Below are 112,573 nucleotides of genomic sequence, written 5' to 3' on the forward strand. Positions count from 1 at the left end.
CCGTTCCACACGCGGATGGTCGGCCCGAGGTAGCGCCCGTTAATGCCCCACACCGGCGCGCGCGTGCCCTGGGTAAAGGACCAGTGGCTGCGCTGAAGCGTAAGGAAAAGCGGCTGCCCGCGACGGGATTCAATCAACGGCGGAATGGGCAGCGGCTGCTGCTGCCCGGCGGCGCTGGCTGTCAGCGGCATCGCACCCGCACAAAGGGCAATCCCCGAAGCCTGAATAAACTGACGCCGACTGAGTGACATATAAGCTCCATCTGAAACGACTAACAACGCGGGAATTCTTTTTCCCTTTAACGCCGAATTAAACCTTACCGGCGGCTTCTCTTTCTGCGACTTCTTTATCCAGCAGCGCAATATGCTGAGCCATGAGCTCGCGGCAGTGTGCTGCCAGTTCGCGCACCTGGTCTTTACCGTATTTGCTGGTATCGACGGGTGGCAGCATTTCGACAATCACCAGACCATTATTCAGGCGGTTAAGATTAATCTTATTAGAAGTATTGGAAACGCACACGGGAATAATTGGAACACCTGCCGCAATTGCGGCATGAAACGCGCCGGTTTTGAACGGCAGCAGGCCGCGGCCGCGGCTACGCGTCCCTTCCGGGAACATCCAGATTGAGATCCGGCGCTTTTTAAAATGATTCACCACTTCTGCAATCGTGCCGTGCGCTTTTGCACGGTTGTTACGGTCGATCAGCAGGTTACCGGTCAGCCAGTACAGCTGACCAAAAAACGGGATCCACAGCAGGCTTTTTTTCCCCACCGTCACGGTCGGAGGCAGAACAATATTGGAGGCCGTCACCATATCGTAGTTGTTCTGATGATTGGCGATATAGATGGCGTTACCGAAGTTCTCCGCTCCTTCAGGCAGGCGTTTTTCAACCTTCAGACCAAACAGCGGCGCAAGGCGACCGAACATATGGCCAAAGGTGGCAACATGCTTCGGATTACGCGGGCTGAACAGGCAGTAAATAGAGCCGAAAATACAGACCAGAATGCAGTAAATAACGGTAAGAATGAGACGAACAATGTATAGCATAGCGACCTCTGAAGCCCTGACAGCTGACAATTATACTTCACCTGTGGCCAGGTAAGGACTTTATTACGAGCGCGTATTGTTAATCGCAACGCACGAATTAACAACGATTTTACGGGAAATTTTATTGAAATACCCCCTCCGGACAGAGGGGGTGTCATGACATTACTCTTCGCTGTCGCCCGCGCTGCTGCGCGCAGGCGAATCAATCTCCACGCGGTCGATACGCTGCAGGCCGCGCATCAGCGAACCGCGGCGACCGCGCTCGCCCACCACTTTCTGCAGCTCTTCCGGGCGAAGCTTGATTTTACGCTTGCCAACGTGGATGGTCAGCGTGCTCTGCGGCGGCAGCAGGAAGAGGTGCGCCAGGCCATCTTCACCTTTCGCGGCTTCCGCCGACGGGATGTTGATGATCTTGTTGCCCTTACCTTTCGACAGCTCCGGCAGGTCGCTGACCGGGAACATCAGCATGCGTCCGGCAGAGGTGATCGCCAGCAGCATGTCGCTCTCGTTCTCAATCACCAGCGGTGTCATCACGCGGGCATTGTCCGGCAGGCTGATCAGCGCTTTACCGGCACGGTTACGCGACACGAGGTCGTTAAAGGTACAGATAAAGCCGTAGCCCGCATCGGACGCCATCAGCAGCTTCTGGTCGTCGGCCTCCATCAGCATGTGGTCAACCGTTGCGCCCGGCGGCAGCGTCAGCTTACCGGTGAGCGGTTCGCCCTGGCCGCGCGCGGAAGGCAGCGTGATCGGGTCGATGGCGTAGCTGCGGCCCGTGGAGTCGATAAACGCCACCGGCTGGTTGCTCTTGCCTTTCACCGCCGCTTTAAAGCTGTCGCCCGCTTTGTAGCTCAGACCCGGCGCGTCGATATCGTGGCCTTTGGCGCTGCGCACCCAGCCGCTCTGCGACAGGACAATGGTCACCGGCTCGGACGGCTGCATGTCGTGCTCGTTCATCGCCTTCGCTTCTTCGCGCTCGTGCAGCGGAGAACGACGGTCGTCGCCGAAGGCATCGGCATCCGCCTGCAGCTCTTTCTTCAGCAGGGTGTTCATCTTGCGCTCGGAGGCGAGGATCGCCTGCAGCTGATCGCGCTCTTTTTCCAGCTCGCTTTGCTCGCCGCGGATCTTCATCTCCTCCAGCTTAGCGAGATGGCGCAGCTTCAGTTCGAGGATCGCTTCGGCCTGGGTTTCGCTGATGCCAAAGCGCGACATCAGCGCGGGCTTCGGCTCGTCCTCGGTACGGATGATCTCAATCACTTCATCGATATTGAGGAATGCCACCAGCAAACCTTCGAGGATATGCAGGCGCTTAAGCACTTTCTCCAGACGATGGTTCAGACGACGGCGCACCGTATCGCGGCGGAACGTCAGCCACTCGCTGAGGATCTCCAGCAGGTTTTTCACCGCCGGACGACCGTCCAGACCAATCATATTCAGGTTGATGCGGTAGCTTTTTTCCAGATCGGTAGTGGCGAACAGGTGGTTCATCACCTGCTCCATGTCCACGCGGTTAGAGCGCGGCACGATCACCAGACGAGTCGGGTTCTCGTGGTCGGATTCGTCGCGCAGATCGTCCACCATCGGCAGCTTTTTATTGCGCATCTGGGCGGCGATCTGCTCCAGCACTTTGGCACCGGAAACCTGGTGCGGCAGCGCGGTGATCACCACGGCGCCGTCCTCTTTATTCCACACCGCGCGCATGCGCACGGAGCCGCGACCGTTCTGGTAGATCTTGCGGATTTCTGCACGCGAGGTGATGATCTCGGCTTCGGTCGGGTAATCCGGCCCCTGCACGATATCCAGCAGCTCGTCCAGCGAGGTTTTTGGCTGCTCGATCAGGGTGATGGCGGCTTTCGCCACTTCACGCAGGTTGTGCGGCGGAATGTCCGTCGCCATGCCGACCGCAATACCGGTCGTGCCGTTCAGCAGGATGTTCGGCAGACGCGCAGGCAGCATCTTCGGCTCCTGCAGCGTACCGTCGAAGTTTGGCACCCAGTCAACGGTTCCCTGACCCAGCTCGCCCAGCAGCACTTCGGCGTATTTGGACAGGCGGGATTCGGTATAACGCATCGCTGCGAAGGATTTCGGATCGTCCGGCGCACCCCAGTTCCCCTGCCCGTCCACCAGCGGATATCGGTAAGAGAACGGCTGGGCCATCAGCACCATCGCTTCATAGCAGGCGCTGTCGCCGTGCGGATGGTATTTACCCAGTACGTCACCCACGGTACGGGCGGATTTCTTGAACTTAGCGGTGGCGTTCAGCCCCAGTTCGGACATCGCATAGACGATGCGGCGCTGAACGGGCTTCAGGCCATCCCCGATAAACGGCAACGCCCTGTCCATGATGACGTACATGGAGTAGTTCAGGTAGGCGTTTTCCGTGAATTCATGTAGCGCGAGGCGCTCTGCCATATCGCTCATTACGTGTGATTCCTCAACTCAGAAACCGAAGGGTTTCAGGCAATATTGCCGCAGATACTACCTCATCTGACGAATTGAGTCACAAAGAAAAAGGGCCGCATAAGCGGCCCTTTTCGGGTTATTTGTCCAGCTTGATAACCTGCTTCACGTCGATTTCAAACTCGTTCCAGTCTTTGTCGACTTTACCCTGCAGCTCTACTTTATCCTGCGGGGTGACGGTCACGCCGTTCCAGCGCTTGTGGTCAATCTCAACCACCACCGTGCCGGACTCGTCGCGGAAGGTGTAGCGGTCATCGGACAGGCGCTCGGTAATGTTCCCGCGCAGCTTCACCCAGGCATCGTCCTTCAGATCTTTCACTTTAGCCGCGGTGGTGAGGTTGGCGTTGTTATCGACAAAACCGCCCTGCTGGGTTTGGGTCTGTGTCGCAGATGGGCCAGTAAAGCCGCCCTGTGCAGCAAAGACCGGCGCGGTGGTCATCATCATGATGGCAGCAATTGCAGCGAATTTTTTCATCTTCATCTCTCCCTTTAATGTCGTTTCGCAATCCATTAAACAGGGTAAACCTTAACAACTTCTTAAGGGGAAAATTTATTTATTTTTACTGTACAGCAGGCGCTTGCAGAGGGTTTACTGACGGCATCAAGGAGGGAACATGCGCATTTTACTGGTAGAAGACGACAGGTTAATCGGCGATGGCATCAAAGCAGGCTTAAGCAAACTGGGCTTTAGCGTGGACTGGTTTACCGACGGGAAAACCGGGCAGGCCGCGCTTGCCTCTGCGCCCTATGATGCCGTGGTGCTTGACCTGACCCTACCGGGAATTGACGGTCTGGAGATCCTGCGCGCCTGGCGCGAAAGCCGCCGCAGCGAGCCGGTACTGATCCTGACCGCGCGGGATGCGCTGAACCAGCGCGTTGAAGGGCTGCGCCTCGGTGCGGACGATTATCTCTGTAAGCCGTTCGCGCTGATAGAAGTGGCCGCCCGTCTGGAAGCGCTGGTGCGCCGCAGCCACGGCCAGACCCGCAGCGAGCTGCGTCACGGCAAGGTGACGCTCGATCCGGCAAGCCTCGTCGCCACGCTGGAGGGCGAAACGCTGACGCTTAAACCCAAAGAGTTCGCCCTGCTGGAGCTGCTGATGCGTAACGCGGGCCGGGTGCTGCCGCGCAAGCTGATCGAGGAAAAGCTTTATACCTGGGACGATGACGTCTCCAGCAACGCCGTCGAAGTCCATGTCCATCATTTACGCCGCAAGCTCGGGAGCGAGTTTATCCGCACCGTGCACGGCATCGGCTACACCCTGGGTGACGCATGAAGCTGAGCCTGAAGCTGCGCCTGACGCTCCTCTTTTTAGCGCTGTCTCTGACGGCCTGGTTTGCCGCCAGCCTGGTGGCGTGGCAGCAGACCACCCACAAGCTCGATAAGCTATTCGACACCCAGCAGATGCTGTTTGCCAAACGGCTGCTGACGATGGATCTGGACGAGATCCGCGCGCCGGAGCGCATGCGCGAGGTGCCGAAAAAGGCCAAACACGGGCATCTGGACGATGACGCGCTGGCCTTCGCTATTTACGCTTCAGACGGCACGATGATCCTTAACGACGGCGAAAACGGGCGCGATATCCCGTATCACTATCGTCGTGACGGCTTTGATGACGGACGGCTTCAGGATGACAACGATGAATGGCGCTTTTTATGGCTGACGTCGCCAGACGGAAAATACCGCGTGGTGGTCGGCCAGGAGTGGGAGTACCGGCAGGATATGGCGCTGGACGTGGTCAGCTCGCAGCTGACGCCGTGGCTGGTGGCGCTGCCGGTGATGCTGCTGTTGCTTATTGTCCTGCTGAGCCGGGAGCTGAAGCCCCTTAAAAAGCTGGCCCAGACCCTGCGTTCCCGCTCGCCGGACGCCACCGACGCCCTGCCCACTCAGGGCGTGCCGGCGGAAGTGCGCCCCCTGCTCGACTCGCTGAACCATCTCTTTACCCGTACCCAGGAGATGATGACCCGCGAGCGCCGCTTTACCTCCGACGCCGCCCACGAGCTGCGCAGTCCGCTGGCGGCGCTGAAGGTGCAAACCGACGTGGCGCAGCTTTCTCAGGACGATCCGCAGGCGCAGGAAAAAGCGCTGGCGCAGCTGCACGCGGGTATCGACCGCGCCTCCCGGCTGGTGGATCAGCTCCTCACCCTGTCGCGCCTGGACTCGCTGGACAGCCTGGACGGTGTAGAACAGATAGCGATGGCCGACCTGCTGCAGTCTGCGGTAATGGATATTTATCCTTCGGCACAGCAGGCGGGTATTGATATTCGCCTGCACATCAACGCGCCGGAGGTGACCCGCACGGGTCAGCAGTTGCTTCTGAGCCTGCTGGCGCGCAACCTGCTGGATAACGCCACCCGCTACAGCCCGCGCGGCAGCGTGGTAGACGTGACGCTGAACACCCGTAGCGTTACCGTGCGCGACAATGGCCCGGGCATTTCGCCCGATGCGCTGGCGCGTCTCGGCGAGCGCTTTTATCGTCCACCGGGTCAGGACGCCACGGGCAGCGGGCTGGGGCTATCCATTGTGAAACGCATTGCCGCGCTGCACGGCATGCGCGTCTCGCTGGGCAATGCGCCAGAAGGCGGCTTTGAAGTGAAGGTTAACTGGTAAGGGATTATTGCATTTAGCGCAAAAGACTTTGCACATTTTGCTTATTTTTCCGCTCCGTCCTCGCGCGTAGAATACCCGGCATACTCCCATCACCGAGGACAAATAATGAGCAATATTCTGATTATCAACGGCGCGAAAGAGTTCGCGCACTCTAAAGGGCAGTTGAATGACACCCTGACCGAGGTCGCGGACGGTTTCCTGCGCGACGCCGGGCATGATGTTAAGGTCGTGCGCGCGGACAGCAACTATGACGTGAAGGCCGAAGTGCAGAACTTCCTGTGGGCCGATGTGGTTGTCTGGCAGATGCCGGGCTGGTGGATGGGCGCGCCGTGGACCGTGAAAAAATACATGGACGACGTCTTCACCGAAGGTCACGGTTCGCTGTATGCCAGCGACGGACGCACCCGCTCAGACGCCTCTAAAAAATACGGCTCCGGCGGCCTGATTCAGGGCAAAAAATATATGCTCTCCCTGACCTGGAACGCCCCTCTGGAAGCCTTCACCGAAAAAGATCAGTTCTTCGAAGGCGTGGGCGTAGACGGCGCGTATCTGCCGTTCCACAAGGCGAACCAGTTCCTGGGAATGGATCCGCTGCCGACTTTTATCGTCAACGACGTGATTAAAATGCCTGACGTCCCGAGCTATATCGCAGAATATCGCAAGCATCTCGCGAAAATTTTTGCTTAACTGGTAGCCTGGAATTAAAGGAGTAGTAACCATGCTTACAGTAATCGCAGAAATCCGTACTCGTCCAGGTCAACATCACCGCCAGGCGGTGCTGGATCAGTTCGCGAAAATCATCCCAACCGTACTGAAAGAAGAAGGCTGCCACGGCTACGCGCCGATGGTGGACGCCGCTACCGACGCAAGCTTCCAGGCCACTGCGCCAGACTCCATTATCATGGTTGAGCAGTGGGAAACCGTCGCGCACCTTGAAGCACACCTGCAGACCGCGCACATGAAAGCGTGGAGCGATGCGGTGAAGGGTGACGTGCTGGAGACCCACATCCGTATTCTGGAGCAAGGGGTTTAAAACCTGCCTTCCCTCTCCTTCCGGGGAGGGAATTCTCTCTGACCTGCTATGCTTATTCTGACTTCATGATTAACAGGAGGATGGAATGGGTCTTTTTAACTTCGTGAAAGAAGCAGGCGAAAAGCTATGGGATAACCTGACCGACCACAAAGGTCAGAGCGACAAAATCACCGAGCACCTCAAGAAACTCAACATTCCCGGTTCAGACAAAGTTCAGGTTAACGTTACCGACGGCAAGGCCAGCGTGACGGGTGACGGGCTGACCCAGGAGCAGAAAGAAAAAATCCAGGTCGCCGTCGGCAACATCGCGGGCGTCAGCGAGGTGGAGAACAACATCACCACGACCGATGCCAAAGATGAAGCCACCTACTACACGGTAAAATCCGGCGACACCCTGAGCGCTATCTCCAAAACCGTGTACGGCGATGCCAACCAGTACAATAAGATTTTTGAGGCTAACCGCCCGATGCTCTCCAGCCCGGATAAAATCTACCCCGGCCAGACGCTACGTATTCCTAAAGCGTGATCCGCGAGTCGGGGGTCGCCCCCCGACCGTTTTTACCAGTACAGTTTCCAGCTCTGCGTAAAGCGCACCAGCGCCTCCACGTAGAAGTAATCTCCCCAGCTCGCACACTCGTCCACCCCTTTGTTGCTCGCCAGGTGATAGACCGAGTGCTTCAGCAGCCCGGTGCCCTTCTCCTCTTTGCCCATCAGGTAGTGCTTCGTCAGTGACGACATAATGCCTTTGGCCCACTCCAGATACCGCTCCCGGTCCGGATCCGTCACGGGCAGGTGCTTCACCAGCTCCAGCAGCCCGCACACCGCAATCGCCGCCGAGGACGAATCGCGCAGCGCGTCGGTCCCCACCAGCGCCAGATCCCAGTGGCAGACGTAGTCTTCCGGGAGGCGGTTGAGAAAGTAGTTCGCCAGCCGCTTCGACAGGGCGATCATCGTCTCGTCGCCGGTATAGATATAGCTCAGCAGGAAGCCGTAAATCCCCCACGCCTGCCCGCGCGACCAGCAGGAGTCATCGGCATAGCCCTGCTGGGTATTGCCGTAGCGCGGCGCGCCGGTTACCACGTCCATATAATAGGTGTGGAACGTGGAGGCATCGTCGCGGATGAGATAGTTTGCCGCCTGCATGACGTGCGCTTTTGCGGCGTCAGCAAAGCGCGGATCACCCGTCTGCTCCGTCGCCCAGTAGAGCAGCGGCAGGTTCATGTTGCAGTCGATGATCATCCGTCCGGCCTGCTCCGGGTCTGAAAGATCGCCCCACGCCTGAATGATTTTCGCCTTCTCATGAAAGCGCTCCAGCAGGGCTTCAGCCGCCAGCAGGGAGAAACCGCGCGCCTCGCGGCTGCCGGTAAGTCTCCAGGCCGCCACGCAGGAGAGCGTGTACAGGAAGCCCAGATCGTGAGTGTTGGTGTCGCTGCGCCCGGCGATGCGCAGGCCGAAGGAGCGCACGTGTTTTTCCGCCATCGAGCGGAATTTCTCCTCGCCGCTCATCTCCCACGCCAGCCACAGCTGGCCGGTCCAGAAGCTGGTTGTCCACTCTACGTTGTCGGTCAGCGGGTAATAACCGTTCCGGCATGTTTCCGCCGGGAACTGCTCTCCGAATGCCGTTAAATGACGGCTAATCAGCTCGAGGACGTGGCTACGCGCAGAGATCAGTTCATCGCTAAACAGGCGCGAGTCTACGGGAGCAGGAATGGCAGACAGGCGTTCCTCTCTGATACGACTTAACATATTTCGGTTCCTTGTGGTCAGCGTGATGAAGGTTCTGCTACGTTCAGCGGGCGGGGGCCGCGCCATTTGCTCTGGCAGGCGGATAACGTAAAGGCAGAAATAAAGGTAAAGATCAGCGCCGTCGCCCCCATGATGATATAGGTCTGTTCAAAGCCGATGCGGTCATACATATATCCGGCAGGCGAGGAAACCACCACGTTCCCCACGTACAGCATCGCCTGATAGCCCAGTAAATACATGGTGGCGTTCACGCGCTTGTCGAAATGCTCCGCAATATATTTAAAGACCGACACCAGCAGCAGGCAAATTTCTATACCGTATAGCGGCTTGAGCACGGAAATTAACAGATGCGAGTCGCACATCCCGGAAATAATCAAACGCGCCCCGACGATCAGCCCGACAATTAATAGCCCGCGCCTGGCGCCAATAAAGTTAACGAACAGCGGGACAACCATATACATGACGAATTCTATGCCCGACTGCACGGTGCCGAGATAGCCAAACACCGCGTTGCCCTCATGAATATCGTCAAAGAAGGTAACGAAATAGCGCGAGAACTGCTGCTCGGCGATAAACATCATCCACGCCACGCCCGCCACGTACAGGCAAAAAGCCCAGAATTTACGGTTACGCAGCAGGGCATACACATCTGCGGGGGCAATTTTCTCTTTGGTCAGTACCGCATCGGCATGAACGGAGTTAGTGTTCACTTTCAGGCTGAGCAGGACAACCAGCATCACTATCGACGCCACGCTGCCCATAATGAAGTTATAGGTCGGTGAGAGGTTGAACAGCAGGCCGGAGAAGGACGATGCCACCGCCCAGCCGAGCGAGCCCCACATACGAATTTGCCCGAACTCCATGCCGTTTAAGCGGCTGAAGCGGTCGGAATAGGATTCACACGCCGCCACGCCCGCATACCAGGCAAAGCTTAAATAGAGCGCGCCGATAATAATCCCCAGCAAGGGACTGGACATTAACAGCGGCTGATAGACGTAAATAAAAAACGGCGCCATCAGGGCCGACATGGCGACCACAAAATAGAGCAGGTATTTGCTCATGCCGATTTTATCCAGAATATAGCCGTAGATGGGTTTGAGAATAACGGAAAATATTCCGTTCACCGCGAACACGGTTCCAATTACCGTCCCGCTGAGATTCGCTTTTTGACCCAGCCAGATCGCCAGCAGGCCAATACTCGCGGACCAGGTAAAGAAATAGAGAAAAATAAAGCTGCTGATTTTGTAATATTCGGTTCTGTTGGTTGTCGATGTATTTTTCATACCATCCTCGCCGAGGTGTAGGGTCAGAATTTTTATAACGTGAACGACAGCAGACGTTCGCCTCCAGGGTCGCGGATTACGACCCGGTTATGGTTCATATCCAGCTGCGGCGCGGCCGCAACGTTCTGTTTTTCACTGGCAATGACGGCGCAGCAGAGCCAGCGCTCTCCCGGATGGAGATCGGTTTTTAAAAGCGGAATGGAGGCGCACTCCGGGAACATGATGCTGCTGTTCGGCGGCGTGACGATGCTGTCCGGGGTGCGTTCAATGAAAGGCGATAGATCGACAATCGCACTGCTGCCGTTCTCTGCCGCCAGATAACTGCCGCGCGCGCGGATTTGGTGCTCCGTTTTCATCACGGCGAAACCGCCCTCCGCCGTTTGCAGCGTGCGCGCGCTGTTGATGCGGTGCAGGCGCAAATGCCACTCGCCGAAGGGGATTTGCCAGGTCTCGATGCGCACGTCGTGCCACGGCGACCAGCGTGAATAGATGTAGTTTTCATCCACCCGCACCGCGTCGCACTCGCGACGGCCGCGGAAATAGTTATCCCCGTCCGCCAGCAGCAGCATGGAATCACAGGCCGCATGCTTCAGGCCAAAGCGCCCGCGCTCAATGGTGAAGCCAAAGCGGCTGGAGTAGGCAAATTTGGTGTATTTCGCTTCGGTGTTGACGTAGTTGTTCAGCTCCAGCTGACCGGCGGTGAGCATGGTGACGTGCTGAGAGTTCGTCGAATGCATTAGGATTTGCTGCGCGTGCGGGATGACGTGCTTCTCCGCCAGCGCGGGCAGCGGCTGTTCTTCTGCCTGCCAGAACGGATGCGTCTCCGGCAGCGCCAGAATCAGGTAGCTTTTTAGCGCCCAGTAGGGCGAGCCGGGAGAGTTATAGTCCTCACACATGGCGAGGTTCGGACAGGCAAAACCGAGGGTCAGAATGCCGTCCCGGTCGGTAATTGTCCGCTGCTGCCACCAGCGGAGATGGCGCAGGATAATGCCCTTCACAATACCCGGCGTGAACACGTCAAGTTCAGAGAAGGCAACCGCGCTCCAGAAGGCGACCATCGCAAAGCGGTAGGTCAGGCTGCGGCCAAACGGTACCGACGCGCCGTCCGCGGCGGACCAGTAGATAAAGTCCTCCGCAAACAGACGCGAGCGCTCGCGCAGCACTTCTGCCCTCGCCTCGTCGCCGCTTAAAGTGGCGTAAATCAGGCCGTAGAAGTGGAACGCCATGGAGATGTAATAATCTTTCGGGCGACCCGCGCCGTCGGAATACCAGCCGTCACCCAGGTAATAGGCCTCCATCAGCGCAAACCGATGGTCGATGGCGGCCTGATCGTACGGCAGCCCGGCGCGTTTGAAGCCCAGCTGGACCATAATGGCAAAGTAGTTCCAGTTGCTGTCGGGCATCTGCGCGTCGGCAATCTGATTCAGCCACGCGTGCAGGTTCATTACCTCGCGCTCGCTGAAGCAATCGGTGAGTTTATTCCCCAGCAGGGAAAGCCCCAGACCGTAGGATGCCATCTCGACCAGACGCTGATCGTACGGACCGGTTTCGCCCCAGTAGCCCGGACTTTGCGGATCGGTGCCGATCCTGATGGCCTGCATGTACTTCTCGCTAAACGGCGAAGCATCGCCCGAAGCCAACAGCGGAAACAGCCCCCATAGCGCGCGGGAGAGCCCCTCCATCTGCGCGATATCCGTCGCGTAGTGCGCGCAGGTATCACCCAGCGAGAACCGCGAATGATTTACCGGAAACTGCTTATCCAGCGCGCCAAGTAAGGTATTCAGAGACGCCACGACGTCCTGGCGTGAAGACAACAGATTTGATTTTTCTTCGCTTTCCGCCCGCATAGTTCCACCCTCGTCATCAACTGCGGCCAAGCATAGTGAATGCGTAAGGTGGAGAAATGTTAGCCACGTCACAGGTGAGAACGCTCGATAAACCTGCGGTTGATAAAATTTAAAAAGGTGGTTTATAAATCTCTTCTGACGGGGAAAAGTTGAGTTTTATTGCACTATGCATGACGCGCCCATAACCGATCGTCTTGAGCTTATTACCTTAAACGACACCGTGGCGTCGTTCAGCCGCCTGTTCGCTAACACGGTGCGTTACCACCACTGGCATCAGTGTCTTGAAATTCTATATGTGGAAGAAGGGTTTGGCGTCGCGATTGTTGATAACCGTCACTACACCATGCGCCCCGGACGCCTGTTTTTCTTTCCGCCATTTACCCTGCATAAAGTCAGGGTGGACGAACAGGCGGAAGCGATTTACCGGCGCACGATTATTCACCTCGACCACCATGCGGTGCTGAAGTGTCTGCGTGATTTTCCGCACACGCAGCAGCGGCTGGAAAAACTCTCGCGTCGCGGCTCAGAGGCGTGGGTGGTTGACCTGGCACACTGCCACAGCCATGTCGATCATCTGTTCAGCTGTTATCAGCCGCCGATGAGCAGCGAAAGCATCGCCGGGCTGCTGATTAGCCTGTTTGCTATGTTGCCTGACGATCGTACCGGCGCACCGGGCAGCAGCACGGGGATCGCCAGCCAGGTGATGTTCTGGCTGGACGAGCATTATCAGGAGAAATTCCGCCTCGACGCGCTGGCAGCGGAACTGGGCAGATCGCGCAGCTACGTGTCGCGAAAATTTCATGTGGAGACGGGGGAGAAAATCCACCACTACCTGAACACGCTCCGCCTGCGTAAGGCGTGCGAATGCCTGCTGCACAGTGACGCGAGCGTGCGGGAGATTGCCGCGCGGGTGGGATTTTCTGACGTGACCTGGTTTATCAGCGCGTTTAAGAAGGGGATTGGTGAGACGCCGCTGCAGTACCGGAAAAACCATCGTGCGGTATGACACCCTCACCCGCCCCTCTCCCGCGGGAAGAGGGAGACAATCAACTGCTTTTCTTGCCCGGCTTTAGCCCACGGTGAAGCTCGTTGATGCGCTTCATCGACTTGATGGTGCGCTGCGGCTCGGTGGAGGCGACGGATAAAACAATCATCTCCAGGCACAGCAGCACCGTGCCGTGGAGCGGGATTTTGCCCTTCTCGCCGCCGCGCGGAACGTGGATCACCACGCTGGCCTCTTTGCTGAATCGCGAGTCGGTGGCATTGGTGAGCAAAATGGTGGGGATCCCCAGCCGTTTCGCTTCGCGCAGCGTGGTCTGCCCTTCCCGATGCGCGGATTTTTGCGCCATCATGATCAGCACATCCCCGCGCTGGAGACCTATCAGCTGCTCGGCCAGCCCTATTCCGGTGCGGTTAAGCGGCGTGGCGGGTAGCCCCATCCGGCTGAACAGCCTGGCGGTGTAGTCGGCCAGAATGCCGGACGCGCCAATCCCAAATATGGCAACCTGCCTCGCCTGCGCCAGCAGCGAGACCGCCTGCGCCATCGCGAAGCGGTTGTGGGGTTCAGACAACACTTCACACGTATGCTGATGCCCCTCCAGCACGAAATCAATGCTCGCATTGACGTCGCTGGTCAGCGTATTCACCGTGGTGGAGATCTTTTCGCTGGAGGTCACGACCGGCCCAAACCACTGCTCCAGCGTCTGCTTGAGATCGCGCAGCCCGGCGAAACCCAGCGCCTGGATGGCGCGAACGACGGTGGCGTCCGACGTTTTCAGCAGCGTCGCGATCTCCATTGCCGTCTGCTCCATCACCGCTTCACGATTTTCATTGATATAGCGCGCCACCTGCAGCAGGCGCGGCGTGAGCTGGTGCGACCGGGAGCGGAGGCGGTCGCCGAAGAGATCAACTTTACGGCTCATCGTGACGCCTCCGGCAACGGACGTCCGGCAATCTGCGACTGGACCTGCGCGGCCATCAGCCCTAACGAGGCGAACGAGTTCGAGATGGCCTCTTCACGCGAGATCAGCACGTAATGTCCGGTCCGACAGGCATTCAGGAACTGACACCAGCCCGGCATCACCGCATCCATCGCCGCCAGCTCATCCTGCGGTTTGCCGCCCGTATCCCCGCGCCAGGTGGCGAAAACGAAATCCGCATCCAGCTCCGGCAGCCGCTCGGCGCTGACGTCAATGCGTCCCCCTTCCGGGATGGACTCAATCAGCGGCGGGAAGGTGAACCCGGCATCACGCAGCACGCGGCCCAGCGAGTGATAGCTGTGCATGGCGTTGATTTTCCCCTGATTGGCCTGAATCACCGACACGCTCACTTTGCGGGTATCAATAGTCGCTTTCAGCGCCTTAATTTGCTCCTGATAGCGCCGCTCCAGAACCTTGAGCCGCGCCTGCGTGCCCGTCAGTTGCGCCAGCTTGCGGTAGATCTCCGGCGCGCCGCCGTCGAGATGATCGATACTCACCGTCGGGGCAATTTTCTCCAGCTGTTCCACCGGGGTATTGCGCGTCGGCTCGGTAACGATCAGGTCAGGCTTTGCGGCGGCGATGGCTTCAATGTCGATATCCGCAGTGCCGATAAACTTGATGTCGGAATTATCGAAATCGACGCCGGTCAACATGCCGCTGGAGCGCAGAAAATGGCTGCCGTCCGGCCGGGTGCGGCCATGGCTCGCCACCGGCGGCACGCCAAGCTCAATCAGCGGAATAGTAATGTCCAGGTCGTGTAGCGAGACGATCCGTTTCGGATGCACCGGCACCACCACCTTACGGTTCAGATCGTCAGTAAACGTCTGCGTCGGCTCGGTCGCGCTCGCCGCAAACCCCACCAGCAACAGCAATGAAAACAGTATGCGCATGTTAATCCCCTAAAATCTGTCCCGACGCTGCCAGAGCAGCAGCAGGAAAAACGGTCCGCCAATCAGTGAAATCACAATTCCCGCTGGCAGCTGCAGCGGGAGGAATGCCAGCCGCCCGACGTTATCCGCCAGTAGCACCAGCAGCGCCCCCAGCACGGCGCTACCCGTCAGGAGCGCCGTTTGCCCGCCGCGGAGCAGCAGGCGCGCCATGTGCGGCGCAATCAGCCCGACAAAACCAATGCTGCCCACGCAGGAGACGCAGGCCGCCGTCAGCACTACCGGGGCGAGAACCCTTAGAAGCGCCAGCCGGTTTGTGCGCACGCCAAGGCCCGCTGCGGTGTGGTTACCAAGCAGCGCCACGTCCGCAGCGCGGGCGGTAAACAGCAGCAGCGCAAACGCCGGAAGCGCCCAGGCAGCGGCAATGCAGACCAGCGTCCAGTTTGCCGCATGGAGGCTGCCCGCCAGCCACAGCATCGCCGTCTGCACGTCGCGCACGTCCGCCGTGGTCATAAAAACGCCCATTGCGGCGGCAAAGACCCACGACACGCCGATGCCGATCAGGATGAATCGCGGACGTGAGATATCGCGCGCCAGGACCACCACCAGCAGCGCGGTGAGCATCCCCCCGGCCATGCCAACCAGCGGCCGCCAGGCCAGGCCCAGCGCCGGGAACTGAAATATCAGCAGCAGTACCGCCGCGCTACAGCCCTCTTTCACCCCGATAAGCCCCGGATCGGCCAGGCCATTGCGGGTAATGGACTGCATTGCCGCCCCCGCCATGCCGAGCATCCCACCGCACAGCGCCGCCATCAGCAGGCGCGGCAGGCGGATATCCATCACGATGTAGCGCGTCTCTGACGTCAGGGTTTCTGGATAAAACAGCGCGCGCCCGATGGCGGAAGTGGGGATGGGCAGAGAGCCGTGCGTCAGGCCAAACCCCGTCAGCAGGCAGGCGGCCAGCGTCAGGATGACCAGACATACCAGCGCCTTTGGGCGGACCAGCGCCGAGAAGGTGCCAACGCGTAGCGCACGCAGTCCGGCGCGGTTCATTTAAACATCCTCGAGGCCATGAAGATAAAGACCGGGGCGCCAACCAGCGCGGTCATGATGCCGGTTGCCAGCTCCAAGGGCGAAAAGAGCGTGCGGGCAGCGATATCCGCCAGCAGCAGAACCAGCGCCCCGCACAGGGCGGACAGCGGCACCATCACGCGCAGATCGACCGACACCAGACGGCGAACGAGCTGAGGCACCACGAGGCCGATAAAGCCGATCGGCCCGGCGAGGGAGACCGCCGCACCGCAGAGCAGCGCGATAGCCATCAGGGCGAGCAGCCGGGTTTTCAGCAGCGATACGCCAAGCCCCTGCGCCATTCTGTCGCCCAGCGCCAGCATGTTGAGCGAGGGTGACAGCCAGAGCGCCAGCGCAAAGCCCACGCCAGCCACCCACAGGGCAGCGGCAATCGTTTCACCGCTGACCCCCGCTAAATCCCCCGCCAGCCAGGTGCGCATGGCGAGCAGCGTCTGTTCATCGAGGATGAGCACCGTGGCGGTAATCGACGAGGCAAACGCCGACATCGCCACGCCGCACAGCGTGACCTTCATCGGCGTAAGCCCGGTGCGTCCGGACGAGGAGAACGTGAGCACCAGCAGAAACAGCGCCGCGGCTCCGGCGGCGGCAATCAGCGGGCGCCCAAACGGCAGCGTCATCCCCAGCGCGCTCGTCAGCACCACAGCCAGCGCCGCCCCGGCGTTGAGCCCCAGAATATGCGGTTCGCCGAGCGGGTTGCGGATCGTGGATTGCAGCAGCACGCCCGCCACGCCGAGCGCGGCCCCCGTCACCATCGCGGCGCAGAGACGCAGCAGTCTGAGCTTGATGATGATGTTATGGTCGAAATTGCGCGGATCGAAGTGGAGGATGGCCTCCACCACCGTTTGCGAGGCGATAAAGCGGGCGCCGATCCCCAGATGGGCAATCGCGCCCGTTGCAAGCAGCAGGGCGAACATCAGGAAAGCCAGAGAGGTGCGCATCATGGCTTTTTTGCGACCTGGCGAAACGGCATAAAGAACGGTTTACCGGTCAGCGGATTGATGGACATATGCACGTCGACATCAAACACCGCTTTAATCAGCTCCGGCGTGCAGGCGTCCCCTTCATGCAGTACGCCCTCGACTTTTCCCTGGCGTAAAAAGACCAGCGAATCGCCGTAGCTCACGGCGAAGTTGAGATCGTGCAGCACCACCACCACGGTACGTCCGTGCTCGCGCGTCAGCGTATGCAGCAGTTCGAGGATCTCCACCTGATAGCGGAGATCGAGGAACGTGGTGGGTTCATCCAACAGGATATAGGGCGTTTGCTGCGCCAGCGCCATGGCGATCCAGCAGCGCTGACGCTGGCCGCCGGACAGGCTTTCGACGGGCATGTGGGCAAACTCGGCCGTGCCGGTCAGGCGCAGGGCCTCCTCCACCGCCTGCTCGTCCTCGTCGCTCCACTGGCGCATAACGTTCTGCCAGGGAAAACGCCCGCGCGAGACCAGCTCAAAGACGGTTAACCCTTCCGGCAGCAGCGGAGACTGCGGCAGGATGCCAAGCTGGCGGGCGACGGCTTTCGTCGGCTGCGCGTGGATCGCCTTGCCGTCGAGAACCGCCGCGCCGCCAAGCGGCTGAAGCAAACGCGCGATGGTACTCAGCAGCGTGGATTTTCCGCAGCCGTTCGCCCCCACCAGAACGGTGATTTTCTGCTGGGGGATCGCAAGGGAAATATCATCAACGATGATTTTTTTCTGATAACCGGCAGAAAGATTCTCCAGAACCAGACCCGGTTTTGTCGTGTTGTGAGCCACGTGCATGCCAACGTAATAAAAAAGGGAAACAAATATAAATAAAAATCATTCTCTTTTGAGAGTTTGAGGCCGCGCCATGTAGTAGTCAAGGGAAGAAACACCCTGAAAAAACCAGGGGTAACGGTGTGCTACTACACTGGCCGGCAAAACAATAAAGACTTAATTTTCAATTAATTAACAGGCTACCACTGCGCTTTTCCGTTGCGTTTCAGAGATGTAGTCGATTTTTAGCTTTTTTCATTTACTACTACATTTCCGCATGATTGAATGATTCTCAATTACATGTTCGATGCCAGTTCTGGCTAACGGGCAGACCATAAAGGGCAATGACTCACAGGTTCTTCCGTGAAGCACCTTCACGGATATTTTGGGATAACAGTTGTAATGGCTACGTTCACACCTTCACTCTCTGGGATAAAAGGGCGCGCGCTCTTTTCACTGCTGTTTATGGCGCCGCTGTCGCAGGCAGCAGACACCACGGCTAAAGACGGCGAAACGCTTACCGTCACCGCCGATCCAAATGCTACGGCGGAGGCCACCAACGGCTACCAGCCGCTGAATACCTCCACCGCCACGCTGACCAACATGCCGATGCTGGATATCCCGCAGGTGGTGAATACCGTCAGCGATAAGGTGCTGGCGGATCAGCACGCCACCACGCTCGATGAAGCGCTCTATAACGTCAGCAACGTGGTGCAGACCAACACCCTGGGCGGTACGCAGGATGCCTTTGTGCGCCGCGGGTTTGGCGCAAACCGCGACGGCTCGATCATGACCAACGGCCTGCGCACCGTGCTGCCGCGCAGCTTTAACGCCGCAACCGAACGTGTGGAGGTGCTGAAAGGCCCCGCCTCAACGCTGTACGGCATTCTCGATCCGGGCGGCCTGATTAACGTCGTCACGAAGCGCCCGGAGAAAATCTTCGGTGGCTCGATTTCTGCCACCTCTTCCAGCTTTGGCGGCGGCACCGGACAGGTCGATGTCACCGGTCCGATTGAGGGTACGCGCCTGGCGTATCGCCTCACGGGCGAGTATCAGGACGAGGATTACTGGCGCAACTTCGGCAACGAACGCAGCACGTTTATCGCCCCGTCGCTGACCTGGTTCGGCGACGATGCCACCGTGACCGTGCTCTATTCGCATCGCGACTATAAGACGCCGTTCGATCGCGGAACGATCTTCGATCTCAACACTAAAAAGGCCGTCGACGTCGATCGCAAAACCCGCTTTGACGAGCCGTTTAATGTGACCGACGGGCAGTCCGATCTCGCTCAGCTTAACGCGGAATACCGCCTCAACAGCCAGTGGACCGCGAAGTTCGACTACAGCTACAGCCAGGATAAATACAGCGACAACCAGGCCCGCGTCATGGCCTACGATTCAAAAACCGGCACCCTGACCCGCCGGGTGGATGCAACCCAGGGCTCGACCCAGCGCATGCACAGCACCCGTGCGGATCTGCAGGGCAACGTGGATATCGCGGGCTTTTATAATGAGATCCTCACCGGCGTGTCGTATGAAAATTACGATCTGCTGCGCACGGACATGATGCGCTGTAAGAACGTCAAAGGTTTCAATATCTATAATCCGGTTTATGGCAAACTCGACGAGTGTACAACCGTCTCCGCCGCTGACAGCGACCAGACGCTCAAGCAGGAGAGCTACTCGGCCTACGCCCAGGATGCCCTGTACCTGACGGATAAATGGATCGCCGTCGCCGGGCTGCGCTACCAGTATTACACCCAGTACGCGGGCAAAGGTCGTCCGTTTAACGTCAATACCGATAGCCGCGACGAGCAGTGGACGCCGAAGCTGGGGCTGGTTTACAAACTGACGCCCGCAGTCTCGCTGTTTGCCAACTATTCGCAGACGTTTATGCCGCAGTCATCCATTGCGAGCTACATTGGCGACCTGCCGCCGGAAACCTCAAACGCGTACGAAGTAGGCGCAAAGTTCGATCTGTTCGACGGCATTACCGCCAATATCGCGCTGTTTGATATTCACAAGCGCAACGTGCTGTACACCGATAGCATCGGGGGCGAAACCATCGCCAAAACCGCGGGCCGCGTGCGCTCTCAGGGCGTGGAGGTGGATCTTGCCGGGTCACTGACCGAGAACACTAACATTATCGCCAGCTACGGCTATACCGACGCGAAGGTGCTGGAGGACCCGGATTACGCGGGTAAACCGCTGCCGAACGTGCCGCGCCACACCGGCTCACTCTTCCTCACCTACGATATTCACAATGCGTTTGCCGGAAATACCCTGACGCTCGGCGGCGGCGGGCACGGCGTAAGCCGCCGCTCGGCGACCAACGGTGCGGATTATTATCTGCCGGGCTATTTCGTGGCGGATGCGTTTGCGGCGTATAAGATGAAGCTGCAGTATCCGGTGACGCTGCAGGTGAACGTGAAGAACCTGTTTGATAAGACCTACTACACGTCGTCGATTGCGACCAACAACCTGGGCAACCAGATTGGCGACCCGCGCGAAGTGCAGTTTACGGTGAAGATGGAGTTTTGATGTAAAAAAGCCCGGTGGCGCTAATGCTTACCGGGCCTACGATCCATTCCCTCTCCCTGTGGGAGAGGGTTAGGGTGAGGGCATCAGGCTTCAATATCCGCCATATCCCCTTTCTCCTGCAGCCAGTTACGTCGGTCTTCCGAACGTTTCTTGGCGAGGAGCATATCCATCACGGCGTTGGTTTGCTGTTCGTCTTCGTCGCTGATCGTCAGCTGCACCAGGCGGCGCGTGTTCGGATCCAGCGTCGTTTCGCGCAGCTGCATCGGGTTCATTTCGCCCAGCCCTTTAAAGCGCTGCACATTTGGTTTGCCCTTCTTACGCTTAAGCTGCTCCAGCACGCCCGCCTTCTCTTCTTCCGTCAGCGCGTAGTAAACCTCTTTGCCGAGGTCGATACGGTAGAGCGGCGGCAGCGCCACGTGAACGTGACCGTTTTTCACCAGCGTGCGGAAGTGTTTAACAAACAGCGCGCACAGCAGCGTGGCGATGTGCAGACCATCGGAGTCCGCATCCGCGAGAATACAGATCTTGCCGTAGCGCAGCTGGCTCAGATCCTCGCTGTCCGGATCGATGCCGATCGCAACGGAGATGTCGTGCACTTCCTGCGAGGCCAGCACTTCGTCTGAAGAGACTTCCCAGGTGTTCAGGATCTTACCCTTGAGTGGCATGATCGCCTGATATTCACGATCGCGCGCCTGTTTGGCCGACCCACCCGCCGAATCCCCTTCCACGAGGAACAGCTCGGTGCGGTTGAGATCCTGCGCGGTGCAGTCCGCCAGCTTGCCCGGTAGCGCAGGGCCGCTGGTCAGCTTTTTACGCACCACTTTCTTCGCGGCACGCAGACGACGCTGGGCGCTGGAGATGGCCATTTCAGCCAGCATCTCAGCCGCCTGAACGTTCTGGTTCAGCCACAGGGTAAACGCATCTTTCACCACGCCGGAGACGAACGCCGCGCACTGGCGCGATGACAGACGTTCTTTGGTCTGACCGGCAAACTGCGGATCCTGCATCTTCACGGAGAGCACGTAGGCGCAGCGGTCCCAGATATCTTCCGCCGAGAGCTTCACGCCGCGCGGCAGAATGTTGCGGTATTCGCAGAACTCACGCATCGCGTCCAGCAGTCCCTGACGCAGGCCGTTGACGTGGGTACCGCCGAGCATGGTTGGGATCAGGTTGACGTAGCTTTCGGTCAGCAGCTCGCCGCCTTCCGGCAGCCACAGCAGCGCCCAGTCCACCGCTTCGGTATCACCGCTAAAGTTACCGACAAACGGTTTTTCCGGCAGTGTTGGCAGGCCGTTTACCGCTTCGCACAGGTAGTCGTTCAGGCCATCGGCGTAGCACCAGGTCTGCTCGGTGTTGTTGACGTGATCTTTAAAGGTAATTTCCACGCCCGGGCACAGTACCGCTTTGGCTTTCAGCAGGTGCGTCAGGCGAGAAACGGAAAAGCGCGGGCTGTCGAAGAAGCTTTCGTCAGGCCAGAAGTGGACGCTTGTGCCGGTGTTGCGTTTAGCGCACGTGCCGACAACCTGCAGATCCTGCACCTTCTCGCCGTTTTCAAACGCGATATTGTAGACCTGACCGTCGCGACGGACGTTCACTTCCACGCGTTTGGACAGGGCGTTCACCACGGAAATCCCCACGCCGTGCAGGCCGCCGGAGAACTGATAGTTCTTGTTGGAGAACTTACCGCCCGCGTGCAGACGGCAGAGAATCAGCTCAACGGCAGGCACGCCCTCTTCGGGGTGGATGTCCACCGGCATGCCGCGACCGTCGTCGATGACCTCCAGCGACTGATCGGCGTGCAGGATGACGTCAACGCGTTTGGCATGGCCCGCCAGCGCTTCGTCCACACTGTTATCAATAACTTCCTGGCCCAGATGGTTCGGGCGCGTCGTATCGGTATACATCCCCGGGCGGCGGCGAACCGGCTCAAGCCCGGTGAGTACCTCAATGGCATCAGCGTTATAGGTTTGCGTCATGATTTAAACTAGCAATTCGCATTGATTGTCAGTGGCTGTGCAGTCCAAGAAAATCGACAATCTGGGTGAAATGATCCTCAAAGCCCGTGAAAGCATGGTTTCCGCCCTCTTCTATAGTCTGGCGGCAGGAGGCGTAATACGCCACTGCCTGGCGGTAATCCAGCACTTCATCACCCGTCTGCTGCAGCAGCCAGATGAGATCCGGCGCTTCAAGCGGGTCGACCTGCATAACTTTGAGATCGTAAATATGGCGTGACTCTAGCACATATTGCTGCCCGGTGTAGGGGTTCTCGTTTTCGCCAAGAAAGTCCCTCAGCAGCTCAAATGGCCGTACCGCCGGATTAACCACAACGGCGGGCAGCATAAAGCATTGTGAGAGCCAGGTGGCATAGTACCCGCCAAGCGATGAGCCGACTACGCCAAAGGATTCACCGCCGTGTTCAAGCACGATCGACTCGAGCATTTCCGCCGCCTCCGCCGGATACGGCGGCAGCTGCGGGATAATCATCTCAACGTGGGGGTGATGCTCGCTCAGCCACTGGCGAAACTGCGTCGCTTTTGCGGAGCGCGGCGAGCTGTTGAATCCGTGCAGATAAAGGAGCGTAGACATCAGTAGCCTTCTGAAGCGGTATCCGGGCGGAACTCTGCGCCTGCCAGACGGCAGACTTCCGTGGTCAGCGTGCCGTCGGCATGCAGTTCCAGCCAGCGCCAGCCTGGCGCGATGGTATCCAGCGTAAAGTTGGCGCAGTGCGGCTTAAACTGCACACAGGTCGACGGCGTCGCCAGCATGCGGCGTCCGTTCCAGTCGAGATCCTGTTCCTGATGGATGTGTCCGCACAGCAGGTGTTTCACGCGCGGGTATTTCGCCAGCACGCTATCCAGCGCCGCGGAGTTACGCAGGCTGTGCTGATCCAGCCAGCTGCAGCCTGCCGGCAGCGGATGATGATGGAGCAACAGCAGCGTATGACGTTCAGGTTCGGCAGCCAGTTTGGTCTCCAGCCAGTCGAGTTGAAACTCGCTTAATTCACCGTGCGGAACGCCAAATACCTGGCTGTCCAGCAGCAGGATCTGCCACTGTTCACCCGCAAATACGCACTTCGCCGGAGAAATCCCCGCATCCTGAAGGGAACTGTACATTGCGGGCTGGAAATCGTGGTTTCCGGGCAGCCAGACGCAAGGCATGCTAAAGCTCGCGATGCCTTCAGCAAAATGCTGGTAGGCCGCGGAGGACTGGTCCTGCGCCAAATCGCCCGTTGCGACAATCAGGTCGCAGTCGCGATGTTCAGCGTGAATGGCGCTCAGTACCGCCTGATAACTCTCCCAGGTATTAACCCCCAGCAAAGTTTCATGCTTTTCGGCAAAAAGGTGGGTATCGGTGATTTGTAATATCCTGACTGGCGCCCCACCAGCAACAGTCAGGTTCAACAGGCTTTCCAAATGGTGTCCTTAGGTAGGTTTATGACGCTAACAAACCGGAATCGCCATTGCTCCATGTGCTAAACAATATCTTAGCCAGTCGGCTAAAAACTGGTTAATTTGATGCTTTTCGTCGCGTTGATGCAACTTTTTATTCGGATAATCATACCGCGCCTTGAAGCGAAAGATCTGCTGACTTGAACACACTTCAGCGACCATCGCGTCATGATAGAGACGCACCGTCATCGACGGCAGGCTCCAGTAGCTGATGCTGGGCGCTGTTTGTTCTATTTCCACCAGCGTAGTGTAGCGCGTTGATTCTGTTATCGTTAACCGATACTGCGCGTTGCTCACCTGATAGCTTACCGTTTCGCCGGGTGCGTCGTTTCTCGGCAGCAGGCGGCGCAGCTGTGCGAAATTGGTTTCGCACAGGCGCATCATTTCTGGGAAGTCAGGCGTATAGCGCTTCATTTTTTCCACTCGTTTCGTAATGTCTGATAATGCAGCTGCAGCCATTGCAGGGCGATGACAGACGCTGCGTTGTCGATTTTCCCCTCTTCTACCCACTGATAAGCCTGTTCCCGGCTCACCACATGAACCCGAATATCTTCGTTTTCATCAGCCAGACCGTGAATACCTTCTGCGGTCGTGGCGTCCACTTCGCCCACCATAATGGATAAGCGTTCGCTGGTGCCACCCGGACTCGCCAGATAGCTCAACACCGGTTTTGTGCGGCCTACCAACAGCCCGGCCTCTTCCAGCGCCTCGCGACGGGCGACGTCTTCAACCGACTCGCCCTCTTCGATCATCCCGGCCACCATCTCCAGCAGCCACGGGCTTTCACTGGTGTCATACGCGGCAATGCGGATTTGCTCCACCAGCACGACTTCGTCACGCACTGGGTCAAAGGGTAGCAAGACAGCCGCATGCCCGCGCTCAAAAATTTCACGTCTGATTTCGCCGCTCATTTCACCGTTGAACAGGCGATGCCTGAAACGGTAAAGATCCATCGAAAAAAAACCGCTATAAAGCGTTTCTCGTGCAATAATTTCTACATCGTTTTTGGCGAATGTCACGGGCAACTTTTCTGGTTTTTGCATGAGTCGAGTCCTGGTAGCAATGGTGATGAAATTGTGAATTTCAAGGCTGTTTGGCTGCCGTTTGTAAGGCTATATGGTAGATTGGTGCAAATTACCGCCAGATGGCACGTAACGCCAACCTTTTGGTGTGGATGATTCTGTTAGAATCGGCAATTATTTTTTAATTAGATCAGCGCTAATACTGCTTCACAACAAGGAATGCAAATGAAGAAATTGCTCCCCATCCTTATCGGCCTGAGCCTGACGGGCTTCAGTGCAATGAGCCAGGCGGAAAACCTGTTACAGGTCTACCAGCAGGCACGTCTGGGCAACCCTGATTTACGTAAATCAGCGGCCGATCGTGATGCTGCGTTTGAAAAGATTAACGAAGCGCGTAGCCCACTGCTGCCGCAGTTAGGGTTAGGTGCAGATTATACCTACAGCAACGGTTTCCGCGACGCTAACGGCGTAAACTCCAATGCTACCAGCGCCTCACTGCAATTAACACAGACGCTGTTTGATATGTCCAAATGGCGTGCCCTGACCCTGCAGGAAAAAAGCGCGGGCATCCAGGATGTGACCTATCAGACCGACCAGCAAACGCTGATCCTGAATACTGCCACCGCGTACTTCAACGTGCTGAGCGCCATTGATGCGCTCTCCTACACCGAAGCGCAGAAACAGGCGATCTACCGCCAGTTGGATCAAACCACCCAGCGCTTCAACGTGGGTCTGGTGGCGATCACCGACGTGCAGAACGCCCGTTCACAGTACGACACCGTGCTGGCCAACGAAGTGACCGCGCGTAACAACCTCGACAACGCGCTGGAATCCCTGCGCCAGGTGACCGGGAATTACTATCCTGAGCTGGCTTCCCTGAACGTCGACAGCTTCAAAACGGATAAGCCGCAGGCCGTTAACGCCCTGCTGAAAGAGGCGGAAAACCGCAACCTGACGTTGCTGCAGGCGCGTCTGAGCCAGGACCTGGCCCGCGAGCAAATTCGTCAGGCGCAGGACGGCCATCTGCCAACCCTGAGCCTGAGCGCGTCCACCGGCGTTTCTGACACGACCTACAGCGGCTCTAAAACAAATTCTGCCCAGTATGACGACAGCAATATGGGTCAGAACAAAGTGGGCCTGAGCTTCTCTCTGCCACTGTACCAGGGCGGTCAGGTAAACTCTCAGGTGAAACAGGCGCAGTACAACTTTGTTGGCGCGAGCGAGCAGCTGGAAAGCGCGCACCGCAACGTGGTGCAGACCGTGCGTTCGTCCTTCAACAACGTGAACGCGTCTATCAGTAGCATCAACGCCTATAAACAGGCCGTTGTGTCTGCACAGAGCTCCCTGGACGCGATGGAAGCGGGTTACTCGGTCGGTACACGTACTATCGTTGACGTGCTCGACGCGACCACCACGCTGTACAACGCGAAACAGCAGCTCTCCAGCGCGCGTTATCAGTACCTGATTAACCAGCTGAACATCAAGCAGGCGCTCGGTACGCTGAACGAGCAGGATCTGCAGATGCTGAACAGCGCGCTGGGCAAACCGGTCTCTACCTCGCCGGACAGCGTTGCGCCGGAGAACCCGGAGCAGGTTGCCGCCGTTGATAACTTCAACGCTAACGGCAGCGCCCCTGCCGCACAGCCAGCGGCCGCGCGTAGCACGGCACCTGCAAGCAGCGGTTCTAACCCGTTCCGTAACTAAGAGTGTTATCACGCCCTCTCTCACCGGGAGAGGGTGCAGCTGAATCACACCCGAACGTAAGCCAACGTAAAGATCCCCCTGATTCCGCCCCTCTTCGCTTCATTTTCAACCACTCATCCACTATCCTGAGCGTTATTACCACTGGGTCCTGGAAGACAAACATGAAACGGACAAAAACGATTAACCACGCGTCGTTCCGCAAAAGCTGGAACGCACGTCATCTCACCCCTGTTGCGCTGGCAGTAACCGCGGTCTTTATGCTGGCAGGCTGTGAGAAAAACGACGAAACGGTTTCGCTGTATCAAAACGCGGACGACTGCTCCGCCGCAACCGGCCAGGCAGCAGAATGTAAAACCGCCTACACCAACGCCCTGAAAGAAGCGGAACGCACCGCGCCGAAATATGCCTCACGCGAAGACTGCGTAGCGGAATTTGGTGAAGGACAGTGTCAGCAGACGCCAGCTCAGGCAGGTACTGCGCCGGAAAATCAGGCGCAGGCGCAGTCCAGCGGCAGCTTCTGGATGCCATTAATGGCAGGCTACATGATGGGCCGCCTGATGGGCGGCGGTGCGGGCTATCAGCAGCAACCGCTGTTTAGCTCGAAAAACCCGGCCAGCCCGGCTTATGGTCAATATACCGATGCCAGCGGCAAAGGCTATGGCGCAGCGACCCCGGGCCGCACCGTGACCGTCCCGAAAACCGCGATGGCGCCGAAGCCTGCGACCACCAGCACCATCACCCGCGGTGGGTTCGGTGAGTCTGTGGCGAAACAGACCAGCATGCAGCGTAGTAGTGCAACAGGCACTTCCACTCGCTCAATGGGCGGCTGATCATGGAACGAGTCGGTATTACCGAGCGCCCGGACTGGCGCGAAAAAGCGACTGAATACGGTTTTAACTTCCACACCATGTACGGCGAGCCGTACTGGTGTGAAGATGCTTACTACAAACTGACGCTCGACCAGGTGGAAAAACTGGAAGAGGTGACGGCCGAGCTGCACCAGATGTGCCTGAAGGTGGTGGATAAAGTCATCGACAGCGACGAGCTGATGACTAAATTCCGTATTCCGAAGCATACCTGGAGTTTCGTCCGTCAGTCGTGGAAAACGAATCAACCTTCGCTTTACTCTCGCCTCGATCTGGCGTGGGACGGCGTGGGTGAGCCGAAGCTTTTAGAAAACAACGCGGATACGCCGACCTCTCTTTACGAAGCAGCATTCTTCCAGTGGATTTGGCTGGAAGATCAGATGAACGCCGGAAACCTGCCGGAAGGTTGCGACCAGTTCAACAGCCTGCAGGAAAAGCTGATTGAGCGTTTCGCCGAACTGCGGGAGCAGTTTGGCTTCAATCTGCTGCATCTTGCCTGCTGTCGCGACACGGAAGAAGACAGGGGCACGGTTCAGTATCTGCAGGACTGCGCGGCCGAAGCGGAAGTGGCGACTGAATTCCTCTATATCGAAGATATTGGCCTGGGGGAAAAAGGTCAGTTTACGGATATGCAGGATCAGGTGATCAGCAACCTGTTCAAGCTCTATCCGTGGGAATATATGCTGCGTGAAATGTTCTCCACCAAGCTGGAAGACGCGGGCGTGCGCTGGCTGGAACCGGCGTGGAAGAGCATTATCTCCAACAAAGCCCTGCTGCCGATGCTGTGGGAGATGTTCCCGAACCATCCTAACCTGTTGCCAGCTTACTTTGCCGAAGATGAGTTCCCGCCGATGGAGAAATACGTCGTTAAGCCTATCTTTTCCCGCGAAGGCGCGAACGTCTCCATTATCGAAAACGGTAAAACGCTGGAAGCGGTTGAAGGGCCGTACGGTGAAGAAGGGATGATCGTCCAGGAGTTTTATCAACTGCCGAAGTTTGGCGACAGCTATACGCTGATCGGCAGCTGGCTTATTAATGATCAACCTGCCGGGATTGGTATTCGCGAAGATCGCGCGTTGATTACGCAGGATCTGTCACGGTTTTATCCACATATTTTTGTTGAATAAAACTTGCCCGGTGGCGCTACGCTTACCGGGCATGTTTTTACCCCACCTGCACCGACAGCATACTCAAACTGCCCATCTCAATGCCGTCAATCGGAATGGTAACCGGCTCCTGACCATCCCATGCACCTAATACATACAGCAGCGGCAGGAAGTGTTCCGGCGTCGGGTTAGAGAGCGAACCGCCTTCGTGATCCAGATAGTTCACTAACGGATGCTTCTCAACCGGGCCTTGCCAGGTCAGGTTCGCTTTGACGTAGGCGTTAAAAGCGCTCGCCCACGGGTATGGCGTGTTTTCGCCATACCAGCGCGCCGTACGCAGGTTGTGCACCACGTTGCCACTCGCCACCAGCATGATGCCTTCATCACGCAGGGTTGCCAGCTTGCGGCCCATTTCCAGATGCCAGGCGGCGGGTTTGGTGCTGTCGATGCTCAACTGCACCATTGGGATATCGGCATCCGGGTACATCTTAATCAGCACGCCCCACGAGCCGTGGTCAAAGCCCCAGGCTTCTTTATCCAGCGTGACCGGGACGGGAGCCAGTAAATCAACCAGTTGCTGCGCCAGTTCAGGCGAACCCGGCGCAGGATAATGCGTGTCGTACAGCGCCTGCGGGAAGCCGCCGAAATCATGGATGGTCTTTGGTGCTTCCATCGCGGTGACGCCCGTACCACGGGTAAACCAGTGTGCAGATACCACCACAATCGCCTTCGGACGCGGCAACGTCTCGCCCAGATGATGCCAGGCACGGGTATAGACGTTATCTTCCAGAACGTTCATTGGGCTACCGTGGCCTAAAAACAGTGCTGGCATACGTGAAGAAGTCATGGTGATATCCTTAGAGATATTGGCAATTTGATGGTGCTACATTACGCGCATTCAGGTGAAGATAAACGCAGATAACCGTGAAGATCATCACCAGGAAATTTGAACGTAAGATATCCCTTAAGGAGAGTGCATGTCAGTACCCTTAATTTTGACCGTGCTTGCGGGTGCCGCGACCTTTATCGGTGCGTTCCTCGGCGTACTTGGGCAAAAACCGTCTAATCGTCTTCTGGCGTTTTCGCTGGGCTTCGCCGCTGGGATCATGCTGCTTATCTCGCTGATGGAGATGCTGCCCGCAGCGCTTCACACTGAGGGAATGTCTCCGGTGATCGGCTACGGCATGTTCATCGTCGGCCTGCTGGGCTATTTTGCGCTCGACCGTATGCTGCCGCACGCACACCCTCAGGATTTAATGCAAAAAAGCGTTACCCCCATTGCGGGTAATATAAAACGAACGGCCATCCTGCTGACGCTGGGTATCAGTCTGCATAACTTCCCGGAAGGTGTCGCCACGTATGTCACGGCCAGCAGCAATCTGGAGATGGGTTTTGGCGTGGCGCTGGCGGTGGCCTTGCACAATATTCCTGAAGGACTTGCGGTTGCCGGGCCGGTTTATGCCGCTACGGGTTCAAAACGTACTGCTGTCTTCTGGGCGGGTATCTCCGGAATGGCTGAAATTCTCGGTGGCGTGCTGGCGTGGCTGATCCTCGGAAGCCTCGTGTCCCCTGTCGTTATGGCGGCAATTATGGCTGCCGTCGCCGGGATCATGGTTGCGCTCTCCGTCGATGAGCTGATGCCGCTGGCGAAAGAGATCGACCCGAATAATAACCCGAGCTATGGCGTGCTGTGCGGCATGACAATCATGGGAATGAGCCTGGTGATATTACAAACTGTAGGTATCGGCTAAAACGGAAAGCACCTTCAGAATTGAAGGTGTAACTTTATGTGTCTTTTTTGTCATAACACACATTAATTAGTCTAAGTTATAATACATTCTGCAAGAAATTGTTTCATGCAATTGCATTTGATAAAAATATAATTATTTACTCAATCATTAATCTTGCAAAAAAAAGAGTCAATTCGTTTTGCAATTATAATAACCTGATGGACGTCTGATTCCCGCACTTTTCTTGATGGAATCCTAAGAAACCCTCACTTTCATACACTCCTGACACATACATTCCAGAGCATGATCATCATCCTTATGAATATAAACATCTCAGCTTAAAGCTCTTTTTAAATTTTCTAAAAATGAAATCACAAATAATAATGATATATTCCCCTTCGCTGCACTAAAACAATATCAGTTAATTAAAGTTGATAATCATACCTTCATTACTATAAAGGAATATATTAAATGTTGAACAAAACACTGTTAGCCGTTGTTACTGCTTCCCTTCTGTCTGGCGTAGCTTTCAATGCATCAGCTGCTGATGCAGGTCATGGTAAAGTGACGTTTAAAGGTGAAGTTATCTCTGCACCTTGCTCAATCGCGCCTGGCGATGAAGACCTGCAGGTTAACCTGGGTGAAGTTGCGGATTCAGCGCTGAACGGTGGCAAGTTCTCTCTGCCAGTTGATTTTACTATCCATCTGCAGGACTGTACGCTGACGGGCGGAACCACTGAAGCACCAATCACTATCAGCAAAGCGAAAGTAACCTTTAACTCTGCAAACGAAGATGCGACCACTAAACTGCTGAAAAATACCTATGAAGGTAACTACGGTGCTGCATCAAACGTTGGCGTACGTATCCTGACCGAAGGTAAAGCTAACGTAGACATGGGTGTAGCGCAGGTATTCAGCCTGGTTGCAGGTAAAGCGTATCAGGAACTGAATTTCAAAGCACGTATGGAATCACCAACCAAAACTGCAACTGCGGGTGATGTTTATACCCAGGCTAACTATATTCTGGCTTACGAGTAATCGTTATCGAATAGCGTTAGGGCAATATAAGTCGGTGAAGGAATTACCGACTTATATAGTCTATTTTATTAAAAGAAAAGGATTTTATGCGCAACATTAAAAACCCGACCATATCTGTATTATCTCTTTTAATAAAACAGATCATTCACCCTATTATTGTCGCAGGTGTAATCATAGCTCCTGCCTGGTCGGTAGAGTTCAACACCGACATGATTGACACTGAAGATAAAAGCAATATTGACCTCAGCCAGTTTGAAAAGAAAGGTTACATCCCTGTAGGGCAGTACATCGCTCGCGTTGAGATCAACAAAAAAAGCCTTCCCAACTTATGGTCATTTGACTGGATTAAAGCCGACAATGAAAGCGGCTCTCAGGTCTGTCTTACACAGAGCGATTTGCGCTCATTTGGTTTCGCTGATGAGTTTATTCAACAACTTCAGCCTGTTAATACACAGGGTTGTCTCGATCTCAGCGCAAAACCTGAATTAATCATCGGTCTGAATAAAGCGGATATGGTTGTGTCCATCACTGCGCCTCAGGCATGGATGAAGTATCAGGCAAAAAACTGGACGCCTCCAGAATTCTGGGACGATGGCGTGGCGGGTGCCTTACTCGATTACAACGTCTATGCAAGTCAGTACGATCCTGATAGCGGCGAAAAAAACCAGAACATCAGCTCTTACGGCACACTCGGGTTCAACCTGGGCGCATGGCGTTTGCGCTCAGATTACCAGTACGATAAATCATATACTAATGGGCATACCAACAGCAGTGACAGTGGGCTGGATCGCACCTATTTATTCCGTCCTATACCATCATTGGCAGCCAAATTGACTCTGGGTCAGTACGACCTCAATTCCGATATTTTCGACACGTTCCACTTCACAGGGCTCTCACTGGAGAGTGATGAAAATATGTTGCCCCCGGATTTGCAAGGGTATGCTCCTCAGATTACCGGCATCGCGCAGACCAATGCCAAAGTAACCGTGACCCAAAATGGGAGAATGGTTTACCAGACCACCGTCGCGCCTGGTCCATTTAACATCACCGACCTGGGCGATACTTTCCAGGGGCAACTCGATGTTACCGTTGAAGAAGAGGATGGGCGTAAAAACACCTTCCAGGTCGGCTCGTCTTCAATCCCCTTCCTGACTCGTAAAGGTCAGGTACGTTATAAAACCTCGACAGGTAAGCCTACAAGCGTTGGCCACAGCGACGTTAACAATCCTTACTTCTGGACTGGAGAATTTTCGTGGGGATGGAAGAGTGACATTTCGCTTTACAGCGGAGCATTGCTGACGACCGATGATTACCAGGCAGTCACAACGGGTATCGGTTATAACATGAACAGCTTTGGCGCGCTGTCATTTGATGTCACACGTGCTGAAGCAACATTGCACAATGTGGATAGCGGCAAACAGCGAGGCTACAGCTATCGAGCAAACTATTCTAAACGCTTTGAAGAAACCGGCAGCCAGGTAACGTTTGCTGGCTATCGTTTTTCTGACAAAGAATACGTCACTATGAACGAGTATTTAATGTCGCGAAGCGGTGATGATTCGCTCAGTAATGAAAAAGAGAGCTATGTTCTCTCTTTAAACCAGTTTTTCACTTCGCTGGGAATGAACGCCTATCTCAACCTGACGCGCAATACTTATTGGGACGACACAGCCAGTACAAATTACACGGTATCGGTCAACCGTAACTTTGATATTGGCAACCTTCAGGGTATTTCGGCGTCGCTCTCAGTTAGCCGCTCCAGGTGGGACGGAGAAGATGAGACACAATATTATCTTTCCTTCTCAGTACCACTGGAGCAGAGCCGTAGCGCCTCCTGGAGCATGCAAAAAACAGGCAATAGCAGCCTCACACAGACGGCTTCGTACTACGATTCTTCAGACCGGAGCAATACCTGGAATATTTCCGCATCCGGCAAGGATAGCGATTTTAGTCACGCCGAGCCGACCGTTCGCGGTGGCTACCAGCATTATTCTCCTTATGGCCGTCTGAATATGACGGGGAGTATTCAGCCCAACTTTTACAACTCTTTCACGGCAGGCTGGAATGGCTCCTTAACCGCAACGCGTCACGGTATGGCCCTGCATGATTACAGTAACGGCAATAATGCACGCATGATGGTTGATACCGACGGCATTGCTGATATCCCGTTAAGTGATAACCGCACTGTCACCAACAGATACGGTATTGCGGTTACCAACGCCGTCAGCGACTACATCACCTCTACAATTCGCGTGAAAAGTGCCGATCTCCCGGAAGGTGTAGATGTGAATAATTCAGTGATCAGTACCACGCTCACTGAAGGTGCTATTGGTTACGCCAAAATGAATGCCACTAAAGGTTATCAAATTTGGGGTGTTATCCGTCTGCAAGACGGTCATTTTCCGCCGTTAGGTGTCAACGTTGTGGATAAAACAACAGGCAGAGATGCGGGCCTGGTTGCTGAAGACGGCTATGTCTACCTCAGCGGTCTTCAGGATGAAAGTGAACTCACACTTACGTGGGGTAGCAACAGCTGCGAAATTTTAGCGCCGAATAAAAGTAATGCCGATGGAAAAGCCATTATTTTACCTTGTAAATCAGTAAATTAATTCAGGATGAATGAAATGAAATTAACGTTAATTGCAAAAGGATTTTTGTGTTTACTCTGTCTCAGCACGCTCGCCCATGCCACCGTTTCACCGGACAGAACGCGGATAATTTTTAATGAGACGGACAAGAGCACCACGGTCAAACTAACTAACCAGAGTAAAACCATGCCTTACCTGGCTCAGTCATGGATTGAAGATAAAAACAGCGTCAAGACGCGTGAATACATTACGCCTCTACCTCCGTTACTGCGCCTGGAGGCTGGCGAGCAGAGCCAAATTCGTCTGATGGGACAACCCACGCTTGCTCAGTTGCCTAAAGACAGAGAGAGTCTGTTCTATTACAACATGCGCGAAATCCCCCCTCGTTCAGATGCGAAAAATGTCATGCAACTGGCGATGCAAAGCCGCCTGAAGCTTTTCTGGCGTCCTAAGGCGATTGTGCTTAAAGAAGGGCAAGCCGTGCCTATGGAAAAAGTGGATATCATCCGAACCGCATCAGGCATAACGATCAAAAACAGAACACCTTACCACGTCTCGGTTGGTTACATCGGTACAGACGGTAAAACCCTCTTACCTGGCGCCAGTGGGTTTATGGTAGCCCCTTTCAGCGAAAATACCTCTGTCCTTAAAAACCTCCCGGCCAAATTCCAGATTGGCTATATCGGCGATTACGGCGGTTTGAATATGTTCAGTATTAACTGCACTTCGGTGCAGCCAGTGTGCCATAGCGAAATAGTGAAAAAGGGCTAATAATGAAAAAGATCGCTTCACTGCTGGGCTTATTGCTGCTGCTTTTTTCATCGTCGTCATGGGCGGTAGACTGCTACCAAAATCATAAAGGCGGTGCCACGGTTTACACCGCTAACCTTCCAAGCTTTACCGTCCCTTCAAATGCGGTCGTCGGAAGCAAAATATGGGAAAGCTCTGACGTTAACGTAACCGTTTATTGCGATAATGCATCAGGCTGGAGCAAAACCAACCAGACAGAAGACCTCTTCGCATGGATAAAACTATCTGCAAAGAACAGTGCGGATGTATTAAATAACCCCTATTTCACTTTTGGCGTTACCTATAACGGCGCAGACCATGAGATGAATGATGAAGGTATTGATACCGGGGCCTGTCTTGATAAATACGAACCATACTATGATGGTATATGGCATAACCCGGTATGTAATGGCATCACGATGCAGAAAAGCATCACGTTTCCTGCACGTTTCCGCTTATATGTAAAACTAAAGGCATTCCCTGACGATCCGGATACTGTTTATAACTTTGGCAGCGTCAATGTCCTTCAATTTGACGGCGAGGGTGGAGCGAACCTCGCTTCTAATGCAAAAAACCTCCGATATAACATTGATGGTCTCGATCATGTTCACTTTCTGGACTGTGGCGTTGATATACAGATATTCCCTGAAAACCAAATTGTCGATTTTGGCCAAGTCAATAACATCGACGTAAACAACCAAAAAGCCCCATTTAGCGTGTCGACAATACGCGACGCGACTGCGGCATGCTCACAGCAGTTTGATGTGACCATGAGTTTTAACACAGATGATTTGTTTGATACCAGCCACGTCGATATGGGTAACGGTTTAGTAATGCAAATTCGTGATGAAACTTTAGGACAGGATATCTTAATGAATACCTATTATCCCTTTGCAACCTATTTCCCAGACGGTAGGGCATCCATCGTAACCCATAATTATATGGCTAAGCTAACGAAGAACCCGAACAGAGAGGTTGAAGTAGGTCCCTTCAGCAAGGACATTATTCTTAAGATAAACTATGAGTAAATAAATACAAAAAAGCCGGGTTTCCCCGGCTTTTTCACATCAGCATGTTCAGCTTGCTTTGCGCTCGTGCGCCTGGCGGTATTCCACCAGATCTTCAATTGTGACAACCGGCATGTTGTGCAGACGCGCAAAGGTGATGCACTCTGGCGCGCGGGCCATGGTGCCGTCATCGTTGGTCAGTTCACACAGCACGCCCGCAGGCTTAAAGCCCGCCAGTGTCACCAGGTCGATCGTCGCTTCGGTGTGACCGCCACGGGTCAGCACACCGCCCGCCTGCGCGCGCAGCGGGAAGACGTGGCCTGGACGATGCAGATCGGAGGGTTTCGCATCATCAGCAATGGCGGCACGCACGGTGGTCAGGCGGTCAGCCGCCGATACACCGGTAGTCACGCCATGCGCCGCTTCAATGGTCACGGTGAAGCCGGTACCAAAGGCGCTGGTGTTGTTTTCGACCATCATCGGCAGCTCAAGCTGCTTACGACGATCTTCGGTAATACACAGGCATACGATGCCGCTGCCGTGACGGATGGTCAGCGCCATCTGTTCAACGGTCATGTTTTCGGCGGCAAAAATCATGTCGCCTTCGTTTTCACGGTTTTCATCGTCAAGCACCATCACACCGCGGCCTTCGCGCAGTGCATCCAGTGCATGTTCAACACGTTGAGTTGAAGTGCCAAAAGAGGAAAGTAGCGTCTGATTCATGGTAAAAAAACCTCATTAACAATATGGTTACCAGAATCAGGGCAGTCTTAGGAGCGCCGTATAAGCGGCAAAAAGATAACGTGAGCGGGCCCATGCCCGACTGGATCGTTACTCTCTCCCATCCGGACTCTAACCGTCGGCCCCGGAATTACACCGGATCTGCTGACCTTTGAGAATTCACCCAAAGCGCTCGCGGGCTTTCAGCGCTAAGCTGATTTACCGCCGGTGGGGAATTTCGCCCCGCCCTGAGAATAAGCGAGATAACTATAACGCTATTGATTAACCTGGGCAATGCATAAGCTTCAAACAAATCTGCTTTATCCTGGGTCATGACGCGCTACAATGTTCATCAACACCGACTTATCAAGGGAAGCCATTATGATTGACCCGAAAAAAATTGAGCAGATCGCGCGTCAGGTTCATGAGTCCATGCCAAAGGGCATTCGTGAATTTGGTGATGACGTTGAGAAGAAAATCCGCCAGACGCTGCAGGCGCAGTTGGTTCGCCTTGATTTAGTCAGCCGCGAAGAGTTTGACGTGCAGACCCAGGTTCTGCTGCGCACCCGCGAGAAGCTGGCGCTGCTGGAACAGCGTCTGAGCGAGCTGGAAAACCGCAATGCGCCGGAAGAAGTGAAGCCGGCACCGGCCATTCCACCGGTGGACGATCAGGAGTAAGTGCGGCCTGATGCCCTCTCCCACAGGGAGAGGGTGAAAAAAAACGGGCCAACTGGCCCGTTTTTTACTGACTGTCTTTCTGGATCTTCTTGATGATGTTGGTGGTTGAACACCCGTCCTCAAAATTGAGCACCATCACCTCACCGCCGTTGGCCCAGACCTCTTCGCTACCTGCGATTTGCTCCGGCTTGTAATCCCCGCCCTTCACCAGCAGGTCTGGCAGGATCCCGGCAATCAGGCGCTGCGGGGTATCTTCTTCAAACGACACCACCCAATCCACCGCTTCCAGCGCGCCAAGCACAATCATTCGTTGCTCGAGCGGGTTCACCGGGCGCGTTTCGCCCTTCAGGCGTTTGGTCGACGCATCGCTGTTCACTGCCACAATGAGGCGATCGCCCAGCTTACGCGCATTCGCCAGATACGACACGTGGCCCGCGTGCAGGATGTCAAACACGCCGTTGGTCATCACCACTTTTTCACCGCGTTTGCGCGCGGCGGCAACGGCCACCTTCAGCTCGTCTTCGGTCATCACGCCAAAACCGGTATCCGCACGCCCGCGCACCGCGTTTTCCAGCTCGATTGGCGAAACGGTTGAAGTACCCAATTTACCGACAACCACGCCCGCCGCGGCGTTCGCGAAGTAGCACGCCTCTTCCAGGGAGTTACCCGCGGCCAGCGTCGCCGCCAGCACGCCGATCACCGTATCACCGGCACCGGTCACGTCGTACACTTCCTGCGCCTGGGTTGGCATATGCAGCGGCGCCTTGCCCGGCTGCAGCAGCGTCATCCCCTGCTCGGAGCGGGTGACCAGCAGCGCGGACAGCTCGAAGTCAGCAATGATCTTCATGCCGCGCTCAACCAGTTCTTCCTCGGTTTTGCACTTGCCCGCCACCGCTTCGAACTCAGAAAGGTTTGGCGTCAGCAGGGTTGCGCCGCGATAGCGCTCAAAATCGGTGCCTTTCGGGTCGATCAGCACCGGTACGCTGGCTTTACGCGCCAGCTGAATCATCGTTTGCACGCTCGCCAGCGCGCCTTTGGCGTAGTCCGACAGCACCAGCGCGCCGATATTGCCCAGCGCCTGATTGATACGCTCGTGCAGCGGCTCAGGATCAACGCCTTCGAACCCTTCTTCAAAATCGAGGCGGATCAGCTGCTGGTTACGCGACAGCACGCGCAGCTTGGTGATGGTTGGGTGTGTCGGAACAGAAACGAAGTCGCACTTCACGTTCACGTCCGCCAGCGACTTGCTCAGCGCACGCGCCGCATCGTCAATGCCGGTCAGGCCCACCAGACGCGAATGCGCGCCCAGCGAGGCTATGTTCATCGCCACGTTTGCCGCGCCACCTGGACGCTCTTCAATGGTGTCGACCTTAACCACCGGTACCGGCGCTTCAGGTGAGATGCGGCTGGTCGGCCCATACCAGTAGCGATCCAGCATCACATCCCCGACAACCATTACTCCAGCACGTTCAAACTCTGGCAGTGTTACTTTCATTCCTGACTCCAGAAAGATTCACAATTTGCGCGCGATAATATCACACTTGTTTTGTTACGCACGGCTCCACCAGCCATTTCTGCCAGCTTGCCGTCACCTGGGCGCGCTCTGCGGTAAAACAGTCCAGCGCCACGTGGCCCGGCTGTTCCTGCAACGCCAGGTGATGAAGTTCGTCGCGCAGCGTGGTGTAGGCGCGGGTTAAGGCCTGCGCCTCCTGCTCGTCCATGATGTCGTTTTGCGCCAGCAGTTCCAGAATACGCACGTTATCGGACCAGCGGGTTAACTTCGGCTTGTCGTGGGCATGCAGTAGCACCAGGTACTGAGTGATGAACTCAATATCGGTAATCCCGCCCTCATCGGCTTTGATATCAAAGCGATCGCGATGTTTGTTACCCAAATGCGCGCGCATTTTCTCACGCATTTCGCGCACTTCAATTTGCAGGGTGCTGCCTTCGCGCGGGGTCGTCATGACTGACTTGCGGATCGCATCGAACTGCGTTTTGAGCTGCGGATCGCCGTACACCACGCGGGCGCGCACTAACGCCTGATGTTCCCACGTCCAGGCTTCGTTCTTCTGATAGTCAGCAAAAGCGTCCGTCGAGGTGACCAGCATGCCTGCCGCGCCGGACGGGCGCAGGCGCGCGTCCACCTCGTACAGAATGCCCGACGAAGTGCGGGTGCTGAACAGGTGCATGATGCGCTGGGCCAGGCGCAGGTAGAACTGCCGCCCGTCAATCTCACGTTCGCCGTCGGTCATGACGTCCGCCGGACAGTCGTGCAGGAAAATCAGATCCAGATCGGAGCTGTAGCCCAGCTCCCAGCCGCCCAGCTTGCCGTAACCGACCACGGCAAACCCTCGCCCCTCGCGGTCAGCAAGATGCTTCGGCTGGCCGTAGCGGGCCACCATCTGCACCCACGCCTGGTGGACTACCGCGTCGATGATCGCCTCCGCCAGCCAGGTTAAGTGATCGCTCACTTTCATTACCGGCAGCGTACCGGCGATATCCGCCGCCGCCACGCGCAGCATCTGCGCCTGCTTAAACTGACGCAGCGCCTCGAGCTGCTGCTCTTCGTCCTCTTCCGGCACGCGCAGCAGATACTGGCGCAGCTCGTCGCGGTAGGCGTCCGTCGCCGTCGGCTGATAGAGCGTGTTCGGGTCGAGCAGTTCGTCCAGCAGCAGTGGGTATCGCGCCAGCTTGTTGGCCACCATCGGCGACGCGGCGCAGAGGGAAATCAGGTGATTCAGCGCCCCCGGAAACTCGCTCAGCAGTTCCAGGTAGGTGGTACGCGTGATAATCCCGCTCAGCAGCGGCATCATGCGCGACAGCGGCACCGGCGCATCCTCGCGGGAGCAGACCTCGCTCAGCAGGTGCGGCATCAGATGATCCAGCACCTGACGACCGCGCGGTCCAATGGCGCGCTTGTTCAGTTCGAGACGGAAATCGGCAATCAGGGCCACCACGCGATGGCGGGCATCGTCGCTTAAGTGCGCCAGCACCGGCGTGGTGTCATCTTCCTGGAGCGCGTCCTGCCACAGCTCGCGCCAGTGCTCGGAGAGCGCATCGTCCGGCGATTCACTTTCGTCGTCACCAATAAGATCGTTAAAGATGCGGCGAACGCCTGCCATATGGGCATCCAGCCGTTCGGTCAACGTTGACCAGTCATCCACCCGCATACCCCAGGCCAGGCGCGCCCGGTTAAGGTCATCCCCCGGCAGGGTCTGGGTCTGTTCGTCGTTAATGCTTTGCAGCAGGTTTTCCAGACGGCGCAGGAACAGATAGGCCTCGCGCAGGGTTTGCGCGTCGCCGTCCGGCAGCAAATGCAGTTGCTCAATGGCGCTCAGCGTCGGCAGCAGCGAGCGGGACTGCAGCGACGGCTCGCGCCCGCCGCGGATCAGCTGGAAGACCTGAACGATAAATTCGATTTCGCGGATGCCGCCCGCGCCAAGCTTGATGTTGTCCTTCAGGCCGCGACGGCGCACCTCGCGGGCGATCATCCCTTTCATATTGCGCAGGGACTGGATCACGCTAAAGTCGATGTAACGGCGGAACACGAACGGGCGCAGCATGGCGCGCAACTCGTTGGCGTAGGCGTCGTCGCTGTCGCCCATGATCCGCGCTTTGACCATCGCGTAACGCTCCCAGTCGCGCCCCTGCTCCTGGTAATAATCTTCCAGCGCGGCGAAGCTCAGCACCAGCGGGCCGCTGTCGCCAAACGGGCGCAGGCGCATGTCCACGCGGTAAACAAAGCCGTCCTGCGTAGGCTGGTCCAGCGCCTTAATCAGACGCTGCCCGAGTCGGGTAAAGAACTGGGCGTTATCCAGCTCGCGACGACCGCCTCGCGTGGCGCCATTCTCCGGCCAGGCAAAGATAAGGTCGATATCCGAGGAGAAGTTCAGCTCGCAGCCGCCCAGCTTGCCCATCCCCAGAATCAACAGCGGCTGCGGAACCCCTTCTTCGCTGCACGGCGTGCCCCACTCTTTACAGCAGGCGGCGTAGAGCCAGTCCCGCGCGGCGACAATCAGCGTCTGCGCCAGCTCGCTCAGCTGCTGCAAGGTGCTCTCTTCACTCACCAGCTCCAGCGCCTGCGCCCAGGCAATGCGCACCATCACCCGGCGGCGGAACTGACGCAGAACGCGCATCAGCGTGGCTTCATCCGCCACCTCTGCCAGCGCGGTTTGCAGCCAGCCAGCATAGTGCCGCCACTCGTCAGCCTGCGGCGGCGCGCTTTCCAGCTCTGCCAGCCAGTCAGGATTCGCGCTGACGCTCTCCTGCACAAAATCACTGAACGTGAGCACGCTTTTCGCCTGCTCGCTTAACGATGACGCGGGTAACGACTCGGGCAGACGTTCGCAAACGGTTTGCCAGTGCTGCTGTAACTGCGAAGAAAGCGGCATATCAGGGGTTCCTTGCCAGAATTAACGTTTTCCGCTGTGCAGCCAGTATGGATCCTGCGAAATGGCTTCGTTGCGGAAATGCTCGATCTCAATCTGCTGACGGGTCTCAATGGCATGCTTAAGCCCCTGCCAGTTCTCCAGCCAGGCCTGCGCCTTCACGCCCTCGTACGCTCCCGACAGAAGCAACATGCTGTCGATATTACGCGCCAGGCGGGGAAGCTGGTCGCCATACTGGTCGCCCAGCGGATGCGCGAAGGTGGTTCTCAGCTCGGCGGCGTGGCGGGAAAGATGGATATCCGCGAAGCGTTTAAAGTTGTCCGCGATTTTGGTCTGCGCTTTTGCATCGAGGAAGACGCGCCAGCCGCGCGTCACCAGAAACTCGGTCAGCGCCAGTTTTGCCGCGGCATTTTGCGGGCTATAAAGCGCGGTTTGCGCCGACACGTCGGAAAGCAGCAGCGTTTCGGTCTGGGTCAGCAGATCGCGTAAGTGAGCGCTAGCTTTACGCGGTACGATACCGCCAAACAGCGTCAGGGTATGACGCACCAGACCAATCGCGGCCAGCACCTGTTTTTTGGCATTTTTGACGTTACGCGCCCACAGTTCTTCATGGTACTGCCATTGGGAGAGCGCCAGCTCCAGCGCCGCTTCCATGCCCTGCTCAATGCTGGCTTTCGGGACGACGCGCAAAATCGGAGTCTCTCTCAGCACGCGTGGCGCATTTCCGGCAGCCAAGTGGTAGCCGCGCGCTGCTTTGCTCAAGCTGCCCTGACGTAAACCCGGCTGGCTTACCAGCTTGCGCGCCAGCTTCAGCACGTCGCTCGCATCCCCTTCCAGAAGTTCCAGCTCCAGCTCGCAGATCGGTTCCTGGAACTCACCCGCCTTCACCTCGCCTAAATCCAGCGCGATTTCAATGCGGCTCTTGCCTTCCGTCACCAGCCATTTCTCGCGAGCGAAATCGGTGCTGAACAGCGGCTGCACCTGCCCTGCCAGCGTGGCGGGCAGTTCGCCTTCCGGCCAGACCTCCGCCGGGAAACGTTCCAGCTCAAGTTCTGGCTTACTGATGTCGATATTGTATTCCGGGCGCTGATGCAAACCGCCGACCACGCGGCCGGCGATTTTCATCGTCATCTCGTAGCGTCCGTTCGCGCCGCGGATGCGCAGCCCCATATCGTGGTTGCGCAGCCAGTTGTCCGGCGTTTCGTAGTAGATGTTGAGCAACGGTACGGGTTCATGGTGCTCGCCGGAGAGCGTATTCAGATGCTGACGGAGCGCGTCAACGCTGTCTTTTTCGACGATAAATTTTAATTCGATTTCCTGAGCCATAGCCTTGTACTTTTGCGGGCGTCACAGACGCGTCAATGAGGGCGAACTTCCTCGCCATTTGTTTGTCAGTACATAGTATTTTGCGCCAAATTGCCATGCAATGAGCAATTTGTCGGGCGTAAATGTGTAGAGTCGTGACACAGATGATTCTGATTGCTGATGAATGCTTTGCGTAGAGACACTGTTGCCACTACTATCGTTCCACTTTTTATGAAAATAACGACTAATGATGCTTAAATTACGCCTGATTGGACTTACTTTACTCGCTTTTAGCGCCGCAACCGCAGTGCACGCTGAAGAGAAGCGTTACGTTTCTGACGAACTTAACACCTGGGTGCGCAGTGGCCCCGGAGACAATTATCGCCTCGTGGGCACGGTGAATGCCGGCGAGGAAGTCACCCTGTTGCAGACCAACGCGGAGACCAATTACGGTCAGGTTCGCGACAGTTCCGGCCGTACCTCCTGGATCCCAATGAAAGAGCTGAGCACCGTGCCAAGCCTGCGCACCCGCGTGCCGGATCTGGAAAACCAGGTGAAGACCCTCACCGACAAGCTGAACAACATTGACGGGACCTGGAACCAGCGCACCGCTGAAATGCAGCAGAAAGTGGCGCAGAGCGACGGCGTGATCAACGGTCTGAAAGAAGAGAATCAAAAGCTCAAAAACGAGCTGATCGTCGCGCAGAAAAAAGTGAACGCCGCGAACCTGCAGCTTGATGACAAACAGCGCACCATTATCATGCAGTGGTTTATGTATGGTGGCGGCGTGCTGGGCGTTGGTCTGGTGCTGGGTCTGGTTCTGCCACATCTGATCCCAAGCCGTAAGCGTAAAGATCGCTGGATGAACTAATTCGTCTTCTCTGCCAGACTTACGTATCATTCTGGAAAAGAGAAAACGGGAGAGTTGGGCGTGAAGAGTTATCTGGTCGGTGGTGCGGTACGTGATGCGTTGTTAGGTCTGCCGGTCAAAGATAAAGACTGGGTGGTGGTGGGCGCCACCCCGGAAGAGATGCTCGACGCGGGCTACCAGCAGGTAGGCCGCGATTTTCCCGTGTTCCTGCATCCGAAAAGCCGGGAAGAGTACGCCCTGGCGCGTACCGAACGGAAATCCGGTTCCGGTTATACCGGCTTCACCTGCTACGCCGCGCCGGATGTGACGCTGGAGCAGGATCTGCTGCGCCGCGATCTCACCATTAACGCCCTGGCCCAGGACGAAAACGGCCATATCATCGACGCCTACGGCGGGCAGGACGACCTGCGCGATCGTCTTTTGCGTCACGTCTCCCCGGCATTTTCTGAAGATCCGCTCCGCGTGCTGCGCGTGGCGCGTTTTGCCGCGCGTTACGCGCATCTGAGCTTCCGTATTGCGGATGAGACGATGGCGTTGATGACGGCCATGACCGAGGCGGGCGAGCTGGAACACCTGACGCCGGAGCGCGTCTGGAAAGAGACGGAAAATGCCCTCACCACCCGCAACCCGCAGGTCTTTTTCCAGGTTCTTCGCGACTGCGGCGCGCTGAAGGTGCTGTTCCCGGAAATCGACGCGCTGTTTGGCGTGCCCGCACCGGCGAAATGGCATCCCGAAATTGATACCGGCGTGCACACGCTGATGACGCTGAGCATGGCCGCCATGCTCAGCCCTGAGGTGGACGTACGTTTTTCCACCCTGTGCCACGATCTCGGCAAAGGCTTAACGCCGAAAGAGTTCTGGCCGCGCCATCACGGGCACGGTCCGGCGGGGGTAAAGCTGGTTGACGGGCTCTGCCAGCGTCTGCGCGTGCCGAATGACATCCGCGATCTGGCAAAGCTGGTCGCCGAGTTCCACGACCTGATCCATACCTTCCCGATCCTGAAGCCCGCCACCATCGTGAAACTGTTCGATAATATCGACGCCTGGCGCAAGCCGCAGCGCGTGGAGCAGATTGCGCTCACCAGCGAAGCGGACGTGCGCGGCCGCACCGGGTTTGAAGCGTCCGATTATCCCCAGGGGCGTTTGCTGCGCGAAGCGTGGGAAGTCGCAAAAGCGGTGCCAACGAAAGACGTGGTTGAGGCAGGATTTAAAGGCCCGGAGATTCGCGAGGAGCTAACCAAACGGCGGATTGACGCGGTTACCGCGTGGAAGGAAAAGCGTTGCCCTCAGCCGAAAGACTGAGGGCAATCGGTTATCAGAAGAAGACCACGTACACCGCAGCCGCGACGATAAAGCGGTAGATCGCGAACGGAATAAACGAGATACGCTTAATCAGCTGCAGGAAGGTTTTGATGGCAATCAGCGCCACGATAAAGGCGGTGATAAAGCCCACGGCAAACATCGGAATATCGCCAGTAGTCAGGAAGCCAATGCTTTTGTAAAGGTCCAGCGCGGTGGCGCCCATCATCATCGGCACCGCCAGCAGGAACGAGAACTCGGAAGCCGCATAGCGGCTCACGCCCATCAGCATCCCGCCTGAAATGGTCGCACCTGAACGGGAGAAGCCCGGCCACAGCGCCAGACACTGGAAGCAGCCAATGATAAACGCCTGACGATAGGTCATATCGTCCAGGCCTTCCGCACGCGGGACTTTTGGCTTCAGCACTTCCGCGGCAATCAACAGGAAACCGCCCACCACCAGCGCGTACATGACGTTAATCGGGTTAAACAGCGATTTAATGGTGTCGTGGAATACCAGCCCCAATACCACCGCCGGGATCATCCCGAGCAGGATGTGAATCAGCGTCAGGCGGCCTTTGCCCTCTCCTTCACGCTGCGGCAGACGGCCAAAGTGGATGCCGATCAGGCCAAACAAGCGACGCCAGAACATCACCACCACCGCCAGAATCGAGCCCAGCTGAATTACCACCTCAAACGTCTTTGCGGTATCGCCTTCGAAGCCCAGCAGATGGCCAACGATAATCATATGGCCCGTACTGGAAACCGGTAAAAACTCCGTCAATCCTTCGACCACACCCAGAATTGCCGCCACCAGCAGCGAGTGCATATCGCTCATCTATAAACCCCTAAAAAAAGATATAAAAAAACGGTCGCCCCTAACGGCTACCGTGAAAGATACAGCCTTAAGACCGATATAACCTAAAATGGTTTAGCAATTATGACGTTAATTGTTTCCTTTCAGATTTGTGCCACGCTCGATAATCACGCCTACGTTGGCCGCGCGCGCCACTGCCCCCGGCTTGCTCAGCTTAATGCGTACCCACGGTGAGTTGAATTTGGTCAGCAGCAGATCCGCCACCTCTTCCGCCACCCGTTCCACCAACGCAAAACGCTGTCCTTCCACGTGGCCGATCACCGCTTCGCTGATGTCGGCATAGCTCAGACAGTCATTCACGTCATCGCTTTTTGCCGATTTGCGGTTATCCCATCCCATTTCGATATCGAACACCAGTTTCTGCTCGATGGTCTGTTCCCAGTCGTAAACACCAATTGTGGTGATTACCGAAAGTTGCTCTATAAATACAATATCCATCACGACCTGCCTGCTTTTTGGCTAAACCGGATACCACTTCCGGCGAATTATGCGTATTATCCACAGATGCTGAGAATACAGATACATTTTCTAAACGGAACAGCGTTATGAGTGCAATCGCGCCTGGAATGATCCTCCTCGCCTATCTTTGCGGCTCAATCTCCAGCGCCATTCTGGTCTGCCGCATTGCCGGGTTACCTGACCCGCGTGAAAGTGGTTCCGGGAATCCGGGAGCGACCAACGTGCTTCGAATTGGCGGCAAGGGAGCAGCCGTAGCGGTTTTGATTTTTGATGTTCTGAAGGGGATGCTACCCGTCTGGGGCGCGTATGCGCTGGGCGTCACGCCGTTCTGGCTGGGGCTCATCGCCATCGCCGCCTGCGTCGGCCATATCTGGCCCGTATTCTTCGGCTTTAAAGGCGGCAAAGGGGTGGCGACCGCCTTTGGTGCCATCGCGCCCATCGGATGGGACTTAACCGGCGTCATGGCCGGGACCTGGCTGCTGACCATTCTGCTGAGCGGCTATTCGTCGCTGGGTGCCATCGTCAGCGCGCTGATCGCCCCGTTTTACGTCTGGTGGTTTAAACCCCAATTCACCTTCCCGGTATCGATGCTCTCCTGCCTGATCCTGCTGCGTCATCACGACAATATCCAGCGCCTGTGGCGACGCCAGGAAACGAAGATCTGGACGAAGCTCAAGCGAAAGAAAAAAGATCCCGAGTAGGCGGTTAGTTATGCCTTATAACCAAATGTGATTTTTGTCACCTTCTGCCTGTGGTAACTGTTAGATACACAACACCACTACACAAAAAGAAAATGGCAGAAATCACAGACACAACTCCCCTTTCAACGGCAGGAATTCCCCCTGATGGCGACATTCAGTGGGTGCGCAGTGCATCGGACGTTTCACGTCTCGTTAATGACGGCTCACAGGGCCGGGCTAACGCCCGAATCGTGGTGGGTATCGCACTCGGGGGAATTTTCCTCGATGCCTACGATCTGGGTGCACTGGCCTTTGGTATCAAAGACATTACCCGCGAATTTAACCTGACGCCCGCCGGTACCGGCATGGTGGCCTCGGCAATTACCTTTGGTGCGATTGTCGGGGCGCTGCTCGGCGGTTACCTCACGGATAAAATCGGGCGCTACCGCGTCTTTATGGCCGACATGGTATTCTTTGTCGTCGCCGCTATCGCCTGCGCGCTGGCCCCGAATGAATATGTGCTGGCGGGCGCGCGCTTTGTGATGGGCCTTGGCGTGGGGATCGACCTTCCCGTAGCGATGGCGTTTCTCAGCGAGTTCGCCAGACTGAAAGGTCCGGGAAACAAAGCGTCCAGCGTCGCGATGTGGTGCCCCACCTGGTATGCGGCCATCAGCGTCTCCTACCTGCTGGTACTGTTCTTCTACGCCGTGCTGCCGGAAAGCCACAGCGACTGGCTCTGGCGCCTGATCCTCGGCTTTGGCGCGGTGCCCGCGCTGGTGATTATCGCCATCCGCAGCCGCTATATGAGCGAATCGCCGGTCTGGGCGGCGAATCAGGGCAACCTGAAAGAGGCGGCGTCCATTTTACGGCAGTCGTACAATATTAACGCCCACGTCCCGCAGGATGCGCTCACCCAGCCTGCGCCTGTCGTGAATAAAGCCAAATGGTCGAACTATCTGAACCTGTTCCGCGGCATCTATCTGCGGCGTACCACGCTCGCCACGCTGCTGTCCGTCGTCTCCTCGTTCGCCTATAACGCCGTGGCCTTTGGCCTGCCGGTGATTATTTCAAGCTTCTTCGTGCAGTCTATGCTGACCACTATTGTGATCTCGCTGGCGCTGAACCTGCTTTTTGCGTTTATCGGCGGATTACTGGCGGTGCGCTATGTGCCGCGCTTTGGCGCGTGGCGGATGTCGCTGGCGGGTTACGCCTGTCAGCTTGTGGCGCTGCTGGGACTGGCGCTGATTGGTCGACCGGACGGTGCTTCTGAAGGGGTGCTTGCCGTGGCGATGCTGGCGCTTTTCCTGTTCGGTCAGGGATTTGGCCCGGGCGCGCATACCATGACGTTTGCGTCCTTGAGCTACCCGACCTCCCTGCGCGGCGTAGGCGTGGGCCTCAACCAGACGCTGATGCGCAGCAGTTCCACGCTGTCGCTGTTCCTGTTCCCGCTGCTGGTTGCTTCGCTCGACACCGCCGTGTTCTGGGTGATTGCGCTGGCGCCGTTTATCGGCCTGGCGTCGCTGCTGGCGATCCGCTGGGAGCCGTCCGGGTATGATGTGGATGCAGAAGATTACCGCTAGTCTCGCAAACCGGCTCACATGAGCCGGTTTTTTATCCATAAGCGACTCATATGACAGCCTTCATTTCCACCAGGGCATACTGAAACGTACCCCGATAGTGTGGAAATGGAAGCACCATGTTAGCAGCTCAGGTCACTGATAATTCGTACGAAGGCTGGCAGGCCTCGCTTGCCCTCCAGTTTTGTCATACCCCTGAGAAAACCCTCCTCCATTCCGCGCGTCACATCGGACCGCTCACCGTTCAGCGTCCGTTTTATCCCGAAGGTGAAACCTGCCACCTTTACCTGCTGCACCCGCCAGGCGGAATTGTCGGCGGAGATACGCTGGATATTTCCGTGCGGCTCGACGCCAAAAGCCATGCCCTCATTACCATGCCCGGCGCCAGCAAGTTCTATCGCAGCAGCGGCCCGCTGGCCTGCCTCAGTCAGCACTTTTACCTCGACGAAGAGGCCACGCTGGAGTGGCTGCCGCAGGACACCATTATCTTCCCCGGTGCGAATGCCGCGCTGCGTTCCGTCTTCCACCTGAAGGCCTCCAGCACGCTGCTGGCGTGGGAGCTGTACTGCCTGGGCCGCCCGGTAATCGGTGAGACCTTCAGCCACGGCACGCTGGAGAGCCGCCTTGAGGTGTGGGTGGATGACGAACCGCGCCTGATAGAGCGCCAGCACCTCGGCGACGGCGATCTCACGCCCGTTGCCGGACACCCGTGGATCGGCACACTGCTGTTCTATCCGGCCCGGGAAGATCATCTCGACACCGTGCGCGCGCTGCTCGCGCCTCTGGGCCATTTTGCGGGGGCAACGCTCACCGACGCTCTGCTGTCGGTGCGTTTTCTCTCCCACGACAACCTGATTTGCCAGCGGGCGATGCGCGACATCTGGCAGTCGCTTCGCCCGCTTCTTACTACCAAAACCGCCTGTTCGCCGCGCATCTGGCAGACATAAGAGAAACGTTATGGAACTGACCCCCAGAGAAAAAGACAAGCTGTTGCTGTTTACCGCCGCGCTGGTTGCCGAACGCCGCCTTGCGCGCGGGGTAAAGCTCAACTACCCGGAATCGGTCGCGTTGATCAGCGCCTTCATCATGGAAGGCGCGCGCGACGGCGAAACCGTCGCCGCGCTGATGGAGGCGGGCCGCCACGTCCTGACGCGCGATCAGGTGATGGAGGGCGTGCCGGAGATGATCCCGGATATTCAGGTGGAAGCCACCTTCCCGGACGGCTCCAAGCTCGTCACCGTCCACAACCCGATCGTGTAAGGAGCACGTGATGATCCCAGGTGAATACCAGATCCAGCCCGGCACTATTGCGATCAACGTCGGGCGTGAAGCCCAAAGTGTTGTTGTTGAAAATCACGGCGACAGGCCGATCCAGGTCGGATCGCACTATCACTTTTACGAGGTCAACCCGGCGCTGAAGTTTGATCGCGAAGCCACCAGGGGCTACCGGCTGAACATTCCGGCGGGCACCGCCGTGCGCTTCGAGCCAGGCCAGAAGCGAGAGGTGACGCTGGTGCTGGTGACAGGCGCGCAGCGCATTTTTGGCTTTCGCGGCGAGGTCATGGGCGAGGTGAAACATGGCTGAAATTTCACGTCAGGCGTATGCCGACATGTTCGGCCCCACCACCGGGGATAAGGTGCGGCTGGCGGACAGCGAGCTGTGGATCGAAGTGGAAGACGATCTCACGGTCTACGGCGAAGAGGTCAAGTTCGGCGGCGGGAAGGTGATCCGCGACGGCATGGGCCAGGGGCAGATGACCGCTGACAGCTGCGTGGATCTGGTTCTCACCAACGCGCTGATCGTCGACCACTGGGGGATCGTGAAGGCCGATATCGGCGTGAAGAACGGGCGGATCTTCGCCGTCGGCAAAGCCGGGAACCCGGACATTCAGCCCGGCGTGACGATCCCGATTGGCGCAGCAACGGAAGTGATTGCCGCCGAAGGGAAGATCGTCACCGCAGGCGGGATCGACACCCACATCCACTGGATCTGCCCTCAGCAGGCGGAAGAGGCGCTGGTCTCTGGCGTCACCACCATGATCGGCGGCGGCACAGGCCCCGCGGCAGGTACAAACGCCACCACCTGCACGCCGGGGCCGTGGTATATCGCCCGCATGCTGCAGGCCGCCGATACGCTGCCGGTGAATATTGGCCTTCTGGGCAAAGGGAACGGCTCAAACCCGGACGCGCTGCGCGAGCAGATCGCGGCGGGTGCCATCGGGCTTAAGATCCACGAAGACTGGGGCGCGACGCCAGCGGCCATCAACTGCTCGCTGGAGGTGGCCGAAGAGATGGATATTCAGGTGGCGCTGCACAGCGACACGCTGAACGAGTCCGGGTTTGTCGAAGACACGCTGGCGGCCATCGGCGGGCGCACCATCCACACCTTCCACACCGAAGGGGCGGGCGGCGGCCACGCGCCGGATATCATCACCGCCTGCGCGCACCCGAATATTCTGCCCTCTTCCACCAATCCTACCTTGCCCTACACGGTGAACACCATCGACGAGCACCTCGACATGCTGATGGTTTGCCATCACCTTGACCCGGATATCGCCGAGGACGTGGCGTTTGCCGAATCCCGCATTCGCCGGGAGACCATCGCCGCGGAAGACGTGCTGCACGATATCGGCGCGTTCTCGCTCACCTCGTCAGATTCGCAGGCCATGGGCCGAGTCGGGGAAGTGATTATCCGCACCTGGCAGGTGGCGCACCGCATGAAGGTGCAGCGCGGCGCGCTGCCGGAAGAGACGGGCGATAACGATAACTTCCGCGTGAAGCGCTACGTCGCCAAATACACCATCAACCCGGCGCTGACCCACGGCATCGCCCATGAAGTGGGATCGATTGAGGCGGGCAAGCTGGCGGATCTGGTGGTCTGGTCCCCCGCTTTCTTTGGCGTCAAACCCGCCACCATCGTCAAAGGCGGGATGATCGCCTGCGCGCCGATGGGCGACATCAACGCCTCGATCCCTACGCCGCAGCCGGTGCATTACCGCCCGATGTTTGGCGCGCTGGGCGCCGCACGCCACGCCACGCGGCTGACGTTTGTCTCGCAGGCCGCTGATGCCAGCGGCATTCCGCAGCGGCTCGGACTGCAAAGCGCCACCGCGGTGGTGAGAGGCTGCCGGTCAGTGAAAAAGGCCGACATGATCCACAACGATTTACAGCCGAATATCACCGTTGACTCGCAAACCTATGAGGTACGCGTCGACGGCGAATTGATCACCAGTGAACCGGCAAAGGTTTTGCCGATGGCGCAACGCTATTTTCTGTTTTAAGGAGTCATGATGATCTATTTAACCCAACGCCTGGACCACGCGCATCCGACTACCGCCAGCGTCACGCTGCCGATTGACGTGCGGGTGAAAAGCCGCGCTCGCGTGGCGCTGAACGACGGCCGCGAAGCCGGACTGATGCTGCCGCGCGGGCTGCTGCTGCGCGGGGGCGACCTGTTGACCACCGACGACGGCAGCGAAGTGATCGAAGTGATCGCCGCCCCGGAGTCGGTTTCCGTGGTGCGCTGCGCCGATCCGTTCCTGCTCGCCCGCGCCTGCTACCACCTGGGCAACCGCCACGTACCGCTGCAGGTCATGCCCGGCGAGCTGCGCTATCACCACGATCACGTTCTCGACGACATGCTGCGCCAGTTCGGGCTGGAGGTAACCTTCGCCAGCCTGCCGTTTGAACCGGAAGCGGGCGCTTACACCAGCGATACCCACAGTCACTCTCACGCTCATTCACATTAAGGATCAATCATGCGTAAGTATTTACCGCTGTTACTGCTAGCTTTTTCCGTTCCCGCGCTCGCGCATCCCGGCCACGGCGCCGACAGCTTTCAGGCCGGTTTTCTCCATCCGCTGACCGGGCTGGATCACCTGCTGATGCTGACCGGGGCTGGCGTGCTGTCTGCCCTGAGCGGCCGCAAGCTCCTGCTGCCGTTTGCCACCCTCGGCATGATGCTTGTTGGTGCCATTGCGGGCAGCCTGCTCGGCGGCTTCAGCGGCATGGAGATGCTGATTATCGCCTCGCTGGCGGTCTGCGGCGTGATGATGTTTAAAACCGAAAACCGCCTGCTGCTGGCGGTGCCTGCCCTGGCGATGTTCCACGGCTGGGCGCACGGCGTGGAGATGTCTGGCCACAGCTTCTGGCTGTTCACCAGCGGTTTTATGCTGGCCAGCGCGACGGTGCTGTGCGCCAGTTTCGCCGCAGGCTTGCTGCTGCGCCGTCACGACGGGCTGCGTAAAACCTTCGGCGGCGGGCTGATCGTCTCCGCCCTGCTGGCGCTGATGAGCTGATGGAGCATGCACGCCAGCGGCTGCGCCTGATGCAGCTCTCCAGCAGCAGCCTGCCGGTCGGGTCGTTTACCTGGTCGCAGGGGCTGGAGTGGGCCGTAGAGGCGGGCTGGGTCGCGAACGCCGACGCCTTTAAACGCTGGCAGATCCAGCAGATGGAGCAGAGCTTTTTCTGCGTCGATCTGCCGATGTTTATCCGGCTGTTCCGGGCCTGCGAACAGCAGGACGTCGCGGCAGCAAAACGCTGGACGGCATATCTGCTCGCCTGCCGGGAAACGCGCGAGCTGCGCGAAGAGGAGCGCAACCGTGGGGCGGCCTTTACGCGCCTGATTAAAAGCTGGGAGCCGAACTGCCCGGCAGAGTGGCTGTCGCTGTTTGCACAGAGCCAGCTCTGCGGCATGGCGTGGCTCGGCGTGCGCTGGGGCATTGGCGCGCGCGAGCTGGCGCTGAGCCTCGGCTACAGCTGGATAGAGAGCGCGGTGATGGCGGGCGTCAAGCTCGTCCCCTTCGGACAGCAGGCGGCGCAGCAGCTGATTATCGAGCTGAGCGACCATTTTGCCGCCGGGTTTGAACAGGCATTTTTACGTGGCGACGACTCGCTGGGGGCAGCTACGCCACTGTCGGCCATCGCCTCCGCGCGCCACGAAACACAATATTCACGACTATTCCGTTCCTGAGGAGTCAACATGGCTGATTACAAACATCCCCTGCGCGTGGGCGTGGGCGGTCCGGTAGGATCGGGCAAAACCGCGCTGCTGGAAGCGCTCTGCAAGGCGATGCGCGACACGTACCATCTGGCGGTGGTCACTAACGATATCTACACCAAAGAGGATCAGCGCATCCTCACCGAGGCGGGCGCGCTTGCGCCAGAGCGCATCGTGGGGGTAGAGACCGGCGGCTGCCCGCATACCGCCATCCGCGAAGATGCCTCAATGAACCTCGCGGCGGTAGAAGCTCTCAGCGAGAAGTTCGGTAATCTGGATCTGATCTTCGTGGAAAGCGGCGGCGACAACCTGAGCGCGACCTTCAGCCCGGAGCTGGCGGACCTGACCATCTACGTGATCGACGTGGCCGAAGGGGAAAAAATCCCGCGCAAGGGCGGACCGGGGATCACCAAATCCGATTTTCTGGTGATCAACAAAACCGATCTTGCGCCCTACGTCGGGGCGTCGCTGGAGGTAATGGAGCGCGATACCAACCGCATGCGCGGCGAGCGCCCGTGGACGTTTACCAACCTGAAGGCGGGTGACGGTCTGGGGACGATTATTGCGTTTCTGGAAGAGAAAGGGATGCTGCGGGTGTAGTCGTAAATGTCCCTCTCCCCTGTGGGGAGAGGGTTAGGGTGAGGGGGTTACGCCTCAGGCAGTTCCGCCAGCGGCCAGCGCGGACGCACGGACACGCTCAGGTCGGACGTTGCCCCCGCATTCAGGCGCACCATCCCGGCGTAGGCGATCATCGCCCCGTTATCGGTACAGAATTCCGGACGCGCGTAGAACACTTCCCCACGACGCTTTTGCATCATCTCCGCAAGCTTCGCGCGCAGCGTGCGGTTGGCGCTGACGCCGCCCGCCATCACCAGGCGCTTAAACCCGGTCTGATCCAGCGCGCGCTTGCACTTGATCATCAGCGTATCCACTACCGCGTCTTCAAACGCGCGGGCGATATCGGCGCGGGTCTGCTCGCTGTCGTCGTTATTGCGGATGGTGTTCGCCGCGAAGGTTTTCAGCCCGGAGAAGCTGAAATCCAGCCCCGGACGATCGGTCATCGGACGCGGGAAAACAAAGCGCCCTTCCGTTCCCTGCGACGCCATTTTAGAGAGCATCGGGCCGCCCGGGTAATCCAGGCCCAGCAGCTTGGCGGTTTTATCGAACGCTTCACCGGCGGCGTCGTCGATCGACTCGCCCAGCAGCTCGTACTTGCCAATACCCGTTACGCTAATCAGCTGGGTATGCCCGCCGGAAACCAGCAGCGCCACGAACGGGAATTCGGGCGGATTCTCTTCCAGCATCGGCGCCAGAAGATGCCCTTCCATGTGGTGAACCGGAATGGCGGGAACGTCCCACGCGAAGGCCAGCGAACGGCCAACCGTCGCGCCGACCAGCAGCGCACCGACCAGACCCGGCCCTGCGGTATAGGCTACGGCGTCAATATCGGTTGAGCTTAATCCGGCCTCTTTCAGCGCCGCCTGAATCAGGGGAACCGTTTTACGCACGTGGTCACGAGAGGCCAGTTCAGGTACGACGCCGCCGTAGTCAGCGTGCAATTTCACCTGACTATACAGCTGGTTGGCCAGAAGCCCTTTTTCGTCGTCGTAAATGGCGATGCCGGTTTCATCGCAGGATGTTTCAATACCCAGTACACGCATGACTTGTTTTACCTCGTTTCAATACCGCGCAGTGTAGAGCCTGGGCGGGTTGATGTAAAACTTTGTTCGCCCCAGGAAGAAGGCTCGTGTATACTCCTCACCCTTATTAAAGTCCCTTTCAAAATCGCATCGGTGCTTTACAAAGCAGCAGCATTTGCAGTAAAATTCCGCACCATTTTGAAATAAGCTGGCGTTGATGCCAGCGGCAAACCGAATTTATTAAAGGTGAGAGTTACATGCCGGTAATTAAAGTACGTGAAAACGAGCCGTTCGACGTAGCACTGCGTCGCTTCAAACGTTCATGCGAGAAAGCAGGTGTTCTGGCTGAAGTTCGTCGTCGTGAGTTTTATGAAAAACCAACGACCGAACGTAAGCGCGCTAAAGCTTCCGCTGTGAAACGTCACGCGAAGAAACTGGCTCGCGAAAACGCACGCCGTACTCGTCTGTACTAATCTGTTGAGGGCCAACGCCCTCAATTGACAGACAGAGTAGTAGTCGTAAGGCCGTGCTTCCGGAAGGAATGCGCGGCTTGTTTTCGTTTATAAGTCGCTTAAATTTTTGGGGCATATGGCCGGAAGAATCCCACGCGTTTTCATCAATGACCTGCTCGCCAGAACCGACATCGTCGATCTCATCGACGCGCGGGTAAAGCTGAAAAAGCAGGGCAAGAACTACCATGCGTGCTGTCCGTTCCATAACGAAAAAACCCCCTCCTTCACCGTAAACGGTGAAAAGCAGTTTTACCATTGCTTCGGCTGCGGCGCACACGGTAATGCCGTCGATTTTTTAATGAACTACGACAAGCTCGAGTTCGTTGAAACCGTCGAAGAACTGGCGGCGATGCATAATCTTGAAGTGCCGTATGAAGCAGGCAGTGGGCCAAGTCAGATCGAGCGCCATCAGCGGCAAACGCTGTATCAACTGATGGATGGCCTGAATTCGTTTTACCAACAGTCTCTTAAGCACTCTGCGGCTGAGCCTGCGCGTCAGTATCTGAACAAGCGCGGACTGAGCGACGATGTGATTGCGCGTTTCGCTATTGGTTACGCCCCGCCCGGCTGGGACAACGTGTTAAAGCGTTTTGGCGGCAATAGCGAAGATCGTAAATCCCTCATCGACGCAGGCATGCTGGTCACTAACGACCAGGGACGAAGCTACGACCGCTTCCGTGAACGGGTGATGTTCCCGATCCGCGACAAGCGTGGCCGGGTAATTGGTTTTGGTGGTCGCGTGCTGGGTGATGCCCTGCCGAAATACCTCAACTCTCCGGAAACCGATATTTTCCATAAGGGCCGCCAGTTGTACGGTCTTTATGAGGCGCAGCAGGACAATGCGGAACCTCCGCGTCTGCTGGTCGTCGAAGGCTATATGGACGTCGTTGCGCTGGCGCAGTACGACATTAACTACGCGGTTGCGTCGTTAGGTACGTCCACCACTGCCGATCATATTCAACTGCTGTTCAGGGTGACCAACAACGTCATCTGCTGTTACGACGGTGACCGAGCCGGACGCGACGCCGCCTGGCGAGCGCTGGAAACCGCACTGCCGTATATGACCGACGGACGTCAGCTACGCTTTATGTTCCTGCCCGACGGTGAAGACCCGGATACGCTGGTGCGTAAAGAGGGCAAAGCGGCATTCGAAGCGCGGATGGAGCAGGCACAGCCGCTCTCGACGTTTCTGTTTAACAGCCTGATGCCGCAGGTGGATTTGAGTACCCCTGACGGGCGCGCGCAGCTCAGTACCCTGGCGCTGCCGTTAATCAGCCAGGTGCCCGGCGAAACGCTGCGCATCTACCTGCGTCAGGAGTTAGGCAACAAGCTCGGTATCCTGGATGACAGCCAGCTTGAACGTTTAATGCCTAAACAGGCTGAAAACGGCACGGTTCGCCCCGCGCCTCAGCTAAAACGCACAACCATGCGTATACTGATAGGGTTACTGGTGCAAAACCCCGAACTTGCTCCGCAAGTGCCGTCGCTGGCGGGTTTGAACCACGAAAAGTTGCCCGGACTTGGCTTATTTTCAGAACTGGTCAACACTTGTTTGTCTCAGCCAGGTCTGACCACCGGACAACTTTTAGAGCATTATCGCGGCACAAAAGAGGCCGCTACCCTTGAAAAACTGTCGATGTGGGACGATATAGCAGATAAGGAAATTGCAGAAAAAACGTTCACCGACTCGCTCAACCATATGTTTGATTCGATGCTTGAGTTGCGCCAGGAAGAGTTGATAGCTCGCGAGCGCACCCATGGCTTAAGCAGCGAAGAACGCCGGGAGCTCTGGATGATTAACCAGGAACTGGCGAAGAAATAAAAAATTTAACGGCTTAAGTGCCGAATATCGATCGGGAAGCCCCCGGCAGCCGCACTGAGAGGCAGCGGCAAAAATATAAGTACGCCCTCGCTTTAAAGGTTGGCAGCACCATCGCCGACACCAATCAAACGAATTAAGTGTGGATACCGTCTTATGGAGCAAAACCCGCAGTCACAGCTGAAACTTCTTGTCCAACGCGGTAAGGAGCAAGGCTATCTGACCTATGCCGAGGTCAATGACCATCTGCCGGAAGATATCGTCGATTCAGACCAGATCGAAGACATCATCCAAATGATCAATGACATGGGCATTCAGGTGATGGAAGAAGCACCGGATGCCGATGATCTGTTGCTGGCTGAAACCTCCAACAACACTGACGAAGATGCGGAAGAAGCTGCTGCACAGGTCCTGTCCAGCGTGGAATCTGAAATCGGGCGTACCACTGACCCGGTCCGCATGTACATGCGCGAAATGGGTACCGTTGAACTGTTGACCCGCGAAGGCGAAATTGACATCGCAAAACGCATCGAAGACGGGATCAACCAGGTTCAGTGCTCTGTTGCCGAATACCCGGAAGCGATTACCTATCTGCTGGAGCAGTACGATCGTGTTGAAGCGGAAGAAGCGCGCCTGTCTGACCTGATCACCGGTTTTGTCGACCCGAACGCTGAAGAAGATATGGCGCCTACCGCCACTCACGTCGGTTCTGAGCTGTCTCAGGAAGAGATGGATGACGACGAAGATGAAGATGAGGAAGAAGACGACGACAGCGCGGACGATGACAACAGCATCGACCCGGAACTGGCGCGCGAGAAGTTTGCCGAACTGCGTACCCAGTACGAAGTAACGCGTGACACCATCAAAGCGAAAGGTCGCAGCCATGCCGCCGCTCAGGAAGAGATCCTGAAGCTGTCTGAAGTGTTCAAACAGTTCCGCCTGGTGCCAAAACAGTTCGACTACCTGGTAAACAGCATGCGCGTGATGATGGATCGCGTACGCACCCAGGAACGCATCATCATGAAGCTGTGCGTTGAACAGTGCAAAATGCCGAAGAAGAACTTCATCACCCTCTTCACCGGCAACGAAACCAGCGAAACCTGGTTCAACGCGGCTATCGCGATGAACAAGCCTTGGTCTGAAAAACTGCACGACGTGAAGGACGATGTCTATCGCGGTCTGCAGAAGCTGCAGCAAATTGAAGAAGAGACCGGCCTGACCATCGAGCAGGTCAAAGACATCAACCGTCGTATGTCCATCGGTGAAGCGAAAGCGCGCCGTGCGAAGAAAGAGATGGTTGAGGCGAACTTGCGTCTGGTTATCTCTATCGCCAAGAAATACACCAACCGCGGTCTGCAGTTCCTGGATCTGATTCAGGAAGGCAACATCGGTCTGATGAAAGCGGTAGATAAGTTTGAATACCGTCGTGGTTACAAGTTCTCTACTTACGCGACATGGTGGATCCGTCAGGCGATCACCCGCTCTATCGCGGACCAGGCACGCACCATCCGTATTCCGGTTCATATGATTGAGACCATCAACAAGCTCAACCGTATCTCCCGCCAGATGCTGCAGGAGATGGGCCGCGAGCCGACGCCGGAAGAGCTGGCCGAGCGCATGCTGATGCCGGAAGACAAGATCCGTAAAGTGCTGAAGATCGCCAAAGAGCCAATCTCCATGGAAACACCGATCGGTGACGATGAAGATTCGCATCTGGGGGATTTCATCGAGGATACCACCCTCGAGCTGCCGCTGGACTCTGCCACCACCGAGAGCCTGCGTGCCGCCACTCACGACGTTCTGGCTGGCCTGACCGCCCGTGAAGCAAAAGTGCTGCGTATGCGTTTCGGTATCGACATGAATACCGACCACACGCTGGAAGAAGTGGGTAAACAGTTCGACGTGACACGCGAACGTATCCGTCAGATCGAAGCGAAGGCGCTGCGTAAGCTGCGTCATCCAAGCCGCTCTGAAGTGCTGCGTAGCTTCCTGGACGACTAATCCTGATAAACAGCAAAAAGCTCCCAATCGGGAGCTTTTTTTTTGTTTATTCCCTCTCCCCGTGGGAGAGGGCCAGGGTAAGGGCATCAGGCCGCAAAGGAGCTAAAGCCCCCGCACCATCAGCGCCTCATCCAGCTCCCTGTAGGCTTCCACCAGCTTATCCAGCGTCGCTCTGTTGAGCCCGCTCGGGTTCGGCAAGACCCACACCTGCGTAACGCCAATCATGATGCTCTGCTTGCCCCACTTAGCCCCGCGCTGGCTGAACGCCTGCTCGTAGGCCTGCTTACCGAGGATCGCCAGCGCGGCTGGCTGGTAGTCTTCAATCTTCTTCACCAGCTCCCGCCCGCCGCTGCGCAGCTCATGCAGGTTGACCTCGCTCGCCTGTACCGTCGGCCGCTCGACCAACATGGTGATCCCGCAGCGCGTGTCCAGCAGGTGCTGCTCCTCTTCCGGCTTGAGTAACCTGTCGGTAAACCCGGCCTGATAGATCACCTTCCAGAAGCGATTGCCCGGATGGGCGAAGTGAAAGCCGGTGTGCGCCGAGGACTTTCCCGGGTTGATTCCGCAAAACACCACCCGCAGGCCAGGGGCCAGAATGTCGTTGATCATCTTTACTCCCGCTGATACGTCGTTATGGAAGTATAAAGGATTGATAATGCGTTGTTTATAAAAACAGCAGGCAGGTGTGAATGGCTGGATTGCTGCGGGGAGTTACTTTATAATTCACCGCCACGGCCCCTTAGCTCAGTGGTTAGAGCAGGCGACTCATAATCGCTTGGTCGCTGGTTCAAGTCCAGCAGGGGCCACCAAATTTTAGATGTAGAATCAAAGAATTAAGCCACTCGATTGAGTGGCTTTTTTATTGGTTTTTTATGAGCCGGTGGTACCGCCGTTAACCGTGACTCATCGAAGCCGTTCGGACACGTTCAGAAGCGCCAGGAGTTGCAATCAGACGCTCCACGGATTCCATCGTCACGAACGTACAGCTGCAGTCCACATTGGTGCACTGATGATAGCGCTCTTTGGTGTTTTCACTTAAATAGCGACTGGTACGCGCATGCGCTGAATGCTTGCACTTAGGACAATGAAACATATACCCTCCGTTTAATTCACTTTATGTGAATCAATGATACTCAAAAACAACGTAATGGCAAATGAATTACTCTCTATCCACAGAAAATTTTTCGTCGGTGACGTTCAGCTCAAGGTTCAGCTGCGTGGTAAATCCACTCCCGCTCAGCGTATGAACCACTTCGCTGATGATCCACGCCTGCTCGTCAATGACTCGTTTAAAGCCGTTAACCAGCACCGGCGTTTCGGGAAACAGATCGGCTCGCCCCAGCGCCAGCTGGATAGAAAATTTCACGGTTCCCCGCTGAAGCGCGCGCCACTTCGCCTCCGCAGCCCTGAGCGCCTGCTCTTCAGACGCATACACCGTAGCAAGCTCAAACACGTTCTCCGCCGATCCCACCAGCCTCTCTTGCGGCTTCGGCTCCATGCCTTTAGCTCCCGACGCGGCGGCATCCGGATGCTGTAGCACCTCTGTGGGCTGCCCCCCAATCTGGCGATTAATACTCAATTGAGGATTTTGCTGTTTTGGATCGCGCGTTTGCAGCCATTTGGCCGTCACGCCGGAATAACTTTCACGGTCGGCGACGGAAAAAAGGTGCCGATCGCCATCCCCACGTTCAATCATCATTAAGGGAATCGCTGTGCCGCTGGCCGTCACGGCCTGGCCCGCTTTCATGAAAATGACCTTCCCGGCTTTGATGGAAACAAATGCACCATTGCGTTCGGCCAGGCGGGTGAGAAACGCCGCGTCAGTCTCCTGAGACTGGTCAATATGAGAAATGGCAATGGATGAAAGCCCAGCCGCAACGCTTGTGGTCAACTGGTTCCGCTGAGCGATAGTAGTGACTATCGCGCCGATCGTCGTGTCATGCCACGACTGTTCGCGCCGTACGTTTAGCTTCCCACGAAAATCCGCGCTGCATCCCCGAATGGTCAGGGTATCCGGCGCCCCCCGAAATTCAATTGTGTCGATCGTGAAGTTCCCTTTCGGCTGGAGCGGAGCTCCCTCCCACCCCAGCCATAAGGAGAGCGTTGCTCCCCGGGCTGGCAGGTCTAACAGCCCATCGGAATCATCCAGTTGAATATCCAGCTGATCGGCTTCCAGCCCACGTTTGTCGGTCATGGATAAACTGATAAGGCGGTGGCTGAAATTTTGCGTGATATCACGGTCGTTAAGCTTAAGCATAAAGTCAGGGGCGATTTTGCCGCCCGCCCGGATATTCATCTCGGCGATCATCCCACCAGCCCTCCAATGCTATTACGTGCGCTAGTCACCAGCTCTTCAGCCTGCGTTCTCAGATCGCCAAACATCTTCATCAGCGATTCGTCCACGCGTTTTAGCGACAGGGAAAATTCAATTTTTCGCGCGGTACCATCACTGTAAAAATCCGAATGCGTGTGCGTGACTTTCTCAATGATAAACATGCCGTGAATGATGCCGGTACCATCTATCAACGGCCATGCCCGCCCTTCATTCGCCATCAGCTCAACCGCCTTGAGAGAAAGCCGCCCTCCCGTGAGCTCCGGGTAAAGTACGCCGGTGAGGCTAAAGGAGGTCTCACCTTCGCCAAGATATTGCCAGGCTTTGGGCTTCCCGATGCGATCGTTGGACGCCCAGCGGTAGTCCTTTGTAAACTGCATTGTCTGATACGGTAAGGTTCGTCGTTCAAAGACAAACAGACCCAGCACCATTAACATTTTCTCTCTCCTCAACCAGACATAAAGCTGGATTGCCGCCGTCTCGCTTGTTCACGTTCACTATTCTCTATTGCCTCCCGGATTTGACGCGTCAGATCCATTCCGGAGGCCGTGCCCCCCTGCAGCGTGATGTTGTACTCGCTTTTACTCTGATCGACGTAAGAGCGTCCCCCTGTGGCGATGGTTGGCTGATACCCCTGGTAACCGCCATAGGTCCCCGTACCCGGAATATAAGAGCTGCCCACAGGAGAGGATGCCGCTTCTGCTTTTGCCGCAGCGGAGTCGAGATTCCCCGACTCGTTTTTGATAAGACCGAGTTTCTCCAGCAGCCAGCTGGCCTTGCCGCTCAGGCTGTTAAAGAGATCAAGCGGTGCCGTTAACGCATCGCCCAACGCCTGCCCAAAAATCACGCCAGCATTTTTACAGCCATCCAGCGTTTCCTGCGTCGCCTTGATCGGCGCAACCAAATTGGTGAACCATTGCCAGATACCGCCCAGCTTCTCCGAGATAGCATCAAATACCGTTATCACCGGTGAGAACATCGCCCCCAGCGGTGCGAAGGCCGTCGAAAGCCCTTCCATCACCCCGCCAAAGAAGGCGCTGATGGGTTCCCAGTATTTAAAAATCAGCAAGGCTCCGGCGGCAATCGCCGCGCCAAGGGCAATCACCGGCCAGCTAAGGGCACCCAGCACCGTCATGATGGCGCCGCCCACCACGCTGAATACCGTTCCCAATATCCCGGCCGCGGTAATAACCATATTGACGCCCGTCAGAACCGGGGCGATAACCGTTCCTACGCCGCCCAGTACGCCAGCAAACGCCTGCGCACCGACAACAATGCTGGCCAGGGTCTGCGTCAGCTCAGGGTTGGCATTCACCCAAAGGGTGGCCGTGCTGAGCCAGCCGGTTGCGGTTGTTATCAGGTTGCGCAGAGCGCCATCTGCTTTATCGAACACGTCAATCTTCAACCCGCTCCACGCGGCCTGGAATCGGTTGATATCGCCGTCAAGATTATCGGTCTGAACGGAAGCCGCGAGCGCGGTACTGCCCTTTGCCCCCTGCAGCTGCTTACGTTTTTCATCAAGCGATCCATCACCCGCGGCGGAAACCAGCGCCCCTGCGGCTTTTATGGCATCCGGAGTCTGAACATGGCGCAACATCGCGCTGAGCGCGTCCCCGGCGGCGGCACCGTACATCCCCTTTTCCGCCAGAACGCCAAGCCGCGCCGTTGTCTCTTCAAGCCCCATACCAGCGGCGTCCGCGGCTGGCGCAGCGGCGTTCAGGGCCGCCGCCATCTCAGCGAGGCTGGTATTCGAAGAGGTAAAACCGCGCGTAAGCACGTCTGCGATGCGTCCGGCATCTGCATCTGCCAGGTTATACGCGGCCTGCGTGCTGCTGATAATATCGGCCGCTTTTGCAGCGTCGATATTCCCCGCCTGACTGAGGTTGATAGTTGGCACAGTGGCCACAAGCACTCCATCGGCGTCATAGCCTGAACGGGCCAGTTCGCTCTGTGTCCGGACGACCGCATCCGCAGGCGTTCCGGTGCTAACACTAACTTCCCGTGCCTGCCGGCGAATGGCCTCAAGCCGGAGGTCTCCCTTCTCCAGGCCAAGGTTTGCCTGAATGGCAGAGATCTGTTTTTCAAAACTGATGCCTGGCGCCATAAAGCGGGACGTCTGGTCAAAGCCCGCTTTTGCCATACTCACGCCCGCATTAGCCAGTTGCTGCACTCGCGAGATAGCGCGCTTGCCTGACTCGTAGCGGTTCTGAACGGTACTCAGCCGCTCCTGCTGCTGGTTGACGCGGGCCAGCGCATCCCGCTGCCGGTTAAGCTGCTGCGTTTTCTCGCTGATGTTGGTTCGTAGACGACGCTCGTCCGACGAAAGCGTGCGCGTGTTTATCCCCGCCTGTGCGAGCTCAGCACGTTGACGCTGTACCGAGTAGCGTAAGCTGTTGTACTCAAGCTTAAGATCGGCTGCCGATTTTCGGGCCGCGGACAGCGCATCAGCCTGTGCCTGGGTGGGGTTTTGCGTGTTTTTAAACTGTACCGCCAGCGCCGCTGCCTGCTGTTTCGCCTGAGCAAGGGACTGCTCCGTCATGGCGAGCTGGCCGTTTGCTTTCCTGAAGCCGTTGATACGCCCCGCCTGCTCATCGAGTGCCCCGAGCGCCACCTGCGCATCGCGGATATCGTTCGCGAGAGTGAGGCTGGCGTTATGGAGAGCGTTAAGCGGTCGGGTTGCCCGGTCGACAGCCTTAAGCAATTCCTGAAGTCTGACATTATTACTCATGGTGGTTTCCGCTTCGCTGCAGCGCTTTTTCGCGCCATAAGAGGAGTTCGGTCACGCTCAGGGTGTACAGCTCTGACGGCGGCCAGTGAAATATCACCGCGATATCCGCCATCAGATCGTCGACCGACAGATTTTCAGGAAATTTCAGCGAGCCGAAGCCGGTGACAAAAAACCGATCACCTTGCCAGCAAAAGAGAGCAGATCGCAGGCATCCAGGCGCGCAACCTCATGCTCGGTCAGGGCTGGCGAGGTCATTCGCGGCAGCACCTTGATCAGCGCATCTACGTCAGATTGCGCCAGCGACGCCAGCGATACCCCTCGCAGGGTCCCTGCATTCGGTTTTGAAACGGTCACCTTTTCAATTTTTTGCTCACCGCGCTGAACGGGGCTATCAAGCGTGACGATATGTGGATTTTCGTTCATGGCGATCTCGTTGGTATTTTCCATTTCGTTACTCTTCACAAAGTTAACTTACCGGCCGGCGATCCCGGCCGGTTAAAGGGTTACAGGCCGATGGCCTTACGGTGTTCTGCCAGGCGATCGACACCATCGACTTTCAGCACCATGTTGATGATGTCGATTTCGATGATCTCTTTGCCATCAATGGTCAGCTGGTAGTAGGCGCACTCGGTGGACATTTTGGTGGTGCCGCTCTCGCCCTGCTTGTTTTCACCGCCATCAAACTCTTTATGACGACCGCGCATGACGATTTCGACGGCGGAAATTTCGCCGGTGTCATCGCGCTGATAAGAGCCAGTAAAGCGCAGCGGCACGCTGTCCGCGCCCGGAGAGGCATACTGCGCCCACAGCGCGGCGTCCGGCAGACCGCCAACGGTCCACTCCAGCGCCAGGGCATCATCGTCCAGGCCGAGATCGACAGAGACCGAGCCGGGCATACCGCCGCCGCGATACTTCTCCAGCTTGCGGGTAAGCTTCGGCAAGGTGACGGACTCAACAACGCCCATGTAGCTCAGGCCATCGTTGAACATATTCAGATATTTCAGTTTGCGTGGTAACGCCATGCTTCAGCTCCTTAGCTATTAACCGAATCTGACAGGTCTGCCAGATAGGTATCGGTGATGCGCTGGCGCAGGGTCAGATTTTCCAGCGGCGGGACAGGGGTGTAGTCATAATCGATATACAGTTTCCCCGCTTTCAGGGTTGATGCGTCGTTCGACTCAGGGTCATACCAGCAGGAGCCGTCGACGATATAGCCGTTGGTTTTCAGCTCGCGGAACTTGGCATTAATACCGGACACGATGTCGCGGATAAGCGTTGGCGTGATGGGTTTATCCATCGCCCACGCGTGCGCTTCCGCCATGGTATCGGCCAGCACCTGCGCGGTACGGGTGTAGTTTTCAAAGACGAATAACGGATCGTCTGAGCAGGTGCGGTTACCCCAGAATTTGAAGCCGTCGTTGCGAATCAGCGTGGTGACGCCAGCCTGATTAAGCAGGTTCGCGTCGGTGGCCTGTTCCTGCAGATCCCAGGAGACCGAAGCGCTTACGCCAGTGACGCCGTTAACGCCAACGTTTGACAGGGTTTTATGCCAGCCCATTGTCTGATCGATTTTGGCACGTAGGCCAAGCGCACGGGCGGTCGCCCAGGCCATTGTCGTCGCATTCGTAGTGGTATCCCACGCCAGAAAATCAGGGTGGATAACCATCAGCTCGCGCTGGCTGAAGTTTTTACGGTAGTTGATCGCCTCAGAAATGGTTTTGCACCCCCATGCGCTGACATAGCCAAACGCGCGCAGGCTCTGGCACGTGGCGGCCAACGCGGTTGCCACTTCCTGAGAGTCCAGCCCCGGTACGCCGAGAATGCGTGGCTTAACGCCGGTCACCGTTTTCGCCGTGAGAAGCGCCTTCAGACCGGTGTATTTACCGTTTTCATCGGTGGTACCGATGATGTTGGAAACGGTCTGTTTGCGAGCCTCTTCCGGGGTCTCTGCGGTGCCTTCAGCCACGCGAACAACCACGACAACCGGTTTACACTGGTCGGCGATCGCCTGCAGAGAAGCGGACAGCGTCCCCGCCTTGCCGGCTTTCGCAATCGCGCTTTGCACGTTGGTAATGAGCACGGGCTCGTTTAAAGGAAATGTCTTGTCGTCAGCATCACTGGCCGTACAGACCATGCCGATGATTGCCGTCGAGACGGTGGAAATGGTGCGGGTGCCATCGTTGATTTCGATAACTTCCACGCCGTGGTGATAGTCGCCCATCCGGTTAACTCCTTCGTTTAGTGGTGAGGCTAGTTTCTCTTGGGCGGGGGAGTTATGAAACGTAATGCCGTTGGAGGTAAGACAGCACAACGCACAGTGAGTGGTTGACCCGCGCGGGAAAGGTGACCGCTCGTTTTGAGCGATCAATCATGAGTCATTGTTCGTCGATAACCATGATTAATGATTGAATATTATCGATATCGTTGCGCCAATAACGATGGTTATGACGATTTTACTGTGGTTAACAGATGGTCGGACTGCAAGGTGGATTTTTGGTTATTACTAGCTGCAATTCTTTGTCGGTGATGAAACAGAAGAATATGAGGAATGTCCCTATGAATAAGAAATAGCCCGCATGATGCGGACTATTTCTTTAAAATAACCAACCGATTAAACAGAAATCCACACAGGAGTTTTAGGCCAGTCAGGTGTACTGAGGTCAATCCCCGTCAGTTCAACAACGTATTTTTTCAGTTCTTCCAGTTGTATTCTTTCTTCCTCGGTGGCAATCCCCAAATCAACTGCAGACTGCAGCGGAAAAGCGCGAACCGCCGCCTCTCGTTGCCTGTTCAATAGCTCTCTGCGATTAGTCGCGAGGGTTTCTTCTGGTGTTCTGACCGGTGCGGTTACAGTGATCCATTCCATCTGTTTACTCTCGACGTTGTAACCGGGGGCGCAGTTAACGGGAGCAGCACCGACAAATTTTTCATGCTCTGAATCACTGACCCGAACAAGGTCATCCGGCAGAGCGTTAACAGACTTGTAATAGCGCAGACTTTTTATCGGATAGAAGCCGCGCGTTTTATTGCTGAATAACTGACTATGCATAAACTAATATCCTGTTACGACAAAAGAGAAATAACCGCTCATATTCCGCGTGTGAAGAGTGAAAGCACTTGCACTTAAAGGGTTAGCTGTCCAGTAAGAATCTCTGTCACTCCCCCCTGTTCCGCTGAAAGAGCCACCTATTGCGAGGATTCCGTTAGGAAAAGCAGCCGGAAGATAAACAGTGACATCCGGGTTGGAATTGGAGTTGGAAGCAACCCCGCCAATACACTGCATGAACACCTGACCGTTGCCGTGACGGTAATAGGCAGAGTTGTTTCCGGTGGTGGTCGACCCTGACTGGTTCGGTGGCGGGTTGTTCGAAGAATAAACCCTTACCTGCCCGCCGGATTCAAACACCCCCTGACCCGCAACGATATTGCCTCCGCTGTTAATTTGCCCAGCAGCAAGAATTGAGTCGCCGCTATAAAGCCGTTGGGGTGCATTGAATGTTCCGTTTGCATCAAAAGAATACAGGGCTCCACTGCCAGAATCCCCAATGATATGAACGACTGCGGAACCAAAATCATTTTTACCCGATCGTAATATGCCAAAACTAACAGAAGCACCATATCCATGACCACTCGTTACAGACGTTCCTTTCACGATCGGAAGGTATACCGAATTATCTTTAGCGGTAGTGTATCCACCAACAAAAAACGGTGCTGAGCCATTAGTATATTGATGTGCAAATGCCCCACCTCCCTGCCAGTATTCCGGCTTAGTGGCGTAATACTTTGCACCATCGAGATAATCAACGCTTCCCCCGTAGTTTGTGAGAACTTTCGTCCAGCTCCCCCAGTATCCGTTATCTCCATTTAAGGTACGGAATTTTAGCTGTTTACCGCCATCACTATAAGACGCAGCATATTGCACCCGATAGTTACCACCCAGTCCTCCCACATCAAGAATTGTCGCCTCATAGCCAGGTGAATAGGCAGCACTGGCATAACAGAAACTTACGGAATTAGCAGGAAGACCGCTTGCGTCTTTAATCTCTCTGCTCGCTTCGGCAGCCGCAGACCGTATAGCAAGCGCACCACCGTTAACCACCACGCGCCCGGGCGTGATGTCGTCACGACTATCCTGGGCATTTTTACCAGCAGCAGTACCCAGACTGTTTTTCAGCTTTATGAGATCATCACTGACAGTCTTCACAGACTTTGATGTGGCCGCAAGCGTCTCTGAAGCACTATCGGTCGCACTGCTAAGCTGAACAATCCCCTTTTGTCCGGTAGTCGCATCCTGAGCCGTATACTTACCACGGGCAAGGTCGTAGGCAGCCTTAACCGCTTTCGGCGTTGCCGCCAGCGCTTCAGAGGAGCTATCAGTCGCACTACTAAGCTGAGTAAACCCTTTAGCCGTTAGCGTGGCATCAGGATGGCGACGAGACTGCTCATGCTCTTCAAGCTTCTCATCAACGTACTCCTGGGTCGCCATTACCGTAGACGTATCTATCGAGAGTTCGACTGACTCAATGTCGCTTACCATGATGACCATACGCACGGTCTGCGCACGTCCGGATCCTTCCGCCAACAACGGCTTATAGCTTTCAGCCATGTTCCCAACGGCAATCAGTGTCCCGGTGTCATCATAGAGGCCCATTTCTCGCATCCAGAAACCACCGGTTTCAGGCGGAATGAGCAGCTCCGCGATCACATAATTTTGATGCTTGTTATCCTGGCTGATTTTATTCAGCGCATGGCGCCAGACTTCATTAACCAGCTTCGTCTGCCCGGCATCAGGCACCGGCAACGTGCCACCACCGTCACCCACCGCCATCGCCGTAAAATTCACTTTCTTGCCGTTCGGGACGGTCGCTGCAGCCAGTTTTTCGGCACCGGCTTTGGTGATAACCGTTTTATATTTCACTGTCATTGTGCTCTCACTTATCCGGGATAAACCGTGATGATGTCGCCGTCATAGCCCAAGGCGCCGGTATAGAGATAACCCGGAATGTCCTGGATGATATTCAGGCCAATAAGGTGGCGGCTGGCAGGCTTTGCATCAGCAACCAGCCTCTCCATTTCGTAATACATTTCCTCGTTAATACCGGTGTCCAGCACGCCAATATCAAGGCGGAAAGTGCCGGGCGGATCGTTGGTTTCCCACCACTCGGTGACGTTAATCAGATAGCCAAGCGGCTCCACCACGCGACGCACGGCGCCAATCGTCCCTTTGTGGGCATGGATAAACCACGCCGCGCGGATCACGTCCCGCTTGGTGGCTTCCGGCCAGCTTTCGTCCCAGCGGTCAACCGAAAATGCCCATGCCAGCCACGGCAGCAAATTCGCCGGGCAGGTATCCACATTCCAGAGGTGGCGCAACGGAACGGGCGTATTTTCGATGTCCGCACAGGCGCGCGCTGCCGCGACCTCAAGGGGCGATGAGCCAACCGGTAAAAGGCGGGTGTTACTCATCGTTCCCTCCCACGGTTACGCTGTAGTGGCTGCACCATGAGGCCTGGGTTTCATCAAGCACGATGTCAGCCGCGGGTGCGGTCAGTTCCACCCGCTGCACCCCTTCTACGTGAAGAGCGGCATAAATGGCGGACTTGCGAATATCGCGTCCAAGACGATGCTGAGCCGTGATATAGGCCTGTAACCGGGTTCTTGCCGCGTTGAGTACCGGCTCGCTTTCGGGGCCGGGAAAAAGGAAAAGCGATGCTTCGATGCTGTAATCAACTATTTTGGCCGACTGGACGGTAACGCGGTCGGCAACCGGCCTGATGTCTTCATCGTTTAGGGCGTTACGAACAATAGCGATCAGCTCTTCAGACGCTATGCCGTTATTCTCCCGGGAGAGTACGGAAATCGTGACGTTCGCCGGCTGCGGGCTGATGACGGAGATGTCCGCTACCCGGCCATCGGCACTGCGGCCATGGAACTGGTACGCGCCCGTCGAACCGGCCACGCTCAGCCCTTCCGGCGCCTGCTGGATGCGCAGACGAAAATCGGTATCGGACTCCATCACAGCCGGCGTGGGTGGGAACGTGGTGTCGTCGGCAGGGGCGATCACCAGACGCGCAAGGTTAGCGTTTGCCCCAATCTGGTCCAGATCGCTGCCCGCTGCATAGGCCAACATGACCGCACGCGCGGCCTCGTTAACCCGCTGACGCCACATGACTTCCCGGTAGGCATTCTCCTGCAGGAGCTTCACAATCGGCTCTGACTCCAGCGTCAGCGTCCGCGCAATCGCCTCTCGTTCCTCTTCGGGATAGAGCGAGACAAAGGTGGCCTTTCGTTCTGCCAACAGCGTTTCATAATCCACCTCTTCCACGACATCAGGCGCGGCGAGCTGGCTCAGATCAACAATAGCCATAGCGTTTAACTCAGTGAAATGGTGATAGAAAAGGATTGTCCGGAGGTCGGGCGCGTGCCGGTGATATCGACATACAACGTCCCGTCGTTCTCCGAACGCTCGAAAGTGATTGCCGTCAGGCTTATCCGCGGCTCCCATTTCTGGATGGCGGAATAGCATGCGGACATGATTTGCAGACGCAGAGCAGGGCTCTGCGGCCTGTCGATCATCGCCGCCAGCAGCGAGCCGTAATCCCTGCGCATGACCCGCGAGCCAATCGGCGTGACCAGAATGTCGCGCACGCTTTGCCGGATGTGTTCAGCTTCTGAAATGCTCAGCCCGGTCTGCCTGTTCATTCCCCTGTATCGCACCGTCATTGTGTCCCCTTAGTCCAGCTTCCGCCGCTTTGCACGCTGCCGTGCGCGTGGTTGTCCACCTGCACCCCGTTGGAGGTGAATTTACCGCCGGAATGCTCAATATTTCCGGCCATCACACCGCCCTGCTGCACTTCAAGAGAGGCGGTAATTAACTTGTTGGTACACACCACTTCAGGCGTATCCAGCGTGATGCGGGAAGTTGACGTCACCCGCACCTCCGGCACGGTGGCGGTCAGCGATTCCGAGGCGGTAATGTCGGCCGTTTTAATGCCAGTAACCGTCAGCGCCCCGCGTTCGGGTTCGTACTCGATCACCGCGCCGTCAGGGAACGATACATGGAGCGCGTCAGACGACCCGGACGGGGCCGGATGGTCGTCCGAGAAAATGCCGGGCAGCACAAAGGCGGTATCAAGCTCGCCTCCGATGGCCAGCAGCAGCACCTGCTCGCCCTCGGAAGGCGCCCACCAGACGCGCGAACGTCCCGCACGACAGGTTAGCCAGTTCAGCCAGGTAGTTTTCATCCCGCCGGTCTGGACACGACAAAGCCCTCTGTTGAGGTCAACCTCGGTCACAACACCGATACGAATCAGATTGCGGATCGCGCGAGCGATACCGTTCATGGAAGTTAATGTATTCATGAGAAGAGAATGCCGTTCAGGAGGAACGGCAGCAACGAGACGGGGTTTTATGCGGGATGAAACAACACGGCGCGGGGGAAATTACGCCTCCCACTGGCTGACCAGCTCACCGTTGATGTACAACGACGTCGGACGCGTGACGGGCTCCGGCAGCGGCGGTTCGGGGGAATACGTCGCGTGCAGAGCGCCCTGCTCCTGTGCAACAAGCATGCGCTCGGTTAATTGCAAACTGACGCTGATATCCATCGTATCGTCATCGTTTAAGACGATCGTGAAGGAACATCCGTTTTTACGGCCTTCATCAAGGGTAAAAATGTCCGGCTGGTTCTCCCGAAGCCAGGCCAGCACGGGAACGAAAAATCCCTCGCTGTCGCCGGTGAAACCGCTGACCTTTGCAATCAGCTCATAGTGCTTTTCAAAGGAGAGCGAGGAGGCCAGGCGGGCGTCAATATGGCCGTTTCCGACCGACATCTGCAGGCGCTCCGGGCTGGCGTTCAGTTGGGGGATGGCGTCAATTAATGCCTGGCGCAGGCTCTTGAGTTTGTGCATCGAATTTATCCTGACAGTTTTTAATGGTTTCAACCTGCAGCGCGCAGGCGATAAGGGCATACTCAAGCCTGCGAATATCCGCGCTGAGATCGCCGTTAGTGGCGGGTTCGCTGCCCGGCATCGGGCAGAGGCTCACCTTCGGGCAGGCGTGGTAAACAATGGGCTGCGGAGGCGCAGGCGGTGCGGGTGTGCAACCTGCGGATAGCATCAGGCAGCCGAGCGTTATACCAGCGGCGTAACGCTTCATTTTCATTAAGTAATCTCCCGATAGTCGCTTCCCGTTTCGCGCTCTCCTCACCCGCAGTGACAAGCGCCTCACGGAGCCTGACCTGGGCGTTTTCGTTTGATCGGGCAATCCGTTGCGACAGGGACAGCTGATGGTTAAGCGTGGCGAGGGCATTTTTTTGCTCGCTGGCGACCCGGTTAGCCGTAGCTAAGGAACGGGACAGGGTCAGGTTGTCATGACGGAGCCACAGCGTGATGGCCAGCAGTCCGGCCAGCGCCAGCATGAGGGCTCTCATGGCAACCCCTTCGTGCACCATGCCTTCTCGCGGACACGGCGATTTTCGAGCCCGGTATTTTTAACGCCGTTGACGTACACCCAGCGGGTAAGCTGCTCGCACGCCTGTGACCACTGTTTACGCTTGATAAAGGACACCAGCGTCGAACGGCAGGCAGCGCCTGCGCCGACATTAAACGTGAAGCTCACCAGCGCGTCGTAGACCCGAGGCGGCATCTCCACCGGCGCGCACGCCGCCAGCCGCCGCTCCACGTTGAGCATATCAGCGACCAGGTTTGCCGCGACCTCGCGTTCGGTAATGTCCCGCGTGGGCACAACGTTTGCCGTGTGGCCAATGCCTGACGTCCACACCCCGGCACTACACCGGTAGGGCGTGAGGCGGCATCCTTCAAGATCGGCAATCAACGCCAGCCCCTCCGGAGACGTTTTCAGTAACCGAAAATCAGGCATCAGCACCGCCAGGGCCAGCACGCCGGCGACGCTGCAACGCTTAATGATTGAGTTCACGAATGCTCTTCTTATCGAGGCCAAGAGATTTGAGATAGCGCCAGGTTTTTCGCTTAAACCAGTAATTCGTCAGCGCGGTAAAAATGGCGCAAAGACTTCCCACGTACAGCGCGACTTTGTCAGGAGACATCGCCCCGAACCAGGCCAGCGCCACGGCCAGCCAGTAGGCGATAAACGTGGTGATTTTCTCCAGGCTCAGTCCCATAGGTTTACGGATTCTTTTGTGGGGGCGCTATCCACCTCCGGCATCTCTACCGGCGTTCCGTGAGGCAAGATAACCCCTAACTCCGCGAGGCCAGAGTTGGCCTTCAGAACGGCTTCAACGACGCCAGCCGTGCGCCCATAAAAGCGGGCGCAAACGGCATCAAGCGTGTCCCCCTGCATTGCATAGATCTTCATCAGTCGCTCCCAACATCCGGTTTCCAGGTACTGAAGAGTTTCCCGGGCCAGCAGGCTTTTCGCTATCGCCGACGGATGGACGCTCGCGGACACAACAAACCATCCGAGGGAAGCGAAGCGCGGTTCAATGGGAACGTAAAAATCTAATGAGGGTGTTCGGTCCGGGTAATAAAACCGGGTTTAGCGCCAGCTCTCGTCTTCCCAGACTTCCCGGAGAATAGTGTCCAGCGCCTCGCGATCGGCCTCTTTTTCAAGCCCCTGGAGCTCTACCCCCGTCACCGAGCCTACTCTCACGGTCACCCTCGTTGACGGAAACAGGGACCCTATTCTGCGGGTCAGTTCGCACTGAAAGGCTTCGGCGACGGACTGGCCAGCCAGCCGATCTTTATCGAGAGTAATGTTCACCCGAACGTTACTCTCTTTTTTGATTCGTTCCGGAACAGGCGATGCCGAGAAAACAACGGTAAAGGCGTTGTTCTTGATTAAATTTCCCCGCGCAATCTCAGCAATCAAATTCAGGGCAATCTCACGATCTCTTTCCTGACACGTTCCTTCTGTCGTCAGCCGAGCAATCATCTCGACTCGTTCAATCATGACCTGCTCGTTCAACTCTCTGTCCACACAACCTCCACCACGAGATACTGTATAAACATACAGTAGCATGTATTCATAAAAAGAGTGAAGCGAAAAATCAGAACCTTTAACGGTATGTACATGATATCGATAAAGATTAGCGTACTCGCCTGGTTAACAAATCCGTTAAATACCCAATACGTTCAAGGATTTTCCGCGCCTTTTCCTGATAAGAACACGCTGCAGGAAATAGCGTTCCGTCAGCTGCGCCCCTGCACCATTTGTCGTTAAAACGGCTAACGCCTCCGGCCATAAGATGCAGGGCCTCGCCCCGGCTGATGGCTATCCCGGTGGCGAGCCGTATCTCGTCAATCACCTTCTCTGGTACCCCGTTCTGCGGGTCGCTCGCGAAGACGATGGGCGACGTAGCGCCGGGGCGGATGAATTTGATGCGTTCGGTTAATGCCCGTCTCGCACGCCGGCTTAGGGGCTGAGACAGATTGTCCTGCGTACAGTTATTGACAGAACTCCGAGAGGGCTCAGGCGCATTCTTAATTTCCGAGGCCCTCTTCGGCACAATTTTCCACTGGGTGAGCCGGGTGACAATCGGGCTGCCCGCGCCGACGGCGGAGTCGTACACGCCACGAATACGGACCGTTTCCTCGCCGTACTGGTTAAACCCGGCGCGCGGTCCATACAGCGTGCGCACCTGTAAATCATCGCGACGGACAAACGGCCCTCCCTGCGCAGTAACGTAACCCGCCCAGTCACCGGCGTCGGCGGCATCATGGACGGCGGCAAACTCAACGCTCAAGCCGCGCGCGGCCTCAGTATCCGCCATACGTCGCAGCTCGCGGTAGACCGTTACCGGCGCGCCGCCGATGAACTGAAACTGACGAATGTGCCAGCGTCCCGCCCAGGCCGAAACGGCGGACGCCGTCTCCTTCAGAAGCCCGCCGCTTTCGTTATCGGTCTCGCCATCGAGCGCATAGCCGTCGATATTCTTTGAGATGTATTTGGCTATGTAACCGGTAGCACTGCCTTTCTTAGGATCGATCGCTTCCGCGTGAAAGCGCGCTCTTATGGCACTTTCGCTCTGCAGCTCAACAGCATCCTCCTGCCGCGCGTAATCCCCGATAATCTGGCGAACGCAGTCAACATCTCCCGGCAGCATAAACATCAGCATGTGCCAGTGGGGCGTACCGTCGTGATGGGGTTCCGCAACGCGGATACCAAAAATACGTCGCCCGTCCCGGTGGAGTTTTGCCCGGATACGTGCCCAGAGACGGGTAAAGTAGCCTTGCGTATCCGCCGGGCTGGCCCCGTTCCACTTAGCGTTGGAGTAGCCCGATTTCACGGTCGCGTGATACTGCGCGGGCGCGGTTAAGGTATAGAACTCGCCCACGTAGCCCAGCGCCTCACAGATATTTTCAAAACCGCGGATGCGGGTCATCAGTTCACAGCGGCGTATCGCCGGGTTAGACACCGAGGTATCGTATTTTTCAATCAGGCTGATGCGGTTGCCCTCTTCATCTTCAAGCTCCATGCCCTTGAGAAATTCGCGGGTGCGGCGCTTCTGCTCGCGCCACTCGGTCACGCAGCGCCTGCTCGCATACGCCGTTCTCTTTTTGCTGACGTTGCCGAGGGCAATCTGCAAATGCTCGCGCCAGGCCGCCGCGATACGGCGCAGGCGCCCGCGCCACCACACCTCGGAAAACATGCGGATCACCGCCGAGGCAGCGTCATCTTTGTTGAAAAACGTCTTTGACACCCGTTCCCAGTGGGGAGGCGAAACGTTGAACTGCCGGGCGATCAGTCCGGCGCGCTGGTACCAGACGTAAAGCGTCCGGTATTCGCCCATCTCAGCATCGTTAATATTCGCCAGCTCGCCGCGAATAAAGCTGGCGATATCTGCGGCCAGCAGGTCGATGTCCGCGCGGGACATATCCGGAAGACGGTTATAGCGCGTAACCAGCTCAACCATCCTCGAAGCGAGGTATTGCAGAATCTGGGTGTCGAAATGGTCATTAAACACGGCCCTGGAGACCGTATTGTGCAGGCCCTTGCAGGCATAGCGTTCAGAGACCAGACGCAGGCGAGGCAACATCCTTTTGCAGAATCGGATCGAGAAAGCATTAGCCTTCAGGCTGCCCTGATGCTGCTCGAGGGCGTCAATCGTGCGCCAGACCTCGAAGCGCACGCAGTCAGGCTGCTGTGAGAGGGCAATTCTTGCCTGCTGCAGCGCCGCGAAGAGGCGATCGCGACGCTGCTGTTGGGTGTGCGTGAGGTAAGGGCTGGCAATGGCCGACCGTGGAGCGTTCCACGGATAAGCAAATGACGTCGCCAACTCATCCTCCCCGGACGTGTTTATTTTTCATCTCCGCGATCTCCTGGCATGTGATGCACAAGGCCACTCCAGGTACCGCCTTTCGACGCGCCTCAGGTATCGGCGCATCGCAGTCCTCGCACAGAAAACGCGAAGGCGATGCGGGTCGCCTGCGGGCGCTGTTAATGTGGCGCTCTCTGTCTTCCTGCTCGCGCGCCTGCGCAAGATCGATAAAATCGGCCATCAGTGCAGCTCCTGTGATTCACGCTCGTAGCGGGCTGCCTCGTGGCACAGCAGTTCGGCAACGTCCTCTCCGCTCATGCCGGTTTTGTAGATATGGCTCGCCAGCGCCTCCAGGCGCAGGGAGACCGCGAGGGCTCGCGCGCATCGTTCCTCTGTTTTAGCCTCCATCAGCAGGCGTTTCAGTTCTTCACTTCCGATCGGATAGGGGCGGTTTTCACTGTTTCGCATCACGCGTTCTCCTTAATTTCAGGCAATAGGCTGCCCGGCGGGTTTACGCCATTAGGTTTTTGGTTGGGTTATATCGGCATGGTCAGCCGTTCAGGAAATAAACTCACAACGGCACGAAAATGATTCATGGCGTTAATTAGCGCCCGTTTCTCTTCGGTCGTCAGCTCGCTGATATCGCACTCATGACGGGCGACAGGTAATCTCGCCAGGTAAAAGATGGCGGCCAGCGCCCTGCTGTTCTCCTCAAAACAGGGATCGCGCTTATCGCGCAGCTCGGCCATAAACCGTGCCAGCTCTTTTCCGCTATCGCTCCCGTATCGGGCGCGCAGTTCAGCGACGTGGTTAAGCCCGTTAAGACGTGCTCCCACGCTAAGTGGAACCCTTGCATGGGCAGCTTCTATCGCCATATCTCCCCTCGCATAAATTCACGCACGCTAATGTGCTGAAAACGCTCATAGCACGGCATTTTCCGCCGTTTGATGATTGCGATTTCACAAACCATGCTGCAAAATTCCCATTTTGATAATGTCTGCAATCATTAGCCTCTGTTTGCCAACTTCTGCCGCTGATTGCTCGAATTTGCAATGATATTAATACCCAATTGAGTATTAGTAAACACCCAAAGGAATATATTTTGATACTGGATTCTCAAGTGAATAATGAAGAGTTACTCGATAGAATCTGTCAGGTATATGGTTTCACGCAGAAAATCCAGCTGGCCCGGCACTTTAATATCGCCGCCAGCTCGCTTCAGAACCGCTACGCGCGCGGTACCATCTCTTACGACTTCGCGGTTCAGTGCGCGCTGGACACCGGTGCCAGCTTGCGCTGGCTGATGACCGGGCAAGGTGCGCAGTTTGAAGGTAACCCCGCATCGGGCGATCCGGTTTCAGTTTCGGCATTCACACTCAGTGATGGTAAGCTGGAAGAAAATACCATTTTGAGCATCGATGCCAGTTTCTTTAGCAAACCGCTGGCTCGCGGCATCGCTGTTCGGGCGGAGGGAAAGCTTCACTTTATCGAAAAAGAGGCGTCGTTAACCGACGGCCTTTGGCTGGTCGAGATTGAAGGCACCGCCAGCATCCGCGACTTAACGCTGTTACCGGGCAAAAAACTTCACGTAGCGGGCGGTAAAGTTCCGTTTGAGTGCGGTATCAACGAGATAAAAACGGTGGGTCGCGTGGTGGGGATCTACAGCGAGGTTATTTAAGGGACAGAGCGGGAAACAGTGAAAACGAAGCCATTTTGCGTATTCGCTCTCCTGCTCATATCTCGTACCTCACAAACTGCAAATCTAAAGAAATCCCCCATCGCGCCGATCATCATCCGTGTGTATTATTTCCTGTAGCTTTTACAACAACTACCCTTAACTCAAATACTTAAGCGCCAAAGCGAAAGGCATCATGAGCACACCGATCAAACGGCTAGAAATCATTAAAAATGCCATTGAACTGGAAGATGACGACATCATCCAGAGCCAGCTGACACGCCTGAAAAATGAAGCGTTTGACGATGAGCTACAGGCAATCGTCGTGGCGCTTGAGGAAAAGAACTATACCTCGGCCATGGCGGCCATAACCGCCTGGCTGCAGGGCCAACGCGCCGTGACCCAGTGGCGTGACCCACAGGTAGCCGCCAGCAAGCTGGAGCTGAAGGCGCTGGAAGAGCGTCTGCGCGATCTGATTGACCGCCGCAACGCGCGCGTGCAGCAGCTTGATGAGTTCAACGATCTCTATTTCTCCCGCCTCGGACCGCTGATGCAGCAGATCCTCGCCCTGCGTAAAACGCTGGCGGAGCTGAACCTGCGTCGTCAGCAGGCGGAGGCACGTCGTCGCGAGGAGGATTACCGCCGCTGTCAGCGCTATATGGCGCAGGCGGTGGAGGTGCTGGCGACGCTTACCCAGCGCTGGCGCGATCTCCCGGCTGACTCCGTCCAGGCCGCTCAGGCGCGTAAGCATCTGGAGCAACAAAGCAATCTGATTGCCAACCTGCTGGCCGAAGCGCTCGAACTGGAAAGCGGCTTAACGCGCGAAGAAGAGCCCGCGCGTCAGGCGCGCGACGAGGCCAACGAAGAGTACGAGAAGTATCGCGAACAGCATCACGATGCCGAAGTGCGGCTGCGCAAGGGCAAACATCTCTCGGAAGAAGATCAGAACGAACTCAAGCGCCTCTGGCGGCAGGCGAGCAAGCTCTGCCATCCGGATTTAGTCGCAGACGATCTGAAAGAGGAAGCCAACGCGATGATGGTGCAGCTCAACCAGGCCAAACAGCGCGGCGACGTCAAAACCATTCGCTCGCTGGTGGCCCGCCTGCAGCAGGGGTTCGAGCCATTGATGGCGAGCGACAGGCTGAACGATCTGGAGCGTATCCGCAAAAAAATGGCGCAGGTCCGCGAGCAAATCGACACCTTAGTGAACGAGCTGGCGGAGCTGGAAAAAGAGGAGTCCTGGCTGCTGGTATCGTCGCTGAGCAATATGGAAGCGTACTTTGCTCAGCAGGAGAAAGCGCTAAAAGAGGTATGCGCCTCGCTCGAACACCAGGTTAACGAAGCGCAAATGGATTCGGCAGCCTGATTATTTAGCGTGCCAGTATGCGCTGGCACGCACCAGATGCTGGTCAATCGCGTTGGTTTCAAACTGGCGGCTCAGGCTTTTTACCACCTTCCCTTCTCCGGTCAGCCAGATAAAGTAATCCTCCTCCGGCACGGCCAGCGCCGCCAGACGGTCAGCCACTGCCTGCTCGCTGTGGCCCACCACCCAGGTGATGTTGAAATCACTCAGGTGCGCCAGATAGTCCTTATAAGATTCGTCACCTACAGTCACCACCGCGTGAATCTCCGGACAAACCGGCAGTTTAGCAATGCTCTCTAAACGTCGACGCAGCGCCGGCATGCCGGACTCGTCGCACACGTACAGCTGCCAGGCGTAATCCTCCGGCACTACCAGCGAACCGCGCGGGCCGCCGATCGTCAACCTGTCGCCCACCTTCGCCTCGACTGCCCAGCCGCTGGCAATCCCGCCGTCATGAATGAAGAAATCGAGCGCCAGTTCATGATTTGCCTCATCGTACAGCGGCGTATAGTCGCGCGCCTGTGGACGTACGCCGTCGCCCCAGTCGATGCCTTCATCGGTGACCTTCGGCGGGACAAACGTGGTGCCAGGTGCAGGGAAAAAGACTTTGGTGTGGTCGTCGAAGCCGCGGGAGCTAAAGCCCTCCAGCGCCTCGCCGCCTAAAACAATGCGCTGAAAGCCTGCGCTAACGCGTTCAACGCGGCGCACCGTCAGCTCGCGAAAGCGCAGGTCATTACGCACGCGCTGTGGGTAACGGGTAGATGCCATTTTTAGCCTCTTCTCTGGTGAATACGATATATCGGAATTGATTTTTAAATGATAATGATTACTAATCAGTAAAAAAGCAAGATTTTTTAGATTGCATCTGAATATATCTTAGATATAGTTTAGATATATCAAATTAAGAGGCATAACATGCGACATGAACACGACGGCGGCGGACGCCGACCGCGCTTTTTCGGCCACGGCGACCTGCGACTGGTGATTCTGGATATCCTGACCCGCAGCGCCAGCCACGGCTATGAGCTGATCAAAGAGATCGAGAACCTGACCCAGGGGAACTACACGCCGAGCCCCGGTGTGATCTACCCGACGCTGGATTATCTGCAGGATCAAACCTTTATCACTATTACGGAAGAAGAGAGCGGTCGTAAGAAGATTGCGATTACCGCTGAAGGACAACGCTGGCTGGACGAAAACCGGGAACAGCTGGAACAGATCCAGGTGCGTATTAAGGCGCGCAGCGTCGGCTTTGAGCTGCGCAAAAACCCGCAGATGAAGCGGGCGCTGGATAACTTTAAAGCGGTGTTAGACCTGAAGGTAAATCAGGGAGAGCTCAGCGACGCGCAGCTCAAGCAGATTATCGGCATAATCGACCGCGCAGCGCTGGAGATCTCCCAGCTGGATTAAGCCGGCGCGTGCTCGCTCACTCGGAATACGCGTACCAGCTCTTTCAGGTGCATCGCCTGCTCGTTAAGGGATGCCGCCGCCGCGACGGACTCCTCCACCAGCGCAGAGTTCTGCTGGGTGGTGGCATCAATCAGGCCAATCGCGCTGTTGATCTGCGAAATCCCTTCCGTCTGCTCGTGGCTGGCCTGGCGGATCTCGCGCAGGATCGTGTCCATCTCCTCCACGTTGCCGACCATGCCATTGATCAACGCGCTCGCTTTTTCCACCAGATTCATCCCGTCCTGGGTCTGGCTGGTGGAGCTCTCGATCAGCTCGCGAATTTCACTGGCAGACGACGCGCTCTTCTGGGCAAGCTGGCGAACCTCACCGGCAACCACCGCGAAGCCGCGGCCGTGCTCGCCCGCACGCGCCGCTTCCACCGCCGCGTTCAGCGCCAGAATGTTGGTCTGGAACGCAATGGCGTCGATCAGGTCGATAATGTCGGACATCCGGTTCGACGTCTCGTTAATCAGGCGCATTTTGCTGGTCACCTGCTTCATCATATCCCCGTTGTTTTTGACCACCGTGGCGGCATCTGCCGAGAGATTAGTCGCTTCCCCGGTGTGCGAGGCGGTGTTTTTCACCGTCGCGGTGATCTGCTCCATCGAGGCGGCGGTCTGTTCAACGGAACTTGCCTGCTCCTCGGTGCGCGCGGCAAGATCCTGGTTACCGGCGACAATCTGCGCGGCTGCGCTGGAGATATTCTCCGAGCCTGTTTGCACCTGCTGCACAATATCCAGCAGGCGGTTTTTCATCTCCATCAGCGCGTGCAGCAATAGGCCCGTTTCGTCTTTGCCGTGCGGCGTGATGCTGCCCGTCAGGTCGCCCTCTGAAATGGCATTGGCAAAATTCACCGCCTCGCCGAGTGGGCGGGTAATAGCGCGCACGATAAACCAGCCAATCAGGCTGCCAGCGGCGACGCTAAAGAGGGTGATCAGGATCAGCAGCAGTCGGCTGGACCTGAAGTCTCCTTCCACCTGCGCCCCCGCGCTCTGCATCTCATGGTTCTGAATCGCAATCAGCTCCTGCACTTTAGCTTTATAGGCCTGCTGCACGGTGAGGGTATGGGTCATCATCTCCTGGATAGCACCCGCACGGTCATTATTCTGCACCGCCTGCAAAATGCGATAGCGCGAGTCCAGATACTGCTGACGAACGTCGCGGATCTCGGCAAGGACCTGCTGCGATTTCGGGTCCTGCAACACCGTATTCAGCTCGCCCAAAATCACCGTGATATGCTCGCTGATCTCTTTAAGATGCTGCTGCGACTGTGCCGTGTACGTTCCCTGTTCATCCAGCAGCATGAGCTGCTGAGTGCTAATAAATTCCTGGAAGTTGTCGATTAACTGGTTCGCTTTAACCGTGGTGGGATAATCATGGGTAATGATGGATTGCATCCCGTTGTTAGCCCGGTTCAGGCTCAGTAAGGACATACTGGCGCTGATCACCATCAGGACAATAAAGAATCCAAACGCCAGAAATAATTTCGTGCCGATCTTTACGTCATGTAAGAACATATTTACTCCATCGATGTGATTATTTCTCAGACGATCGCTGTTATCGGTAACGAATCCGCTAACTTTATGACTTTGATCGTTTTTTTATTTCATAACCATCACAATGGATAGGTAGAGACTATTAATTCCGCCCCATCGATCGTTACCAGACCACCAGAACAGGGTTTTGCAAAATAGCATCGGGGAAAACTGACTTAGGCAGGAATAAATAACTGAGGCAATTTCTTTAGTTACTTAATATCTCATTAACAATAAATAACATTAATAGTCACAATCACAAATAAAAAAGCCGTTTATTCCTTACGGTATAAACGACTTTTCCGGAACATTACTGGCTCAATGGAGCACCGTCACCGCATCCTTAAGACGCCCGGCGCGGTGTTTCACCATGGCAGAGATGTGCGCGCTCTCCTCGACCAGGTCGGCATTTTTTTGCGTAATGCTGTCCAGTTCCGCCACCGCGCGGGTTAGCTCTGACAACCCGGTCGCCTGTTCGGACGTCGAGTGGCTGATCTGCGCGATGAGCTGCGTGACGTTTTTCACCTGCTCGACAATGTCATCCATCGTGCGGCCTGCGGCGTGCACCTGCTCGGAGCCGGACTGTACCCTGCTGGCGCTGGCATCAATCAGCTTGCGGATATCGTTAGCCGCATTCGCGCTGCGGCTGGCAAGGTGGCGAACTTCCCCCGCGACCACGGCAAAGCCTTTCCCCTGCTCGCCGGCTCTTGCCGCTTCAACGGCCGCATTCAGCGCCAGGATATTGGTCTGGAAAGCGATGTCGTTAATCAGGGAGGTAATCGAGCCGATGCGCTGCGTGCTATCGGCGATGTCATCCATCGTTTTCACCACGGTCTGCATCGCGTTGCCGCCTTTCGTCGCCGCGCTGCTCGCGGCGACGGAGAGTTTGTCCACTTCGGCGGCGGTTTCTGAGTTGCTCTGAACGGAAGCGGCCATCTGGTTCATCGTTGCGACGGTCTGCTGCACGTTCGCCACGGTCTGACGCGTACGATCGTTCAGCGCTTCGTTCCCCTGCGCCAGCCTGTCGCTGCCGTCACGGACGCTCATCACCTGGCTTGAGACGTCATTGATGAGCCAGCGGCACATCAGCCCCAGTTGTCCTACCGCGCGCAGGGTCAGCCCCAGCTCGTCGCTGCGGTTCAGATGCTGCACGCTGTTGCGCTCGCCGGTCGCCACCTTCAGCGCCTGATGCGCGACGTTTTCGATCGGGCGGACAATTTGCTGCTCAAACAGCAGCGTTCCCAGCAGCGTTATCACGGCGGCCGCGGCGAGCGGCACCCAGCCTGCGGAGGTGGTCACCAGGGTAGCGGCAAGCGCGGCAAAGAGCACCGCCATCACGCTGCGTACGCGCCAGCGTAGCGGCATGGAAGGAAGTTTACCCAACCAGCCCTTACGCACCACCAGTCCTTTTTGGATGCGTTTTTTACAGCTCCCGTTATTCAGCGCCCGGTAGAGCGGCTCTACGGCAGCGATCTCTTCCTCCGTGGCTTTGGTGCGGATCGACATATACCCCGTCACCTGCCCATTCCGCACCATCGGTACCGCATTCGCGCGCACCCAGTAATGATCGCCATTCTTACGTCGGTTTTTGACAATGCCACTCCACGGCTCACCCTGCTGCAGGGTGTACCACATATCGGCAAACGCCGCTTTTGGCATGTCGGGATGGCGCACCAGATTGTGCGGCTGGCCCATCAACTCATCAAGCTGATAGCCGCTCACCTGCACAAAGGTGTCGTTCGCATGGGTCATATAGCTGTGGACGTCGGTGGTCGACATTAAGGTGGTGTCATCGTCCAGAGGATAATTATTCTGGGTGACACAGGAAGGAGAAGACATGACGGGCATTCCTTGCAGGTTATTCGAATGTTAATTTTGTGGTTTATTGTTTTTTCGGCGGTAAACAATTTATCTTTAGTTGTTAAACTTGATGGAGATCGCAGATTTCACTTAAACCGCACTTTTTGTGAGATTTTATAATTCATTGATTCCAAATACTTTCGCAAAGAAATTACCTATAAAGCATGACCTGTTAACGCCCACTTAAGCCGCAAGCCATGCACTCCTTTAGTGCAATTGCCTTTTTATGCACCTGAGAATGCGGGTTGCCCTGTACCCCTAAATCCCGTTTCGATTGCTCCGGCATGATTAAATATTGCGCAACATAATTTTAACCTGGCGTTTATCCCGATTTTCGTTAAGTCATCTGAAGTGGCGTAATCCCTGCAATACTTAACTCAGTATCATGTGATACGCGATCCCCGGGAGCATATTTTGAACAGGTTACCTTCCAGCGCCTCGGCTCTTGCCTGTACCGCGCACGCACTGAATCTCATTGAGAAGCGAACGCTCGATCATGAGGAGATGAAACAACTTAACCGAGAGGTCATTGATTACTTTAAAGAGCATGTGAATCCTGGTTTTCTGGAGTATCGCAAATCTGTTACCGCCGGCGGGGATTACGGAGCCGTAGAGTGGCAAGCGGGAAGTCTCAACACGCTTGTCGACACCCAGGGACAGGAGTTTATAGATTGCCTGGGTGGTTTCGGTATCTTTAACGTGGGGCACCGTAATCCAGTAGTGGTTTCCGCCGTACAGAATCAACTTGCGAAACAACCTCTCCATAGCCAGGAACTGCTCGACCCGCTTCGCGCCATGCTCGCGAAAACGCTGGCGGCCTTAACGCCCGGCAAGCTGAAATACAGCTTCTTCAGCAACAGCGGCACCGAGTCGGTCGAAGCGGCGATTAAGCTCGCCAAAGCGTACCAGTCGCCGCGCGGGAAATTTACCTTTATCGCCACCAGCGGCGCGTTCCACGGGAAATCCCTGGGCGCACTGTCGGCGACCGCCAAATCCACCTTCCGCAAACCGTTTATGCCGCTGCTGCCGGGCTTCCGCCACGTGCCGTTCGGTGACATTAACGCCATGCGCACCGTGCTGAGTGAATGCCGCAAAACCGGCGACGACGTGGCGGCGGTGATCCTGGAGCCGATTCAGGGCGAAGGCGGCGTCATCCTGCCTCCGCAGGGCTATCTGCCCGCCGTGCGACAGCTGTGCGATGAGTTTGGCGCGCTGCTGATCTTCGACGAAGTCCAGACCGGGATGGGGCGCACGGGCAAGATGTTTGCCTGCGAGCATGAGAACGTTCAGCCGGACATCCTGTGCCTGGCGAAAGCGTTGGGCGGCGGCGTGATGCCAATAGGTGCGACGGTGGCGACGGAAGAGGTCTTCTCTGTGCTGTTCGACAACCCGTTCCTGCATACCACCACCTTTGGCGGTAACCCGCTGGCCTGCGCGGCGGCGCTGGCGACCATCAACGTGCTGCTGGAGCAAAACCTGCCTGCGCAGGCGGAGCAGAAAGGCGACATGCTGCTGGACGGCTTCCGCCAGCTGGGCCGGGAATACCCGGACCTGGTGCAGGAGGCCCGCGGCAAAGGGATGCTGATGGCAATTGAATTTGTTGATAACGAAATCGGCTACAGCTTCGCGAGCGAGATGTTCCGCCAGCGGGTGCTGGTGGCCGGGACGCTCAACAACTCGAAAACCATCCGCATTGAGCCACCGCTGACGCTCACCGTTGAGCAGTGTGAGCAGGTGCTGAAAGCGGCGCGCAAAGCGCTGGCAGCCCTGCGCGTGAGCGTGGCAGAGGCGTAATAATGAGCCCCCCTATTTAGTGGGGGCTCCTGTTATTTCTTAACGTAATAAAATAATCATTACGGCAACATTTACCACAACCGTAAATAAATCAGGGACTGATAATAGTTATTCAAACGGTATTCGTATGCCTCGCTACTGATATCACCGATTTCACATATTATATATTCACATAAATTAATATAACTCCGGCAAATAGGTTCCCATAGATTAAGATTATTTTAATCATAAATTAAGAAGTTCTAATAAAAACACCGAACAAATAGATTGCATTACCTTCGGTACATTTCTACCATGTGAGAATTAAATTATAAATTACGATACCAAAATGTCTAATATAATATTTTACTGTTGATATTTTTGGATGTATAGCAAGGCCCTTCTGGTATTCCAGATATTATTAACGTTAATTTTGTTTTAAAAGGATTTCTATGAAGAAGCAATTGTTGGGTATGGCTGTGACTACAGCGTTGTTGGGCGGCCTGGCGATGAACGCTCAGGCTGATACCGTAACCGTCTCCGGCGGTACGGTGAACTTCGTCGGTCAGGTGGTTAACGCCGCGTGTTCCGTTGCGGCTGATTCCGTCGATCAGACCGTCATTTTGAGCCAGGTTCGCACTGTCAAACTGACCGCTGCCGGTATGCAGGCAAATCAAAAAGAAGATTTCAGCATCGTGCTGGAAGATTGCGACACGACCGTCAGCCAAAACGCTGCGGTTATCTTTAACGGCCAACAGGATGCCGCTCAGGTTGGCTCCCTGGCGAATACCGCAGGCGCAGGTGCCGCCACCAACGTTGCTCTGCAACTGTTTGGCCCAGATGGCAACACGCTGAAGCTGGGTGAGACGTCCTCCTCCACAAAACTCATCAACGGCGAAAATATCATTCCTCTGAGCGTGGACTACATCGCGACGGGAGCCGCAACACCCGGTAACGTCTCATCCACGGCAACATTCCAGATGGTTTACTCCTGATTCGCTAACGTCTGTGACACCTCTCTGACGGAGAGGTGTTACGCGTTCAATGGAAATTTAGCGAATGATGAAGTATGCCACTCAATACGTATTACTCGCTCTGGGCCTGATAGCGTGTACTTCAGGGCATGCTTTGGCGAGTGAAGATGGGCAGGTCACCTTTATGGGTCAGGTCGTTAATGCCGCCTGTACCGTGAACACCGACAGCCAGGATCTGGTCGTTCACATGGGGCAGGTACGTAGCAGCCAGTTCATCTCGACCGGGGACTGGGCTATGCCGACGCCTTTTCAAATCAAACTTGAAGAGTGTGATGCCAGCGTAAGCCAACGTGCCGGCGTACTGTTTTACGGAGAGACGGCGTTAAAAGATCCCCAGATCTTTCATGCCGGCAAGGGTGCAGGGGCCGCGAAGGGTATTGGGATAGGTATTTTTGATGCGACAGGTCATCTGCTCATTCCGGGTACCACGCCCCTCAGGAAAGCTCCCCTCCGAGGGGGTGAGAACGTGCTGAGATTCATCGCGAAATATCGGTCGACAGCCCCTCACGTGCAGGCAGGAAATGCCGATGCGCAGATCTGGTTTTACGTCATCTATCAATAAAATGCATAAAGTCGTCTCATTGAGAGAATAAAGAGAAAATGAAAGGATTCATGATTAATCAATTACGTGCTGGCTTATTCATGGCCGCAACGTTTACGCTTACAGCAGGTATGACACCTGATGCAAATGCCGGCGGCATCGCCCTGGGAGCCACTCGTGTCATTTATCCTCAGGGTGATAAACAGGCATCACTACCTGTTATTAACTCGTCAAGTAATAATACATTCCTGATTCAGACTTGGGTGGCCAATGCTGATGGTGTAAAATCTTCTGATTTTATTATTACCCCACCGCTGTTTGTTATACACCCTAAAAAAGAAAATACGTTACGTATAATGTATGCGGGACCTGACCTGCCCACCGATCGTGAAAGCGTATTTTATCTGAACAGCAAAGCAATCCCCTCTATTGATAAAAGTAAGCTGAATGGGAACACGCTGCAGATTGCCACGCAAAGCGTAATAAAACTGTTTGTCCGTCCGAAAAAATTGGCGTCTCTCTCCGCCGATGCGCCCAAAACACTCTCCTGCCAGACAGCCAACGGCCAGGTGTCCATTAAAAATCCGTCCCCCTATTACGTTTCGCTTGTGCAGTTTTTCGTCGGTGATACACAACTGCCAAATTCGATGGTGGCCCCCTTCAACACCCTTACCCTGCCTGTTCCAGGCGGCGGTGCCGGGCGCGTCAGGTTCCAGACGGTGAACGATTTTGGTGCTAATACGCCCGCACAAACGTGCTCTTGATAGCAGACTGGAAAACACGGTCTGCACGTTATGCAAGCAGACAAAAAGTGCCTTGCCATGGATAGCAGGAAAAGTAGATGAAGCGTAACGATTCACCGGCTCCAGACACAGCATATTTAACCTCGCTGACGCCAGTGGCAGTAGCCGTTACGGCACTCCTCGCACTTACCGAAGCGCGCGCTGAGTATTTTTTCAATCCCGCCTTCTTGTCAGGCGATCCTTCAGCAGTTGCCGATCTGTCGCGTTTTTCCACTAACGGTCAGGCGCCCGGCGTCTACCGCGTGGATATATGGCTGAATGAGCACTTTATCGCTACGCGCGATATTACCTTCGATGCCCGGAAAGTGGAAGACAGTGCCCCGGCAAAATCGACGGATGACACTGGCCTTGTCGCCTGCCTGTCGGCGAAATCTCTTGAGAATATGGGGGTCAACCTACAGGCTCTCTCTTTACAGGCATCGGCTCAAAAAGATAACTGTATTGATGTGGCGGGTGCCATTCCAGATGCCAGCACCACGTTTGATTTTGAAAAGCTCAGACTGGATATCAGCATCCCCCAGGTTGCCATGAGAAACAATGCGCGAGGCTATATTCCTCCCGACCAGTGGGATGAGGGGATTAACGCGCTCCTGCTTAATTATAATTTTTCCGGATCGCGCAGTCGCGATCGCGGAACCGATAATGGGACCAGCAACAACGCTTTTCTCGGCCTTAACAGCGGTTTAAATATCGGCCCGTGGCGTTTGCGTGACAATGTCTCCTGGAACCATTCCAGTAGCGCTCAGGGCAAAAGCGATAGCTGGCAGCATATCAGCACCTATGCGGAGCGTACGGTCGTCCCCCTTCAGGGAAGGCTAACGCTGGGAGACAGCTATACCCCCTCAGATGTCTTTGACAGCCTGCCCTTCCGCGGTGCGCAAATTGCCTCTGATGACAATATGCTGCCGGACAGCATGAAGGGCTTTGCGCCAACCATTCGCGGAATCGCGAAAAGTCATGCCCAGGTAACCATCAGGCAGAACGGCTACGTCATTTATCAAAGCTACGTGCCGCCCGGCGCATTCGCGATCAACGACCTTTTCCCCACCTCATCCAGCGGTGACTTGATGGTCGAAGTCAAAGAGGCAGACGGCAGCATCAATAGCTACTCCGTGCCCTATTCCGCCGTGCCCATTCTTCAGCGCGAAGGACGACTAAAATACGCCCTGACGGCGGCTGAATACCGTAGCAGCGGTAGCCAGCAGGATGACGTTGAGTTTATTCAGGGCTCTCTGATCTGGGGGCTTCCTCACGGTCTTACCGCGTACGGCGGATCGCAATTGACCCGGAACTACACTGCCGCCGCATTGGGCGCAGGGCTGAACATGGGCGAGGCGGGTGCCCTCTCTGTTGACGTGACGCACGCAAAAAGCCGCCTCGCCGATGATAGCAGTCACTCCGGACAGTCCATTCGTTTTCTGTACGCGAAATCCTTAAACGCCATTGGCACAAACTTTCAGCTGCTGGGCTATCGCTACTCCACCTCCGGGTTTTACACCCTGGATGAAACCGCCTACAGACAAATGCGGGGCTATAAAGGCGACGCTCAGGAAGAGGATAACGCACAAACCCTCTGGATGGATTACTACAACCTTTACTACACCAAACGCGGCAAGGTGCAGTTCAATCTCTCTCAGCAATTGCCTGGTTCGGGTTCTGTTTATGTTACCGGTAGCCAGCAAAGCTACTGGCACACGGATGAGAAAAATACGCTATTGCAGATTGGATACAGCGGGACCTGGGCAGACGTCTCCTGGAGCCTCTCCTATAACTACAATAAGGCCCCCGGCATGTCGGGAAGTGATGAAATCTACGCGCTGAATATATCGCTGCCATTAAACCAGTGGTTATCCCCACAGAATGAAGTGGGACAAAAACATAATTATGCCTATGCAACCTATAGCCTGAGCACAAACAAACAGGGTGACACGTCCCAGAACGCAGGCATAAACGGCACGCTGCTGGAGGACAACAACCTCAGCTACAGCGTGCAGCAAGGCTATACCCGCCATGGCTCGCACGCTCAGGGGGCGAGCAGCATGGAATACGACAGCGCATACGGTAATGCCAGCGTCGGGTATAACTATAGCCAAAACGGGGACTATCAGCAGGTCAACTACGGGTTAAATGGCGGCGTTATCGCGCACCGCAACGGCATCACCCTGAGCCAGCCTCTGGGCGATACCAACGTACTCATTGCTGCGCCAGGAGCAAAAGAGGTCAAGATTGAAAATGAACCCGGCATCCACACGGACTGGCGTGGTTATGCCGTTGTTCCCTACGCCTCGTCCTATCGCCTCAATCGCATGGCACTGGATACCAACTCGCTGGCCGACGATGTGGATATTGACGATGCGGTGACGCACGTTGTGCCGACACGAGGTGCTGTTGTGCGCGCGACGTTCAAAGCGCGCCCCGGTACGCGCGCCTTAATGACCCTGCTCTATCGTGGAAAACCCGTTCCTTTCGGCGCCATGGTGACCCGCGACGACGGCGGCAGCAACACGATTGTCGGTGAAGAGGGTGAGACCTATCTGTCCGGCCTGAACCCAACAGGAACGCTGAATATTCAATGGGGAGAAGGTGCAAACCGGCAGTGTACGGCGAGATATCAACTACCGGAAAGCAAAGCGCCGCTGGTACGGCTGAAAATGGAGTGTTTATAAATGAAGCTATGGATAATGTTAATCAGCGTAGCGGGGCTGGCGTTTAGCGGTAATGGCCTCGCCAAAACCTGCGTTAACGCCAATGGCAGCATTTCCATCGTTAACTACGACCTGACCACTACACTCACGACCGATCAGAATCGCCCCGGTAGCGGTACAGAATTAGAGAAAAGTCAGGATGTTAATATCGGTGCAAGATGTCCGGCGGGGGACTGGGACAAACGAACCTATCGTACTTACCTGAGCCCGTATCCCGTCATCAAAACCGAAGGCGAATGGAAGTATCTGCAGCTTGATCCGGATTACATCATTGGGGCCATGAAAATTCACGATGCCACCATCGGCGATTTCTATCCGCCAGTTGAATATGTGCATATGGGCGGCCATGACGAAGTCGATACGGGAGGGGTATTCCCCGTCAACGACAGTCATCTTGTGTTCAGGCTGCAAATTGTAAAACCCTTTATCGGCACCGTCGTGATCCCCTCAAGGCTCATGTTTAACGTCTATATCACCACAACGGATCATGAGCCGGTTAATACGGTTGTTTATAAAATCATCTACAGCGGGGTGATTAGCGTTCCGCAAAACTGCGTCATCAACGCCGGGCAAACCGTCACGGTGGATCTGGGTAAACTCTACCACGGTGATTTCAGACAGGCGGGGCAGATGCCCGATAATGTCCGTCCAAAAACCTTTAACGTTCCGGTCGAATGCAATGGGGACGTTGAATCTCCCGCGCAGTTAACGCTGCGCTTAACGGGCACGGCGGACAGTCGTTATCCACAGGCGCTGGCTACGGACAATCCGGACGTGGGGGTCGTCGTCACCCGTGAGGACGGCACGCCCCTTACGCCGAACGTCTTTTCAAGTAACGCGCCCTTCGAGACGGATATCTCTGGAAAAGCCAACGTGACGCTGCAAGCGTATCCAATCAGCACCACGGGTCTTTCTCCCGAGCTGGGTGTTTTCACCGCTCTGGCACTGTTACGCATTGATTTCGCCTGAGGATAAATGATGAATATTACCTGGAAAAAAGGGCTGTATCTGACAGCCCTGTTATTCACCCCGTTCGTCATGGCTGACGGCAGTTATAACCTTCACGTTTTCGGTACCATTGTCGGTGAATCCTGCAATGTCGATACGCAAAGCGTGGAGCAGACTGTCGACATGGGCGAGTTTTCCGCAGGCGATTTTCCCGTACCGGGCTCCACCACTCCCCCGAAAAAATTCGATATTAGTCTCAAAGGCTGTACCGCTGCGATTACCGATACTCAGGTGTGGTTTACCGGACAGGCGGATCGGGACAATCCCTCCCTGCTGGCGCTTTCAGATACCGGTAAAGGCCACCTCTCAACCATGGCGACCGGTCTGGGCGTAGAGCTTCTGGATAGCGCTCTCACGCCCATCGATATTAACAACACCGAATCTGCCCACTATCCGCTCGCGCCGGGGGACAATCTGTTGTCCTTCTTTTTACGCTACAAATCCACCTTGCCCACCGTCACATCAGGCGAAGCCACGGCGGTGATGTATTTCGATCTGCTGTATCAGTGAGGCACCGCGTGAAACCCTTCATCAGATTAGCTTTACTTAGCGTATCTCTGGCACTGTTCCCGCTGGCCGAGGCAAAGTCGCATGACGGAACGATTTTTATTACGGGAACGATAAAAAACAAAACCTGCGTCATTTCCCCCGACTCAGAACATCTGGTCGTTACCATGACGCAGGTTAATGCCACCCAGCTTGAGAAGGCCAAAAATGAGACACCGTATGAGCGGTTCACGATTGACGTCGAGCAGTGCGGGGCGGGGCTTAACACCATTACTACCCGTTTCGAAGGAACACCTGACGGACAAAACAACGCGCTTTTGGCGATTACCGAGGCGCAAAATAGCGCCAGCGGTGTCGCAATCGGCCTTTTCAACACCGATAAATCCCCGCTGCCGCTGAGCGGAGAGAGCCTTCCCTTTGTGCTTACCGGAAATCAAACGACCGCCGCGCTCGTTTTCTTTGCCCGCTATCTCGCCGTCACGGATACCGTCACCCCAGGTACCGCAAACGCGGCAGCAACCTTTGTTTTGACTTATGCATAAATTTGTCATGTCGGCGAAAATATTCGCGATTTCACTGATGATTGTGTTGCTGGTCAACGCGCAGGGACATGCGGGCGTAGTTGTTGGTGGAACCCGGTTTATCATTCAGCAAAGAGATAAATCAACCACCGTCCCGGTGCGCAACAAGTCGGACATACCTTACCTTGTTACTGTCCGAATCACTCCCGGTGGAAAATGGCCCGGCGCAGAAGCGCCCGGGTCTGCGGGCCGTTCGCTGGTGGTTATACCACCGCTATTTGCCATAAAACCCGGACATGAACATATTATCCGCCTGCTGCAGGCAGAGGCTGACCTGCCAGCCGATCGCGAATCGCTCTTTACGCTTAACATCGCCAGTATTCCGTCAGCCCATGAGGGCAGTCAGGATGTGCAGATAGCGGTACGTTCGGCGTTTAAGCTGCTCTATCGCCCGGAGGGATTAAAAGGAAACCCCGATCGCGCCTATCGGGAAATACGCTGGTCTTACTCCGATGAGGGATTAATCGCGACGAATCCTACCCCGTATTACGTGACGCTTTTCCAGACCGTCATCAACGGCACGCCCGTTGTTAACGCTGGTGTTGTTGCTCCCTTCAGCCAACGAAAAACCGAATGGTGCCGTCGCGCACCGCGCTGCGAGATACGCTGGCAAACCCTCAATGACGCCGGGCGGGTGTTGCCCATGATGGTTCAGACGCTGCATTGATGAGCCCGGTGCAATCGAGATTGTCGACAACGAAATCGGCTACAGCTTCGCGGGCGTGATGTTCCGCCAGCGGGTGCTGGGGTCCGGGACGCTCAACAACTCGAAAACCATCCGCATTGAGCCACTACTGACACTAACGATTGAGCAGTGTGAGCAGGAACTGGAAGCAGCGCTCAGGGTGAGTGTGGAAGAGGCGTAATATCGCCCCCCTCCGCAGGAGGGGGTGTTTAATGACCCGTCTGGCAGAATACGATATCATTCCTGCAATATCGGCTATCTTCTCCTGAGGGACCATGCGCTATTTTTTCCTGGAATGGGTCAATCCTTTCGAAATCATGATGCTTAACTCGCTTGCTAAGGATCATCCCGTAAAGCAAATTAATCGCATTATGCGACGCTACAAATCGATCAATGCCCTACTGCCAGGCGAGGCGTTAAAAAAATGGCATAAGCGCACGCACTGTGCCGTTAAATTATCGGCAATCAAGCGGGATGATATCGCGATTTGTAATGGCTACAGCGTCTTTCCGTTCCTGGATTATGTCGCCAGCATGCCATGTAAAAAAGTGTTGATTCTGCGCGACTCCGTTGATGCCCTGACGCGCAAACGTCGTCTTCTTGGGCAACTGGCGCAGGATGCGGATTACATCGAGACCGTTCGGCCCATATTTGATGCTATTTATAGCTTCGATCCTGCTGATTGCGAACGCTATAACTTGCGTGCTATAGAGCAGTTTTTGCCATTTAGCTGGCAAGAAATCCAGCAATTTCAAAAAGAGAGCGCAGCTGAAAATAAAAGCTGTTTTTTTGTCGGTGGCTATGAACCCATTCGGGCAGATGTTCTTCGTACCCTGACACCGGTACTTGAAAATAGCGGTTATGAGACAGATTTTTATCTGCTGGATAAGTACAATAATCAGGATAACTACCCCGGTAATTGTCAGAATAAAAAACTCAGCTATCTGGACAATATTAAAAAAGCCAAACACTGCTCAATTATGCTGGAAATAAACAAACCTGAGCAAAATGGTTTAACACTCCGCGCACTGGAAGCGCTGGTTCTGAATAAGAAGCTGATCACCACCAATGCGTCGATTAAAACGATGGCACTGTACGATCCTGCCCGTATTTTTATTTATAACGGTGCCAATACCGAGGGTCTGGACGCATTTCTTCAAAGCGAGCTGCCTGCCAGAGATGAAAAACTCCTCAGACAATACAGTGCAGACAGTCTGCTCGCTACGTTGCAGAATCATCATTCCTGAAAGACGTTCGCCCGGTAGCGTAGCGCCACCGGGCTGTTTTTTAACGGTGAAACTCCGCCACAGTCATAGTGAAGCGAAGCACGCTCTCCCCTTCGTTCGCATAGCCGTGCGCCGCTTCGGTTTTCGCCACCGCCGACGCGCCAGCATTCACCTGCGTCACCGTCTCGTCCACCGTCAGCGTCAAGACGCCTTCGTTCACGTGCAGCAGCTCAAAGGTTCCCGCCGGATGCCCTGTCGAAGTGAAATACTCCCCCGGATGCATCTCCCACTTCCACAGCTCAATCATGTCCGGGCCCGCAGTGCCCGCCAGAAGCCTGGCGTAACCACCCTGTGCGCCCTGCCACAGAACCGGGATCGCCGCTTCTTCGATAATGTGCACCAGCGGCTCGCTGGAGACGTTAACGATATCCGCCACGGAGATGCCAAGCGCGGCGGCCAGCTTGCACAAAATGGCGATGCTGGGGTTGGCGGCCCCTTTCTCGATCTCCACCAGCATGCCTTTGCTGACGCTGGCGCGACGGGATAGCTCGTCGAGCGACAGCTTTTTCTCTTTCCGCCAGTTGCGGATTCGGTTCGCCACGGCCAGGCTTACATGGGCAACATCGGAACCCAAATCAGTCATTATATTGACTTTATCTGTCATTGGTCACTACCATGGTATAAAACAGTCAATACAGGATTATTTATGTCTTTCGTTACGCCGTCAATAGATTCGCGTCTTGCCGGGATTGCCCCTGGCTTTCGGGCGCTGAGCATTCTGGTTGAAGCTGCGCCGATTACCTACCCGGAGGTTGCGCCCGCCGCGCTGGCGCAGGCCTGCCAGCAGATGTTGAATGATGATGTGCCGTGGGCTGATGCGCACCTTTCAGGCTGGGATGAGGTGTTTAAAGCCTTCGGCGCGAAACCGAAACGCACGGCCTGTTCCGCCACAGCCCTGCGCAAGCGGGTACTGAAAGACTGTTCGCTGCCGCCGCTGGAACTGGCGACAGGGGATACGGACCCGCCTGGACAGCCAGGCGCAATCGATGTGGTTTATCCTTGAAAGCCTGCCGTCGATGCCGCTTGCGGCACTGGAAGAGGCAGGGCAAGAGCTGGTCAACAATTTGCAGCAGTTGATGCCGGGGGCAACGGTGCAGGTGAAGCTGCTTGAGCTGGCCTGAACAGCGCCACCGGGCAAAGCCGCTACTCGGGCAACAATCCCACAAAGCTGCGTTTTTTGCGCGGCTCCGACATCAGCTCCTCGAGCTTATCCACGCACGCCAGATAGTGCGGCGTTTGCTTATGCGCCAGCACCGCCTCTTCGTCTTTATAGGCCTCGTAGATAAAGAAGCGGGTTTTCACCCGCGGGTCCTGCAATACGTCAAAGCGCAGGTTTCCCGGCTCCTTGATGGCCCCCTCGTGGTTGGCGCGAAACACCTCAAGAAACTCGTCCACCCGCTCGGGCTTGATGTTAATTTCAACCAGCGTCACGTTCATTTTGCTTCTCCCTGTTTCTCGTCCTGCCAGAACTGGAACGCCTCCCGGGCGCTCACGTTCTCGTGAACCACTTTTTTCACCGCTTTCAGCATGGCGAGCGGCGCGCTGGACTGGAAGATATTGCGTCCCATGTCCACGCCGGACGCCCCCTGATCAATCGCCCGCCAGCACATCTCCAGCGCCTCGAGCTCCGGCAGCTTTTTGCCCCCGGCGATGACGATCGGCACCGGGCAGCTGGCGGTCACTTTTTCAAAGCCCTCGTCCACGTAGTAGGTTTTGACGAACTGCGCCCCCATCTCGGCGGCGATGCGGCTGGCGAGCGAGAAGTAGCGCGCGTCACGCGCCATCTCCTTGCCGACGCCCGTTACCGCCAGCGTTGGCATGCCGTAGCGCGCCCCTGCATCGACAAGCTTGATGATGTTGTTGATAGATTGATGCTCAAACTCGCTTCCGATGTACACCTGCGCCGCCACCGCGCAGACGTTCAGGCGCAGGGCATCTTCCATCGCCACCGCCACGCACTCGTTCGACAGCTCGCCCAGAATGGAGTTACCGCCGGAGGCGCGCAGCACCACCGGTTTGTTTGTCGCGGCGGGCACCTGGCTTCGCAGAATGCCGCGGGTACACATCAGCACGTCTGTTTCACCGAACAGCGGCGCAATGGAGAGATCGATACGCTCAAGGCCGGTGGTCGGCCCCTGAAAGTAGCCGTGGTCAAAGGCCAGCATCACCGTGCGGTTGCTCTGCGGGTTAAAGATGCGCGCCAGGCGGGACTGCATGCCCCAGTCCAGCGAGCCGCAGCCCTTCAGCGTGAACGGCACATTCTGCTGCGGCGTGCCGATGCCAAAATCCTTGCCGTCTTTGATGTCGTCTAAATCAGCCATTTGCTCCCCCGTCAGAAATCGTATTTGCTGATGTTCTCTTTGGTGAACACCACCCGCTCCGGCAGCAGCACGATGCCGTTGCCCTTCGCCTCATACTGATAGCCCTGCACGCTGTTCGGCTCCACCTTCAGCGCACCGATACCTTTTACGTCCACGCTGTCGCCAGGGTTAAGATCGCCTTTTTTCAGCAGACGATCGGCGACATTGACCGCAATTTTGCCCTGTTGTACGACATCCCACAGGCCGAAGGCTTTCACCGTCCCGCGCTCAACGTACGGACGCATGACGTTCGGCGTGCTGAAGCCGACTATCGCCACCCCTTCCCGCTTCAGGTTTTCCGCCGCCTGCGCCGCCGCCGGCAGGGCGTTGGCGTCCGGCGCGATGATCGCGTCCAGATCCGGATACGCTTTTAAGATCCCCTCGGCGGTTTGCAGGGATTTGGTGGCGTCGTTATAGCCAAACTGGGTGGTCACGACCTGCCACTGGGGGTGATCTTTCTCGATTTTGGCCTTCGCCTCTTTCACCCACTGGTTCTGGTCGGTGACGGTGGGGCTGGAGTAGAAGAACGCCACTTTGGCATTCGGCTTGGTGACCTGTTTGCCCGCCATCTCCACCAGCAGGCCGCCCAGCTGTTCCGGCGTTCCCTGGTTAATGTAGATGCTGCGGCACTCCGGTTTGGTGTCGGAATCCCAGGTCAGGACCTTCACGCCGCGCTGCATCGCGCGCTTCAGCGCCGGGCAGAGACCGTCCGGCGACACGGCGGAGACGATAATGGCGTTATAGCCCTGGTTGACGAAGTTGTTGATGAGCTGCACCTGGCCGGAAACGCTCGGCTCGGTCGGACCGTCGTAGGTGACGTCCACGCCGAGATCTTTCCCCGCCTCTTTCGCGCCGTTGCCGCCGCTGGTGAAGAAGCCCACGCCCACCAGCTTGGGGATAAAGGCAATGCGGTCCGCCGCCTGCGCCGAGGCGAAGCTGAGGGCCATTGCCAGGACTATCAGTTTTGTTTTCATCTTACGCTCCGGAGTGTTTTCTAAAGAGAGACCGCACCCATTCACGGTGCAGACTCAGCGAACGTCCCATCACCACCGCAACCAGCAGCGCCCCCGACAGCGCGCTCGACACCTGGTTGGGGATGCCGACCATCTGTAATCCCTGCTGGAGATACCCCACCAGCAGCGCCGCCAGCGCCGTACCCAGCACCGACCCTGAACCGCCGTAAATATTTGCCCCGCCGAGTACGGCGGCGGTGAGCGCGGGCATCAGCAAATCGCGCCCCAGATCCGAACGCGCAGAGCCGAAATAGGAGACCATCACCAGCGCGGCAATCGCCGAGGCCACGCCCACCAGGCCGTACAGCGCATACGGCATGCCGTTGACCGACAGCGCCGCATAGCGCGCCGCGCGCGGGTTCTGCCCAATCAAAAACAGATGACGGCCAAAGCGCCCGCGGTGGGTCATCAGCCAGAAGAAAGCGGTAATCACCGCGAACAACACCAGCGGGATCGGCAGCCCCAGCACCGTGAGGTTAGCAAAGGCGGTAAAGCTGTCCGGGAAGCCGCCGATGCCCTCATAGCCCGTCGCCCCCGCCATGCCGGAGAGCAGCAGCGCCCCGCCGCCGTAGAGGTAAAGCGTGCCGAGGGTAATGACTAAAGGGCTAATGCCGGTGTAGTGGATCAGCGCCGCATTCACCAGCCCACACAGCAGGCCAAGCAGCAGCGTCAGCGGAACGGCGATCGTCATGGGCCACCCCGCCTGCATCATCACCCCCAGCGCGATGGCGCACAGGCCGATGGTGGAGCCCAGCGAAATGTCGATCCCGCCGCTGATAATCACCAGCGTCAGCGGCAGCGCCACAATGCCGATGCAGATAAAATCGCTGGTGCTGAACAGCAGCATATTAACGTCGAGCATGCGCGGGTTAATGGCGCCGAAGAGCAGGATCTCCAGCACCAGCAAAATGAGCAGCGCGCTTTCCCAGTTAAGCCTCATTTACGCCACCTCTTTTTTGCGTTTGGGAAACGGGGTAACGTGCTTTCCCCCTTTGTTACCCGGCTGGAAGCGACCGTACTTCAGCGCCCGCTGATGCCGTGAGAGCGCCTGACGCAGCCGCCCGTCGAGCACCAGCACGCCCAGCAGCACCAGTCCGGCGATAAAGTCGTTCCACCATGCCGGGAGCCTGAACAGCACCAGCACGGTATCGATTTGGGTGAGGAAAAAAGCCCCAAGCAGAGCACCGATCAGCGTGCCGGTGCCCCCCAAAAGCGAGATCCCCCCGAGGACGCAGGCGGCGATAGCCTTCATCTCCAGCCCGCTGCCGGTCTGGTTGGGCACAAAGCCGATCTGCGCGGCAAAAACAATCCCGGCGCAGGCTGCCAGCATGCCGTTGAGGGTGAAGGCGATCATGCGCGTGCGGTTCACCGCCACGCCCAGCTGGCGCGCGGCGGCGAGGTTATCCCCCACCGCGTAAAAATCACGCCCGAACGCGGTGCGCGATAGCCCCCACGCGCCAACGACCACGAGAATCAACACTCCCACGCCGAGCGGCGAAATGCCGACGGCGGCAGGCTCGGAGAGAGATTTCAGTCCCGGCGGCAGCCCCTCAATCCACTTTCCGCCGGTCCAGAGCAGCATCGCCCCGCGGTAAAGCCCCAGCGTGCCGAGGGTGGCGACAATCGCAGGGATGCGCAGCCCCACCACCAGCACGCCGTTGAACGCCCCCGCCAGCGCGCCAATCGACAGCGCAAAAAGTATCGATACCGGCAGGCTATAGCCACCGTTGAGCGCCACGCCGACGGCAATCGCGGACAGCCCGACGGTCGAGCCCACGGAGACGTCGATATTGCGGGTCAGCATCACCAGCGCCGCGCCGATGGCCAGCAGGATCAGGATCTGCGCGCTGGCGAAGATCATCCCCAGCGTTTGCAGGCTGAAGTAGGACGGATTCAGCGCCACCAGCACGGCGAACAGCGCCAGAATGGCAAGAAACGCGCTCAGCTCGCGGTTTTTGACTAAGATCTTCATGATTGTCCTCCAAACGCCAGCGCCATCATCCGATCGAGACTGACGGCGTGGCGCGGCAGCTCGCCGCTGAGTACGCCCTGATGCATCACCAGCACGCGATCCGCGAGGCCGGGAAATTCATCGAGATCGCTTGAGATCATCAGCACCGCAACATTCTGCGCCGCCACGCTTTTGATGAGCTGGTAGATATCGGCGCGCGCCGACACGTCCACGCCGCGCGTCGGTTCATCGACGATCAACAATAAAGGATTGGCCTCCAGACAGCGTGCCAGCAGCACCTTCTGCTGGTTGCCGCCGGAGAGCGTGCGCACGGTTTGATCTGCATGGTTGAGCTTGATCCCCAGCGCCCGGTGATAGCGCTCCACCACCGCAGACTCCCGCTTTCGCTGCTGCCAGAGCGACGGCTCGTTCAGCGCCACCGTGTTCCAGCGGACAGGCGCGTCGAGAAACAGGCCGGACACCTGCCTGTCTTCCGGCAGATAAACCAGCCCTTTTTCCAGACGTGAACCAACCGGATCGGAGGTGATCTCCCGGCTCTCCAGCCACACCCGCCCGCCGCGTACGGGACGCAGGCCGTAGAGCGTTTCGGCAAACTCGGTGCGCCCGGATCCGACCAGTCCGGCAAGGCCAACGATCTCCCCGGCGTAAATCTCAAGGCTGAGATCGATAAAGCCCTCTCCGGTGAGATCTTCCACGCGCAGCACCGGAAAATCCTGCGGCTGGGTGCGGCGATTGCCCGGCAGCGCCAGCCACAGCTTTTGCGCATCGCTTAAGCCTTTCTCGCGGCTGACCGGCGTCATGGCGGCGATCAGGGCGCTGTCGTCAAACTGGGCGGTTTCGCCGCTGAGCACCACCGCGCCGTCGCGCATCACCGAAACGTGGCTCGACAGCGTGCGGATTTCCGGCAGCTTATGCGAGATAAAGACAATCCCGACGCCGAACGTCTGTAAGGCGCGGATCTGGCGAAACAGCCGTTCGGTTTCGCCGGGCGTCAGCGAGGCCGTGGGCTCGTCGAGGATCAGAATTCTGGCGTTGCGCATCAGCCCGCGCAGGATCTCCACCATCTGCTGGTCCGCCACTTCCAGGGTGCTGGCCGTTGCGTCAAGATTAAGCTGGCACTGCAGCTGCTGAAGTTTCTCCGCCAGGCGTTTTTCCCGATCGCGCTCGCGCGGCAGGCGGAACAGGATGTTTTCCCTCACGGTCAGATTGGGGAAAAGCAGAGGCTCCTGCGGCACCAGATAAATGCCTAACCGGTGCGCCTGCGCCGGGGTAAGCCGTGCAAAAGACTCGCCCGCGACCGAAAGTTCACCGCTATCCGGCGTTTCCACCCCAGCGATGATCTTCATTAGCGTCGATTTTCCCGCGCCGTTACCGCCCATCAGTGCATGCACCTGCCCCGCAAGCAGCGTGAAATCAATGCCTTTTAAGACCGGCACGCCTGAGAACTGCTTGCTGATATTTCGCGCGTTGAGAAGTGGTGTCATCATCGCTCCGCTATTGAACAAATGATTTTTAGATTTAATAATGTTCAAAAGCGTAGACGGTGAACTATATTTACAACCGTGCAGGGATCACAGTTTTATCGATTGAGATTCAGATTAACCAGAAACGATCTAAATGATCCGTTTTGTCGCGTGGCTCACATTTTCACGCCGCGCCATTACGAACATATGATCTAAATTTTTATAAGAGTTCAATTATGAGCGATAAACGCACTGCGGAAGAAGGACGGTTTGCCGGGCTGGCACTGGCGGAAGAGGAGCTGGTGGCGCGCGTCGCCTGGTGCTACTACCACGACGGGCTGACCCAGAACGACATCGGTGAACGGCTCGGGCTACCGCGTTTGAAGATTTCCCGCCTGCTGGAGAAGGGCCGCCAGTCCGGGGTTATCCGCGTGCAGATCAACTCCCGCTACGAGGGCTGTCTGGCGCTGGAGACCGAGCTACAGCAGCGCTTTGGCCTGAAGCTGGTGCGCGTAATGCCCGCTCTGAATACCCCGCCGATGAACGTGCGGCTCGGCATTGGCGCGGCGCAGTCGCTGATGGGCGTGTTGGAGCCCGGCCAGCTGCTGGCGGTGGGGTTTGGTGAAACCACCATGAGCAGCCTGCAGCACCTGAGCGGCTTTATCAGCTCACAGCAGATCCGCCTGGTGACGCTCTCCGGCGGCGTCGGGCCATATATGACCGGTATCGGACAGCTGGACGCGGCCTGCAGCGTCAGCATGATCCCCGCCCCGCTTCGCGTGTCTTCCGCCGAAGTGGCCGGGATCTTAAAACGCGAAACCAGCGTGCGGGACGTGATCCTCGCCGCCACCGCCGCTGACGTGGCGGTGGTCGGTATTGGTTCAGTAAACCAGCGCCGTAACGCCACGATCCTGCGCTCCGGCTACATCAGCGAAGGTGAACAGCTGATGTATGCCCGCAAAGGCGCGGTCGGCGACATTCTCGGCTATTTCCTCAATGCCGATGGGGAGTGCGTCGAGGAGCTGGAGATCCACAAAGAATTACTCGGCGTCTCGCTTGATGAGCTGGCGCAGCTGCCCACCATCGTTGGCGTGGCCGGCGGGGAAGAGAAAGCCGATGCGATTTATGCCGCACTGAAGGGTCGCCGTATCAATGGCCTGGTGACGGAAGAGACGACAGCCCGCGCGGTGCTGGCCCTGACGTAAAGGGCATGCCCTGCGCTAACAATGAGGCAAGCTCATGAGTTACCTTTTAGCGTTAGATGCAGGGACAGGCAGCGTTCGCGCCGTGATTTTCGATTTGCAGGGCAACCAGATTGCCGTCGGCCAGGCCGAATGGAAGCACCTGAGCGTGGAGAACGTGCCGGGGTCGATGGAGTTCGATCTCGACACCAACTGGCAGCTGGCCTGCCGGTGCATTCAGCAGGCGCTGGAGCGCGCGCGCCTGAGCGCGGCGGATATTCAGTCCGTCGCCTGCTGTTCGATGCGCGAAGGGATCGTGCTGTACGACCGCAGCGGCGAGGCCATCTGGGCCTGCGCCAACGTCGACGCCCGCGCCAGCCGCGAGGTGGCTGAACTCAAAGAGATCCACGACTACCGTTTTGAATCCGAAGTGTATGACGTTTCCGGCCAGACGCTTGCTCTTAGCGCCATGCCGCGCCTGCTCTGGCTGGCGCATCACCGTCCGGACATCTACCGCAAGGCCGCGACCATCACCATGATCAGCGACTGGCTGGCGGCAAAGCTCTCCGGTGAGCTGGCGGTGGACCCGTCGAACGCGGGCACGACGGGCATGCTGGATCTCTTCTCCCGCGACTGGCGTCCGGCGCTGCTCGACATGGCCGGGCTGCGCGCCGATATTCTCTCACCGGTAAAAGAGACCGGCACCGTGCTGGGTGCCATTACCCATGAAGCCGCGCAGCAGAGCGGCCTGCGCGAAGGCACGCCGGTAGTGATGGGCGGCGGCGACGTGCAGCTGGGCTGTCTGGGGCTGGGCGTGGTTCGCGCCGGACAAACGGCGGTGCTGGGCGGCACCTTCTGGCAGCAGGTGGTTAACCTGCCGCAGGTGCGCACCGACCCTGAGATGAACATCCGCGTGAACCCGCACGTTATCCCCGGCATGGCACAGGCGGAGTCGATCAGCTTCTTTACCGGGCTGACCATGCGCTGGTTCCGCGACGCCTTTTGTGCCGAAGAGAAGCTGATTGCCGAGCGGATGGGGATGGACACCTATTCCCTGCTGGAAGAGATGGCGGGCCGCGTACCCGCTGGCTCCCACGGCGTAATGCCAATCTTCTCCGACGCGATGCATTTCAAGCAGTGGTACCACGCCGCGCCGTCGTTTATTAACCTCTCCATCGACCCGGAAAAGTGCAACAAAGCGACGCTGTTCCGCGCCCTGGAGGAGAACGCGGCAATCGTCTCGGCCTGTAACCTGACGCAGATTTCGCGCTTCTCCGGCGTGACGTTTGATAGCCTGGTGTTTGCGGGCGGCGGCGCAAAGGGCGCCCTGTGGAGCCAGATTTTAAGCGACGTCACCGGCCTGCCGGTGCGCGTGCCGGAAGTCAAAGAGGCAACGGCGCTCGGCTGCGCCATTGCCGCCGGAACGGGCGCGGGGCTGTTTGCGGATATGGCCTCGACGGGCGAGCGGCTGGTGAAGTGGAGCCGCGAGTTTACGCCAAACCCGCAGCACCGGGAGCTGTACGACGGCATGATGGAGAAGTGGCAGGCGGTGTACGCGGATCAGCTCGGGCTGGTGGACAGCGGGCTGACCACGTCGATGTGGCAGGCGCCGGGGTTAGCGCGGGCAGCGACGCCGTAAATAACGCCGGATGGCGCTTCGCTTATCCGTCCTGGAGTTTTGTAGCCCCGGTAAGCGTAGCGCCACCGGGGAAGTTCTTTGAGATCTATCACAATCATTCGATCCCGCTTTTACCTTTCTGCTGCCGCTGGCTAAATTAGTAACTCATCCGACCACATAACAATAATTTTACACTGGAAGAGACTATGAGCCGCTACCCGTCGCTATTCGCCCCCCTCGATCTGGGGTTTACCACCCTCAAAAACCGCGTGCTGATGGGCTCGATGCACACCGGGCTGGAAGAGCGTCCGGACGGAGCCGAGCGCCTGGCGGCCTTCTATGCCGAACGCGCCCGCCACGGGGTGGCGCTGATTGTCACCGGCGGCGTAGCCCCTGCCCCTTCAGGCGTGACGATGGAGGGCGGCGCAGTTCTGAATGATGCGACACAGCTGCCGCATCACCGCATTGTCACGGACGCGGTGCATAACGAAGGCGGCAAAATCGCCCTGCAAATTCTGCACACCGGGCGCTACAGCTATCAGCCAAAGCTGGTTGCGCCATCGGCTATTCAGGCGCCGATTAACCGCTTTACCCCTCACGCCCTCAGCCACGACGAGATCCTGGCGCTGATCGACGATTTTGCCCGCTGCGCCGCGCTGGCGCGTGAGGCGGGCTACGACGGCGTGGAGGTGATGGGCTCTGAAGGCTATCTGATTAACGAATTCCTCGCCGCACGCACCAACCAGCGCGACGACGAATGGGGCGGTGACTATACCCGCCGCATGCGCTTTGCCGTGGAGGTGGTGCGCGCGGTGCGCGAACGTGCGGGCGCGGACTTTATTATTATCTTCCGCCTGTCGATGCTCGACCTGGTGGAGGGCGGCGGCACGTTCGACGAAACCGTGCAGCTGGCGCAGGCGATTGAAGCCGCAGGCGCCACCATCATCAACACCGGGATTGGCTGGCACGAAGCGCGCATCCCGACCATCGCCACGCCGGTGCCGCGCGCGGCGTTCAGTTGGGTAACGCGCAAGCTGAAAGGCAAAGTCTCCGTTCCGCTGGTTACCACTAACCGCATTAACGACCCGCAGGTGGCGGACGATGTGATCTCACGCGGCGACGCCGATATGGTATCGATGGCGCGTCCGTTCCTCGCGGACTCCGAACTGCTCTCCAAAGCGCAAAGCGGCCGTGCGGATGAGATCAACACCTGCATCGGCTGTAACCAGGCCTGTCTGGATCAAATATTCGCCGGCAAAGTCACCTCATGCCTGGTGAACCCCCGCGCCTGCCATGAAACCAAAATGCCGGTGGTTGCGACAGTCAATAAAAAACGCCTGGCCGTGGTGGGCGCTGGCCCCGCTGGGCTGGCGTTTGCGGTGAATGCCGCCTCGCGCGGGCACAGCGTGACGCTGTTTGATGCCGCCGGTGAAATTGGCGGGCAGTTTAATATCGCCAAACAGATCCCCGGCAAAGAGGAGTTCTATGAAACGCTGCGCTACTACCGCCGGATGATCGATCTGACGGGTGTTGATCTGCGGCTTAACCAGCTTGTCAGCGCGGCGGATCTGATCGGTTTCGACGAGGTGATCCTCGCGAGCGGGATCGCACCGCGCACGCCTGCAATCGAGGGTATCGATCATCCGAAGGTGTTGAGCTATCTGGACGTATTGCGTGACAAAGCGCCCGTTGGCGAGAAGGTGGCGATTATCGGCTGCGGCGGGATCGGCTTTGATACCGCGATGTATTTAAGCCAGCCGGGCGAGGCCACCAGCCAGAACATCGCCGAGTTTTGCGTAGAATGGGGCATTGATACCAGCCTGAGCCAGTCCGGCGGATTACGGCCGGAAGGGCCGCAGCTGCCGAAAAGCCCGCGCCAGATCGTGATGCTCCAGCGTAAGGCCAGCAAGCCGGGTGAAGGGCTGGGCAAAACCACGGGCTGGATCCACCGCGCCACCCTGCTCTCGCGCGGGGTGAAGATGATCCCGGGGGTGAGCTACCAGAAGATCGACGACGACGGGCTGCATGTGCTGATCGGTGGTGAACCGCAGCTGCTGCGCGTGGATCATGTGATTTTGTGCGCCGGACAGGAGCCAAAGCGCGATCTGGCCGATCCGCTGCGCGAAGCGGGTAAAACGGTGCATTTGATCGGCGGGTGCGACGTGGCGATGGAGCTGGATGCGCGGCGGGCGATTGCGCAGGGCACCCAGCTTGCACTGGTTATTTAGCGACGGCGACCCAGCTTCACCGCTTTCAGCACCACAAACTTGTTATTGGTCGCAATGGTGACGCAGTTGCCGAAAATCTTCTTCAGCTTGTGGAAGTAGTCCAGGTGGCGGTTCGCCACGATATACAGCTCGCCGTTGATTTTCAGGCAGCGGCGCGCGTGGTGGAACATCTCCCATGCGACGTTATCCGTCAGGGCGTGCTTCTGGTGGAACGGCGGGTTGCAGAACACGGCGTTGAAGCGGAAAGGCTCAACGCCGGAGAGCGCGTTGTTGATCATAAATTCGCAGCGATCCACCGCTTCCGGCATGTTGGTTTCCACGTTCAGACGGCTGGAGGCCACCGCCATCGGCGACTCGTCGCTGAACACCACGCTGGCTTCCGGATTCTTCGCCAGCAGCGTCAGGCCAATCACGCCGTTGCCGCAGCCCAGATCGACAATCTCCCCTTCCAGGTTTTCCGGCAGGTGCTCCATAAAGAAACGCGCCCCAATATCCAGCCCGGTGCGGGAGAAAACGTTCGCATGGTTATGGATGGTCCAGTCGGTGCCTTCCAGTTTCCAGCTCAGCGTCTCCGGCGCGTCGGCCAGCTCCGGTGCGCTGAAGGTGCAGTTGATCAGGCGCGCTTTTTTCCAGGCAAGCGTGGTAGTGGTCGGGCCGAGCACTTTCTCGAACAGCTCCAGCGTTGAGGTGTGAATATCGCGCGCTTTGGCACCCGCAATAATGCGGGTTTCCGGCGTGACGACTTTGCGCAGCGCGCGAAGCTGTTGCTCCAGCAGTGCCATGGTTTTTGGCACCTTGAGCAATACCACGCCCGGCGCCTGCGGGTAGTCCGCGGTGCTGTCGAGGAACTTCACGCTGGACTCGTCGATGTCGTTATGGCGCAGGTTTTCACGCGTCGCCAGTTCGCTCAGGTAGGAATCGCCAATGCTGTACGGCGTGTGCTCTGCCAGGGCGCAGCCCAGGGCACCAAACGCGTCATTCAGGATCAGAACCGGGCCGCGGATTTCAGTCTCATCCAACTGCTGCAGCAGATATTCATCTGCCGCTTCCCACGCCTGAAGCGGGTTTACGTCGTCCGTTTCCGGGAAACGTTTAAGGTTGAGTGAACGGAAACCGTTGTCTAAGTGGCTCATCGGCCCTCCTGAATGGTAAAATTTGGCGTATCCCTGAAAAGGGTGCGTGAGTATACCCGTTTTCGCATTAATTTGGGCTTTTGATGAACCAACTTACTTATCTCCAGGGCTATCCGGAGCATTTACTGACTCAGGTTCGCAGCCTGATTGCCGAGCAGAAGCTCGGCGCGGTGCTGGAAAAACGCTATCCCGGCACGCACGATTTCGCGACCGATAAGGCCCTCTGGCAGTATACGCAGGATCTGAAAAGCCGGTATCTGAAGAGCGCGCCGCCGATCAACAAGGTGATGTACGACAACAAGATCCACGTGCTGAAAAACGCGCTCGGTCTGCACACCGCCATCTCCCGCGTGCAGGGCGGCAAGCTGAAGGCTAAGGCGGAGATCCGCGTGGCGACGGTGTTTCGTAACGCGCCGGAAGCCTTTCTGCGGATGATCGTGGTGCATGAGCTGGCGCACCTGAAAGAGAAAGAGCACGACAAAGCGTTCTATTCCCTGTGCTGCCACATGGAGCCGCAGTATCACCAGCTGGAGTTTGATACCCGCCTGTGGCTTACGCATTTATCGTTAAATGGTAATGCGGAATAGCGCACTGGTTTTGCAATAATCCCGTGCTACAGTGGCTAAAGGTTCCCCGCTACGGAGTACGTAAACGTTTATGATACGTTTCGCAGTCATTGGAACGAACTGGATCACGCGCCAGTTCGTCGACGCCGCCCACGAAACCGGCAAACTTAAACTCACCGCAGTCTATTCCCGCAGCCTTGAGCAGGCGCAGAGCTTTGCTAACGACTACCTCGTCGAGCATCTCTTCACCTCCCTGGATGAAATGGCGCAAAGCGACGCCATTGACGCGGTTTATATCGCCAGCCCGAACTCCCTGCACTTCCCGCAAACGGCGCTGTTTCTCAGCCACAAAAAGCACGTGATTTGCGAGAAGCCGCTGGCCTCGAATATTGAGGAAGTGGAAGCGGCCATTGCGCTTGCCCGCGAAAACCAGGTGGTGCTGTTCGAAGCGTTCAAAACCGCCAGCCTGCCGAATTTCCTTCTGCTGCAGCAGTCCCTGCCGAAAATTGGCAAAGTGCGCAAAGCCTTTATCAACTACTGCCAGTATTCGTCGCGCTATCAGCGCTATCTGGACGGCGAGAATCCGAATACCTTTAACCCGGCCTTCTCAAACGGCTCGATTATGGATATCGGTTTTTACTGCCTGGCCTCTGCCGTAGCGCTGTGGGGCGAGCCGCACGGCGTTACGGCCACCGCCAGCCTGCTGGATAGCGGCGTGGATGCACACGGTTTGGTGGTGCTGGATTACGGTGATTTCAGCGTCACGCTGCAGCACTCCAAGGTGAGCGATTCCGTGTTGCCGAGCGAAATTCAGGGCGAAGCCGGGTCGCTGGTCATCGAGAAGATCTCCGAATGCCAGAAGGTGAGCTTCGTGCCGCGCGGCGGCAAAGCGCAGGAACTGACGCAGCCTCAGCATATTAACACTATGCTCTATGAGGCAGAGGTCTTCGCCCGTCTGGTGGAAGACAACGAAGTGAATCACCCAGGCCTTGCGGTAAGCCGCACCACGGCGAAGCTGCAAACCGAGATCCGCCGCCAGACCGGCGTGGTGTTCCCGGCAGACGGCGTCGGCGCGGAAGCGATCGCGTAAAGCTGTGTAATGAAACGGCGCAGGCCATTGACGAAACCGATGGTCTGACATATTTTGTTACCTGCAAAGGGGAGTAACTTCTTCGCCGGTGGATCGTCATTACGATGCGTAAAATATGCATCCGGTCGCCGGGCAACCTTCGTGGTTGTAAGTGAGACCTTGCCGGAAGGCGAGGTCTATGCATAAAAAGCTAACGGCTATCGTCTTCTGACCATGGCCGTTTTTGTTTTTTATGTGTAAGGAAAATAGTATGCATTCTGTCGGCACTCCAATGCTGTGGGGCGGATTCGCGGTTGTCGTGCTCATCATGCTGGCGATCGACCTCTTTTTGCAGGGTCGTCGCGGCGAGCACGGCATGAGCGTTAAGCAGGCCGCCGTCTGGTCGCTGGTCTGGGTTACCCTCTCGCTCCTCTTTTGCGCCGCCTTCTGGTGGTACCTGGCCTCAACCGAAGGCCGTGCGGTGGCCGATCCTCAGGCGCTCGCCTTCCTCACCGGTTATCTGATTGAAAAAGCCCTGGCGGTTGATAACGTCTTCGTCTGGCTGATGCTGTTCAGCTACTTTGCTGTGCCTGCAGCCTTGCAGCGCCGCGTGCTGGTCTACGGCGTGCTGGGTGCCATTGTCCTGCGTACCATCATGATCTTCGCTGGCAGCTGGCTGATTACCCAGTTCGAATGGCTGCTGTACGTGTTCGGCGCGTTCCTGCTGTTCACCGGGGTCAAAATGGCGCTGGCGAAAGAAGACGATACCGGTATCGGTGATAAGCCGCTGGTGAAGTGGATCCGTGGTCATCTGCGCATGACGGACAAGATCGAGAGCGAGCACTTCTTCGTGCGTAAGAACGGCCTGCTGTTTGCTACCCCGCTGCTGCTGGTGCTGATTCTGGTCGAGCTGAGCGACGTGATTTTCGCGGTAGACAGCATCCCGGCAATCTTCGCGGTGACGACTGATCCGTTCATCGTGCTGACCTCTAACCTGTTTGCGATCCTCGGTCTGCGCGCCATGTATTTCCTGCTGGCAGGTGCGGCAGAGCGCTTCTCGATGCTGAAGTACGGTCTGTCGGTGATCCTGGTCTTCATTGGTATCAAGATGCTGATCGTGGATTTCTACCACATCCCGATCGCCATTTCGCTTGGCGTGGTGTTCGGCATTCTGCTGGTGACGCTGGTTATCAATACCTGGGTTAACCGCCAGCACGATAAAAAGCAGCAGGTGGAGTAATCCCCTCACCCTAACCCTCTCCTCAAAGGGGAGAGGGTTAACACACTTTTGTGACTCAATAGTTAAAAAATATGATGTGACACGTAAAATCCAGCATTTTACTCTTCCGCCTTTCCCCGCTTTCCTTGATACTCAACCAGGCAAACAAATATTTACATCCTGAAATAAATGTGACTTAGAGCACATCCAGGATGGAACACAATTTCACTTAGGAATTTAGTATGAGCACACAATCCAAGGGCCTGCTTGCGCGTCTGACGCAGGGTAGCCTGGTTAAACAAATCCTGGTAGGTCTGGTTCTGGGTATTCTGCTGGCGCTGGTGTCAAAACCCGCCGCGGAAGCGACGGGGCTTCTCGGAACGCTTTTCGTGGGCGCGCTGAAGGCCGTTGCGCCGGTGCTGGTACTGATGCTGGTCATGGCTTCTATCGCCAATCACCAACACGGACAAAAAACCAACATTCGCCCGATTCTCTTTTTATATCTGCTGGGCACGTTTTCTGCTGCGCTGACCGCAGTGGTCTTTAGCTTCCTCTTCCCCTCCACGCTACATCTGACCTCTGCGGCGGGCGACGTCACGCCGCCTTCAGGCATTGTGGAAGTGCTGCGCGGCCTGCTGATGAGCATGGTTACGAACCCCATTGATGCCCTGCTGAATGCCAACTACATTGGCATCCTGGTGTGGGCGATCGGCCTGGGCTTCGCCCTGCGTCACGGCAACGAAACGACGAAAAACCTGGTCAACGACATGTCCAACGCCGTGACCTTTATCGTTAAGGTCGTGATTCGCTTTGCACCCATCGGTATTTTCGGCCTGGTGTCGTCTACCCTGGCCACAACCGGCTTTGACGCGCTGTGGGGCTACGCGCAGCTGCTGATGGTGCTGGTCGGCTGTATGCTGCTGGTGGCGCTGGTGATCAACCCGCTGCTGGTGTTCTGGCAGATCCGCCGTAACCCGTATCCGCTGGTGCTGACCTGCCTGCGCGAGAGCGGCGTATACGCCTTCTTTACCCGCAGCTCGGCGGCAAACATTCCGGTCAACATGGCGCTGGCGGAGAAGCTGAACCTGGATCGCGATACCTATTCCGTGTCGATCCCGCTGGGTGCGACCGTGAACATGGCGGGTGCGGCGATCACCATCACCGTGCTGACCCTGGCGGCAGTGCAAACGCTGGGTATTCCTGTGGATCTGCCAACGGCACTGCTGCTGAGCGTGGTGGCGTCGCTGTGTGCCTGTGGCGCATCCGGCG

The 112,573-nt window shown here is 56.8% G+C and carries 113 protein-coding genes, 1 tRNA gene, 2 pseudogenes and 1 riboswitch (2 of these 117 only partly in view); of the genes and pseudogenes, 54 read left to right on the top strand and 62 right to left on the bottom strand.

The annotated features are described in order from the left end of the window. The 4 genes from ftsP to AC2FAJ_RS13095 form a co-directional block, all read right to left on the bottom strand. On the bottom strand, positions 1–251 hold the 5' end (the start) of the coding sequence (gene ftsP, locus AC2FAJ_RS13080; protein ID WP_028014423.1) for a cell division protein FtsP. It extends 1,162 nt beyond the left edge of the window; 251 of the gene's 1,413 nt are visible here — the first part of the coding sequence; the start codon lies at positions 249–251; its stop codon lies off the left edge, out of view. 58 nt (positions 252–309) lie between these two features. Next, the gene (plsC, locus tag AC2FAJ_RS13085; protein WP_028014424.1) at positions 310–1,047 is read right to left on the bottom strand and encodes a 1-acylglycerol-3-phosphate O-acyltransferase; all 738 of its coding nucleotides are present in this window, start codon (positions 1,045–1,047) and stop codon (positions 310–312) included. Between the two features lie 162 nt (positions 1,048–1,209). Then, on the bottom strand, positions 1,210–3,468 hold the full coding sequence (gene parC, locus AC2FAJ_RS13090; RefSeq protein WP_041908127.1) for a DNA topoisomerase IV subunit A: 2,259 nt from the start codon (positions 3,466–3,468) through the stop codon (positions 1,210–1,212). A gap of 118 nt (positions 3,469–3,586) precedes the next feature. Then, the gene (locus tag AC2FAJ_RS13095) at positions 3,587–3,982 is read right to left on the bottom strand and encodes a YgiW/YdeI family stress tolerance OB fold protein (RefSeq protein ID WP_041911955.1); all 396 of its coding nucleotides are present in this window, start codon (positions 3,980–3,982) and stop codon (positions 3,587–3,589) included. A 139-nt stretch (positions 3,983–4,121) separates the two neighbouring features. Here AC2FAJ_RS13095 and qseB point away from each other — a divergent pair, with 139 nt between their 5' ends. The 5 genes from qseB (at position 4,122) to lysM (ending at position 7,674) form a co-directional block, all read left to right on the top strand. Then, entirely contained in the window at positions 4,122–4,781 is a 660-nt protein-coding gene (gene qseB, locus AC2FAJ_RS13100; RefSeq protein WP_041908125.1) for a quorum sensing response regulator transcription factor QseB, read from the top strand. After that, a complete protein-coding gene (gene qseC / locus AC2FAJ_RS13105; RefSeq protein WP_041908123.1) occupies positions 4,778–6,115 on the top strand; it encodes a quorum sensing histidine kinase QseC in 1,338 nt (445 codons plus the stop codon). Before qseB ends, qseC begins: the two co-directional genes overlap by 4 nt. Positions 6,116–6,220: 105 nt before the next feature. Then, positions 6,221–6,802 carry an NAD(P)H-dependent oxidoreductase gene (locus AC2FAJ_RS13110; RefSeq protein ID WP_041908121.1) on the top strand — a complete coding sequence of 194 codons (582 nt, stop codon included), beginning with the start codon at positions 6,221–6,223 and terminating at the stop codon, positions 6,800–6,802. A 31-nt stretch (positions 6,803–6,833) separates the two neighbouring features. Then, entirely contained in the window at positions 6,834–7,148 is a 315-nt protein-coding gene (locus tag AC2FAJ_RS13115) for a putative quinol monooxygenase (protein WP_008502984.1), read from the top strand. Positions 7,149–7,233: 85 nt separating this feature from the next. Then, positions 7,234–7,674 (top strand): peptidoglycan-binding protein LysM, encoded by a 441-nt coding sequence (lysM, locus tag AC2FAJ_RS13120; protein WP_028014428.1) that lies wholly within the window; start codon positions 7,234–7,236, stop codon positions 7,672–7,674. A 32-nt stretch (positions 7,675–7,706) separates the two neighbouring features. Here the strand turns inward: lysM and AC2FAJ_RS13125 are convergent, their stop codons facing one another. The 3 genes from AC2FAJ_RS13125 to AC2FAJ_RS13135 are packed head-to-tail and all read right to left on the bottom strand — an operon-like array spanning position 7,707 to position 12,024. Then, positions 7,707–8,894, bottom strand: coding sequence for a glycoside hydrolase family 88 protein (locus AC2FAJ_RS13125; RefSeq protein WP_041908119.1), 1,188 nt, complete (start codon positions 8,892–8,894; stop codon positions 7,707–7,709). Between the two features lie 17 nt (positions 8,895–8,911). Then, positions 8,912–10,177 carry an oligosaccharide MFS transporter gene (locus tag AC2FAJ_RS13130; protein WP_485454226.1) on the bottom strand — a complete coding sequence of 422 codons (1,266 nt, stop codon included), beginning with the start codon at positions 10,175–10,177 and terminating at the stop codon, positions 8,912–8,914. A 32-nt stretch (positions 10,178–10,209) separates the two neighbouring features. Next, complete coding sequence (locus tag AC2FAJ_RS13135; RefSeq protein ID WP_041908115.1) at positions 10,210–12,024, bottom strand: DUF2264 domain-containing protein; 1,815 nt, start codon at positions 12,022–12,024, stop codon at positions 10,210–10,212. A gap of 166 nt (positions 12,025–12,190) precedes the next feature. On the opposite strand from AC2FAJ_RS13135, the gene AC2FAJ_RS13140 reads away from it, so the two are divergent. After that, positions 12,191–13,030: a helix-turn-helix transcriptional regulator gene (locus AC2FAJ_RS13140; RefSeq protein ID WP_485454227.1), complete on the top strand. Its 840-nt coding sequence runs from the start codon at positions 12,191–12,193 to the stop codon at positions 13,028–13,030. A 40-nt stretch (positions 13,031–13,070) separates the two neighbouring features. On the opposite strand, the gene AC2FAJ_RS13145 is transcribed toward AC2FAJ_RS13140, so the two are convergent. From AC2FAJ_RS13145 to AC2FAJ_RS13165, 5 genes are read right to left on the bottom strand one after another with little or no spacing between them, the layout of a single operon-like run. Then, positions 13,071–13,946, bottom strand: coding sequence for a MurR/RpiR family transcriptional regulator (locus AC2FAJ_RS13145; protein ID WP_028014433.1), 876 nt, complete (start codon positions 13,944–13,946; stop codon positions 13,071–13,073). After that, positions 13,943–14,893 carry an iron-siderophore ABC transporter substrate-binding protein gene (locus AC2FAJ_RS13150; protein WP_041908111.1) on the bottom strand — a complete coding sequence of 317 codons (951 nt, stop codon included), beginning with the start codon at positions 14,891–14,893 and terminating at the stop codon, positions 13,943–13,945. Before AC2FAJ_RS13150 ends, AC2FAJ_RS13145 begins: the two co-directional genes overlap by 4 nt. Before the next feature lie 9 nt (positions 14,894–14,902). Further along, the gene (locus tag AC2FAJ_RS13155) at positions 14,903–15,943 is read right to left on the bottom strand and encodes a FecCD family ABC transporter permease (protein ID WP_041908109.1); all 1,041 of its coding nucleotides are present in this window, start codon (positions 15,941–15,943) and stop codon (positions 14,903–14,905) included. Continuing rightward, entirely contained in the window at positions 15,940–16,923 is a 984-nt protein-coding gene (locus AC2FAJ_RS13160; protein ID WP_485454228.1) for a FecCD family ABC transporter permease, read from the bottom strand. Before AC2FAJ_RS13160 ends, AC2FAJ_RS13155 begins: the two co-directional genes overlap by 4 nt. Beyond that, positions 16,920–17,732, bottom strand: a complete 813-nt coding sequence (locus tag AC2FAJ_RS13165; protein WP_047364764.1) for an ABC transporter ATP-binding protein — start codon at positions 17,730–17,732, stop codon at positions 16,920–16,922. Before AC2FAJ_RS13165 ends, AC2FAJ_RS13160 begins: the two co-directional genes overlap by 4 nt. Before the next feature lie 384 nt (positions 17,733–18,116). Between AC2FAJ_RS13165 and AC2FAJ_RS13170 the strand changes: the two genes are divergently transcribed. Beyond that, positions 18,117–20,255, top strand: a complete 2,139-nt coding sequence (locus tag AC2FAJ_RS13170) for a TonB-dependent siderophore receptor (RefSeq protein ID WP_485454229.1) — start codon at positions 18,117–18,119, stop codon at positions 20,253–20,255. Between the two features lie 83 nt (positions 20,256–20,338). Here AC2FAJ_RS13170 and parE read toward each other — a convergent pair whose 3' ends face one another. The 5 genes from parE to nudF are packed head-to-tail and all read right to left on the bottom strand — an operon-like array spanning position 20,339 to position 24,747. Next, a complete protein-coding gene (parE, locus tag AC2FAJ_RS13175; protein ID WP_028014439.1) occupies positions 20,339–22,231 on the bottom strand; it encodes a DNA topoisomerase IV subunit B in 1,893 nt (630 codons plus the stop codon). Between the two features lie 28 nt (positions 22,232–22,259). Beyond that, positions 22,260–22,841, bottom strand: coding sequence for an esterase YqiA (yqiA, locus tag AC2FAJ_RS13180; protein WP_041908103.1), 582 nt, complete (start codon positions 22,839–22,841; stop codon positions 22,260–22,262). Further along, positions 22,841–23,668: a 3',5'-cyclic-AMP phosphodiesterase gene (gene cpdA, locus AC2FAJ_RS13185; protein WP_193358487.1), complete on the bottom strand. Its 828-nt coding sequence runs from the start codon at positions 23,666–23,668 to the stop codon at positions 22,841–22,843. The genes yqiA and cpdA overlap by 1 nt, the downstream gene beginning before the upstream one ends. A 27-nt stretch (positions 23,669–23,695) precedes the next feature. Then, positions 23,696–24,118 (bottom strand): DUF1249 family protein, encoded by a 423-nt coding sequence (locus AC2FAJ_RS13190; protein ID WP_003862516.1) that lies wholly within the window; start codon positions 24,116–24,118, stop codon positions 23,696–23,698. Then, complete coding sequence (gene nudF, locus AC2FAJ_RS13195) at positions 24,115–24,747, bottom strand: ADP-ribose diphosphatase (protein ID WP_045631567.1); 633 nt, start codon at positions 24,745–24,747, stop codon at positions 24,115–24,117. The genes AC2FAJ_RS13190 and nudF overlap by 4 nt, the downstream gene beginning before the upstream one ends. Before the next feature lie 204 nt (positions 24,748–24,951). Between nudF and tolC the strand changes: the two genes are divergently transcribed. From tolC to AC2FAJ_RS13210, 3 genes are all read left to right on the top strand, one after another. Next, positions 24,952–26,430, top strand: a complete 1,479-nt coding sequence (gene tolC / locus AC2FAJ_RS13200) for an outer membrane channel protein TolC (RefSeq protein ID WP_028014444.1) — start codon at positions 24,952–24,954, stop codon at positions 26,428–26,430. A 161-nt stretch (positions 26,431–26,591) separates the two neighbouring features. Beyond that, positions 26,592–27,260, top strand: coding sequence for a DUF1190 family protein (locus AC2FAJ_RS13205; RefSeq protein WP_041908098.1), 669 nt, complete (start codon positions 26,592–26,594; stop codon positions 27,258–27,260). Positions 27,261–27,262: 2 nt separating this feature from the next. Further along, positions 27,263–28,423, top strand: a complete 1,161-nt coding sequence (locus tag AC2FAJ_RS13210) for a glutathionylspermidine synthase family protein (RefSeq protein ID WP_041908097.1) — start codon at positions 27,263–27,265, stop codon at positions 28,421–28,423. A 37-nt stretch (positions 28,424–28,460) separates the two neighbouring features. Here the strand turns inward: AC2FAJ_RS13210 and ygiD are convergent, their stop codons facing one another. Continuing rightward, on the bottom strand, positions 28,461–29,249 hold the full coding sequence (gene ygiD / locus AC2FAJ_RS13215; RefSeq protein ID WP_485454230.1) for a 4,5-DOPA-extradiol-dioxygenase: 789 nt from the start codon (positions 29,247–29,249) through the stop codon (positions 28,461–28,463). 130 nt (positions 29,250–29,379) lie between these two features. Here ygiD and zupT point away from each other — a divergent pair, with 130 nt between their 5' ends. From zupT to AC2FAJ_RS13240, 5 genes are all read left to right on the top strand, one after another. Beyond that, entirely contained in the window at positions 29,380–30,153 is a 774-nt protein-coding gene (zupT, locus tag AC2FAJ_RS13220; protein WP_045631570.1) for a zinc transporter ZupT, read from the top strand. Between the two features lie 450 nt (positions 30,154–30,603). Next, complete coding sequence (locus AC2FAJ_RS13225; protein WP_045631350.1) at positions 30,604–31,170, top strand: fimbrial-like protein; 567 nt, start codon at positions 30,604–30,606, stop codon at positions 31,168–31,170. A gap of 86 nt (positions 31,171–31,256) precedes the next feature. After that, entirely contained in the window at positions 31,257–33,779 is a 2,523-nt protein-coding gene (locus AC2FAJ_RS13230) for a fimbria/pilus outer membrane usher protein (protein WP_283253989.1), read from the top strand. Positions 33,780–33,785: 6 nt separating this feature from the next. Beyond that, on the top strand, positions 33,786–34,529 hold the full coding sequence (locus tag AC2FAJ_RS13235) for a fimbrial biogenesis chaperone (protein ID WP_248112658.1): 744 nt from the start codon (positions 33,786–33,788) through the stop codon (positions 34,527–34,529). Between the two features lie 2 nt (positions 34,530–34,531). Further along, positions 34,532–35,575, top strand: coding sequence for a fimbrial protein (locus tag AC2FAJ_RS13240; RefSeq protein WP_041908085.1), 1,044 nt, complete (start codon positions 34,532–34,534; stop codon positions 35,573–35,575). Between the two features lie 48 nt (positions 35,576–35,623). Here the strand turns inward: AC2FAJ_RS13240 and ribB are convergent, their stop codons facing one another. Next, a complete protein-coding gene (gene ribB, locus AC2FAJ_RS13245; protein WP_028017147.1) occupies positions 35,624–36,277 on the bottom strand; it encodes a 3,4-dihydroxy-2-butanone-4-phosphate synthase in 654 nt (217 codons plus the stop codon). Positions 36,278–36,383: 106 nt separating this feature from the next. Further along, positions 36,384–36,534, bottom strand: a riboswitch (FMN riboswitch). A 121-nt stretch (positions 36,535–36,655) separates the two neighbouring features. Between ribB and ubiK the strand changes: the two genes are divergently transcribed. Then, the gene (gene ubiK / locus AC2FAJ_RS13250) at positions 36,656–36,952 is read left to right on the top strand and encodes a ubiquinone biosynthesis accessory factor UbiK (protein WP_028014454.1); all 297 of its coding nucleotides are present in this window, start codon (positions 36,656–36,658) and stop codon (positions 36,950–36,952) included. A 64-nt stretch (positions 36,953–37,016) separates the two neighbouring features. Here the strand turns inward: ubiK and hldE are convergent, their stop codons facing one another. From hldE to AC2FAJ_RS13265, 3 genes are read right to left on the bottom strand one after another with little or no spacing between them, the layout of a single operon-like run. Next, positions 37,017–38,447, bottom strand: coding sequence for a bifunctional D-glycero-beta-D-manno-heptose-7-phosphate kinase/D-glycero-beta-D-manno-heptose 1-phosphate adenylyltransferase HldE (hldE, locus tag AC2FAJ_RS13255; protein ID WP_003862540.1), 1,431 nt, complete (start codon positions 38,445–38,447; stop codon positions 37,017–37,019). A 40-nt stretch (positions 38,448–38,487) separates the two neighbouring features. Beyond that, a complete protein-coding gene (gene glnE, locus AC2FAJ_RS13260; RefSeq protein ID WP_485454231.1) occupies positions 38,488–41,343 on the bottom strand; it encodes a bifunctional [glutamate--ammonia ligase]-adenylyl-L-tyrosine phosphorylase/[glutamate--ammonia-ligase] adenylyltransferase in 2,856 nt (951 codons plus the stop codon). A gap of 21 nt (positions 41,344–41,364) precedes the next feature. After that, positions 41,365–42,666 (bottom strand): CYTH domain-containing protein, encoded by a 1,302-nt coding sequence (locus AC2FAJ_RS13265; RefSeq protein ID WP_028014456.1) that lies wholly within the window; start codon positions 42,664–42,666, stop codon positions 41,365–41,367. 229 nt (positions 42,667–42,895) lie between these two features. Here AC2FAJ_RS13265 and AC2FAJ_RS13270 point away from each other — a divergent pair, with 229 nt between their 5' ends. Both AC2FAJ_RS13270 and AC2FAJ_RS13275 read left to right on the top strand, forming a co-directional pair. Further along, positions 42,896–43,516, top strand: a complete 621-nt coding sequence (locus AC2FAJ_RS13270; protein WP_028014457.1) for a TIGR04211 family SH3 domain-containing protein — start codon at positions 42,896–42,898, stop codon at positions 43,514–43,516. A gap of 60 nt (positions 43,517–43,576) precedes the next feature. Next, on the top strand, positions 43,577–44,818 hold the full coding sequence (locus AC2FAJ_RS13275; protein WP_059358418.1) for a multifunctional CCA addition/repair protein: 1,242 nt from the start codon (positions 43,577–43,579) through the stop codon (positions 44,816–44,818). Positions 44,819–44,831: 13 nt separating this feature from the next. Here the strand turns inward: AC2FAJ_RS13275 and bacA are convergent, their stop codons facing one another. Both bacA and folB read right to left on the bottom strand, forming a co-directional pair. After that, a complete protein-coding gene (gene bacA, locus AC2FAJ_RS13280; protein WP_028014459.1) occupies positions 44,832–45,653 on the bottom strand; it encodes an undecaprenyl-diphosphate phosphatase in 822 nt (273 codons plus the stop codon). 108 nt (positions 45,654–45,761) lie between these two features. After that, positions 45,762–46,130, bottom strand: coding sequence for a bifunctional dihydroneopterin aldolase/7,8-dihydroneopterin epimerase (gene folB / locus AC2FAJ_RS13285; RefSeq protein WP_045261137.1), 369 nt, complete (start codon positions 46,128–46,130; stop codon positions 45,762–45,764). A gap of 107 nt (positions 46,131–46,237) precedes the next feature. On the opposite strand from folB, the gene plsY reads away from it, so the two are divergent. The 10 genes from plsY (at position 46,238) to ureG (ending at position 54,007) form a co-directional block, all read left to right on the top strand. Beyond that, positions 46,238–46,852 carry a glycerol-3-phosphate 1-O-acyltransferase PlsY gene (plsY, locus tag AC2FAJ_RS13290; protein ID WP_014833311.1) on the top strand — a complete coding sequence of 205 codons (615 nt, stop codon included), beginning with the start codon at positions 46,238–46,240 and terminating at the stop codon, positions 46,850–46,852. A gap of 92 nt (positions 46,853–46,944) precedes the next feature. Next, complete coding sequence (locus AC2FAJ_RS13295) at positions 46,945–48,411, top strand: MFS transporter (protein ID WP_485454232.1); 1,467 nt, start codon at positions 46,945–46,947, stop codon at positions 48,409–48,411. Between the two features lie 116 nt (positions 48,412–48,527). Continuing rightward, the gene (locus tag AC2FAJ_RS13300) at positions 48,528–49,355 is read left to right on the top strand and encodes an urease accessory protein UreD (RefSeq protein ID WP_485454233.1); all 828 of its coding nucleotides are present in this window, start codon (positions 48,528–48,530) and stop codon (positions 49,353–49,355) included. Between the two features lie 10 nt (positions 49,356–49,365). After that, positions 49,366–49,668 carry an urease subunit gamma gene (locus AC2FAJ_RS13305; RefSeq protein WP_041908071.1) on the top strand — a complete coding sequence of 101 codons (303 nt, stop codon included), beginning with the start codon at positions 49,366–49,368 and terminating at the stop codon, positions 49,666–49,668. Positions 49,669–49,678: 10 nt separating this feature from the next. Next, a complete protein-coding gene (locus tag AC2FAJ_RS13310; protein WP_041908070.1) occupies positions 49,679–49,993 on the top strand; it encodes an urease subunit beta in 315 nt (104 codons plus the stop codon). Continuing rightward, complete coding sequence (gene ureC / locus AC2FAJ_RS13315; RefSeq protein WP_060572101.1) at positions 49,986–51,689, top strand: urease subunit alpha; 1,704 nt, start codon at positions 49,986–49,988, stop codon at positions 51,687–51,689. The genes AC2FAJ_RS13310 and ureC overlap by 8 nt, the downstream gene beginning before the upstream one ends. A 9-nt stretch (positions 51,690–51,698) precedes the next feature. Continuing rightward, positions 51,699–52,157 carry an urease accessory protein UreE gene (gene ureE, locus AC2FAJ_RS13320; protein ID WP_485454262.1) on the top strand — a complete coding sequence of 153 codons (459 nt, stop codon included), beginning with the start codon at positions 51,699–51,701 and terminating at the stop codon, positions 52,155–52,157. Between the two features lie 9 nt (positions 52,158–52,166). After that, positions 52,167–52,706 (top strand): HupE/UreJ family protein, encoded by a 540-nt coding sequence (locus AC2FAJ_RS13325; RefSeq protein ID WP_045631355.1) that lies wholly within the window; start codon positions 52,167–52,169, stop codon positions 52,704–52,706. After that, positions 52,706–53,380 carry an urease accessory protein UreF gene (locus AC2FAJ_RS13330; RefSeq protein WP_485454234.1) on the top strand — a complete coding sequence of 225 codons (675 nt, stop codon included), beginning with the start codon at positions 52,706–52,708 and terminating at the stop codon, positions 53,378–53,380. The genes AC2FAJ_RS13325 and AC2FAJ_RS13330 overlap by 1 nt, the downstream gene beginning before the upstream one ends. A gap of 9 nt (positions 53,381–53,389) precedes the next feature. Continuing rightward, positions 53,390–54,007 carry an urease accessory protein UreG gene (gene ureG, locus AC2FAJ_RS13335; protein ID WP_008503187.1) on the top strand — a complete coding sequence of 206 codons (618 nt, stop codon included), beginning with the start codon at positions 53,390–53,392 and terminating at the stop codon, positions 54,005–54,007. 47 nt (positions 54,008–54,054) lie between these two features. On the opposite strand, the gene tsaD is transcribed toward ureG, so the two are convergent. Further along, positions 54,055–55,068, bottom strand: coding sequence for a tRNA (adenosine(37)-N6)-threonylcarbamoyltransferase complex transferase subunit TsaD (tsaD, locus tag AC2FAJ_RS13340; protein WP_024906472.1), 1,014 nt, complete (start codon positions 55,066–55,068; stop codon positions 54,055–54,057). Between the two features lie 236 nt (positions 55,069–55,304). Here tsaD and rpsU point away from each other — a divergent pair, with 236 nt between their 5' ends. The 3 genes from rpsU (at position 55,305) to rpoD (ending at position 59,379) form a co-directional block, all read left to right on the top strand. Beyond that, positions 55,305–55,520 (top strand): 30S ribosomal protein S21, encoded by a 216-nt coding sequence (gene rpsU, locus AC2FAJ_RS13345; RefSeq protein WP_001144069.1) that lies wholly within the window; start codon positions 55,305–55,307, stop codon positions 55,518–55,520. A gap of 115 nt (positions 55,521–55,635) precedes the next feature. Continuing rightward, complete coding sequence (dnaG, locus tag AC2FAJ_RS13350; protein ID WP_028014472.1) at positions 55,636–57,381, top strand: DNA primase; 1,746 nt, start codon at positions 55,636–55,638, stop codon at positions 57,379–57,381. A gap of 153 nt (positions 57,382–57,534) precedes the next feature. Next, positions 57,535–59,379, top strand: coding sequence for an RNA polymerase sigma factor RpoD (gene rpoD / locus AC2FAJ_RS13355; protein ID WP_028014473.1), 1,845 nt, complete (start codon positions 57,535–57,537; stop codon positions 59,377–59,379). Between the two features lie 102 nt (positions 59,380–59,481). On the opposite strand, the gene mug is transcribed toward rpoD, so the two are convergent. Further along, complete coding sequence (mug, locus tag AC2FAJ_RS13360) at positions 59,482–59,988, bottom strand: G/U mismatch-specific DNA glycosylase (RefSeq protein ID WP_008503183.1); 507 nt, start codon at positions 59,986–59,988, stop codon at positions 59,482–59,484. A 124-nt stretch (positions 59,989–60,112) separates the two neighbouring features. On the opposite strand from mug, the gene AC2FAJ_RS13365 reads away from it, so the two are divergent. Next, positions 60,113–60,188 (top strand) — tRNA-Ile (locus AC2FAJ_RS13365). An 83-nt stretch (positions 60,189–60,271) separates the two neighbouring features. On the opposite strand, the gene AC2FAJ_RS13370 is transcribed toward AC2FAJ_RS13365, so the two are convergent. From AC2FAJ_RS13370 to AC2FAJ_RS13490, 25 genes are all read right to left on the bottom strand, one after another. Further along, positions 60,272–60,472 carry an ogr/Delta-like zinc finger family protein gene (locus AC2FAJ_RS13370; protein WP_045631357.1) on the bottom strand — a complete coding sequence of 67 codons (201 nt, stop codon included), beginning with the start codon at positions 60,470–60,472 and terminating at the stop codon, positions 60,272–60,274. A 66-nt stretch (positions 60,473–60,538) separates the two neighbouring features. Next, on the bottom strand, positions 60,539–61,687 hold the full coding sequence (locus tag AC2FAJ_RS13375; RefSeq protein ID WP_041908058.1) for a phage late control D family protein: 1,149 nt from the start codon (positions 61,685–61,687) through the stop codon (positions 60,539–60,541). Next, positions 61,684–62,148 (bottom strand): phage tail protein, encoded by a 465-nt coding sequence (locus AC2FAJ_RS13380; RefSeq protein ID WP_041908056.1) that lies wholly within the window; start codon positions 62,146–62,148, stop codon positions 61,684–61,686. The genes AC2FAJ_RS13375 and AC2FAJ_RS13380 overlap by 4 nt, the downstream gene beginning before the upstream one ends. Positions 62,149–62,159: 11 nt before the next feature. Further along, positions 62,160–64,439 (bottom strand): phage tail tape measure protein, encoded by a 2,280-nt coding sequence (locus AC2FAJ_RS13385; protein WP_485454235.1) that lies wholly within the window; start codon positions 64,437–64,439, stop codon positions 62,160–62,162. Next, positions 64,432–64,551 (bottom strand): GpE family phage tail protein, encoded by a 120-nt coding sequence (locus AC2FAJ_RS13390; RefSeq protein WP_041908052.1) that lies wholly within the window; start codon positions 64,549–64,551, stop codon positions 64,432–64,434. Before AC2FAJ_RS13390 ends, AC2FAJ_RS13385 begins: the two co-directional genes overlap by 8 nt. A gap of 32 nt (positions 64,552–64,583) precedes the next feature. Next, a complete protein-coding gene (locus tag AC2FAJ_RS13395) occupies positions 64,584–64,886 on the bottom strand; it encodes a phage tail assembly protein (RefSeq protein WP_041908050.1) in 303 nt (100 codons plus the stop codon). A 56-nt stretch (positions 64,887–64,942) separates the two neighbouring features. After that, entirely contained in the window at positions 64,943–65,461 is a 519-nt protein-coding gene (locus AC2FAJ_RS13400) for a phage major tail tube protein (protein ID WP_023309235.1), read from the bottom strand. Positions 65,462–65,472: 11 nt separating this feature from the next. Continuing rightward, complete coding sequence (locus AC2FAJ_RS13405) at positions 65,473–66,660, bottom strand: phage tail sheath protein (RefSeq protein WP_041908048.1); 1,188 nt, start codon at positions 66,658–66,660, stop codon at positions 65,473–65,475. A 390-nt stretch (positions 66,661–67,050) separates the two neighbouring features. Further along, positions 67,051–67,488, bottom strand: a complete 438-nt coding sequence (locus tag AC2FAJ_RS13410; protein ID WP_485454236.1) for a tail fiber assembly protein — start codon at positions 67,486–67,488, stop codon at positions 67,051–67,053. 3 nt (positions 67,489–67,491) lie between these two features. Continuing rightward, complete coding sequence (locus tag AC2FAJ_RS13415) at positions 67,492–69,363, bottom strand: phage tail protein (protein WP_041908044.1); 1,872 nt, start codon at positions 69,361–69,363, stop codon at positions 67,492–67,494. Positions 69,364–69,374: 11 nt separating this feature from the next. After that, the gene (locus tag AC2FAJ_RS13420) at positions 69,375–69,905 is read right to left on the bottom strand and encodes a phage tail protein I (protein ID WP_041908042.1); all 531 of its coding nucleotides are present in this window, start codon (positions 69,903–69,905) and stop codon (positions 69,375–69,377) included. Further along, positions 69,898–70,806, bottom strand: a complete 909-nt coding sequence (locus tag AC2FAJ_RS13425; protein WP_041908040.1) for a baseplate assembly protein — start codon at positions 70,804–70,806, stop codon at positions 69,898–69,900. Before AC2FAJ_RS13425 ends, AC2FAJ_RS13420 begins: the two co-directional genes overlap by 8 nt. Positions 70,807–70,811: 5 nt before the next feature. Continuing rightward, positions 70,812–71,162 carry a GPW/gp25 family protein gene (locus tag AC2FAJ_RS13430; protein ID WP_041908038.1) on the bottom strand — a complete coding sequence of 117 codons (351 nt, stop codon included), beginning with the start codon at positions 71,160–71,162 and terminating at the stop codon, positions 70,812–70,814. Continuing rightward, the gene (locus AC2FAJ_RS13435) at positions 71,159–71,800 is read right to left on the bottom strand and encodes a phage baseplate assembly protein V (RefSeq protein WP_041908037.1); all 642 of its coding nucleotides are present in this window, start codon (positions 71,798–71,800) and stop codon (positions 71,159–71,161) included. Before AC2FAJ_RS13435 ends, AC2FAJ_RS13430 begins: the two co-directional genes overlap by 4 nt. Positions 71,801–71,881: 81 nt before the next feature. Further along, entirely contained in the window at positions 71,882–72,349 is a 468-nt protein-coding gene (locus AC2FAJ_RS13440) for a phage tail protein (protein ID WP_041908035.1), read from the bottom strand. Further along, the gene (lysC, locus tag AC2FAJ_RS13445; protein ID WP_075202980.1) at positions 72,312–72,557 is read right to left on the bottom strand and encodes an Rz1-like lysis system protein LysC; all 246 of its coding nucleotides are present in this window, start codon (positions 72,555–72,557) and stop codon (positions 72,312–72,314) included. Before lysC ends, AC2FAJ_RS13440 begins: the two co-directional genes overlap by 38 nt. Then, on the bottom strand, positions 72,445–72,870 hold the full coding sequence (gene lysB, locus AC2FAJ_RS13450; protein ID WP_045631363.1) for an Rz-like lysis system protein LysB: 426 nt from the start codon (positions 72,868–72,870) through the stop codon (positions 72,445–72,447). The genes lysC and lysB overlap by 113 nt, the downstream gene beginning before the upstream one ends. After that, positions 72,867–73,376: a lysozyme gene (locus AC2FAJ_RS13455; RefSeq protein ID WP_060572088.1), complete on the bottom strand. Its 510-nt coding sequence runs from the start codon at positions 73,374–73,376 to the stop codon at positions 72,867–72,869. Before AC2FAJ_RS13455 ends, lysB begins: the two co-directional genes overlap by 4 nt. Beyond that, complete coding sequence (locus AC2FAJ_RS13460; protein WP_045260131.1) at positions 73,360–73,581, bottom strand: phage holin family protein; 222 nt, start codon at positions 73,579–73,581, stop codon at positions 73,360–73,362. Before AC2FAJ_RS13460 ends, AC2FAJ_RS13455 begins: the two co-directional genes overlap by 17 nt. Continuing rightward, positions 73,572–73,775 (bottom strand): tail protein X, encoded by a 204-nt coding sequence (locus AC2FAJ_RS13465; protein ID WP_042715252.1) that lies wholly within the window; start codon positions 73,773–73,775, stop codon positions 73,572–73,574. Before AC2FAJ_RS13465 ends, AC2FAJ_RS13460 begins: the two co-directional genes overlap by 10 nt. Before the next feature lie 180 nt (positions 73,776–73,955). Beyond that, the gene (locus tag AC2FAJ_RS13470; RefSeq protein ID WP_041908026.1) at positions 73,956–74,396 is read right to left on the bottom strand and encodes a DinI-like family protein; all 441 of its coding nucleotides are present in this window, start codon (positions 74,394–74,396) and stop codon (positions 73,956–73,958) included. Positions 74,397–74,505: 109 nt separating this feature from the next. Next, entirely contained in the window at positions 74,506–76,695 is a 2,190-nt protein-coding gene (locus AC2FAJ_RS13475) for a replication endonuclease (RefSeq protein ID WP_485454237.1), read from the bottom strand. 1 nt (position 76,696) lies between these two features. Continuing rightward, on the bottom strand, positions 76,697–76,918 hold the full coding sequence (locus AC2FAJ_RS13480; RefSeq protein ID WP_041908022.1) for a TraR/DksA family transcriptional regulator: 222 nt from the start codon (positions 76,916–76,918) through the stop codon (positions 76,697–76,699). Further along, positions 76,918–77,145, bottom strand: a complete 228-nt coding sequence (locus AC2FAJ_RS13485; RefSeq protein ID WP_041908021.1) for a DUF2732 family protein — start codon at positions 77,143–77,145, stop codon at positions 76,918–76,920. Before AC2FAJ_RS13485 ends, AC2FAJ_RS13480 begins: the two co-directional genes overlap by 1 nt. Positions 77,146–77,213: 68 nt before the next feature. Next, positions 77,214–77,552, bottom strand: a complete 339-nt coding sequence (locus AC2FAJ_RS13490) for a DUF5347 domain-containing protein (protein WP_048958928.1) — start codon at positions 77,550–77,552, stop codon at positions 77,214–77,216. Between the two features lie 227 nt (positions 77,553–77,779). Here AC2FAJ_RS13490 and AC2FAJ_RS13495 point away from each other — a divergent pair, with 227 nt between their 5' ends. Together AC2FAJ_RS13495 and AC2FAJ_RS13500 are read left to right on the top strand one after the other, a co-directional pair. Next, complete coding sequence (locus AC2FAJ_RS13495) at positions 77,780–78,355, top strand: phage repressor protein CI (protein WP_041908019.1); 576 nt, start codon at positions 77,780–77,782, stop codon at positions 78,353–78,355. Positions 78,356–78,548: 193 nt separating this feature from the next. Further along, entirely contained in the window at positions 78,549–79,718 is a 1,170-nt protein-coding gene (locus AC2FAJ_RS13500) for a coiled-coil domain-containing protein (RefSeq protein ID WP_041908017.1), read from the top strand. Here the strand turns inward: AC2FAJ_RS13500 and AC2FAJ_RS13505 are convergent, their stop codons facing one another. Further along, a complete protein-coding gene (locus tag AC2FAJ_RS13505; protein ID WP_041908015.1) occupies positions 79,719–80,483 on the bottom strand; it encodes a siderophore-interacting protein in 765 nt (254 codons plus the stop codon). Positions 80,484–80,630: 147 nt separating this feature from the next. On the opposite strand from AC2FAJ_RS13505, the gene AC2FAJ_RS13510 reads away from it, so the two are divergent. After that, positions 80,631–81,125 (top strand): PadR family transcriptional regulator, encoded by a 495-nt coding sequence (locus AC2FAJ_RS13510; protein ID WP_041908013.1) that lies wholly within the window; start codon positions 80,631–80,633, stop codon positions 81,123–81,125. Here AC2FAJ_RS13510 and AC2FAJ_RS13515 read toward each other — a convergent pair. Continuing rightward, entirely contained in the window at positions 81,122–82,681 is a 1,560-nt protein-coding gene (locus tag AC2FAJ_RS13515) for a methyl-accepting chemotaxis protein (protein ID WP_060572081.1), read from the bottom strand. The genes AC2FAJ_RS13510 and AC2FAJ_RS13515 overlap by 4 nt on opposite strands. 336 nt (positions 82,682–83,017) lie before the next feature. Then, positions 83,018–84,538 (bottom strand): methyl-accepting chemotaxis protein, encoded by a 1,521-nt coding sequence (locus AC2FAJ_RS13520; RefSeq protein ID WP_060572079.1) that lies wholly within the window; start codon positions 84,536–84,538, stop codon positions 83,018–83,020. A gap of 435 nt (positions 84,539–84,973) precedes the next feature. Between AC2FAJ_RS13520 and ygjG the strand changes: the two genes are divergently transcribed. The 11 genes and pseudogenes from ygjG to AC2FAJ_RS13575 all read left to right on the top strand — a co-directional run bounded on the left by ygjG (position 84,974) and on the right by AC2FAJ_RS13575 (position 95,443). Further along, positions 84,974–86,353, top strand: a complete 1,380-nt coding sequence (gene ygjG, locus AC2FAJ_RS13525) for a putrescine aminotransferase (protein WP_048339182.1) — start codon at positions 84,974–84,976, stop codon at positions 86,351–86,353. Between the two features lie 431 nt (positions 86,354–86,784). Next, positions 86,785–87,327 (top strand): fimbrial protein BcfA, encoded by a 543-nt coding sequence (locus AC2FAJ_RS13530; protein ID WP_041908007.1) that lies wholly within the window; start codon positions 86,785–86,787, stop codon positions 87,325–87,327. A 64-nt stretch (positions 87,328–87,391) separates the two neighbouring features. Then, complete coding sequence (locus AC2FAJ_RS13535) at positions 87,392–87,928, top strand: fimbrial protein (RefSeq protein WP_319879519.1); 537 nt, start codon at positions 87,392–87,394, stop codon at positions 87,926–87,928. A gap of 80 nt (positions 87,929–88,008) precedes the next feature. Continuing rightward, positions 88,009–88,671, top strand: coding sequence for a fimbria/pilus periplasmic chaperone (locus AC2FAJ_RS13540; protein ID WP_181013178.1), 663 nt, complete (start codon positions 88,009–88,011; stop codon positions 88,669–88,671). Between the two features lie 77 nt (positions 88,672–88,748). Further along, a complete protein-coding gene (locus AC2FAJ_RS13545; protein WP_319879517.1) occupies positions 88,749–91,376 on the top strand; it encodes a fimbrial biogenesis usher protein in 2,628 nt (875 codons plus the stop codon). Beyond that, positions 91,377–92,384 (top strand): fimbrial protein, encoded by a 1,008-nt coding sequence (locus AC2FAJ_RS13550; RefSeq protein WP_041908003.1) that lies wholly within the window; start codon positions 91,377–91,379, stop codon positions 92,382–92,384. It abuts the gene before it with no gap. 9 nt (positions 92,385–92,393) lie between these two features. Then, positions 92,394–92,933: a fimbrial protein gene (locus tag AC2FAJ_RS13555; protein WP_319879554.1), complete on the top strand. Its 540-nt coding sequence runs from the start codon at positions 92,394–92,396 to the stop codon at positions 92,931–92,933. An 8-nt stretch (positions 92,934–92,941) separates the two neighbouring features. Beyond that, positions 92,942–93,472 (top strand): fimbrial protein, encoded by a 531-nt coding sequence (locus AC2FAJ_RS13560; protein WP_239511923.1) that lies wholly within the window; start codon positions 92,942–92,944, stop codon positions 93,470–93,472. 7 nt (positions 93,473–93,479) lie between these two features. After that, on the top strand, positions 93,480–94,178 hold the full coding sequence (locus AC2FAJ_RS13565) for a fimbria/pilus periplasmic chaperone (RefSeq protein WP_485454238.1): 699 nt from the start codon (positions 93,480–93,482) through the stop codon (positions 94,176–94,178). A 10-nt stretch (positions 94,179–94,188) separates the two neighbouring features. Further along, a pseudogene (locus AC2FAJ_RS13570) lies at positions 94,189–94,377 on the top strand (putrescine aminotransferase); the annotation flags it as partial. A 94-nt stretch (positions 94,378–94,471) separates the two neighbouring features. After that, entirely contained in the window at positions 94,472–95,443 is a 972-nt protein-coding gene (locus AC2FAJ_RS13575; RefSeq protein ID WP_041907996.1) for a WaaS/CpsH family glycosyltransferase, read from the top strand. A 40-nt stretch (positions 95,444–95,483) separates the two neighbouring features. Here AC2FAJ_RS13575 and AC2FAJ_RS13580 read toward each other — a convergent pair whose 3' ends face one another. Next, complete coding sequence (locus AC2FAJ_RS13580) at positions 95,484–96,086, bottom strand: helix-turn-helix domain-containing protein (RefSeq protein ID WP_319879509.1); 603 nt, start codon at positions 96,084–96,086, stop codon at positions 95,484–95,486. Positions 96,087–96,128: 42 nt separating this feature from the next. Here AC2FAJ_RS13580 and AC2FAJ_RS13585 point away from each other — a divergent pair. Further along, positions 96,129–96,603: pseudogene (locus tag AC2FAJ_RS13585) on the top strand (hypothetical protein). 22 nt (positions 96,604–96,625) lie between these two features. Here AC2FAJ_RS13585 and lsrG read toward each other — a convergent pair. Genes lsrG through lsrA form a run of 6 tightly spaced genes read right to left on the bottom strand, consistent with a single transcriptional unit; the run spans position 96,626 to position 102,311 of the window. Then, complete coding sequence (gene lsrG, locus AC2FAJ_RS13590; RefSeq protein ID WP_003862606.1) at positions 96,626–96,919, bottom strand: (4S)-4-hydroxy-5-phosphonooxypentane-2,3-dione isomerase; 294 nt, start codon at positions 96,917–96,919, stop codon at positions 96,626–96,628. After that, positions 96,916–97,803: a 3-hydroxy-5-phosphonooxypentane-2,4-dione thiolase gene (gene lsrF, locus AC2FAJ_RS13595; protein ID WP_048957229.1), complete on the bottom strand. Its 888-nt coding sequence runs from the start codon at positions 97,801–97,803 to the stop codon at positions 96,916–96,918. Before lsrF ends, lsrG begins: the two co-directional genes overlap by 4 nt. A gap of 11 nt (positions 97,804–97,814) precedes the next feature. After that, positions 97,815–98,816 carry an autoinducer 2 ABC transporter substrate-binding protein LsrB gene (gene lsrB / locus AC2FAJ_RS13600; RefSeq protein ID WP_252008663.1) on the bottom strand — a complete coding sequence of 334 codons (1,002 nt, stop codon included), beginning with the start codon at positions 98,814–98,816 and terminating at the stop codon, positions 97,815–97,817. A 1-nt stretch (position 98,817) separates the two neighbouring features. Then, a complete protein-coding gene (gene lsrD / locus AC2FAJ_RS13605) occupies positions 98,818–99,795 on the bottom strand; it encodes an autoinducer 2 ABC transporter permease LsrD (protein WP_485454239.1) in 978 nt (325 codons plus the stop codon). After that, positions 99,796–100,827 (bottom strand): autoinducer 2 ABC transporter permease LsrC, encoded by a 1,032-nt coding sequence (gene lsrC / locus AC2FAJ_RS13610; RefSeq protein WP_045631606.1) that lies wholly within the window; start codon positions 100,825–100,827, stop codon positions 99,796–99,798. Continuing rightward, the gene (gene lsrA / locus AC2FAJ_RS13615) at positions 100,824–102,311 is read right to left on the bottom strand and encodes an autoinducer 2 ABC transporter ATP-binding protein LsrA (RefSeq protein WP_045631607.1); all 1,488 of its coding nucleotides are present in this window, start codon (positions 102,309–102,311) and stop codon (positions 100,824–100,826) included. The genes lsrC and lsrA overlap by 4 nt, the downstream gene beginning before the upstream one ends. Before the next feature lie 215 nt (positions 102,312–102,526). On the opposite strand from lsrA, the gene lsrR reads away from it, so the two are divergent. The 3 genes from lsrR to AC2FAJ_RS13630 all read left to right on the top strand — a co-directional run bounded on the left by lsrR (position 102,527) and on the right by AC2FAJ_RS13630 (position 107,317). Then, positions 102,527–103,495, top strand: a complete 969-nt coding sequence (gene lsrR, locus AC2FAJ_RS13620; RefSeq protein WP_153657192.1) for a transcriptional regulator LsrR — start codon at positions 102,527–102,529, stop codon at positions 103,493–103,495. Positions 103,496–103,529: 34 nt separating this feature from the next. After that, complete coding sequence (lsrK, locus tag AC2FAJ_RS13625) at positions 103,530–105,110, top strand: autoinducer-2 kinase (protein ID WP_485454240.1); 1,581 nt, start codon at positions 103,530–103,532, stop codon at positions 105,108–105,110. Between the two features lie 185 nt (positions 105,111–105,295). Then, a complete protein-coding gene (locus AC2FAJ_RS13630) occupies positions 105,296–107,317 on the top strand; it encodes an oxidoreductase (RefSeq protein ID WP_309257548.1) in 2,022 nt (673 codons plus the stop codon). On the opposite strand, the gene rlmG is transcribed toward AC2FAJ_RS13630, so the two are convergent. Beyond that, on the bottom strand, positions 107,314–108,450 hold the full coding sequence (rlmG, locus tag AC2FAJ_RS13635; RefSeq protein ID WP_163332898.1) for a 23S rRNA (guanine(1835)-N(2))-methyltransferase RlmG: 1,137 nt from the start codon (positions 108,448–108,450) through the stop codon (positions 107,314–107,316). The two genes, AC2FAJ_RS13630 and rlmG, sit on opposite strands and share 4 nt — an antisense overlap. 83 nt (positions 108,451–108,533) lie before the next feature. Between rlmG and AC2FAJ_RS13640 the strand changes: the two genes are divergently transcribed. From AC2FAJ_RS13640 to sstT, 4 genes are all read left to right on the top strand, one after another. Beyond that, a complete protein-coding gene (locus AC2FAJ_RS13640; protein WP_023333531.1) occupies positions 108,534–109,037 on the top strand; it encodes a YgjP-like metallopeptidase domain-containing protein in 504 nt (167 codons plus the stop codon). Positions 109,038–109,107: 70 nt separating this feature from the next. Then, positions 109,108–110,106 carry a Gfo/Idh/MocA family protein gene (locus AC2FAJ_RS13645; protein ID WP_045631609.1) on the top strand — a complete coding sequence of 333 codons (999 nt, stop codon included), beginning with the start codon at positions 109,108–109,110 and terminating at the stop codon, positions 110,104–110,106. Between the two features lie 250 nt (positions 110,107–110,356). Further along, positions 110,357–111,325 carry a TerC family protein gene (locus tag AC2FAJ_RS13650; protein ID WP_047364670.1) on the top strand — a complete coding sequence of 323 codons (969 nt, stop codon included), beginning with the start codon at positions 110,357–110,359 and terminating at the stop codon, positions 111,323–111,325. A 221-nt stretch (positions 111,326–111,546) separates the two neighbouring features. Continuing rightward, positions 111,547–112,573, top strand: the 5' portion of a protein-coding gene (gene sstT, locus AC2FAJ_RS13655; protein ID WP_041907970.1) for a serine/threonine transporter SstT. 215 nt of this gene lie beyond the right edge of the window; 1,027 of the gene's 1,242 nt are visible here — the first part of the coding sequence; it begins with the start codon at positions 111,547–111,549; its stop codon lies beyond the right edge, outside the window.

Source organism: Enterobacter cloacae complex sp. 385G4 (assembly GCF_057320665.1).

Coding starts and splice junctions, on each gene's coding strand:
- AC2FAJ_RS13150 (WP_041908111.1), bottom strand. CDS start 14,893: ATGCGCATACTGTTTTCATTGCTGTTGCTGGTGGGGTTTGCGGCGAGC.
- lysB (WP_045631363.1), bottom strand. CDS start 72,870: ATGAGAGCCCTCATGCTGGCGCTGGCCGGACTGCTGGCCATCACGCTG.
- lsrC (WP_045631606.1), bottom strand. CDS start 100,827: ATGAAGATCTTAGTCAAAAACCGCGAGCTGAGCGCGTTTCTTGCCATT.
- lsrK (WP_485454240.1), top strand. CDS start 103,530: ATGAGTTACCTTTTAGCGTTAGATGCAGGGACAGGCAGCGTTCGCGCC.
- AC2FAJ_RS13115 (WP_008502984.1), top strand. CDS start 6,834: ATGCTTACAGTAATCGCAGAAATCCGTACTCGTCCAGGTCAACATCAC.
- bacA (WP_028014459.1), bottom strand. CDS start 45,653: ATGAGCGATATGCACTCGCTGCTGGTGGCGGCAATTCTGGGTGTGGTC.
- AC2FAJ_RS13420 (WP_041908042.1), bottom strand. CDS start 69,905: ATGAGTAACACCCGCCTTTTACCGGTTGGCTCATCGCCCCTTGAGGTC.
- plsC (WP_028014424.1), bottom strand. CDS start 1,047: ATGCTATACATTGTTCGTCTCATTCTTACCGTTATTTACTGCATTCTG.
- AC2FAJ_RS13295 (WP_485454232.1), top strand. CDS start 46,945: ATGGCAGAAATCACAGACACAACTCCCCTTTCAACGGCAGGAATTCCC.
- AC2FAJ_RS13135 (WP_041908115.1), bottom strand. CDS start 12,024: ATGCGGGCGGAAAGCGAAGAAAAATCAAATCTGTTGTCTTCACGCCAG.
- AC2FAJ_RS13265 (WP_028014456.1), bottom strand. CDS start 42,666: ATGGCTCAGGAAATCGAATTAAAATTTATCGTCGAAAAAGACAGCGTT.
- AC2FAJ_RS13390 (WP_041908052.1), bottom strand. CDS start 64,551: ATGGCGGATATCGCGGTGATATTTCACTGGCCGCCGTCAGAGCTGTAC.
- AC2FAJ_RS13410 (WP_485454236.1), bottom strand. CDS start 67,488: ATGCATAGTCAGTTATTCAGCAATAAAACGCGCGGCTTCTATCCGATA.
- AC2FAJ_RS13580 (WP_319879509.1), bottom strand. CDS start 96,086: ATGACAGATAAAGTCAATATAATGACTGATTTGGGTTCCGATGTTGCC.
- ureG (WP_008503187.1), top strand. CDS start 53,390: ATGGCTGATTACAAACATCCCCTGCGCGTGGGCGTGGGCGGTCCGGTA.
- parE (WP_028014439.1), bottom strand. CDS start 22,231: ATGACGCAAACCTATAACGCTGATGCCATTGAGGTACTCACCGGGCTT.
- AC2FAJ_RS13225 (WP_045631350.1), top strand. CDS start 30,604: ATGTTGAACAAAACACTGTTAGCCGTTGTTACTGCTTCCCTTCTGTCT.
- AC2FAJ_RS13510 (WP_041908013.1), top strand. CDS start 80,631: ATGCGACATGAACACGACGGCGGCGGACGCCGACCGCGCTTTTTCGGC.
- AC2FAJ_RS13485 (WP_041908021.1), bottom strand. CDS start 77,145: ATGCGAAACAGTGAAAACCGCCCCTATCCGATCGGAAGTGAAGAACTG.
- AC2FAJ_RS13210 (WP_041908097.1), top strand. CDS start 27,263: ATGGAACGAGTCGGTATTACCGAGCGCCCGGACTGGCGCGAAAAAGCG.
- AC2FAJ_RS13480 (WP_041908022.1), bottom strand. CDS start 76,918: ATGGCCGATTTTATCGATCTTGCGCAGGCGCGCGAGCAGGAAGACAGA.
- AC2FAJ_RS13550 (WP_041908003.1), top strand. CDS start 91,377: ATGAAGCTATGGATAATGTTAATCAGCGTAGCGGGGCTGGCGTTTAGC.
- mug (WP_008503183.1), bottom strand. CDS start 59,988: ATGATCAACGACATTCTGGCCCCTGGCCTGCGGGTGGTGTTTTGCGGA.
- dnaG (WP_028014472.1), top strand. CDS start 55,636: ATGGCCGGAAGAATCCCACGCGTTTTCATCAATGACCTGCTCGCCAGA.
- AC2FAJ_RS13575 (WP_041907996.1), top strand. CDS start 94,472: ATGCGCTATTTTTTCCTGGAATGGGTCAATCCTTTCGAAATCATGATG.
- AC2FAJ_RS13110 (WP_041908121.1), top strand. CDS start 6,221: ATGAGCAATATTCTGATTATCAACGGCGCGAAAGAGTTCGCGCACTCT.
- AC2FAJ_RS13565 (WP_485454238.1), top strand. CDS start 93,480: ATGTCGGCGAAAATATTCGCGATTTCACTGATGATTGTGTTGCTGGTC.
- yqiA (WP_041908103.1), bottom strand. CDS start 22,841: ATGTCTACGCTCCTTTATCTGCACGGATTCAACAGCTCGCCGCGCTCC.
- AC2FAJ_RS13310 (WP_041908070.1), top strand. CDS start 49,679: ATGATCCCAGGTGAATACCAGATCCAGCCCGGCACTATTGCGATCAAC.
- AC2FAJ_RS13630 (WP_309257548.1), top strand. CDS start 105,296: ATGAGCCGCTACCCGTCGCTATTCGCCCCCCTCGATCTGGGGTTTACC.
- AC2FAJ_RS13395 (WP_041908050.1), bottom strand. CDS start 64,886: ATGGAAAATACCAACGAGATCGCCATGAACGAAAATCCACATATCGTC.
- AC2FAJ_RS13270 (WP_028014457.1), top strand. CDS start 42,896: ATGCTTAAATTACGCCTGATTGGACTTACTTTACTCGCTTTTAGCGCC.
- tsaD (WP_024906472.1), bottom strand. CDS start 55,068: ATGCGTGTACTGGGTATTGAAACATCCTGCGATGAAACCGGCATCGCC.
- AC2FAJ_RS13380 (WP_041908056.1), bottom strand. CDS start 62,148: ATGTTAATGGTGCTGGGTCTGTTTGTCTTTGAACGACGAACCTTACCG.
- ubiK (WP_028014454.1), top strand. CDS start 36,656: ATGATTGACCCGAAAAAAATTGAGCAGATCGCGCGTCAGGTTCATGAG.
- AC2FAJ_RS13145 (WP_028014433.1), bottom strand. CDS start 13,946: ATGAGCCGTAAAGTTGATCTCTTCGGCGACCGCCTCCGCTCCCGGTCG.
- AC2FAJ_RS13235 (WP_248112658.1), top strand. CDS start 33,786: ATGAATGAAATGAAATTAACGTTAATTGCAAAAGGATTTTTGTGTTTA.
- ribB (WP_028017147.1), bottom strand. CDS start 36,277: ATGAATCAGACGCTACTTTCCTCTTTTGGCACTTCAACTCAACGTGTT.
- AC2FAJ_RS13325 (WP_045631355.1), top strand. CDS start 52,167: ATGCGTAAGTATTTACCGCTGTTACTGCTAGCTTTTTCCGTTCCCGCG.
- AC2FAJ_RS13490 (WP_048958928.1), bottom strand. CDS start 77,552: ATGGCGATAGAAGCTGCCCATGCAAGGGTTCCACTTAGCGTGGGAGCA.
- qseC (WP_041908123.1), top strand. CDS start 4,778: ATGAAGCTGAGCCTGAAGCTGCGCCTGACGCTCCTCTTTTTAGCGCTG.
- AC2FAJ_RS13460 (WP_045260131.1), bottom strand. CDS start 73,581: ATGGGACTGAGCCTGGAGAAAATCACCACGTTTATCGCCTACTGGCTG.
- AC2FAJ_RS13545 (WP_319879517.1), top strand. CDS start 88,749: ATGAAGCGTAACGATTCACCGGCTCCAGACACAGCATATTTAACCTCG.
- AC2FAJ_RS13385 (WP_485454235.1), bottom strand. CDS start 64,439: ATGAGTAATAATGTCAGACTTCAGGAATTGCTTAAGGCTGTCGACCGG.
- AC2FAJ_RS13205 (WP_041908098.1), top strand. CDS start 26,592: ATGAAACGGACAAAAACGATTAACCACGCGTCGTTCCGCAAAAGCTGG.
- qseB (WP_041908125.1), top strand. CDS start 4,122: ATGCGCATTTTACTGGTAGAAGACGACAGGTTAATCGGCGATGGCATC.
- folB (WP_045261137.1), bottom strand. CDS start 46,130: ATGGATATTGTATTTATAGAGCAACTTTCGGTAATCACCACAATTGGT.
- AC2FAJ_RS13540 (WP_181013178.1), top strand. CDS start 88,009: ATGGCCGCAACGTTTACGCTTACAGCAGGTATGACACCTGATGCAAAT.
- AC2FAJ_RS13440 (WP_041908035.1), bottom strand. CDS start 72,349: ATGCACAAACTCAAGAGCCTGCGCCAGGCATTAATTGACGCCATCCCC.
- AC2FAJ_RS13530 (WP_041908007.1), top strand. CDS start 86,785: ATGAAGAAGCAATTGTTGGGTATGGCTGTGACTACAGCGTTGTTGGGC.
- AC2FAJ_RS13435 (WP_041908037.1), bottom strand. CDS start 71,800: ATGAATACATTAACTTCCATGAACGGTATCGCTCGCGCGATCCGCAAT.
- lsrF (WP_048957229.1), bottom strand. CDS start 97,803: ATGGCTGATTTAGACGACATCAAAGACGGCAAGGATTTTGGCATCGGC.
- lsrD (WP_485454239.1), bottom strand. CDS start 99,795: ATGAGGCTTAACTGGGAAAGCGCGCTGCTCATTTTGCTGGTGCTGGAG.
- AC2FAJ_RS13405 (WP_041908048.1), bottom strand. CDS start 66,660: ATGGGCGACTATCACCACGGCGTGGAAGTTATCGAAATCAACGATGGC.
- AC2FAJ_RS13500 (WP_041908017.1), top strand. CDS start 78,549: ATGAGCACACCGATCAAACGGCTAGAAATCATTAAAAATGCCATTGAA.
- AC2FAJ_RS13415 (WP_041908044.1), bottom strand. CDS start 69,363: ATGACAGTGAAATATAAAACGGTTATCACCAAAGCCGGTGCCGAAAAA.
- lsrA (WP_045631607.1), bottom strand. CDS start 102,311: ATGACACCACTTCTCAACGCGCGAAATATCAGCAAGCAGTTCTCAGGC.
- rpoD (WP_028014473.1), top strand. CDS start 57,535: ATGGAGCAAAACCCGCAGTCACAGCTGAAACTTCTTGTCCAACGCGGT.
- AC2FAJ_RS13645 (WP_045631609.1), top strand. CDS start 109,108: ATGATACGTTTCGCAGTCATTGGAACGAACTGGATCACGCGCCAGTTC.
- AC2FAJ_RS13140 (WP_485454227.1), top strand. CDS start 12,191: ATGCATGACGCGCCCATAACCGATCGTCTTGAGCTTATTACCTTAAAC.
- ureE (WP_485454262.1), top strand. CDS start 51,699: ATGATCTATTTAACCCAACGCCTGGACCACGCGCATCCGACTACCGCC.
- plsY (WP_014833311.1), top strand. CDS start 46,238: ATGAGTGCAATCGCGCCTGGAATGATCCTCCTCGCCTATCTTTGCGGC.
- AC2FAJ_RS13130 (WP_485454226.1), bottom strand. CDS start 10,177: ATGAAAAATACATCGACAACCAACAGAACCGAATATTACAAAATCAGC.
- AC2FAJ_RS13170 (WP_485454229.1), top strand. CDS start 18,117: ATGGCTACGTTCACACCTTCACTCTCTGGGATAAAAGGGCGCGCGCTC.
- nudF (WP_045631567.1), bottom strand. CDS start 24,747: ATGCAAAAACCAGAAAAGTTGCCCGTGACATTCGCCAAAAACGATGTA.
- AC2FAJ_RS13330 (WP_485454234.1), top strand. CDS start 52,706: ATGGAGCATGCACGCCAGCGGCTGCGCCTGATGCAGCTCTCCAGCAGC.
- lsrG (WP_003862606.1), bottom strand. CDS start 96,919: ATGAACGTGACGCTGGTTGAAATTAACATCAAGCCCGAGCGGGTGGAC.
- tolC (WP_028014444.1), top strand. CDS start 24,952: ATGAAGAAATTGCTCCCCATCCTTATCGGCCTGAGCCTGACGGGCTTC.
- lysC (WP_075202980.1), bottom strand. CDS start 72,557: ATGCTATCCGCAGGTTGCACACCCGCACCGCCTGCGCCTCCGCAGCCC.
- AC2FAJ_RS13400 (WP_023309235.1), bottom strand. CDS start 65,461: ATGGCGTTACCACGCAAACTGAAATATCTGAATATGTTCAACGATGGC.
- AC2FAJ_RS13650 (WP_047364670.1), top strand. CDS start 110,357: ATGCATTCTGTCGGCACTCCAATGCTGTGGGGCGGATTCGCGGTTGTC.
- AC2FAJ_RS13640 (WP_023333531.1), top strand. CDS start 108,534: ATGAACCAACTTACTTATCTCCAGGGCTATCCGGAGCATTTACTGACT.
- hldE (WP_003862540.1), bottom strand. CDS start 38,447: ATGAAAGTAACACTGCCAGAGTTTGAACGTGCTGGAGTAATGGTTGTC.
- lysM (WP_028014428.1), top strand. CDS start 7,234: ATGGGTCTTTTTAACTTCGTGAAAGAAGCAGGCGAAAAGCTATGGGAT.
- AC2FAJ_RS13555 (WP_319879554.1), top strand. CDS start 92,394: ATGAATATTACCTGGAAAAAAGGGCTGTATCTGACAGCCCTGTTATTC.
- AC2FAJ_RS13305 (WP_041908071.1), top strand. CDS start 49,366: ATGGAACTGACCCCCAGAGAAAAAGACAAGCTGTTGCTGTTTACCGCC.
- AC2FAJ_RS13230 (WP_283253989.1), top strand. CDS start 31,257: ATGCGCAACATTAAAAACCCGACCATATCTGTATTATCTCTTTTAATA.
- AC2FAJ_RS13155 (WP_041908109.1), bottom strand. CDS start 15,943: ATGAACCGCGCCGGACTGCGTGCGCTACGCGTTGGCACCTTCTCGGCG.
- rlmG (WP_163332898.1), bottom strand. CDS start 108,450: ATGAGCCACTTAGACAACGGTTTCCGTTCACTCAACCTTAAACGTTTC.
- AC2FAJ_RS13430 (WP_041908038.1), bottom strand. CDS start 71,162: ATGACGGTGCGATACAGGGGAATGAACAGGCAGACCGGGCTGAGCATT.
- AC2FAJ_RS13425 (WP_041908040.1), bottom strand. CDS start 70,806: ATGGCTATTGTTGATCTGAGCCAGCTCGCCGCGCCTGATGTCGTGGAA.
- ureC (WP_060572101.1), top strand. CDS start 49,986: ATGGCTGAAATTTCACGTCAGGCGTATGCCGACATGTTCGGCCCCACC.
- AC2FAJ_RS13375 (WP_041908058.1), bottom strand. CDS start 61,687: ATGATCGCCGAGATGAATATCCGGGCGGGCGGCAAAATCGCCCCTGAC.
- AC2FAJ_RS13300 (WP_485454233.1), top strand. CDS start 48,528: ATGTTAGCAGCTCAGGTCACTGATAATTCGTACGAAGGCTGGCAGGCC.
- AC2FAJ_RS13125 (WP_041908119.1), bottom strand. CDS start 8,894: ATGTTAAGTCGTATCAGAGAGGAACGCCTGTCTGCCATTCCTGCTCCC.
- lsrR (WP_153657192.1), top strand. CDS start 102,527: ATGAGCGATAAACGCACTGCGGAAGAAGGACGGTTTGCCGGGCTGGCA.
- parC (WP_041908127.1), bottom strand. CDS start 3,468: ATGAGCGATATGGCAGAGCGCCTCGCGCTACATGAATTCACGGAAAAC.
- AC2FAJ_RS13370 (WP_045631357.1), bottom strand. CDS start 60,472: ATGTTTCATTGTCCTAAGTGCAAGCATTCAGCGCATGCGCGTACCAGT.
- AC2FAJ_RS13190 (WP_003862516.1), bottom strand. CDS start 24,118: ATGAAGCGCTATACGCCTGACTTCCCAGAAATGATGCGCCTGTGCGAA.
- AC2FAJ_RS13535 (WP_319879519.1), top strand. CDS start 87,392: ATGATGAAGTATGCCACTCAATACGTATTACTCGCTCTGGGCCTGATA.
- AC2FAJ_RS13505 (WP_041908015.1), bottom strand. CDS start 80,483: ATGGCATCTACCCGTTACCCACAGCGCGTGCGTAATGACCTGCGCTTT.
- AC2FAJ_RS13160 (WP_485454228.1), bottom strand. CDS start 16,923: ATGATGCGCACCTCTCTGGCTTTCCTGATGTTCGCCCTGCTGCTTGCA.
- ygiD (WP_485454230.1), bottom strand. CDS start 29,249: ATGACTTCTTCACGTATGCCAGCACTGTTTTTAGGCCACGGTAGCCCA.
- glnE (WP_485454231.1), bottom strand. CDS start 41,343: ATGCCGCTTTCTTCGCAGTTACAGCAGCACTGGCAAACCGTTTGCGAA.
- rpsU (WP_001144069.1), top strand. CDS start 55,305: ATGCCGGTAATTAAAGTACGTGAAAACGAGCCGTTCGACGTAGCACTG.
- AC2FAJ_RS13095 (WP_041911955.1), bottom strand. CDS start 3,982: ATGAAAAAATTCGCTGCAATTGCTGCCATCATGATGATGACCACCGCG.
- AC2FAJ_RS13240 (WP_041908085.1), top strand. CDS start 34,532: ATGAAAAAGATCGCTTCACTGCTGGGCTTATTGCTGCTGCTTTTTTCA.
- AC2FAJ_RS13465 (WP_042715252.1), bottom strand. CDS start 73,775: ATGAAGATCTATGCAATGCAGGGGGACACGCTTGATGCCGTTTGCGCC.
- lsrB (WP_252008663.1), bottom strand. CDS start 98,816: ATGAAAACAAAACTGATAGTCCTGGCAATGGCCCTCAGCTTCGCCTCG.
- AC2FAJ_RS13515 (WP_060572081.1), bottom strand. CDS start 82,681: ATGTTCTTACATGACGTAAAGATCGGCACGAAATTATTTCTGGCGTTT.
- AC2FAJ_RS13520 (WP_060572079.1), bottom strand. CDS start 84,538: ATGTCTTCTCCTTCCTGTGTCACCCAGAATAATTATCCTCTGGACGAT.
- zupT (WP_045631570.1), top strand. CDS start 29,380: ATGTCAGTACCCTTAATTTTGACCGTGCTTGCGGGTGCCGCGACCTTT.